The following is a 111,051-nucleotide window of genomic DNA, read 5'->3' on the forward strand; positions in this document are numbered from 1 at the left end:
CGCAAATTCGCTTCGCGAATGCGCGGTTATTGACATCGTATAGAGAGAAATAAACAACATTGTTGGTCCCACGCGTAAGTGGCGGCCTCAGCGTGGTTCCTTCCGTATCATTATCTCCGCAAGGAGTTGATGGGGCGGGTTACAAGGAAGGCTGTTTCAAGTCCCTTTCCTCGGACTTTTTACGGTATCCCGCCTGAAACGACGATGTTGTCCAAGTCAAGTACACTAACCAACGTTCAGGTCCGCAGCACGGATTTGAACGCGTTCGATCCGCAAGGATCGGACATGTGCTTCTTAACGGATCAAAGACCGACATCTGCGATCTGGTTCTTCGGAACAGTTAAGAAGCGCGGGAAAGTATGCTTTTGGTCCAGATTGCCCCTTCTGGGGGAAGAGGTCAGATATACAAAAGGTCTGTCTTCTTCTGGATCAAATCAAGCGCGAGAAGGGCGTTTGGTGAATGCCTTGGCAGTAAGAGGCGATGAAGGACGTGATACTCTGCGATAAGCTTTGGGAAGGTGAGAATAGCCGTTATACCCAGAGATTTCCGAATGGGGCAACCCACCTGACACTTTGTTATTATTGCACTTATGTGCAGCTAATAATGAGGTGAGACAGGTATTTATAGACTGAATACATAGGTTTATAAAAGCAAACCCGGGGAACTGAAACATCTAAGTACCCGGAGGAAAGGACATCAATTGATACTCCCCTAGTAGCGGCGAGCGAACGGGGACCAGCCGAGCCATGAGTGTGGATAGAATGTGTTGGAAAGCACAACCATAGTGGGTGACAGTCCCGTATATGAAGCATGATTGGACGTATTAAGTAGGGCGGAACACGTGAAATTCTGTCTGAAGATCGGAGGACCACCTTCGAAGGCTAAGTACTCCTTACTGACCGATAGTGAACCAGTACCGTGAGGGAAAGGTGAAAAGCACCCCGACGAGGGGAGTGAAACAGTACCTGAAACCGAACGCCTACAATCAGTCGGAGCCCCCTTGCGGGGTGACGGCGTACCTTTTGTATAATGGGTCATCGACTTGGTCTATCTAGCAAGCTTAAGCCGTTAGGTGTAGGCGCAGCGAAAGCGAGTCTTAATAGGGCGAATGAGTTAGGTGGATCAGACCCGAAACCGAGTGATCTAGGCATGGCCAGGTTGAAGGTGCAGTAACATGCACTGGAGGACCGAACCCACATCTGTTGAAAAAGATCGGGATGAGCTGTGCCTAGGGGTGAAAGGCCAATCAAACTCGGAGATAGCTGGTTCTCTGCGAAATCTATTTAGGTAGAGCGTCATACGAATACTCCCGGGGGTAGAGCACTGGATGGGTAATGGGGCCCCACAGGCTTACTGATCCTAACCAAACTCCGAATACCGGGAAGTACTATATGGCAGACACACAGCGGATGCTAACGTCCGTTGTGGAGAGGGAAACAACCCTGACCTACAGCTAAGGCCCCTAATTCATGGCTAAGTGGGAAAGCAGGTGAGACGACCAAAACAACCAGGAGGTTGGCTTAGAAGCAGCCATCCTTTAAAGATAGCGTAACAGCTCACTGGTCTAATTTAAGTTGTCTTGCGGCGAAGATGTACCGGGGCTCAAGCCATGAGCCGAAGCTTAGGGTGTGCACTTATGTGCACGCGGTAGCAGAGCGTAGTGTGACATAGTTCCGTTCCTCATTGATGCCTTCGGGCATGTTTGAGGATTGGAGCTTTCTGTGAAGCCGGCGCGTGAGCGATCCGGTGGAGAGATCACTAGTGAGAATGATGACATGAGTAGCGACAAACAGGGTGAGAGACCCTGTCGCCGAAAATCCAAGGGTTCCTGCTTAAAGCTAATCTGAGCAGGGTAAGCCGACCCCTAAGGCGAGGCCGAAAGGCGTAGTCGATGGGAACCAGGTTAATATTCCTGGGCCATGAGGTGGTGACGGATCTCGAAGGTAGTTCATCCTTATCGGATTGAATGGGCTGCTAAGAGGTTCCTGGAAATAGCCCCTCTATTAGATCGTACCCTAAACCGACACAGGTGGATAGGTAGAGCATACCAAGGCGCTTGAGAGAACGATGTTGAAGGAACTCGGCAAAATACCTCCGTAAGTTCGCGAGAAGGAGGCCCAGTTTCTACGCAAGTATTGACTGGGGGCACAAACCAGGGGGTGGCGACTGTTTACTAAAAACACAGGGCTCTGCGAAGTCGCAAGACGACGTATAGGGTCTGACGCCTGCCCGGTGCCGGAAGGTTAAAAGGAGGAGTGCAAGCTCCGAATTGAAGCCCCGGTAAACGGCGGCCGTAACTATAACGGTCCTAAGGTAGCGAAATTCCTTGTCGGGTAAGTTCCGACCTGCACGAATGGCGTAACGACTTCCCCGCTGTCTCCAACATCGACTCAGCGAAATTGAATTGCCTGTCAAGATGCAGGCTTCCCGCGGTTAGACGGAAAGACCCCGTGCACCTTTACTACAGCTTCGCACTGGCATCAGATACAATATGTGCAGAATAGGTGGTAGGCTTTGAAGCAGGAACGCTAGTTTCTGTGGAGCCTCCTTTGAGATACCACCCTTGTTTTGTTTGATGTCTAACCGCGGTCCGTTATCCGGATCCGGGACCCTGCGTGGCGGGTAGTTTGACTGGGGCGGTCGCCTCCTAAAGAGTAACGGAGGCGCGCGAAGGTTGGCTCAGAGCGGTCGGAAATCGCTCGTTGAGTGCAATGGCAGAAGCCAGCCTGACTGCGAGACTGACAAGTCGAGCAGAGTCGAAAGACGGCCATAGTGATCCGGTGGTCCCGAGTGGAAGGGCCATCGCTCAACGGATAAAAGGTACGCCGGGGATAACAGGCTGATACTGCCCAAGAGTCCATATCGACGGCAGTGTTTGGCACCTCGATGTCGGCTCATCTCATCCTGGGGCTGGAGCAGGTCCCAAGGGTACGGCTGTTCGCCGTTTAAAGAGGTACGTGAGCTGGGTTTAGAACGTCGTGAGACAGTTCGGTCCCTATCTGCCGTGGGTGTAGGATACTTGAGAGGAGTTGCCCCTAGTACGAGAGGACCGGGGTGAACGAACCACTGGTGGACCAGTTGTCGTGCCAACGGCAGTGCTGGGTAGCTATGTTCGGACAGGATAACCGCTGAAGGCATCTAAGCGGGAAGCCCCCCTCAAAACAAGGTATCCCTGAGGACCGTGGAAGACTACCACGTCGATAGGCCGGAGATGTAAGCGCAGCAATGCGTTCAGTTGACCGGTACTAATTGTCCGATAGGCTTGATTTGATCCAGTAGAAGTCAAACCCTACTGATCTATCAAAAGCATACACACCAGTGTACTGACTTGGAACGGCTCTTTCCTCGGTTTGGTGGTCACAGCACAAGTGAAACACCCGACCCCATCCCGAACTCGGAAGTTAAGCACTGTCGCGCCAATGGTACTGCGTCTCAAGACGTGGGAGAGTAGGTCACCGCCAAACCTAGAAAAGAGCCAATATTCTCTCAATACAAACACAAAACAAACCGCCCCGTGCAGAAATGCCGGGGCGGTTTGACGTTCCGGGGGGGCGTGCTTGAAATGCGCTACTGAAAAACCGTCGCGCAGGTCAGAAAACGTTCCACGTCCTGCTTGATGGCGGCCCATCGGGGCAGATAGGGCAGTTTAAAGTTTACTCTCACGTCAACTTCGGAATATTTAAAGCGCATATTACAGCTGGGATAACGAATGCGTTCATTTTAGATTGAGCACGCAATTGCAGTCTTTGGCTGGTTTGCGTCATCCAAATCAAAATAAACATTCTGTTCCAGGTAGCCCTGAGGAGGCACCACTTTGGTCAACCCATATGGACCTTGTGTGATGGGGAACTCTTCCATCGGACGCCTCTCGTCAAAATGCCCCCCATCATCGAGATCATAAGCGAGACTGTCTCCCGAAGCCCAATGTAATCACCGACAAGGAATGTCCCATATTGCCGCGCATGAGCATTGTCAGGTTGAGCGCGATGTATTGCCGCCGTTTGTGGGCGGGTCACCGGCAAGAAATCATCAATCATGAAGGCAAACAGCTGTGCCGTGTGGTGCACACCTTCCTCGTGATCCGGCCTGTCTTCCAGATAGATCTTTGGAACGCGCATCGGTATAAGCTTGTTCTCAAGATCCATCTCGATAAACCACTCCACCATCTCGTTCTCGCGGCCGAAGAACTGGCAGGGATCAGAAGGCGGCGTGTTCAGCAGTTCATCGACGGTGAATGTGTTGCGCGACGAGGTGGCGGCTTCTGGTTGATGCAGCGCCAAGGGAAGCGTCAGCGCCGATACAGCGAGGGCTGTGATCCACAAAGGGCCGGAAAATCTTGAGAGGCGCCTGTTTGGCATGTGTGAATGCCTCCGGATACAATCAACTCGAACAAGCCATTGTTATCGTGAAGTGCGCCCGATGTGAACCTGGCTTTGCACATCATCCTCACTCCCCGGTCGCACACCCCAGAAACCGCTCCACCCGGGCCTGAACCTCCGCCCACATCGGCAGCAGGTCCGCGCTGTAGTCCAGCACCACGCCAACGCCCCGCGTCCGCAACTCGTGAGTGCAGGTTTGGCGCGGTGTGGTCTTTGATCTCGAACATTCGATGATGGCACGGGGTGTGCCATTGGGCTGTGTGGCGACATAGATTTCGCGTTGCGGGTTGGCATCCGTGTTGGTCATTGGAATAAGGCCCAAATCATCCGGGGCGACTTTCGACCGTCCTTCGGTCAGCGTTCTCAGACGTGTCTCCAGTTTCTGGAAGTCACCGATCAGAATGGTGATAAACGCCGCCTGTTGGGAAAACCCTTTTTGAGTGTCGTGCAACACCTGTGCTTGCGCCCGGGTTACCGGCACAAAGCTTTTCAGCATCACCCGCAACAAGACCGACCCGTGGCGTAACCCGCTTAGTTGATCTGCAGGCTCTTCCAGATAGGAAAGGGGCAAGCTGATCTCTACCTCCCCATCGGACCCCATATCGAGGTAGAGCACCACCATGTCCGCCTCCGCCGTGAATAGGTGACAGGGATCCATTGTGGGAGTGATCAGAAGCGTATCGTCACTGACCGCGCGCGCAGGCAAGGTGTTTGCGAGCGCGATGAAGCCAGTGGTTATCAGTGCGGAACAAATCTTCACACCTAACTATGCGTCCGTTTCCGCGTTTCGGCAAATCGGGAACTGGAGCAGGTGGTTGTCTATGGGTTGGGGATTGATACGCGAAGTTGAAGGGATTCCAGCCCCGGATTGACCGGCACGATGTCACCATTCGACCGATGATCAAGCGAGATGCTGTAACGCATACCGTCCGGGCGCTCATATCCGGCATCTATGCCTGAGCGAAACTCAACCGGATGGCCCATGATCGGCCCTTTGCCGCGCAGCCAGATGCCGGGCATGAAAGAGAGCTGTGTGAACGCTTTTCCGTCCCAAAGATGAAAGGCATTCACCGCGCCAAGCCCGACCCAAGCATCTCCAAGGCTGTCAATCGATGCCCCGATTGTGGGTTGGAAGGGGCCAAAGCGAAGCGGTAAATCGTGGCGGTAATAGACCTCGGCGCCGATGGAATCAGCCTCGAAGATCAGGTCACCGGCGGACAAGACGTGGCGTGAAATTGCGGCCACTGGTTTCACACAGCCCGAGGCACAGTGATTGACCCACATGTCAATCAAGCCCGTCAGCAGAAACAAGACCGCAAGTGTGCCATCCATTGAGATAACCTTCCGTGTTCTCAGTTGGTTACCCAATTGAACTGACGATGTCACGCAACTGAAAACCAGTTCGGGTTTTTGTATCAGTTTTTTGCCATATAAGCTTGTGGTTCGCAAACCGTGCGCCTATATACACGACATTGGCGCGGGATGGAGCAGCCCGGTAGCTCGTCAGGCTCATAACCTGAAGGTCGTAGGTTCAAATCCTACTCCCGCAACCAACAAAACCGACACCCCGCCCGTAAAACGGCGGGGTTCGTCGTTTTTAGATGCCGAGAACGCCAAGATCGCGGCCAACTCGCCATACAATTCAAAGTCATGACAGTCCGGCGCGTTTTCATTTGGATGCAGCCGGACTTCCGACAACAAGGACCGCAGTAGTTCGATAGCTTGCGGCCTCGTGTTCACCTCTTAGAAGCTGTCGCTTGGCCTCTCTCCTGATCGATCCACGGCACCTCGGCATCAGGTTTCGCGGGGTTGGAATTCAATCGAACGGCATGGAGAACCTGATTGACCACGAGGGCTAAGAGTGAACCTTCCCTACCGAACTTTTCTGCTGAACAAAGATTTTCCGGGGTCATAGCCCCACAGGCTGAGAAGAAAGAAGCCGCATGTGCAGGCGCACACCCAAATCAGCGCATTCAGCTCAAGCTTCTGATACAGCGCGAACCGGACCAGTTCGACCGCGTAGGTGAAGGGGTTCCACACAACCACGGACGCAATATGCGGGGCGTTTTCTTGCATGCGCCACAGCGGGTAAAGCGCTGTCGACAGAAAGAACATCGGGAAGATGACAAAGTTCATGACTCCGGCAAAGTTTTGAAGCCGCGTGATCATGGAAGACAGAAAAAGCCCCATCGCGCCGAGCATCAAGCCGACAAGAAAGAGCGCCGGCAGCACGGCGCCGTAGCCGCCCAACGGCATGCGGATGTCAAACATCCACGCGATCACAAGAAAGACGACGCATTGCAGCACCGACACAAATGCGCTTGCGATGAGCTTTGCCAGCAATATCCACCAGCGCGGCACCGGTGCGGTCAATAGCAGCCGCATTGACCCCATTTCGCGGTCATAGACCATCGAAAGCGACGATTGCATCGCGTTGAAAAGAACGATCATCGCGCACAGGCCGGGCACGATGTAGGTCTCGTATTTGATGTAGGTCTCGTAAGGGGGGATGATAGACAGGCCAAGGGCCGCGCGAAATCCAGCGCCAAAGATGAACAACCAGACCAGCGGTCGAACGAGGGCGGCAAGGAACCGTTCGCGCTGATGCAGGAAGCGAAGCAGCTCGCGAATGACGATGGCTTTGAAAGCGGTCATCATAACTGCGGTCTTTCGTGGCCTGCATAGTGCTCGGACAATCCTTTTGCCCCTCCGAGTTCGGCAAAGCTACCTCGACTTACGACCTGACCAGCCTGCATCACGATCACGTCGTCTTCAGGCCAAAGCTCATCAAGCAAATGGGTGATCCAAAGGACGGTTACGCCCTGCGCGCTCATCGCGTGGACCGCATCGACGATGGCCTGCTTTGATGCAGGGTCCAGCCCAGATGTTGGTTCATCAAGCAACAGGATCTCGGGGCTTGGCAGAAGGGCGCGCGCGATCTCAAGGCGGCGGCGATGGCCGCCGTTCAAGTCGCGCACAGAACTGCCCTCGCGACCTTCAAGGCCAAGCTGCGCAAGAAGGCGCTCTATCTCGGAGTTCGGGTTTTTCATGCCGTGCAGCCCGGCAAAATAGCGCAGGTTCTGGACAACCGACAATTCAAGGTCCAAGGCGGATTGCTGAAACACCATGCCGACATGACGCAGCCCTGCGCGAGAGTGCGACGTTGACTTCCCCATCACGCGGACCTCGCCGCTGTCTGGGCGCAGCAAGCCCGCAATCAGATTGAAAACCGTGGATTTCCCGGCCCCATTCGGACCAAGCAATGCCGTGAACGACCCCGGCGCCAACCGCAAAGTAAACTGCGACAGAACAGACCGAGGCCCATAGCTTAGGTCCACAGCATCAAGGGTCACTGCATCCGTCATTCGATTGTGATCTCGATCCTTTGGCTGTCCCCGGTGCTGCCCGGAATGCGCAGCTCATAGCTGCCCGGCTTGATGGCGACAAACCCGATTTCCATCGTGCCTGCATCATCGAATTCGATTGAGTGAAGTGCATAGGGGCGCGTTTCCAGCCCTTCGATCACGACCTCATCTACCCAGATTGCACGAAAGAAGTCGGACCCCGCAAGACCGATTTCACCCGACCCATCTGCGGTGAACTCGACCTCGTAGTATTTGCCGGATTTAAGAACCCAAGGCGCGTCGGCGAGGGGTTCGCCGACGGAAAGAATGACCTCTGGCAGATCCACTTTGTTCGCGCCGGACAATAGCCCCGCCATGCCCAGACCGTCGTCATCGTTGTCTGCGATTGCAGCATTGGCCGCGAGAAGGCTGGCAAGAACAATTGCTTTTTTCATTTAATAGACTCCTTAGTTGGTTGGGCGTGCGACCGCGCCCCAAGGGAAGCGGCCAACTTTTATGGATTTGATGGCTTTGTTGGTCGCCAGATCGACAACACTGACGTCGCCAGAAACGCCATTGGTCGTGAACAGCTTTGTGCCGTCAGGTGAAAAAGCCATGTGCCAGACACGGCGCCCAACCAGGATATAATCAAGCACCTCGTAGTTTGCTGTATCGACCACCGCGACGTGGTTAGAGGGGCCAAGCGCCACATAGGCAAGGCTGTTGTCGTCGTTGAGTTCAACCCCAACGGGCTGCACCTTGTCATGGTGAACGCCGGTGATATCAAACTCGATCTTAGCGATCTGGCTTTGGTCAGAGGTGTTGAACACAGCAACCGTGCCGCCGATCTCAGAGCTGATCCACAGCTTCGATCCATCATCCGTAAACTCAGCATGACGTGGGCGCGCATCAACCAGCGAGTTGGCGTAGATGCTGTTGGTCTCGGTGTCGATCCAATGCGCCATGTTGGTGGTTTCGGATGTTGTGATGGTCGTTTTGCCGTCCGGGCTAACGGCCATGCCTTCGGGTTCAACGCCGACGTTGATCTGCGTGATTACGTGATGTGTTTCGGTGTCCACAACCGTGGTCACGGCGTCATCCTCGTTCGCGATGTAAAGTAGCTTTCCATTCGGATGCAGCGCGAATTGCTCGGGGTCTTCGCCAGACGGCAGCTCGTGTATGATCTTGCCAGCTTCGACGTCGAACACCTGCACCGCGTCGGAATCTGACGCGCAGATATAGAGATACTTGTAGTCGTGTGAAAACAGGATACCGCGCGGGCGTTCACCCACATCGTATTCCCGAACGACCTCAAGCTGATCAACGTCGATCACCGAGATCGTGTCGCTTTTTTCATTCGAAACCCAGATTTCGTCGCCAAGTGCTGCGGCTGGAAGCGTTGCGGCGAGGGTCATCAGACAGGTTTGTATCTTCATTGCTCTATTCTCCAAACGCGGTGCATTGGCTTTCCGGCGCATCAATACCAAGGCTGTCGAGCTCGTTTTCGGCATGCAGGAAACCTTCAAGCGGTGCCATCGCAACGAGGGCAGACGCATGCGTTAACCCAATGGGTTGGCGCATCTGGCCATTCCAGTTCCTGAATGAAAGCGGACGACCTTTGAAACCCGCCAACTCAATGCCATTCAGCAGGAAGGCGCGGATGTCTTTGTGGTCGGCAAAATCGGTCCGAAGCTGAGCTTCGTCTACCGCACGCAATGCAGCCCAAGCGGCGTAGTCAACATCCTGCATGTCGCGCCCAGCCAAGTCGTGAAAACGGCTTTGCAACTGGGCCGCCCCCCATTGTTCATTGACACGCGCCCAACCGGTCGCACGCAACCCGTCGCCGCCAACAATTGGACGCGCAAGCCAGGTATTATACGCAAGGTAACGGGCAAAATCGTTGTGTTCATCCGCGACGATCAGCACATCGTAGTCACCAAGCTGCTGCGTCAATAACGGCACTTCAGCCCCGGCTTGCCGCCGCAAATCGCCATCAAGCACCCAGGGCACTTCGCTCTCGATGCTCATACCGAATTTGCGGGACGATTTGCGCAGCGCATCCGCAAACTTTGTATCCTCGGACGCGTTGCCGGTAATGAGCGCCAGATTTTCCCAACGCTTTTTCAACATGAACTGCATCAGCGCATCGGTGCGCATGGCGTAGCTTGGAATTGTGTGAAGCAGCGTGGCCCGACAGTTCTCGCCCCTAAGACTGTCGTCATACGACCGCACATTGAAAAAGAGCCGGTCTTCACTGCCGTCAACAAGGCTCATCATCTCATCCGCGCTCATGTCCAATACGACATAGCGTGCTTCGTTTGCCTGCAACGCCGCGCGTGCAGCGTCCAGATCGCCTTCGTCCAGGTCGATCTTATCGAGGATGAACTGATACCCCATGAAACTGCCTGTCGTGTTGTTGTCAGCAACCGCAAGTTGGGCACCCGCAAGACCAAGGTCATCGGGAAGAGGGTCTAGGTTGGAAAAAACGGGCCGTTCAGGCGTGGCAATCCGCAGGTAAAGCACGGCCACATCGCGCAGCTCGCTTGCTGCGCTGGTCGTCGTGGACATCAATCCGACAACCAGCACACTTAAAAGCGCTTTTATCATTTTCGCCATATGGTCCTCCCCTCAGGGCAGTCTGGCCGAAGAGGCGATAATCGAGAAGTTGGACCAAGGTCGAATAGTGCGGTTCCAGAATGCCAATTACAAAGTTGCAAAAGAATGGAGGAGACACGATGAAACTCTCACTACAGTTACTTGTGCCGCCGCTCGTTTTGGCTGCCGCTGCCGCTTTTGCACATGGCGACGTTGCCCCGCAGGCCGTTGATACAGCCGGACTTCCTGACCTTGGCGAAGAGTGGCTTGAGGAGAACCCCTGGCGCGATCCGGCTGGTGAAAACTGGCAAACCGCCATTGATATTGGCGCATCCGGTTACAACCAGAACTGCGCGCGCTGCCACGGGCTTGAAGTTGTCTCGGGAGGGTTGGCACCTGACCTGCGCTATCTCAGTGCGGACTGGGATGGTGACGAATGGTATCTGGAGCGCTTTCGCTATGGTATGACGCAAAACGGAACCACAAAAATGCCAGCCTTTGGTGACTTGCTTGGGCAGGAAGCCGCTTGGGCGATCCGCACCTATGTAGAAACCCGACCAGATGACGGGGCATTTGACGACCATCAGCCCCGGCTCGCTGCGATCCGCGATCTGCTGAACGAGCGTGCAAGCGAATTTCAGGGTGCCGACGACACATCTTCGTTGAGTGAGGAAATTGAAGCTTTGAAGACCGAACTGGCGGGGATAAATGCGACTGCCGAGACGGGTTCTGAAGCGCCCGTCGCAGAATCTGCCGTGTCGCGCGCGGCTCTGGCTCTTGATGGCAGCGCTGCGAGCTTTGCGAAAGCAGCCGAGCTGTTGACCATCGGCCTGTCTGCGGCGCACTGATCATCGTGCGTTTTTGGTCTCATATTGTCTTGGTTCTTGGCCTGTTGATCGGCTCGGCTCAAGCGGGCTGGGCACGGTGCGAAGATTTGGCCAAGGGCTATGGCGATGTGATTCCCAAACGATCGGACACTCGGATAGATGTCGGTCAGGACTTTGACACGATCCTCGAGCGTGGCTTTCTGACCTTTGCCGTTTATGAAAACTTTGCCCCTTTCTCATGGGAGGATGGGGGCAAACCCATGGGCATTGATATCGAGATTGCGCGAATCATCGCCGCGGATATCGGTGTCGAGGCCCGCTTTAACTTTGTGGCGGCTGACGAAAGTGTAGATGCCGATCTGCGCAATCAGATATGGAAGGGGCCATTGATCGGTGGGCAGGTGTCGAACATCATGATGCATGTCCCATACAGCAAGGACTTGCAGTGCCGGAACGAGTTCGTTGTCCTTAACGGCCAGTATTTCAACGAAACGCTGGCCACCGCCTACCGCGTCGATGTTTTCCCGGACGAACCACCGACGACGCCCTTTTACCGTTTTCACAAGGTCGGTGTTGAAAACCACACGATCTCGGATTTCTATCTGTCGAACTTCAATGGCGGAATGCTGTTGTCCAACATTCGCCACTACCCTGAGCATGAAGATGCCTTTGCAGCCATGGAAGCAGGAGAGGTTGACGCGGTGATGGGCGTGAAAAGCGTGTTGGAGTATCTGGACCAAAGCGACGAGATCGCAGTGGCGACGCCACCCTTGGTGAACTTCGCGCTCGACACCTGGACCCTTGGTGTTGCCGTGCGCCACAATTTCCGCGAACTTTCTTACGCTGCTGACTACGCGATTTCTGATGCAATTGCAGATGGGCGAATTGCCGAGATTTTCAAACGCTTTGGCGTAACGCACACTGCTCCGGATTATTGATCGCTAGGTGATCTTCTCCACCACGCCATTCTGATCTTCCAACCAAATCGTTGCTATTCCCAGTGACCGCAGAGAGAGCCTGTCGATCTGCTGCTTCGGCATGAGCGCCACGGCCGTCGAAAACCCATCCGCAATCGCAGAGCTACGCGCCTCGACCGTCACCGTCTTCCAAATCGGAGTTTTGCCGAAGGGGTGGACAATGTGTGCCTGACCATTCGCGCGCGTCATTGCTCCGGGTGAGCTTGTTGCCAAGCCGAGATTTTCCAGATCTGTGTGCGCGACCCTTTGGGCGTCATCGTTTTCGATCGCCAACCGCCACGGCCCGTCCCCGGCCGCAAATTCACCGAGGTTGATCAGATGCTCTGCGTGGCCCCGGCGGCGCAACAAACGCGCCAAGCGGTCACTTGCATAGCCTTGCGCGATCCCATTCAGCGTAAGGGCGGCCCCCGCTTCTGCAAGCTGAATGAAGTCGTGTCCAATCTCGACCTGTTCGAAACCCATAGCCGGGTTCAGCGCATGTCCTTCAGCGCTCCAGACAGTTTGCACGGTCGGGTCAAACAGCCCCCCTGTCGCAGTCCAGATCAGCTTTGAGAGTTGGAGCAACTCGACCAGTTCTTCTGGCGGGTTTTGCATGACGCCGTTCCGATTCAGTCGCGACAGTGCTGAAGCTGGGCGGAATAGGCTGAACACGTCTTCCAGCCGCTCAACCTCTCGCTCGATTGCGGCGAAAGTCTGCGCTGTGTCGTTGTTGTTTTCATAGAAAATCACGGACAGATCAGCGCCAAACCCTTTCCCAGTCCAAACCCGTCGACTGGGTTCGTATTGCGCCAAAGCCAGCGCACCGATAGCCGCTGTTCCGAGCTTAAGAACGGTTCTTCGCTGCATCATGACGCCCGTGCCTTTCGCTTATCCGTGACGATCAAAGGCACGCATTTGTTGCGATCCTCAAAGATGTCGACGCAGTCCAAACACCCGAAACATTCTGAGTAATCGATTTTTCCGGTCGCTTTGATGGCTCCGTAATCGCATTTGACCTTGCAAAGCTGGCAAGGTGACCCGCATTCCGTGCGCCGTTCGATCCAGGGGGTAAGGCGCAACCACCCACCAATGGCCATCAATGCGCCAAGCGGACAGAGGTAGCGGCAGTAGGCCTTGAAGACGACAGCCGACGCGAGCAGGCAGAGAACCGCGTAAAAGACATAGAACCACTCGCGCTGAAAGAAGACCGAAATTGCTGTCTTGAAAGGTTCGACTTCAGCAGCCTTTTCGACATGTTCAGGGCGGTAGAACATGATGATCAACAGACCCAAAAGCACCAAATACTTCAGGGACTTCAAGCGCTGGTCCCACCGATCTGATACTTTCACCTGCTGCACGTTAAGGCGCTTTGCAACAGCCCCCACGAACTCCTGCATCGCACCAAACGGGCAGAGCCAACCACAAAACAGGGCGCGGCCCCAGATGAAAAACCCGATGATGGTTGCGCCCCAAAGGACAAGCGAGAAAGGATCATAAAGCAGAAAGCTGAGCGACTTCCCGGCCAACATTGCAGAGAGGGTTGCAATGGGCGTCAGGATCGACAGTTGTCCCTGACCCCACCAACCGACAAATCCTAGTGTCGTTGCAAGCACGGCGTATCGGAACACGCGGTATTCGCGCCGCTTCACAAAGGCGCGGTTAAACGCCATGATCGCGAACACCAGCGCCACAAAACCACCAAGCAAAAGCAGATCAACCCGTCGGTTCAGCACCGCGCTTTCGAACGGGGAAAGCGGTTTGGGAGGGGTCAGAACATCAAAGAACCGTTCGTCTGCTTTGACCGTCCAGCTAAAGCGTGCCTGACCTTCTTCTGGCTGAAGCATACCGTGTTGGCGAACGGCAAGTAGGCTAAGGTCCCATTCCCGCACCGGATTAAATCCCAAGCGGCGATCCAGACGCAGCACCATGGCTTGTCCCTCGGGCACGTCGTCTTTCAGGTTGATCAGAAGGTCTGCGTCCCTTGCCGAAACCGGAAACTCGTCTTGGGCCGCTTCGATCCAGGACGGGGCGGTGTTTCTAACGAAATCTTCTGAGACAAGGCCGTGGTCTCCTGCCTCGATCAGCAATACGGTCTGATCATCCGGGGATATATCACCCAGCCGTTCCCAATCGCGAAGCATCCGGTCCCCCATGACGGCGCGCGCAACCGAGGGGGCAGTGACATCCACAATCCACAAGTCAATGAACAGATCATTGTCCGAGGCATCGGGAAAAGGATCGTCGCTCTGCCATATGGTGCCCGCAAATACTGCGCGCACCTCGCCATGCGTGGTCGTCACATGGCGCGCAATTCCTTGATCGACCAAGTCCTGCCACGAGAAGGACAGGTCGAGATCTGGTTTGGGGACTACCTTTTCTTGCGGCCGAGAGATACCTTTTAGCTTCTGACGCGCCACTTCGCGCGCTGCCGCCATGACGCTTTCATGTGCAATCCTGACAGAGGCCGTCGCCTTGGTCACTCCATCCAAATATACCAAGGACCCACCACCGCCGGACCCATAGTTGGTTCCGATGGTGATCGGTGTGTTGATCGACAGCCCGCGGTATTGCTCGAGGAACTGGCGAAACGGCGCTTCGCCCAGACCGGACACGAAGATGGGTTCGCTTTGGTTCAACAGTTTTACATCGATGAACCCACCATCAAGGTCCAACACAACCATCACATTGATTGCAGCGCCCGAAAAGCCCGGAAGCGGCGAGATGGCTTCGGACTGAATGACATAGCCGCCTTTCGCACCACTGCCGTTCAGCAATTGCCAGACGCCTTCGATATCCGTTGGCTCGCCAAGGCTGTAGGGCGCAATCACGGCATCTCGAAGTTCAGCTTCATCGACAAGATCTGCAGCCGCCCATGGCGTGCTGAACAATAGCATGAGCAATGCAGCGAAAGACCTGGATAGAGTGGTGACAATTCGGTTCCCAATCATACCGCGACAAGCTCCGCTCCGGATTGCGCCGCATCGTGAAGCCGATAGCAACTGGCCCCAAGTGCGACCGCTTCATCCTGAGAATGAGTCACCAGAACCATCGTGCCATGAGAACGGTCCAGAAACTGACGCGTGAGTGTCAGCATCTCGCTTCGCAGGCTTGGATCGAGCGAGGTGAACGGCTCGTCAAGCAACACCAGTGGTGCAGGCGTCAAGAAACAGCGCGCCAAGGCAAGCCGCCTTTGCTGTCCGACCGAAAGCTGCCGTGGAAAGTGATCGGCCTTGTCCGCCAGTCCGACCTGCCGAAGTGCATTCTGCACGTCGGCTTCGTCAGACTTGGGGTGAAATATCTGCAGATTCTCCTTGGCTGTGCGCCAATCAAGCAAGGTCGGATTTTGAAACATCAGCGCGATTTCGTCAGGCGCGTCGCAGGTGCCGCGAAATCGTTTGTCGAGGCCAGCAATGATACGAAGAAGGGTCGTTTTTCCGATGCCTGACGGACCCAAAACGGCAATCCGATCACCTTGGCTCAGATCCAAATGGATGGCTTCCAGCACGGTTTGACCCGCGAAGAATTTACGGTGGAGGTCAAGCTTCAGCATCAGCACGCCACCTTCCCATTCGTTTCTCGCTGGGCTGCATGATCGCGAATTCGATGAACAGGATGCAGACAACGAAGCTTAGGGCATAGGCCAGAACACCGGTGACATCAAAGAGCGAAAACTGCGTGTGAATCTGTCGCCCAATGCCGTTGGGACGACCCAAAAACTCGACAACCAGGACGATTTTCCAGATGACGGAAAACCCGGTTCGTGCGGCCGAAACGATATGCGGGAACAGTTCTGGCAGGATGATGTGACGCAGCCTTGTCATCAACGGAAGGCGGTAAACGGCTGCCAGATCTCGCAGTTCCCAAGACGTATTGCGCGCACCTTCGCGGATGATCGTGGTGGTCATTGGGACTTTACTGAGTGTCACGGCAAGCACCGCCGCGAACTCGTTCAGTCCGACCCAAAGATAGCAAAGGACGATCAGGACAAGAGCTGGCAAGTTCAGAAAGATAATGAGCCAAGGATCAAGCCACGCGTCTACCGCGTCAGACCTCCCCATGACATAACCGAAGGCGCAGCCAATGATCATTGCCAGCCCAAACGCTGCAAAGACGCGCCAGCCGGTCGCAATCAAGTTCTCTTGCAATTTACCCTGCTGCCACAATGCAATCATTTCGGCAAAGACTTGTGCGGGCGATGGCAAGACTTGCGGGTCCGCCATCAAGATCGAGAGGCTGCTCCAGAACAACAGGAACAGCCCCAGCGAGAAAACGCGTATGCCCGTATCCCGGCGCATCGTGTGAACTAGCTTCCGATAAACAGACCTGCTGGAAGGGTCGTCGCCTTGCCAACAAGGTCTTCGCCACCGAGTTCGCCCATAAGGCCGAGCATCTGTTCGACCGCGTCAGTGTCGATTTCAGTGCTTTGTGGAATGCCAGCGATGAAGCCGGCTTTCAGCGCGTCGAACTGGGCGTCATTCTCTGGTTTCATGCGAGGACGAACGACGTCCCAAGCAGAGGCGTCATCACGCAGGATGTCTTTGGCGGCACGCGATGCGCGATAAAGCGCCTGCGCAAGTTTCGCGTCCATGTCACCCGAAACGATATAGCCCAGAAGTGGTGTCGTCGCGCTTAGACCTAAAGCCTCTGCCGCATCCTGAACCGAGATGATTTCGACCAGACCCGCCGCTTTGGCTTTCGCTTGAAAATGCCAAAAGTTGATCACGGCGTCGATTTCGCCAGTCAGTGCGGATTTGAACATAAGCGGTGGTGCGCCGAACTCTTGCTTCGTGATCGCTTCAAGATCCAAGCCAGCGGTTTTTTCGGCATATGCCTGCAAGATCAGCCAGCTTTTATCAAGCGGACCACCGGCGATACCGATTTTCTTGCCTTCCAGTCCGGCAAGGTCGGAAATACCGCTGTCAGGCTTGACCATGATGCCGCCAACAGCCGTAGAATACGGGATAAATTTCAGATCGCGCCCTTCGGCACGTTGACGCGCGGCCCACACAACGTCCGAGACCATTGCGTCAACCTCGCCGCCAAGAAACGCGATGTCAGAGGCGTTCCCGCCACCCATCGGCACAACTTCAAGGACAAAGCCGTTCGCTTCGTCGAGGCCGTTGTGCTTGATCGTATCAAGCTCCCAATTGACGGTGCCAAAGGACAGAGCGCCAAGGCGTATGACGGGTAGATCGGCGGCCACTGAAATCTGTGCCACACAGGCAAGCATCGCGCCAAGCGCGGCTTTCTTGAATCCAAACATAACAGTCCTCCCTGTTCACTTGAAACCTAAGCAAACAGGGGGCGCCTCTCATATACGACCAATTGGCAATACCGCTCGCCGACACTTTCCGCGACCTTTTTCCAAGACAGAAATCTGACGTTTCTGTGGTCTCGGATTGGGAGGACATTATGAATAAATTGCTACTGACGACGTCTGCGATGCTGATCGCAGCAACGGCGTCGATCGCGGCGGTGACTGAAGAAGACATCGCCAACGATCAAAACATCACCACACAGATCGTAAGCAACGGCATGGGGCGCCATCAGCAGCGCTATAGCCCGCTCGACATGATCAACAAAGAGAACGTAAAGAACCTGGTTCCGGCTTGGGCGTTCTCGATGGGCGGCGAAAAACAGCGCGGGCAGGAAACCCAGCCGCTGATCTATGATGGTATCATGTATGTGACCGGCTCGTACTCGCGGCTCTACGCGATTGATATCGAGACGGGCGAAGAGATCTGGCAGTATGACGCGCGTCTACCTGAAGGTATTCTGCCATGCTGTGACGTGATCAACCGTGGCGGTGCGATCTATGGCGACAAGATCTTCTTTGGCACCTTGGATGCCCGGATCGTCGCGCTTGATCTGAAAACTGGCGATGTCGTCTGGAAAGACAAGATCGCAGACTACAAGGCCGGGTATTCTTATACATCCGCCCCGCTGATCGTGAACGGCCTTGTCGTCACCGGTAACTCGGGTGGTGAATTTGGCATCATTGGCGAGGTTCAGGCGCGCGACGCAGAGACAGGCGACCTTGTTTGGACGCGTCCCGTCATCGAAGGGCACATGGGCACGCTGAACGGCGAAGAAAGCACCATGACAGGCGAGCTGAACGCAACCTGGCCCGGCGACCTTTGGAAAACCGGCGGCGGTGCGACGTGGCTTGGTGGCACGTATGACGCCGATACGGACACGCTTGTGTTTGGTGCAGGCAACCCGGCACCGTGGAATTCTTGGCTGCGCGACGCAGGCGACAAGAATGACGGGTCAGGGGACAACCTCTATGCTGCTTCACGTATCGGGATCGATCCGGCAAATGGCGAAATCAAGTGGCACTTCCAGACCACCCCGCGCGAAGGCTGGGATTTTGATGGTGTGAACGAAGTGGTTCCTTTCGTGGACGCCGAAGGCAACAAGCGTTACGCCACTGCCGATCGCAACGGCTTCTTCTATGTTCTGAACCGTGAAGATGGCGCGTTTGTTTCGGCATCGCCCTTCGTGAAAGAGATCACTTGGGCAGAAGGCATCGACGAAAACGGTCGCCCGATCTACAACGAGGAAAATCGCCCCGGCAACCCGGCTGATGCAGCTGACGGTGGCAAAGGCGACGTTGTGTTTTCGGTTCCGTCCTTCCTGGGCGGCAAGAACTGGATGCCCATGGCACACAGCCCGGACACCGGCCTGTTCTACGTCCCCTCTAACGAATGGGGCATGGATATCTGGAACGAGCCCGTCAGCTACAAAGAAGGAGCAGCTTACCTTGGTTCTGGCTTCACGATCAAACCGATCTTTGAAGATTACATCGGTTCCCTGAAAGCGATCGACCCGAACACCGGCGATATCAAATGGGAATACAAGAACGATGCACCTCTTTGGGGTGGCGTGATGGCGACAGCCGGCGGCCTGGTCTTCACCGGCACGCCTGAGGGATACCTCAAAGCGTTTGACGCAGATACTGGTGAAGAGCTGTGGAAGTTCCAAACCGGGTCCGGCATCGTCGGACAACCCGTGACTTGGGAACAAGATGGCCAACAGTATGTTGCGGTTGCATCCGGTTGGGGTGGCGCTGTTCCGCTTTGGGGTGGCGAAGTGGCCAAGAAGGTCAACTTCCTCAACCAAGGTGGCTCGATCTGGGTCTTCAGGGTCCCGGTCATCAACTGACCTTAACCATCAAGCGAAGCCCGCGCCTTGCGGGCTTCGCGTTTTCGTTATCTAATCAGGAGGCGCTGGAGCAAATGGCTGAGGTCGTCATGCCACTTATCGGGGAAACCAACGAACTGAAGTTGTTGTTGATCGACGATCACCCGTTGTTTTGCGATGCGATGGCGATGACCGTCGGAGAGATTTTCGACGCCCCCATGATCCGAACCGCCTCAACGCTGAATGAAGCGCTGCTACAAGTTACCCGATCGTTGCCGGACCTCATTGTCTTGGATCTGAATCTGCCCGACGTCGATGGGGTGGATGGATTGATCAGACTGCGAGGGGCCGCGCCCGACGCGAAGATTGTCGTGGTTTCGTCCATCTCGGACAACCGTGTCACGTCGAGCGTTCTTGATGCGGGTGCTGTGGGCTTTGTTCCCAAGGGCAGTCCGCGCGACGAACTTGTGCGTGCATTCCAGATTGTCGCTGATGGTGAAATCTACACGCCAGAAGATTTCGTCGTGCCGCAGGGGGATTGTCTGGCGCAAGAGCACCATTCGATTGTCGAGAAGCTTACCAGCCTCACCCCACAGCAATCCGTTATCTTGAACCTGATCTGCGAAGGTAAGCTTAACAAACAGATTGCCTATGATCTGTCGATCGCCGAGACGACGGTGAAGGCCCATCTTACCGCAATAATGCGCAAGCTTGGCGTGCAAAACAGAACGCAGGCGGTATTGCTTGCAAAGAAAGTCAGTTATGCTTCTTTGTCAGGGGAAGGCTAGAAAGATCTAGCTTTTCAGGGAGGAAAACTGCTTGGACGAGCTTCGCGCGCGCATCATCGCAACCGTGTCTGTCGACTTGACGGATGAAACAGACCCAACCGCAAGGCTGGTCGATGCGCTGGGTGATACGGCCTATGCCTGTGTGATCGTGTTGGCGTCGCCGGAAGTGGACCTGGAGGCGCTGACCGCAACGCTGCAAGACAGGATCGACGCGCCGCATATCCTTGGCGCACGTACGGCAGGTGAGATTTGCGACGAGGGCTATAGCGATCAAAAGATCGTCGCACTTGGCTTTCCGCAAACCCATTTCGCGGCAAGCGCGCGCATGTTTCAGGCGTTGGACAATCCAGACGAGGTCGCCATTGGCCGCGAAGTTCTTGCCCTTCGCCACGATGCCCAGGCGCAACGGCACGAATTTGTAAACGAATTTGCCTTTGTTCTGGTCGACGGTCTGTCGCGGCGCGAGGACGCATTCGTTCTGAACATCTCGACCGCATTGGGAACGACCCAGCTTTTTGGTGGCTCGTCCGGGGATGGGCTGCGGTTCGAAAGTGCGCCTGTGTTTTACAATGGTGTGGTCAGCAGCAATGCAGCGATCGTTCTTGTTGTTCGCAGCGATTGTCGCTTCAAGGTGTTCCGGGAAGACCATTTTGAATCGTCGGAAAAACGGTTGGTGGTCACCGGCGCGATCCCCGAAAAGCGCCTTGTGACCGAGATCAACGCAGAACCGGCAGCGCCCGAATACGCCCGCATCGTCGGCATTGATCCAAACCAGTTGTCGCCGTTCATATTTGCGTCGCATCCGATTGTGGTTTCGGTGGGTGATCAACACCATGTCCGTGCCATTCAGCGCGTCGAGGACAACGGGCACCTGCGTTTCTTCGCCTCGATTGACGAGGGCATGGTGCTTACGGTTGCCAATGCAAGCAGTATTACCAGACATCTTCAAGATGTGCTCGAAGGTCTGTCGGCCGAGTGTGAACCTGATCTGATTTTTGCCTGTGATTGCATTCTCAGACGACTTGAAGCGGAGCAGAAACAAGAAGTCAGCAACATGTCTGCCCTCTTGAAGAAACACCGCGTGATCGGCTTTTCGACCTATGGTGAACAGCACAATATGCTTCACGTAAACCAAACCCTAACCGGGATAGCCATCTATCCGCCTGACCATGAGTAACATCCATTCAACAGACGGCCTTTTAAAGGCTTCCGACAGCCTTGAGCGTGAAAACGAGAAGCTGAAGGTCATTGTCGACAAGCTTATGTCACGGGTCGAGCGCGCGACCGTGGACAGTGCCAAGGGCTTTACGCATTTCGAGCGTGCGATTGCACTGGAAGGGGAAGTCCAACAGAGGACACGCAAGCTGGAAGAAGCCTTGGACGTGCTTCATGCCACCAACGCCCAACTTGCAACAGCACAACGAGAAGCCGAGGAGGCGCGGCGAGACCTTTCGACAGCCGTCGAGTCCATTCAGGAAGGCTTTGCTATTTTTGATGCCAGCGACAAGCTGGTTATGAAAAATTCCCGGTTTTCGGCGATGTTTCCAGACGTGGTCGGTGAGATCAAACAAGGCATCAGCTTCGAGGAATATCTTCGCCAGAGCGCTGGCAGTAAATACATCATCCGGCCCGACAAATTGTCCGTGGATGAATGGGTCGACCGAAGAATAGAGGTTCACGAAAGCAACTCGGTCAACTTCACGCTTGAGCTGAAGGATGACCTTTGGCTTCAGATTAGTGAACAAAACACCCCGGACGGTGGCACGATCGTGCTTCAGACTGACATCACTGACCACACGCGCCTTGAGCGAGAAGAGCGTGCAAAGATCCTTGACCGGCAAGCAAAGATCGTCAAAGCGACGCTTGAACACATCGAACAGGGCGTCCTGATTTTCGACGCAGATTGCAAGCTTGTGGAGTGGAATGATGCAGCCGTCGAAATTCTGAAAATGCACCGGCGGCTTGCGCGCGCAGGAATGCGTTTGGCAAGATTCGAGCGGCTTTTCGAGCCAGGTGTTGTGTTCACCACTGATAGCCAGCCAGAGCTTGTCTTTAATTGGGCGTCGCTTCGCAAAAACCGAGAGGTATTGCGCTGCGAATTGGAAGCGGTAAACGGTTTTCAGTATGATGTGATGGGGCAAGAGATGGCGGATGGGTCGTTCGTTGTCTCGTTTAACGACGTCACCAAGCTGCGCCAGACCCACAAGGACTTGCATCAGGCAAACGAAACGCTGGAACAGCGCGTCATAGAAAGAACTCACGAGCTTCGCGCCGCCAGAGATTCTGCGGAGCGGGCAAATGCTTCAAAATCGAGGTTCGTTGCCGCGGCAAGCCATGACCTTTTGCAGCCCGTGAACGCCGCAAAGCTTTTTATCTCGTCGTTGGAGCATACGGTCCTCGACAAAAAGCAAAACTCGATTGTCAGCAGAATTTCAAAGAGCTTTCAATCCGTTGAGGCCATTTTGGGCGCACTTCTCGATATCTCGAAGCTCGATTCAGGTCAGGTCGCTCTGAATGTGTCAGACTTCTCACTCGATCAGATATTTGATCGCCTTCTGGACGAATTTTCTGACTCGGCGTTAGAAAAGGGGCTTGAGTTGACCGTCGTTGGCACCTCGGCGTGTGTGAATTCTGACCCTGTATATCTTCGTCGCATCCTTCAAAATCTTGTTTCAAACGCAATCCGGTATACGAACGAAGGCCGGGTTTTGGTCGGGGTCCGTCGCCGGGCAGATTGCATAGATATTCACGTGATTGACACGGGCGTCGGGATTCCACCCGAAGAGCAAGAGCTTGTTTTCAAAGAGTTTCACAGGTCCGATCCGAGTCAGGCCTCGGATTCTGCAATGGGTCTTGGGCTTGCGATCGTAGAACGCGCTTGTCTGATGTTAGAGCACGACCTTTCTTTGACCTCGACCGTAGGAAAAGGAACATCCATCCGTGTTTCTGTCCCGTTTGCCGAGCAGGAACAACTTCCGGTCGAGACCATGCAGGCAAGAAGGGGGACGCCTCGTTCGTTAAAAAATGCCCTTATCATGGTGATCGAAAACGACCCCGCTGTGCGTGATGCGATGGAGCGTGTGCTTGAAACGTGGGGCGCGGCGCCGATCATCGCGGCGTCGCAGGAAGACGCAGAAGCGCAGATCGCCGAGCTTGATCTGACGCCGGATGTTTTTCTGGTCGACTACCACCTCGACGACAATAAAAACGGTCTCGACCTGATCCAGAACCTTCGCGCCAAGCACGGCCCATTGCTTTGCGTTCTCTTAACCGCCGATCGATCAAACGAACTGGCGCGAGAAGCGCAAGGGCAGGGGGTGTTTCTTCGCCACAAACCGCTCGACATAGAAGACTTGCAGGAACTGCTCGGCGGGCTTTTGGCAAGCCGTGCAAATGCGCAAGACTAAACTTATCTAAAACCTCTGTCCGACAAAAAAACCCGCCTCCGAAGAGGCGGGTTGCACAGTTCGGGTGGCGCTCCATCAGGATCGCCCCCCAGGGAGGTAATCTTAGAAGAAGCCCAACTTGTTGGGGTTGTAGCTCATCAGGATGTTTTTGGTCTGCTGATAGTGACCAAGCATCATCTTGTGGTTCTCACGCCCGATGCCGGACTGCTTGTAGCCACCAAAGGCCGCATGCGCAGGGTAAGCGTGATAGTTGTTCACCCAAACACGCCCGGCTTCGATAGCGCGGCCAAAGCGATAGCACGTGTTGGCGTCACGCGACCAGACGCCGGCACCAAGGCCATACATCGTGTCGTTGGCGATCTGCAGCGCTTCTTCTTCGTCCTTGAAGGTCGTCACCGACACAACTGGGCCAAAGATTTCTTCCTGGAAGACGCGCATCTTGTTGTGGCCTTTCAGGATTGTCGGTTGCACATAGTAACCACCAGCAAGATCACCATTGAACCGTGCCGCGTCACCGCCTACCAGAACCTCGGCACCTTCTTCGCGACCAATGGTCATGTAGGACATGATTTTGTCCTGCTGTTCTTTGCTAACCTGTGCGCCCACCATGGTATCTGCCAGACGTGGATCACCTTGCTTGATCGCTTTTACACGCTCAATGCAGCGGGCCATGAACTCTTCATAGATGTCTTCCTGGACAAGCGCGCGGCTTGGGCAGGTGCAGACTTCGCCTTGGTTGAAGGCAAACAGAACGAAGCCTTCGACGGCTTTGTCCAGGAACGCGTCATCTTTGGCCATGATGTCCGAGAAGAAGATGTTGGGGGATTTCCCGCCCAGCTCCAGCGTCACGGGGATCAGGTTTTCGGTCGCGGCTTGCATGATTACACGGCCAGTTTCGGTCGAACCGGTAAAGGCGATCTTGGCAATGCGGTTTGATCGGGCCAGTGGGGCACCAACTTCGGCACCGTATCCGTTCACGATGTTCAACACACCATCCGGCAACAGATCCGCAATAATCTCCATCAGGACCATGATTGCAGCGGGGGTCTGTTCAGCCGGCTTCAGCACGATACAGTTGCCCGCAGCCAGCGCAGGCGCCAGTTTCCAAGCTGCCATCAGGATCGAGAAGTTCCACGGAATGATCTGACCGACAACGCCCAAAGGCTCGTGATAGTGATAGGCCACCGTGTCTGCATCGATCTCTGACATCGTGCCTTCTTGGCTGCGCAGGACGCCGGCGAAATAACGGAAGTGGTCCACCGCCAGCGGAATATCAGCCGCCGTGGTTTCGCGGATCGGCTTGCCGTTGTCCCATGTTTCTGCAGTTGCGATAATATCGAGGTTTTCCTCGATCCGGTCGGCGATCTTCAAGATAATGTTCGACCGCTCGGTCGCTGACGTTTTGCCCCATGCCTCTTTCGCAGCATGTGCAGCGTCCAGCGCCAGCTCGATGTCCGCAGCGCCCGAACGGGCAACTTCGCACACGACCTCGCCTGAGATCGGTGTGACATTGTCAAAATACTTCCCCTCGACCGGCGGTACAAACTTGCCACCGATATAGTTGTCGTAACGGGTTTTGAAGGGTGAGGCAAAGGTCCCTGCCTCTTGTGCCATCTCGTTCATAACGTCTCCTCCCTAGTTGGTGAATGAAATGTTGATTGCGAAATCATGGACCTCGAAATTCAATTCAGCATCCCCGACTTTGGTCGGAGACCCAATTTGAGAAAAGAATTTCGCACGCGCTCGGTTTTGGTGCACACTTGGAAGATGCCAATGGGCCGGGCATTGCTCGCCGCACGCACCCATAGCGCAATCCATGGACCTGAATTGCCACGGAGGAACCAATGAACTCGAACAGGCTGCTACCGCTCTGTGTCGCCGTGTTGCTTGTCGCCGCAACGGCGAGTGCACAGGACAGGACAATGAAATCTGACGAGTTTGGAACCCATAACCCCGAAGAGCTTACACTTCATGGTGCGCTTGACCGGCTAAAGCATGGCGAGTCCCATCCCATGGAGTATGCAATGGGATATTTCGCGGCAAAGGCTGGACTGCACGACGACGCGAAGAAACTCTTCCAAGGATCCGTGGATGAATACGCCAGCGCGCAAGGCATGACGTGGCTTTCATGGATGGCTGACAACGGATTGGCGGGGCCAGAAGACCCCGAAGCCGCTGCTGAATGGGATCGCCGTGCGGCTGAGGCCGGCAGCGAGGTTGGTATGTTCAATCACGGTCTCAACCTGCTGCGTGGCCGCGGTGTTGCCGTTGATGAAGAAAAGGGGCGCAGGATGATTGAAGCCGCTGCGGCGATGGGACAACCGCGGGCTCAGCATCTGATCGACAACGACTATGATCTTGAAAGTGTCACACCCGATGCGGACAGCTGGAAATACAATCCGCTCGCTTTCTAAGGGTATGCGCCATTTGAAAGGAGCCTTCGAATGGAAGACTACGCAAATCTGATGTTTCGCGGACAGGTCGCCGAAATCCAGAAGGCCGAAGGTTGTTATGGCGTTCACAAAGCCAGCTATCAGCGCCGAACGCAATCCGCACTTAGCCCAGATGACGTTACCTTCATTCAGTCACGTCAGAGCATCTATGTCGCAAGCGTGAACCCGGACGGATGGCCATATGTCCAACACCGCGGAGGTCCAGCGGGCTTTCTGAAGGCCGTCAGCCCGACCCGCATCGCTTGCCTGGATTATGTTGGCAACCGGCAATTCATTACCATGGGGCATGTCGCCGAGGATCCAAGGGTCTCGTTGTTCTTGATGGACTACATGCGTCGCGCGCGGATGAAAATTCAGGGGCGCGCCAGTCTGGTTCGACTTGGTGACGCGGATCCTGAGGTGTTGAAACACTTCCCGACCGAGGGAACACCCGCCGAGCGGCTTTTGGTTGTCGATGTCGTTGCGATGGACTGGAACTGCCCCAAATACATCCCGGCATTCGTGCCTGTCGATGTCGCGAACGCGGCGACGGAAAGCTATGCGGCCGAGTTGCAAGCAGAGAACGATGCACTGAAAGCCAAGTTGGCTGAGTTGACGGCGGGTAGCAACTAGCCCAAGACAGGTGTCTTTCCGCACTGCCATCTACGACTAAAGTCGTAGGCAGTTACCCATGTTTTATTGACCTGCGTCAAATAGAGCCTCTCGGCCGCATTCTATCATCGGGCATCAAATCGGAGGTACCAATGAAACATCTCGCCCGCACTTTCAGCATCGTTTGCCTTGCAGTCGTGGCTTCACCGGCCGCAGCAGACTCCACCTTCGAGAAGATCAAGGTCGAAGCCGGAGAAAAACTATACAATTCGGAATGCCGCAAATGTCATGCGCCGGATGCTACGGGTCCTAGCTATGGGCCGCCGCTTGAAAACATTGTCGGGCGCGGTGCGGGTGTTATTCAGGACTACGACTACTCAACCAGTTTGGAAGCTTCGGGCATCGTTTGGACGCCAGCAGCGCTCCGCGCCTGGATGGAGGACAATGATGGCTTTATTCCGGGCACGAAGATGCGCCATGTCGGCATAGAAGATCGCACAGTTCAGGACTTCATTCTTGCCTATCTCGGCAGCATCACGACCCGGGATAACGCCACGATATCCGAGTGACTTCGCACGTCTTGTGCGACCATCCTTTCTGCACAATCCATAGTGGTCGCACATATGTGTGACCGCAAGGAGCCTTGGACTTTAGTCGCATTCAGTTCTGCTTGCTTCCACAATACGCTATGTAGCGAAGAGGAGAGAATGCGATGCCGGACAAGTCAGAGAAGGTCGTTGTGACGGAAGCGGCGCTTGCGCTTCTGGCAGAGTTGCGCGCCGAGCATGGTGAGGTTGTTTTCAAGATCTCAGCCGGGTGCTGCGATGGGACCGGGCCTATGTGTTTCCGTGAAAGCGATGTCATGATCGGTTCGAATGACGTTAAACTCGGCGATGCAGATAACGCTGGGATATGGGCCTCTCCGTCAATTGCCGACCTTTGGAAGAACTCGCAAATGATCCTGGACGCTGGTCCTGGAAGCGGTGCCGGGTTCAGCTTGGACAATGGACGGACAACACATTTCCTGACCCGTTCACGTATCTTGTCGACGGGTGAGCAGTGAGGTGAAACAGTGATCCTCCCCCAGTGATGTAGTCCGCCCTTATGGTCGGGAGGCGATGGATCAAAGAGGGGAAGGTGTTTCTGCCTATGTCAGGTCAGACAACGGTGCGGGGTTCATTGCTCAGACCGTCCGAGATTGGATCACAGCCGCAGAGGCCAAGACCGCCGACATCGAGCCGGGATCAACTTAGAAAAACGGTGACTGCGGAATCTTCAACGTCCGGCGCCGCGATGAACGGCCCAATGGCGAAGTCTTCTACTGCTTGTGGGATACCACAACGCAGCAAGGCGACGGCCAGAAACGTATTTTTTTGTTCGCTCTGGAAAGGATTGTTTTGGCCACGGGTATACGGCCCGGGTTTTGGCTTCTGCGGCGAGGGTCCGCCACAGAAGCCAATGGTGTCAGTTCAGATCGGTAAGTGCCTGATATTCGTTGTAGGACTTAGCATAGGCGCGATAGCTTTCGATCACCTTCTTGAAGGTTGGATCTTTGGCAGACCAGTCGGCATAGACCTTGTCAGCCGCCGCACGCAGGGCATCCATCACGCTGTCGGGAAAGCGTTTCACGTCAACGTCTTTGGCGCGAAATTCCTCAAGCACGGCGCTTTGTGCACCCGCTGCGGCCCCCAATGCGTAAAGGTTGGCATCAGCACAGGATACCTTGATTGCGGTCCGCTGTGCGTCAGTCAGCCCATCCCATTTGTCTTTGTTCATGTAGAATTCGATGAAGCCTGCGGGCTGGTGCCAGCCGGGGAAATAGTAGTGCTTGGCCACCTTGTCGAAGCCCAAAAGTTTGTCGACAAGCGGGAAGCTCAGCTCGGTTGCGTCAAGGCGTCCGGTTTCCAGAGAGGTTGAGATCTCGCCCACAGGCAGGCTCATGGCATTGGCCCCAAGTTCGCCAAGGATCGCGCCACCCAATCCGCCGATGCGGATGTTCAGACCTTGCAGGTCTTCGGGGCTGTTGATCTCTTTCGTGTACCACCCGCCTGCTTCAGACAGGATCACGCCGCAAGCCATCGGAACCAGATTATGCGGCGCATACAGCTCTTGCCACAGCTCCAGCCCTCCGCCGTGGTGAAGCCAGCCCACATAGGACAGTGGATCCCCACCAAAGGGGACCGAGCCGAACAGCGCAGCCGCTGGTTCTTTGCCTGCAGCATAAGCCGCAAAAGACCAAGCCGCGTCGATGGCGCCGACGCTCACATTGTCGAAAATCTCACCCGGCGGTGAAAGCTCACCTGCCAGCAGGTATTCAAATTCAACCTCACCACTGGTCAGGGTCGCGACGTTTTCGACAAACCGTTTTGCCGTTGGGTCCAGCACCGGCAGCCCCGTAAACGCGCTTTGCAATGTGAAGCTGTCGGCCAGTGCGCCGGTGGCCGTCATGGTGGCGAGCGCTGTTGCGAAGAGTGTCTTTTTCATGAGGTTCCTCCCAGTCATGATGTGAACCCGGTGATCAATCCGGGAAACAAGATCAGCAGCGCCAAAACCAACAACTGCAAAGCAATGAAGGGCATGACGCCACGATAAATTTGTGAAGTCGTCAGTCGGTCACCTGCCGCCCCACGTAGATAAAACAACGAAAATCCGAAAGGCGGGGTCAAGAACGAGGTTTGCAGGTTCACCGCCACAAGGATACCGAACCAAATCAGAACATCATTGCCCGCCAGCCCATTCCCGAAATCAAGCCCCGCGATAATGGGCGCAAAGATCGGCAACAGGATCAGGGTAATCTCTAGCCAGTCCAGCACAAAGCCCAAAAGAAAGATGGCAATCATCACGACGGTCAGAACGGTGAACGGATCGGTCCCGAAGGCCAGGATGCCGGTTTCGACCAAATCATCTCCGCCAATGCCCTTGAACACGGCCGAAAAACACGTCGCGCCGATCATGACGAACAGGACCAGCGACGTCGTGACCACTGTCTGGCGTGCGGCACTCATCAACATCGAGAGGCTGAATTTACCGTAGAGAAACGTGATCACAAGCGCGCCAAAAGCGCCCAGTCCGCTGGCTTCGGTTGGTGTGGCAATCCCTGCGATGATGCTCCCCAAAACCGACACAACGAGCGCCAGAAGCGGGCCAAGGTCAAAGAGCAGGTTTGGCAGGGACACCGTCTCGTTGCGCGCGAGTGGTGGCAACCCGCGTGCCTGCCAGATGACATACGCGCCATAGGCGACGACGAGCAGAAGCCCCGGCCCAATGGCCCCGGCAAACATGTCCGGCACAGGCGTCTGCAGTTGATCACCCAGCACGATCAGCATGACCGAAGGCGGGATCAGAATGGCAAGTGTGCCGGACGAGGCGACCAGCCCCGCCGACGTGGCCTTGTCATAGCCCGCCTCTTCCAGTCTGGGCAGGGCCAATAGCGCCAGCAAAACAACCGATGCGCCGACGATTCCCGAGGACGCCGCCAGCAAGAGCCCAATCACCAGAACCGAAAACCCCATACCCGCCGCACTTCCGCCAAGCGCCCGTTGTGCCGCGCGCAAACTGCGTTCTGCCACGCCAGAGGTCTCAAGGATCAGCCCCATGAAAATAAACATCGGAATCGCGACCAAAAGCCAGTTTGACAGCACATTCGCATAGATGCGGCTGATCAGCAGATTGAAGAAGGCTGTGGGCAGGTCCGAGGCCAGTATGAACAGCGCTGCCGATCCGGCAAGCACCATGCCCACTCGATAACCCGCGATGATCCCTGTCAGCGTCAGCGCGGCCATAGCCAAGGGAAGGAAGGCTTCGCTCATCGCACGTGCCGCAGGATGCGGATTGTTTCGACAACAATGGCAAAAGTCAGAAGGCCAAGCCCAAGGGGCAAAACGGCCTTGATCAACCAAAGATCGTTCAGCCCGCCGTTGCTGGACGCTTCACCCGAACGCCATGCGCGCTGCATGAATGCCCAAGAGGCAGGTAATGCCAGCGCAAGGAACGGCGCAGCAAAAAGAAGATTGCCCAGAAGGTTGATCCGTGCCTTCGTCTTGTCACTTCGGCCCTCATACAAAAAATCCACCCGCACATGGCGGTTGGTTATCCATACCAAGCCCGCAGGAAGAAGCCCGCAGATCACCAGCAAATGCCATTGCAGGTCCAAGAGCGAGTTCAGCGTTATCGCGTCTCCGACAAAGGCATGGGCATGTGCGAATGACAGCACCGGATTAACGTCCAGCGCGCTGCAGATCACCTGCAATACAATCGCGAGCATCAGCACGACCAGCCCGGCGCCCAGCAAGGTCAGGCACAGTCTCTCCAGCCGCTGTCCCATTGTTCCTCCTCTTTCGCTTCAGATCGAACGACATACTTACATCTGAGGCAATCTCTTCCTCTCCCCGTCCGCCAGTTTCATGAAACCTATCGACTTAGTAGACGCGACGCCATTTCCTATCACCACTCTTTTGCGTTTTTGGGAGACCCCATTTTGCGTCGAGTTTACGGCGCCCGAATTTCCTTGATCTCAATAACGTCCAAGCCTGCGTTCAGTGCAGCGTGGACACCCTGCTTGGAGTCCTCGATGACCAAGGTCTGGAGTCGCGGCGCACCCAGCAACTGTGCTGCCTTTTTGAAGATTTCTGGCGACGGTTTGGGTTTGAACCCGTCTGATATTGAGACGACATGGTCGAAACATTCCAGCATGTGCGTTGCGGTGAGAGAGGCCTCAGCGACGCTCCTTTCCGCATTCGTGCCGACCGCAAGGGGGAAATCGCGGCAGAGTTCTTTGGCGAGGCGTTCTGTCTCGACAATCGGCAAAACGCGATCGCTCATTTCTGTGAACAGGGAAATGCTACGCGCAACCGCGGCCTCAATATCAAAATCATTCGCGGTATCATTTGCAAACTCCCGAAAGAGTGTCAGCCGATCCAGACCGGTGCGTGCGAAATACCAATCCCGGTCAAGGTTGCAGTTTTGATCCCTGGCCGCTTCATGAAAAGCTGTGAAGTGAACGTCAGCGCTCTCGACCAGTGTTCCGTCGCAATCGAAAATGAAGGCGGTGTATCCGCGTTGCAAAATGTCTTGCTGCCACGTCGCTGATGTTGTGGCGCTTTCGCCCTCCTTTGTATGCAACGTTGCGTGGATCATTTCAGGTACACCCCATTTCACCCAGATGGCATTCGCCCCTTCATACTTGTGCGATTTTCAGCAAGATGGATAGGTTTCGTTTTTCTGCAGCCGATCCCAGCGGTGATCGATTTACTTCCAAAATTTTGTAAACGCGCTAGGCTGGACTGATCTGCTGAGTCCCAACCGAGCAAAAAAAGATCGGGACCATTCCCAACAAGAAGCGCACCAAGCGTCTGGGTAAAAGAAAATATCGCCCAAAAGGGTGATGCAAGGGAGGACGACCATGAAGAAATTTAAGACACTTGCTTTGACGTCTGTTGTTGCAATGACGGCAAGCATGTCGGCCGCTCAAGCCGACAAGCTGACATTGTATTGTTCGGCACAGGAGGACTGGTGCCAGCTTATGGCGCGGAGTTTTGAAGATGCGACGGGCATTGATGTCAACATGACCCGCAAATCATCGGGCGAAACGTTTGCCCAAATCAAAGCGGAATCCGCGAACCCCAAGGGCGATGTCTGGTGGGGCGGCACCGGTGATCCGCATCTGCAAGCGGCGGAAGAAAACCTGACCGCAGCTTACATGTCACCGATGCGCGACCAGCTTCACGCCTGGGCAATCAGCCAGGCCGAAGGTGCGGACAACAAGACCATTGGCATCTACTCTGGCGCGCTTGGCTATGGATACAACACCGACCTTTTGGCGGCGAACAATCTGCCAGAGCCTACCTGCTGGAAGGATCTATTGAAGCCGGAATACAAGGGCCATGTTCAAATGGCGAACCCAAACTCATCGGGCACGGCCTACACGACGCTGGCGTCCATGGTGCAGCTTTTGGGCGAGGATGAGGGCTTTGAATTCATGAAAGGTCTTCACGCCAACATCAACCAATACACCAAATCTGGCTCTGCTCCGATCAAGGCCGCTGGGCGTGGTGAAAACACGATCGGCATCGTCTTTATGCATGACGCCGTGAAGCAGGCAGTATCAGGCTTCCCGATCAAGGTTGTCGCGCCGTGCGAGGGCACGGGCTACGAAATCGGCTCGATGTCGATCATCGAAGGCGCACGCAACATAGAAGAGGCGCAGAAGTTTTATGACTGGGCGTTGACACCAGAAGCGCAAAACCTCGCGCTTGAGGTGAATGCTTTCCAAGTGCCCTCGAATAAAGGGTCAGAAACGTCGCCATCGGCACCCGATATGTCTTCGATCACGTTGATTGACTATGATTTCAAGAAATATGGGTCATCGGATGAACGTAAGCGTTTGCTGCAAAAATGGGACGAAGACGTCTCGACGTTGCCGCAATAAACGTTGCGCGGAGACTTAAATGAATCGACCGCCCATCCGGCGCTGATCTTCTGGATCATTGCCGGGTGGGTCGGGTTTTTGCTTCTGCCTTGGTATGGGGTTGAAGATGGGTTCCTGTCGTTCAAATGGCTGGTTGACGGCTATCCATTTGACGAAGATTTCGCGCCAGCGGCGTTTCTGATTGGGCAAGGCGAAAAGCTGTGGTTGGCGCCGCTTCTGTTGCCATTGGCGGCACCATTTCTTGTCGTTCGGCGCAAGAAAAGTGATCCACTTTACGCGATTGTGTTGATCCTTGCGGGGGCCGTCGGCTTTGGCTGGCTGATCGCGCAGGGCTTTGGCATCGGCATTCGCGGCTATACATTTGACTGGTTGACCGCCCTGTTTGGCGACCTTGATGACCGACAATATGGTATGGGCTATGGCGCGTTGATCGTCGCGTCTGCCTTTCTTTTCCTGTTCACTCAAGGCATTGCCGCGCGCGGCGCAATCAACGGCGATGTCTTCGTAGTCAGCGCCATTGGCGGCGTGATTGTCATCGTGACCACCTTTGTTTTTTTCCCCATCGCTAAAATGCTACTGGCCGCATTCATCACGGAAGAGGGCGGATACTCCGCCGCCGTGTTCGCCTCTAAATTCTTCGACGACCGGCTTTGGGGGTTGGGATGCTTTGCCGGTGGACGGTGTGGCGCGGCTTGGAATTCACTGTTTCTGGCGATCCTTGTCGGTGTTCTGACGACGGTTCTGGGGCTGGTCTTTGCGCTGGTCGTGACACGGTCTGGCTTTCGCTACAAACGCGCGCTGCGCGCCCTGACCGTGCTGCCAATCATCACACCACCTTTCGTGATCGGTCTGGCGCTGATCCTTCTGTTCGGCCTGTCAGGGTCGGTCACCCAGTTCTTTGCCGAGCTGTTCGGGATTCAACCAACGCGCTGGCTCTACGGCATGCCGGGCGTGTTGATCGCACAAACTTTGGCGTTCACACCGATTGCGTTCCTCGTCCTGATTGGGGTGGTCGAAGGTGTCTCGCCTTCCATGGAAGAAGCCGCGCAGACGCTTCGCGCAAACCGCTGGCAGACCTTTCGCACAGTATCATTGCCTCTCATGCGGCCCGGATTGGCGAATGCGTTCCTGCTGGGCTTTATTGAAAGCATGGCGGATTTCGGCAATCCACTGGTGCTTGGTGGCAATTTCGACGTGCTGTCGACCGAGATTTTCTTCGCCATCGTTGGCGCGCAATATGACCAAGGCCGCGCAGCGGTATTGGCAATGGTGCTATTGTTCTTCACGTTGTCCGCGTTTTACGCGCAGCGCATGTGGCTGGGAAAAAAAAGCTACACCACCGTCTCTGGCAAAGGGGACGCAGGTGTTCACCCGTTGATGCCCAATGGGCTGGCCGTGCCGGTTTTCATTGCCGCAGGCGTTTGGGGCATGTTCACCATTATCGTCTATGGCATGATCCTGTATGGCAGCGTGGTTGAACTGTGGGGCGTCAATAATTCGCTGACCTTCAAGCACTACATCACCGCGTTTTCTGTGCGGATAGAGGAGAGCGGTATCCGTTGGACCGGTGCTGCTTGGGACAGCTTTTGGACGACGATCTACATCGCTGCCGCTGCCGCGCCTCTTACCGCGATTGTCGGGCTGATCACCGCCTACCTTCTGACCCGCCAGACTTTCGCCGGAAAGAATGCGTTTGAATTCGGCACAATGCTCAGCTTCGCCATCCCCGGCACGGTGATTGGTGTCAGCTATATTCTGGCCTTCAACGTCCCCCCGATCGAGATTACGGGCACAGGCATTATCCTGATCATCAGCTTCATTTTCCGCAACATGCCGGTTGGCGTGCGCGCCGGGATCGCGTCGATGAGCCAGCTCGATAAATCGCTCGACGAATCTTCGCTGACGCTGGGCGCAAATTCCTGGCAGACCTTCCGGCGTGTGATCCTGCCCTTGTTGCGACCCGCGATCTTGGCCGCCTTGGTCTATAGTTTTGTGCGCGCGATGACGGCGATTTCGGCGGTGATCTTTTTGGTGTCTGCGGAATACGACATGGCAACCAGCTATATCATCGGACGAGTTGAAAATAACGACTACGGCCTTGCCATCGCATATTCGACTACGCTGATCGTGGTGATGCTGGCGGCGGTCGGATTGCTCCAAATTCTTGTGGGTCGCACCAAAATAGGACGCCGCACGCAATTCGGCGCGGGAGAGTAGACATGAACGAGAAACTGATCACCGGCAAAGCCGCCCCCGTCCGGTTCGAGGGTGTCACAAAGCGCTTTGGGCGCGATGTGGTGGCCGTCGACAATATCAACCTGTCGGTTGAAACCGGCAAACTGGTCACTCTGCTGGGGCCGTCTGGTTGCGGCAAGACCACAACATTGCGGATGATCGCGGGGCTGGAAATGGCAACCGAAGGGCGCATCTTGATCGGCGACCGTGATGTCACCACCTTGCCCGCCACCGACCGTGACGTGTCGATGGTGTTTCAATCCTACGCGCTTTTCCCGCATATGAGCGTTCTTGAGAACGTCTCTTACGGCCTGACATTTTCGGGGTTTTCCAAGACAGAAACACGTGAACGCGCGGTAGCGGGGCTTGAGCTGGTCGGCCTCAAGGGGTTCGACAATCGCTTGCCCAGCGAGCTGTCTGGTGGCCAACAGCAACGCGTTGCCGTTGCGCGCGCCTTGGTGCTGGAGCCGCAGGTTTTGCTGTTCGACGAACCCCTGTCCAATCTGGACGCAAAGCTGCGCCGTCAGGTGCGCGAGGATATTCGCGCCATTCAGAAAGACCTTGGCCTGACCGTGGTTTATGTCACCCATGATCAGGAAGAGGCGCTTGCCGTTTCGGACGAAATTGTCGTCATGCGCAACGCAGCGATTGCTCAGATCGGGTCGCCGCGCGAATTGTATGACGCACCCGTTGACCAGTTCGTCGCGGATTTCATCGGCGAGGCGAACATCGTGCCCTGCATGATTGACAGTGTTGAAAACGACACTGCGACAATTTCGATAGAGGGCTACCGACATGTGTTGCCCGCCCGCGGTCTTCTTGTTGGTCCCGCGAAGCTTGCGGTGCGACCGTCGCGGTTGGTCATCGGTGCTGAAAATGGCTTCAGCGCGCGTATCGCAAAGGCGACATATGTTGGTGTTCGTATGGAATACACACTTGAAGCGAGCTTCGGCACGATGTTTGGCGTGCAAGACGACGTCGACGCCCCGCTTGAGATCGGGTCGGACGTAACAGTCGGCTTCACCCACAAAGGGCCCGTTTTGTTGCCTGAAGCTTAAGGGTCTTTTTGGAAAGCGGTTTCAGAAATCTCCAAAAGTCGATCGAACACGGCCGATGTGCCAACAACGACGCGCCCCCCGTCGCGGATCATTGCATCCGCATCTTGCTGCTCGATACGTCCACCTGCTTCGGCGACGATAAGTTGGCCCGCAAGGCAATCCCATGCGTTCATGTGTTCTTCTGAGTATCCCAAAAGCCGCCCCGCCGCGACATAGGCGAGCGAAAGTGCGCCCGACGCGTTTCGGTAGAACATCGCTCCGTCGTCGATCAAGCCTGAAACCAACCTCAAGATGCCACGATCATCAACACGGTTGGAATAGCCGACGCCCACCGTGCCCTGCGACAACGGGCGGATATCTTGCAGCTGCAAAGGCGCGCCGTTTAATGTCGCGCCACCCCCGCGCACCGCGACAAACGTCTCTGCATTGCAGGGATCATGGATGACGCCGATTTGCGTGGCACCATCTTGGACACCAGCGACCACCACGGTCCAAGCCGGTATGCCATTGACGAAGTTGGTGGTGCCGTCAATCGGATCAATGACCCACGTAAACCCAGACGTGCCTTCGCTTGGCGCGTGTTCCTCCCCTACGATCGCATCGTCGGGAAAGGCTTTAAGCAACAAGTCCCGCGTCAACAGTTCTACATTCCGATCAGCTTGGGACACGAAATCCTGGTGCCCCTTGTGGTCGATAACAAGTTTGTCCTGTTCACCAAAATACCGGGCAGCCAGATGCCCTGCTTGATGGCAAATCTCGATAAGAGTTTTGGATCGGTCGGCCATTGTCTTCCAATCTTTCTGGGTCCTGAGGTAGGCCCGAAGAATACTGAACTGACGCTCACTCCATAGCAACAGATTTGCAGAGGTAGCAGACCGCGGCCCTTGCTCAGGTGGGGATTCCCCAACGGCTTCTTCCAGGCCTGACGGACAAGCGCAATGCACGCGCCTGTTTCAGCGAAGCGGGCGCGCTTCCAGAAGGTCAGTTGGTGATGTTAGCCGTTGTCCGGCTTATCGATCAGCCCCTGCATCTTCCCAATCGCAGAGCGCATCAATTCTTCCAGACCAAGGCGCACTTTGTCGGCCACGGCAGTATATTGATCAAGGGCAGGTTGCGCTGCCGGGAACCGTTCAGCCATGGCGGGGGCGAAGATATACAGCACCGCCAAAAGGCAGAAGATGACGACCGCGGACACAAACCCGCGCCGGAAGCCACCGGTTTTGCTGGTTTCCAGCATGGGATCATCCGGGCTTAGATTTCCCGGATCTGTTTCCCGGGCATCCAGCGTCGAATTGATTTCTTCTATGTCGGGAAGAACATCGCGCCCCTTCAGATCATCGGCGATGACCGGTTGATCTATCTCGTCGTCATAGCCGCGCAGACGCGCGATACGGGACTTTACGCCATCATCGTCTGTTGCGGGGGCGTCGTCCAATCCCAGGTCGGACTGGGTTTCAAGATTGTCCTGTTCGGCGTGCCGTGCCTGCAGCTCGAGATCTGCTTCTTCTTGCAAGATGGTGCGGACATTTTCATCCAGCTCACGCACAGGCAGGTCTGTCTTGGGAAGGTCCGCGGTGGGCAATTCAGCGTCGGACACATCAGCGTCGGACACATCAGGGTCGGAAACATCGGCGTCGGGCAGGTCGTCCTCAGCCACCTCGTCGGCGATTTCTTCGTCATCTTGGTCAAGATCGAAGGACGCGTCATAGCCGTCTTCACCAACAAGCGCACCAATATCATCGGCAAGCGTGTCGCTGTCTGCGTCGTCATCTTTCTGTGGTGGCTGTGCCGCAACGGCACTGTCCTCCACCGATTGCGGCGGCTGTTGGAACCAAGCATGGCCGCAATTTGAACATTGTACGTCCCGCCCGTTTTCGGGCATGACGCGGTCATCTACTTCGTATTGGGCGCCGCAATTCGGGCAAACCAGACGCATTCTTATCCTCAATCCCTCGGGTTAACCCAAGGCTTTACCTGCCATTTCGACCCTAATATGGCAGTTTCACTGCGAAAATCAAACCTTTGCAAGCTCTGCATTGAAACAATTGCTTAGCTGAGGCAAAACTGTCGCCAAGCAACCGAGAGGACAGTGTGTGATCGAGCTGGAACAAGTGTCCTACGGGTATGGAGCAGGCACGCTCTTGTCCGAAATTTCCCTGAAACTTGCGCCGGGGTCGTTTCATTTTCTCACCGGGCCGTCAGGGGCCGGTAAAACTACGTTGATGAAGCTTTGCTATGGCGAATTGATTGCCTCAAAGGGGCGTGTGACCCTGTTTGAGCGGGACGCACGGCAATTGACCCGCGATGACGTGGCGCAGGTGCGCCGCCGCATTGGCGTGGTGCATCAGGATTGTCAGTTTCTTGATCACCTGGACGTGGCAGAAAACGTCGCATTGCCGCTTACGGTCTCCGGTCGCAGCCTGTCCGATGAGTCCGAGCTTGAAGACTTGCTGGCGTGGGTCGGCCTGTCACGGCAACGTGCCGCCAAGCCGCCCGAATTGTCGGGGGGCGAACGTCAGCGCGCAGCCTTGGCCCGTGCCGTTATCATGTCGCCCGACGTGATACTGGCGGACGAACCGACGGGAAACGTGGATTGGGACATGTCGCTGCGGTTGCTCAAATTACTTGTGGAGCTTAACCGTATGGGCAAGACAATCTTGATCGCCACCCATGACATGAACCTGATCCGGTCCGCCAAGGCACAGGTGCAGGCACGGGTGTTGCGCATCGCCAACAAAACCGTCCAGCATGCGGGGGCCGACCTATGAATGCGCGCCTGTCCAAGTTGTTGCATTTCGTGGCAGGGGATGCCCAAGCCGATCGCGTCGTGCCACCCACGGGATACACCGCGCGCCTGACGGTGTTTGCGGCGGCCTCGATGGCGTTTCTTGCGGTTTTCGCGCTCGCGTTGTCACTGGCCACGGGTCGACTGGCGGATCGCTGGGGGGAAGCGCTTGCCAAAAGCTCGACCATTCGCATCAGTGCGCCAGCAGATCAGATGGACGCCCAAGTGCTTGCCGTGACCGAAGTGTTGGCAACAACACCGGGCGTCAAAGAGGCCCGTCCACTCAGCCAAGACGAACAACGCGCTTTGCTGGAGCCGTGGTTCGGACCCGACCTGCCGCTTGACCAGCTTCCGATCCCCCGCCTGGTCGAGGTTATCGAGGACGAAGAGGGGATTGACGCAGAGGGCTTGAAAGCCCGGCTGGCTGGCGAGGCGCCGGGTGCCGTGCTGGACGATCATGCGCGGTGGCGCGAACCGCTTGTGCGCGCAGCGAACCGCCTTCGGCAACTGGGATTTGTCGCTATCGTGTTGATCGCGGCATTGGCGGCTGTCGTGATTACGCTGGCAGCCTCGGCCGCCCTGTCTGCCAATGAACAGGTTATCCGGGTGCTGCGCCTTGTCGGTGCGCGTGACAATTACATCGCCCGTGCCTTTGTGCGTCGCTATACGCTGCGTGCCCTCAGCGGGGCGATTGTCGGCACGCTGCTGGGCTCACTTGCCGTGTTTCTTTTGCCGCCAGCGGGAGATCAGGCGAGCTTTCTGACGGGTTTGGGCTTCAAAGGCTGGCAGTGGCTTTGGCCGCTGGCCATTCCGCCGCTTGCCGCGCTGGTCGCCTTTCTTGCCACTGGCCAAGCCGCAAAGACGGTCCTGCAGGAGAAACGCTGATGCGTCACGTTATTCAATGGCTTCGCTCGGTTGCCTTCATTATCCAGATGTATGTCATGTTGGGGATCATCGGGTTTGGTTTTGTCCCGCTGATCTGGTTCAACAAGAAATATGCGATGGTTGCCATTCACAGCTATTGCCATTGGGTGCGTTGGACTGCGTCGTGGATGATCGGGCTACGCTCGGAAATCCGGGGCGAGCCGCCAACGGACGAGGTGATCATTGGTGCCAAGCATCAAAGCTTCTTTGACATCATCCTGATTGCAAGCGCCCTGCCTGCGCCAAAATACATTCTGAAAAAGCAGCTTATGTGGGCGCCGGTGATCGGGATTTACGCCAATTATACCAACAGCGTTCCCGTTGATCGTGGCAAACGCGGGCAGGCGATCAAACAGATGGTTGAGGCCGTCCGCTCTAGCCCCACACCGGGGCAGTTGGTGATTTTCCCGCAAGGCACACGCGTCGCGGCGGGGGCCAAGAAGCCCTATAAGGTTGGAACCGGGGTGCTGTATCGCGAAACGGGCCAGCCCTGTGTGCCCGCATCGACCAATGTTGGGGTGTTCTGGAAACGGCATGGCATCATGCGCTATCCGGGACTCGCGGTTGTCGAGTTTCACCCGCGCATCGAGCCGGGCCTGGAACTGGCCGAGTTCATGGAACGCCTTGAGGATGTCGTCGAAACCGGCTCAAACGCGCTGATGCAAGAGGCGGGGCTGAAGGTGGAGCTATGATGGACTATCTAAACTCGGTCGAGGGCCTTGAAGCGCTCTATGGTGCCCCGAGCAAAGGATCGTTGATCAAGGTCGCAGATCACCTGACGCCAACCTATCGCAAATGGATCGAGGCATCTCGTTTCTGCGTACTGTCTACGGTTGGACCCGAAGGCACTGATGGCACCCCACGGGGTGATGATGGACCCGTGGTCGCTATCCTTGACCCGCAGACACTGGCCCTTCCGGATTGGCGTGGGAATAATCGCATTGACAGCCTGCGCAATATCGTTCGTGACCCCCGTGTATCAGTTATGTTCATGGTACCGGGATCAACGAATGTGGTGCGGGTAAATGGAGAAGCCCGACTGACCGCGGACGAAGCTTTGCGCGCGCGGTTCATAAAAGGGGACAAGCAACCCCAAACAGTTACCGTGATCCGAATAAACGAGATTTATGTTCAATGTGCAAAAGCGGTCATGCGGTCACGGCTTTGGACCGCTGGTGATGAAAGCAGCGATCTTCCTAGTATTGGAGATATGCTGAAAGAAATGAGTGCCGGGGAATTTGGCGGCGAAGCCTATGACAAAGAATGGCCAGATAGAGCCAAGTCGACCATGTGGTAACGACACGCGCGGGTGCCTTAGCTTGCGCTGAACTGCTCAAACGCCTCGCGCGCTTTGGCGCTATAGGCGATCGACGGGCCGCCGCCCATATAGGACGCCATCGCCAGAGCTTCGTTCAATTCGTCAAGCGTCGCGCCAAGCCGCACCAGTGAGCGCACATGAAAACCGATACAACTGTCGCAGCGGGTCGAGATGGCGATGCCAAGTGCGATGAACTCTTTGGTTTTCTCGCTTAGGGCACCGTCGGTCTTGGCGGCAGCGGCCATCTGGGCAAAACCCTTCATCGTTGCGGGAATATCTTTGGCAAGATGATTGGTGTTGCCTTCGATTTCGGCAAGAAATGCTTTCCAGTCCAAGGGGTCTTCCTTCTGCGCCCGCTTAGGCTGCCAATCCTTTTTCGCCCATTTTCAGGAATTTCTCGCGCCGCTCTTTCATAAGCGCGTCGCCTTTTTGCCGTTTCTTCAGAACCTTCAACTCGGCTTCAATGGCTTTGCCGACAGCGGCGATGGCTTCGCTGCGCCCGCGTTGCGCCCCCCCTTTGGGTTCGGGAATGATCTGGTCGATCACGCCCAACTGCTTCAGGTCTTGTGCCGTCAGGCGCAGCGCCTCAGCGGCTTCGCGCATCTTTTCGGCGTCTTTCCACAGGATCGAGGCACAGCCCTCCGGGCTGATGACCGAATAGATCGAATGTTCCAGCATCATCACCGTGTTTGCGGTGGCCAGAGCGACGGCGCCGCCAGACCCACCTTCACCGATGATCACTGAAATGACCGGGGACTTCACGCTCAGGCTGCGTTCGGTTGAGCGGGCGATGGCCTCGGATTGGCCGCGTTCTTCGGCCCCTTTGCCGGGATAGGCGCCGGGGGTGTCGACCAGCATGACGATGGGCAGGCCAAAGCGGTCGGCCAAATCCATCAGACGGATCACTTTGCGATATCCTTCCGGGCGCGCCATGCCAAAGTTGCGTTCAATCCGCGATTTGGTGTCGTTACCCTTTTCCTGCCCCATCACCACGACAGGGATGTCGCCAAGCCGCGCAAGCCCGCCCATTACGGCGTGATCATCGGCAAAGTTCCGGTCGCCTGCCAGCGGTGTGTATTCGGTAAACAGGGCTTCGATGTAATCCTTGCAGTGCGGGCGATCCGGGTGACGGGCGACCTGACATTTGCGCCACGGTGACAAGTCGGCGTAAAGCTCGGTCAAAAGCTTTGCGGCTTTGGCATCCAGACCTGCGGCCTCGCCTTCGACATCCATCTCTTCGTTGGCGCGGGCAAGAGCGCGTAATTCTTCGGCTTTGCCTTCGATTTCTGCCAGCGGTTTTTCGAACTCAAGATAGTTGGTCATGGCTCTGCCTGATTACGTTTCGTCCCTAGCTATATGCCGCTTGCAGCGCGGCATTGCAACTGGGGCAGGCATGTTGGACGGGCGATGTTGGTCGCCCGCCCGTCTGATCAGTCAGGAAACGCCAGCAATCTTCAAAAGCTGTGCAAACTGCGCTTCGGACAACACCGCGCGCCAGTGATCGACGCAAGCCGACCGCATCATCACCAGCTTGACTTCATTCGCGCCGATCTTGTCTGCGATGGCTTGGCGTTCGTCTGTCGGGGCGCCGTCAACGATCGCTTTGCGCAAAGCGGCGCGCAAGCTGACGGTTTCACCCTCCAACGCTTTGCGCTGTGCGGGCATCGTTTCGACCCAGTTTTTCACATCCGCGCGCTGGGCGTCGTCAAGTTCCAGCTCGTCCATGCTTTTGGCCAAGAACCCGGTCAGTTGGATCACCGGGCGCGACAAGCCGGTTTCAGCAGGGTTCGAGGGCTGCATTTGCGCCATGGCTGCGCCAGACAGGCCCAAGGTCAGGGCTGTGGCAAGAAATAATGGTTTCATCGTTTCACTCTCATCAAAGGGATGCGTCCCCTTTTCGGACTTCGTCACGGCCCATCTGGAGTATATTTGGAAATTCGTGCATCCCCATGCGACCAGTTGCCCTGCGACAGGTTGGCTCAAAGAAAAAAGCCCCGCGTTGGCGGGGCTTTCCCGAATTTTTCTTTGGGCGGGCTTAACCGTTCGCGATCAGTTCAGACTGCGCCACGATCACCTCGGCCTGCTTGATCGAAGCGATATCGACAAGGCGACCCTTGTAGACCGTCGCACCTTCGCCGTTGGCCTTGGCCTGCTCCATCGCGGCAAGGATTTCGCGCGCCTCAGCCACGGCTTCATCTGAAGGGGTAAACACGTCGTTGGCCAGAGCGATCTGTTTGGGGTGGATCGCCCATTTGCCGACCATGCCCAGCGTGGCAGAGCGTTTGGCTTGCGCGATATAGCCGTCGTCATCCGAGAAGTCGCCAAATGGCCCATCAACCGGCAACACCCCATGGGTGCGGCAGGCGGCGACGATGGCGGCTTGCGCCCAGTGCCACGGGTCGGACCAGTGTTTTTCGCCATCACGCAGCATGTAGTAGTTCTCCTGCGTGCCGCCAATCCCAGTGGTTTGCATCCCCATCGAGGCCGCAAAATCAGCCGCACCCAGGCTCATCGCTTGTAGGCGCGGGGACGATGCGGCGATGGCTTCGACATGCGCGATGCCGGCAGCGGATTCGATGATTACCTCGAAAGAAACCGGTTTTTTACGTCCCTTTGCGGCTTCAATCGCCGTGACCAGCGCATCGACGGCATAGACATCTTCGGCACACCCCACTTTCGGGATCATGATCTGGTCCAGACGGTCCCCCGCCTGTTCCAGCAGGTCCACCACGTCGCGATACCAATAGGGCGTGTCCAGTCCGTTGATGCGAACAGACATATACTTTGTGCCCCAATCAATTGTGTTCAGGGCTTCGATGATATTGGCACGGGCCGCGTCCTTGTCGGACGGTGCAACGCTGTCTTCCAGATCAAGGTTGATCACATCTGCGGCTGAGGCTGCCATCTTTGGGAACAGCTTGATGTTCGACCCCGGTCCAAACAACTGGCAACGGTTTGGACGGGCGGGGGCGGCTGGTTGGATGCGGAAGGACATGGCGGGCCTTTCGGTAATGAAGTTGCGATTTTCTGATGATGATCGTTATTAAATTACCAACCCAACCGCAAGCGCGTTTTGCTCTCGCAGAAAAATGCCGCAGGGCAGCGTCTGGGTGTTGGGATTCTTGCTTGGCCTGAAGAAGGCACCGAAGAAAATTCTATAATTCAAATTATCCACGGGCAAAAATTCGAAACTGAAAGTACATTGCGGTGAAATCGCAACAAATTACGCGGATGTTTCGGGAATTATCCCATAGAATTCAGCAAAGGGGACGCGAGCATGATCAAGACACCATATCTTCTGTTTCTGGGCGATGCGCCCGACCAACTTGCCGCGAAAGTTGCGCAAGGCATCAAGGATTGGCGTCCCGAAAACGCGGTGGGCCAATACCGGATGGAGGGCTGCAAGGCCGACCTTGGCTTGACGGACATGACATTGGCTGACGCCAAAGCCGCGGGCGCCAAAACGCTTGTGATCGGCGTGGCCAACCGCGGCGGCGTCATCTCGCAAGCCTGGAAGAAGGTGCTTGTGATGGCGTTGGAGGAGGGGTTCGATCTTGCCTCGGGTCTGCACAATTTGCTGAGCAACGAACCCGACCTGGTCGCCGTCGCAGAAGCCTGCGGGCGCGATTTGCATGATGTGCGCGTGCCAGAAGTGGACTACCCTATTGCCAATGGCGAGAAGCGCTCGGGCAAGCGTTGCCTTGCAGTGGGCACCGATTGTTCCGTTGGCAAGATGTATACGGCGCTGGCAATGGATGCTGAAATGCAGAAACGTGGCATGAAGGCGACGTTCCGGGCGACCGGACAGACGGGTATTCTGATCACCGGCGATGGCGCTCCTTTGGATGCGGTCGTTGCCGATTTCATGGCGGGATCGGTCGAATATATCTCGCCTGACAATGACGCCGACCACTGGGATTTGATCGAAGGCCAAGGCAGCCTGTTCCACGTATCTTATTCCGGCGTGACAATGGCATTGATCCACGGCGGACAGCCCGATGCCCTGATCCTGAGCCACGAGCCGACCCGCTCCCATATGCGGGGTCTGCCGGGGTATCAGCTCCCGTCGCTGGAAACGCTTCGTGACACGGCGCTGGCGCTTGCACGGGTTGCCAACCCGGACTGTCAGGTCATCGGCATCTCGGTCAATACCCAGCACATGAGCGATGATGAGGCGATGGCCTATCTGGCAGAAACAGAGGCGCGTATGGGCTTGCCAACTGTTGATCCCTTCCGTCAGGGCGCAGGGCGGCTGGTGGATGCGTTGGCCGCGATATAGAGTTATGCAGCCAGATCCGGGGTCGCGATAGCCTCGCTTGGTCTGGTAGTTGCAGAACCGGAAAGGGGTGATCGCGTGGATATTTCCGTAACGGCCGATGTTTTCAAACTGGCCGAGGTCTTTACGATCTCGCGCGGGTCGCGGACCGAGGCGAGGGTGCTGACAGTCCGCATTTCGGATGGGGGTCAGCAGGGGTGGGGCGAATGTGTTCCTTATGCGCGCTATGATGAAACGCTGGAGAGCGTGCGGGCTGAGATCGAGGGGCTACCCTCCAATTTCACCCGCCAAGACCTCTATGACCTTTTGCCCGCCGGGGCTGCGCGCAATGCCGTTGATTGCGCGCTGTGGGATATTGAAGCGAAGCGGGCCGGGAAACGAGTGTGGGATCTGGCAGGTCTTGCAGCCCCTCGACCCGAAATCACCGCCTACACCCTATCGCTTGCCGATCCAGCCACGATGCAGGCTCAGGCGGCCAAGCATGCGCATCGCCCGCTGCTGAAGATCAAGCTTGGAACGCCAGATGACATGGCACGGCTTGAGGCTGTGCGCGCCGGTGCGCCCAAGTCCCGTATCATTGTCGACGCCAATGAGGGCTGGACCGCTGGGGTCTATGCCGACCTTGCGCCGCATCTGGTGCGCCTTGGTGTGCAACTGGTCGAACAGCCGCTGCCAGCCGGTGAAGATGATGCCTTGATCGGCATGGACCGCCCCGTTCCCGTCTGTGCCGATGAAAGCTGCCATGATCGTGCCAGCCTGCCGGGCCTGAAAGGCAAATACGATGTGGTGAACATCAAACTCGACAAGACCGGTGGTCTGACCGAGGCGCTGGCCTTGCGCGATCAAGCTCTTGCCGAAGGCTACAAGGTCATGGTCGGGTGCATGGTCGGGTCAAGCCTTGCCATGGCGCCGGCGACACTGGTGGCCCAAGGCGCGTTGGTGACAGACCTTGACGGACCGCTTCTTCTGGCCGAAGACCGTGACGAACCGCTTGAATTCGACGCCGCCGGGGTGCATCCGCCCAAGGCCGCACTCTGGGGATAAGGAGACACCCATGACCCGCACCGTATACGTAAACGGAGATTATCTGCCTGAAACCGAGGCCAGTGTTTCGATCTTCGACCGTGGGTTCCTGTTTGCTGATGCCGTCTACGAGGTCACCAGCGTTCTTGGCGGCAAGTTGATCGACTTTGACGGTCATGCCGTACGCTTGGCGCGGTCGCTGGGCGAGCTTGGGATGGACAACCCGATATCCAAGGACGAGCTGTTGGCTGTGCACCGCGAATTGGTGCGTCTGAACGGGATCGACGAAGGTCTGGTTTATCTGCAGATCTCGCGCGGGGCAGCGGCTGATCGTGATTTCGTCTTCCCAGATCCTGCCGAGGTGAAACCCACCATCGTGCTGTTCACGCAGTCCAAGCCGGGACTGGCATCGACCGTGAACCCCGCGAAGGTGATTTCGATCGAGGATATCCGCTGGGGCCGGCGCGACATAAAGACGGTGCAGCTGCTTTACCCGTCGATGGGAAAAATGATGGCCAAGGCGGCAGGGGCAGATGATGCGTGGCTGGTCGAAGATGGCTACGTGACCGAAGGCACGTCGAACAACGTCTATATCGTGAAAGACGGCAAGATCATCACCCGCGCCTTGTCCAAGGATATTCTGCACGGAATTACGCGTGCGGCCGTTCTGCGCTTTGCCGAAGAGGCGCAGATGGAGATCGAAGAACGCAGTTTCACGATCGAAGAAGCACAGAACGCGGACGAGGCATTCTTTACCTCTGCGTCGGCTTTCGTGATGCCGGTTGTCGAGGTTGACGGGAAAGCGCTGGGTGACGGCACGCCGGGCAAGGTCGCATTGCGCCTGCGCGAAATCTATCTGGATGAAAGCCTCAAGAAAGCCGTTTGACCCGAAGGGGCATCCCACAGTCAACGCGGTCTGCCCATGGCTGATCGCTAGCGCAAATTCATCCTGATGCAACCACTTGCACGGTCCAAACTGCCATCGGCAATGTCATAATCAGCGACCAGATCGGGCCGCTCGAAATCTGCACACAGCCGGAAGGATTTGTCAGAGAGCTTCTCGAACCGGTAAGGCGCGTTGGAGGTCCGGTCCAGAAACGGCTGATCCGTGCCACAGCTGTCCATGGGGGCAAGCATTTTGGGGACTTCCTTGGTTTCCTGAGCGACGCAATTGATGAATTCAGACAGGCGCCGCAAATCTTCAAGCCGAGAAAGGTCACGCTTTTCGGCGCGGGCGGATTTGGGGCCACCGGTCACCCAAAGACCCGCAGCGATGGCTGCAGCGACCAAGCCGCCAATCACCAAGGGGGCAAGTGTGTCACGCTGCATCTGATCGCCCGTCATCTTCTTGCCGGAAATAGAAAAAGATTGCTCCGGCGACGCCGGCCACGACCAAAGCCTTTAGGATAAAGCGAACCGATAGGTCACCGCTCAGCAGCGCATAGATCACTGCCATCAGGTCGCCCAGAAGCGAAAGGGAGGCAAGGAACAGCGTCACATAGCCAAACCATTTGCGTACGCCTGACCGACGCTTGCCGGGATCCGCCTTGGTGGCTCGCACCACACGCCGGTTCAAGATCAGGAATGTCGGTGTGAACACGATCAACGCGGCGATGGACCACCGTGTGGAACTTAGCGCATAGCGCCCTTGGTCAGCATCAAGCGGGTCGTGCACCCAGTGGTCGATCAAACTGTGCAGCAGCGCCACAAGGTGCCATGCTGTCATCGCAAGCGCCACGAACAGAATGCCATAAAAAAAGGCTTCGCGCGCCGAAACATAGGGGCGTGGGCGTGGAACAGGCGTCGGAAAGTCGCTATCTGCCCAAGCGTCCAGTGCTTCGGCGACCTCGTTCGGGGCCCAGCCAGCTTGAGACAGTGCATCGCGAATGTCTTGACGGCTTTTACCGGTGGCAAGCGCGTCGCGCGTAAATTCGGCAAGTTGATCTGAGGGGCGCATGACGGGCCCTTTCTTGTCAGTTCATAGTTGCAACATGGCACCGACCGACAGGCTTGAAAAGGGCGCAGATCCGGGCCGGGTGGCGCAGCGAGGTTAGTCCTTTTCGTTCAAAACATTCTCGCGAAAGGCAACGTCAAAGGCGGCCTGTTTCTCGGCGCTGGCATCGGTTTGATGCAGAGCCTTCCAGTCGTCATACGGCATACCGTAATAGGCCTCGCGACCTTCGTCCTTGGTCATGTCGATGCCGCGTTCGTTGGCCGCTTCCTGATACCAGCGGCTCAGGCAGTTCCGGCAAAACCCCGCAAGGTTCATCATGTCGATATTCTGCACGTCCTGACGGTCCTCCATCAGGTGCTTTTGCAGGCGGCGAAAGGCGGCGGCTTCGATCTCGATCCGGGTCTGGTCATCCATGGTGTTGTCCTTTGCTAGGTGACATGTGGTAGCGTGCGACGGTTGCTGAGCCAAGGATCGATCAAATGCCGTCACGCCAAAACAGCCCGGGCATCACAGCCCGGTTTTGGCGAGCGTTTCCATCAGAGCCGGGGCCAGCCGTTCGGCCCAGTCGCGTTGTTGCGCCTCGGTTTGGATCAGGTCGTTCCGTATCTCGATCAGGACATTGACGCGACCGGTCTGGACCGCATGCCGGTCGATACTGTCTCCGTCCAAGTGCCCGCCATAAGGCTCGTTCTCGCCCACGCAAAGGTCGGGTTCGTCCCGCAGCCGTTGGATCAACGGCGTGGCAAGCCGACTGTCGCGGTCATGCAGCACGGCAATGTGCCATGGGCGAAGCTCGCGCCCCTTCAGTTGCGGTGTATAGGAGTGCATCGCGACGATCACCGTGTGGTCTTGTCGGGCAGCCATTTCGGCGAGAGCGTCGTGATAGGGGCGATAGCAGACATCCAGACGGCGGGCGCGTTCGGTTTCATCAACGCCACGATTGGCTGGCACCACGGTTCCGTCATAGAGCCTCATGATCAGGGTCGGGTCATCTTCGCCGCGGTTCGGGTCGATCACCAGTCGCGAAAAGTTCGACAGAATTGCCGGAGCATCCAGAAGCTGAGACAAATGCCGTGTGACACCGGCCGCGCCCACATCATAGGCAATGTGGCGGGCCAAATCTTCTTCAGCAATGCCCAGATCCCCGCCGCCGACACAAGGCGGCACCGTATTGGCGGCGTGGTCGCAGGTAATCAGCCAGCGTGATGGACGGCCTTTGCCGATGATGTAATAAGGTTGGTATGTCATGGTCTTGTTGATTAACTGTGCCAGTCCCGTTTATGCGAGGCGATTGGGGAACGCCAGTTGTCAGCGCTAACATTTTCGGGCATAGAGCAAACAAGCCCGAAACAACGAAAAAATAAGAGGAGCCGCGCGCTGTGAGACGTAACCGCAACGTAAAAATCGTCGCTACACTTGGACCAGCCTCCGATGACTATGATACGATTCGGGCCTTGTTCGAGGCGGGCGCGGACGTCTTTCGGATGAACATGTCCCACGGCACGCAGGACGAACAACGCGAACGTCACGCGCTGATCCGGCGGGTCGAAAAGGATATGGAACGTCCAATCGCGATCCTGGCCGATCTGCAGGGGCCGAAACTGCGCTGCGGTGTATTTGCCGCTGGCGCCGCCGACATCGAAGAAGGTCAGGATTTTCGGTTCGATCTGGACGAAACAGCCGGTGAAGGCCACCGCGTTTGCCTGCCCCACCCCGAGATTTTCGCAGCACTGAAGCCGGGCTCTACGTTGCTGGTGAATGACGGCAAGTTGCGCATGAAGGTTAAGGATTGCGGACCGGATTTTGCGAATTGCCTGGTCGAAGTCGGCGGCACCATTTCGGATCGCAAGGGCGTGAATGTGCCCGATGTTGTGTTGCCTCTGGCCGCGCTTTCCAAGAAAGACCGCGCAGATTTGGAGTTTGCCTGCCAGCTGGGTGTCGACTGGTTGGCGCTCAGCTTCGTGCAGCGCCCCGAGGATGTGGAAGAAGCCCGCGAACTGGCCAATGGGCGCGCTGCGATCCTGTCAAAGATTGAAAAACCGTCTGCCGTGCATGCGTTCGACGCTATTCTTGAGGTTTCGGATGGTGTCATGGTGGCGCGCGGCGACCTTGGTGTGGAGCTGCCAGTCTATGCCGTGCCGCCCATTCAGAAACGCCTGATCCATGCCTGCCGCAGGGCAGGGAAACCAGTTATCGTTGCCACACAGATGTTGGAAAGCATGATCGAAAGCCCAATGCCCACGCGGGCCGAGGTGTCGGATGTGGCCAACGCCATTTATGACGGCGCCGATGCGGTAATGTTGTCGGCTGAAAGCGCCGCCGGGCAATACCCGATCGAGGCTGTCTCTACGATGAATGCCGTTGCCATCGAAGTCGAACATGACGCGACATATCTGGAGCAAGTCGATGCGGCCCGCGTTGCCAGCCGCAGTGGCGTTGCTGATGGTATCGTTGCCGCTGCCCGCGAAATCGCGGAAACGACGGACATCAAGGCAATCTGCTGTTTCACCCAATCCGGCACCACCGCGCTTTTGACATCGCGCGAACGCCCGCGGGTGCCAATCATCGCCTTGACCCCGCTGCGGGGAACCGCGCGGCGTTTGTGCCTGTCCTGGGGGACAAACTGTTTTGTGACATCAGGCGAGGTTGAGCGGTTCAAAGCGGCCGTGGTCTCGGCCGCCCGTGCCGCCCGCAGTGCTGGTTTCGCCACAGCTGAGGATCAGATTGTCGTAACCGCAGGCGTGCCGTTCAATGTGCCCGGGACGACGAATATCCTTCGTGTCGCCCCATGCGACGAACGACTTATTTTTGCCGCAGATCAGGAATAAAGTTATGCTACCGCACCAGACAAAGGTGTTTGAACGAGGTAGCGATGCGAGAAGACACGTTTTTAGTAATTGGTTTAGTGGTGCTTGTTCTTTCGGTGCCATCGTTTTTGGCCGCGTTACGTGAAGGCCGCGCGCCGCGTATTCCGGCGATTCTATTGCTGATCGGTGGCGGGTTGATTGCGATCGCGATCACACAGAAACCGACCGGCTATGACATCGAAGGCATACCCGGCGTGTTTAACTCTGTCGTCCAACGCGCGCTTCGCTTTTTCTCGGCCTGACGGGCTGTTCGCGATCGCGGGCAGTTTCCTCTTGCCAGCCTGTTCGATTCCTCATATACGCCCGACTTCATGCGCGACCGGCTCAAGTGGCATGCCGAGTCGTGCGGAAACCGAACCCATGAAGGAGACGGAAATGCCCAAGATGAAGACCAAATCAAGCGCCAAGAAGCGCTTCAAGGTGACAGCGACAGGTAAAGTCCTGGCAGGTCAAGCCGGCAAACGCCACGGCATGATCAAACGCTCTAACAAATTCCTGCGCAATTCGCGCGGAACCACGACCCTGTCCGCCCCCGACGCCAAGATCGTCAAGGGCTTCATGCCCTACGATCGTTAAGAGGAGATACTGATATGTCCCGCGTTAAAGGTGGAACCACAACTCACGCCCGTCACAAGAAAGTCGTCAAAGCCGCAAAAGGCTATTACGGCCGCCGCAAGAATACCTTCAAGGTCGCGCGCCAAGCCGTCGACAAGGCGAACCAATACGCAACCCGTGACCGCAAGAACCGCAAGCGCAACTTCCGTGCGCTGTGGATCCAGCGGATCAACGCAGCCGTGCGTTCGCATGATGAGACACTGACATACTCGCGTTTTATCAACGGCCTGAACTTGGCTGGCGTCGAAGTGGACCGTAAGGTTCTGGCCGATCTGGCCGTGCACGAGCCCGATGCATTCGGTGCGATCGTTGAAAAAGCACAAGCTGCTCTGGCTGCCTAAGCCAAGCCGCGTATAAGTTCAAAGAAGCCGCTGGGGAAACTCGGCGGCTTTTTTGTTTGTATGTCTGAAAGATGACCAACGCGCGCATTTGGCAATTGGTCTGGCGCAGGCAAGCCGGATCACAGCGGTCGCTCGTAGTATCGGATCAAGTGATCCAGATACGGTGTGTCTTGGTGGTAGGGGGATCTCTCCTCGAACCCCAACGCCTCGTATAGCCCGGACGCTTCCACAAGGGCGCGGCCCGTATCAAGGCGGACAATCGTCTTGCCGTCTTTCCGCGCCCGGTCCATCAGCGCCAGTGTGATCGCTTTGCCTGCCCCCAAGCCTCTGGCGTCTGTCGTGACAAAGACGCGCTGAATCTCTGCGATGCCCGGCTCCATCTCTCGCATCATGCCGCACCCAATCGGTTTTCCGTCCAAGTAAGCGATCAAAAGTTCGCCATTGGGCCGCCCATGGTCCTTGGCAAAGCCTTCGACCAGGTCGTCAATCTTTTCGGGGTCATATTTCTTCAGAATATTCTCGCGTTCTTCCGGGGATCGTTTGAAAAGGAAGTCGATATACCCAAGAAACAGGTCTGCAACGACTTGCGCGTCCTTTGGAAATGTCGCTCTTTCGATTTTCAGCATTTGGTGTCTCCCCCAACTTGGTGCGACAAGTATACGCGAAAGTGAGCTTGCAGTCGGCTCGCGGTTTCGTCGGCGGCTGAACGAGCCATCCGGGTCGCGCCCGCTTGCCATTTTGCCCTGCATTCGCTAGCTGGAAGCGGTGCGACGCAAAGGGACCGACATGGACGAGCTTAGAACGAAATACCTTGATGCAATCGGCGGTGCCGCGGACGAAGCGACACTGGAAGATATCCGCGTGCAAGCCGTCGGCAAGAAGGGCGAAGTCGCCCTGAAAATGCGCGAGCTGGGCAAGATGACGCCGGAAGAACGCCAAGTCGCTGGCCCCAAGCTGAACGCGCTGAAGGACGAGATCAACTCGGCCATCGCCGCCAAGAAATCCGGGCTGGCTGATGCCGCGCTGGACGAGCGTTTGCGCACCGAATGGCTGGACGTGACCCTGCCGGGCCGCCCGCAACGCCAAGGCACCATCCACCCGATTTCGCAGGTCACGGAGGAGATCAGCGCGATCTTTGGCGACATGGGTTTCGCGGTTGCCGAAGGTCCGCAGATCGAAAGCGACTGGTATAACTTCGACGCCCTGAACATCCCGGCGGACCACCCCACCCGGACCGAGATGGACACCTTCTATATGACCATGCCGGACGGCGACGAGCGTCCGCCGCATGTGCTGCGCACCCATACCAGCCCGGTGCAAATCCGCGCGATGATGGCGCAGGGCGCGCCGATCCGCGTGATCGCACCAGGCCGCGTCTATCGCGCCGATTACGACCAGACCCACACCCCGATGTTCCATCAGGTCGAAGGGCTGGCGATCGACAAAGACATCTCGATGGCGAACCTGAAATGGACGCTGGAAGAATTCTGCCGCGCCTTCTTTGAAATCGACGGCATCGAACTGCGCTTCCGCGCCTCACATTTCCCCTTCACGGAACCGTCCGCCGAGGTCGACATCCGCTGCTCTTGGGAAGGCGGCACGCTGAAATTGGGCGAGGGCGACGACTGGATGGAAATCCTCGGCTCCGGCATGGTGCACCCGCACGTGCTGCAATCGGCGGGCGTGGACCCGGACAAGTGGCAAGGCTTCGCCTTCGGCCTCGGCATCGACCGTCTGGCGATGCTGAAATACGGCATCCCCGACCTACGCGCGTTCTTTGACAGCGACTTGCGCTGGCTGCGCCACTACGGGTTCAGCTCGTTGGATGTCCCGACGATGCGGGGGGGATTGAGTAGGTGAAACGCGACGATGATATGCTGCGAGAAATACTCTTCGAATTTGAAGAGCAGAAAGACTGGCTAGTCGCAGTTCTAAGCTCACTAGGTATGTCTGAAGAACGCCGAATGAAATTAGGGCATGTGAATTTGCTATGCGATGCCGGGATGGTGACTGAGGTGGGGGACCAGACCTTTCGCCTTACAAATTCCGGCCACGATTATTTGGACGCTATTCGGAACGATACCATTTGGAATAAAACCAAGAGTGGTGCAGCAGAAGTTGGCGGAATGACGTTGCAAATGATGAAAGACTTAGCGCTTTCCTACGTGAAACAGGAAGTGGCTGCGAAATTGGGAGTTACACTCTGATGAAACTCAGCACCAAACCGGAGCTTTCCAAATGAGCGACGATGACATCGAAGACCTGCAAGTGACCTATCCCGGCGCGGGCACGTTCAAGTTCGGCGACAGCGCCAAACTGTCGGCCAAGCTGATCAAGCGGGTGCGGGCGGGGCAAAAGCTTGCGACCTCGGGCGCGCTGCGTGACTTCGCGGACGACCCGGATGCGATGCCCAAGGTCGGTCGCTGCGATATCGCCGCCAACTGGGACGGCACGCCAGCGCTGGTGATCCGCACCAAGTCGGTCGAACAAGTCCGGTTTTGCGATGTCACCGAGGAATTGGCCCATGCCGAGGGCGAAACGCTGGAAGGGTGGCAGCGCGGCCACAAGGCCTATTTCGAACGCAACGGTGGGTTTGACCCCGAGATGATGTTGCTGTTCGAACATTTCGAAGTGGTTGAAGATTTGGCAAGCCGACCGGCGATGCAGACAGAGGACAAGACATGAAATTCACACTCTCCTGGCTGAAAGACCACCTCGACACCACGGCGTCCGTGGACGAGATCGCCGAGGCCTGCACCGATCTGGGGCTGGAGGTTGAGGGGATCTTCAACCCGCTCGACCGTCTGGGCGCGTTCACCTTGGCCAAAGTGAAGTCGGCTGAAAAACACCCCGACGCGGACCGTCTGAAAGTCTGCACGGTGGAGACCAACGAAGGCGACGTGCAAATCGTTTGCGGCGCGCCCAATGCGCGCGAGGGGATCACCGTGGTCCTCGCCAAGCCCGGCGACTATGTGCCCGGCATCGACGTGACGCTGTCGGTCGGCAAAATCCGTGGCGTGGAAAGCCACGGCATGATGGCGTCTGAACGCGAGTTGGAACTGTCGGAAGAACATGACGGCATCATCGAGCTGCCGTCTGGCGAAGTGGGCGCGAAATTCGTCGACTGGCTCGCCGCCAATGACCCCTCACGCGTCGATCCGGTGATCGAGATTGCGATCACGCCGAACCGCCCCGATGCGCTGGGCGTGCGTGGCGTTGCGCGTGACTTGGCAGCCCGTGGGTTGGGAACATTGAAGCCTTTGAAAGAGCATAAGGTCAAAGGCAGCTTCCCCAGCCCGATCAATGTGACCATTGACGACGACACCAAAGACGCGAACCCGCTATTCATGGGCCGTCTGATCAAGGGCGTGAAGAACGGGCCGTCCCCCGCGTGGTTGCAAGCGCGTCTTCGCGCGATTGGGTTGCGCCCGATCTCGGCCCTTGTCGATATCACCAACTTCTTCACCTATGACATGAACCGCCCGCTGCACGTGTTTGACGCCGACAAGGTCAAGGGTGACCTGCGCGTGCACCGTGCCAAGGGTGGCGAGACCCTGATGGGGCTGGACGAGAAGGAATATACCTTCGCGCCCGGCATGGTCATCATTTCGGATAATGAAGGTGTGGAGTCCATCGGCGGCATCATGGGCGGTCTGCCCACCGGTGCGACCTTTGACACCACCAACGTATTTCTAGAGGCCGCGTTCTGGGACACGAAACAAATTGCCCGCACCGGGCGTGCGCTGAAGATCAATTCCGACGCGCGCTATCGCAACGAACGCGGTATCGACCCGGCCTATAACGCGCAGGCGATCGAAGCCGCGACCCAGATGATCCTTGATCTTTGCGGCGGCGAGCCGTCGGACGTGGTGACCGCGGGCGAAGTGCCGGACACAAGCCGCGCCTTCAAGCTGGACACAGACCGAGTGCAATCGCTGGTCGGCATGGACATTCCGGCGGATGAACAGCGCAAGACGCTGACCGCGCTGGGCTTCACCATCAAGGACGGCATGGCCCACGTGCCAAGCTGGCGCCCCGACGTGCAAGGCTCGGCCGATCTGGTGGAAGAGGTCGCGCGTGTCGCCTCCCTGACCAAGCTGGTCGGCAAGCCGCTGCCGCGCGCCCATGTTGGCGTGCCCAAGGCGATCCTGACGCCACTGCAGAAGCGTGAAGGCATGGCGCGCCGCACCGTGGCCGCGCTGGGCTACAACGAATGTGTGACCTACAGCTTCATTGATGAGGGCAGTGCCAAGCGGTTTGGCGGTGGGGCAGATGTGACGCAGTTGCAAAACCCGATCTCGTCTGAAATGAGCCATATGCGCCCATCCCTGCTGCCCGGTTTGCTGCAAGCCGCCGCCCGCAACCAGGCACGCGGTTTCATGGATCTGGCGCTGTTTGAGGTTGGACCTGTCTTCCACGGTGGTGAGCCGGAAGAATATGAACAGATGGTCACCGGCATCCTCGTCGGTCACACCGGCCCGCGTGACCGTTTCGGCGCGCGCCGCCCGGTCGATACCTATGACGCCAAGGCCGATGTCGAGGCCGTGTTGAACGCCATCGGCGCGCCCGCCAAACTGACCTATGTGCGCGACATGAACGCGTGGTGGCACCCCGGACGCTCGGCCAAGCTGGGGCTGGGGCCGAAGAACATCCTTGGCGCGTTTGGCGAGTTGCATCCGAAAGCCATCGCGGACATGGACGTAAAAGGCCCCGTTGTGGCCTTCGCCGTGCATCTGGCGAAGGTGCCGTTCCCGAAAGCCAAAGGCACAGGGCGCGGCGCGCTGGGGGCCAGTGATTTGCAACCCGTCGAACGCGACTTCGCCTTCGTGGTGGATGCCGACGTGGAGGCGATCAACTTGGTGAACACCGCCGCCGGGGCCGACAAGGCGCTGATCGTCGACGTGAATGTCTTTGACGAATTTATCGGCGGATCGCTGGGCGAGGGCAAGAAATCCCTCGCCATCACCGTGCGCCTGCAACCGCGTGACGCGACCCTGACCGACAAGGACATCGAAGCGGTCAGCGCCAAGATCGTCGAGAAGGTGGGCAAGGCCACTGGCGGCACATTGCGCGGCTGAACTGACTCGCGTGGCCCTAAGGGGCTGCACCAACAAGGAGGAATGACATGACCCTGAACGTATACCTGTCCGGCGAGATTCACACCGATTGGCGCGAGCAAATCATCGACGGCGCGAAGGGGCTGGATGTCACGTTTTCGTCGCCCGTCACCGATCACGACGCCTCGGACGATTGCGGCGTGGATATTCTGGGTGCCGAGGACAACAAGTATTGGCACGACCACAAGGGAGCGATGGTGAATGCGATCCGCACCCGCAAAGCGATCGAGGATGCCGACGTGGTCGTCGTCCGGTTTGGCGAGAAATACCGCCAGTGGAACGCCGCGTTTGACGCTGGATATGCCGCCGCGAAAGGCAAGTCGCTGATCGTCTTGCAGCAGCCAGAACATGACCACCCGCTGAAAGAAGTGGACGCCGCAGCGCTTGCCGTGGCGCGCGAACCCCATCAGGTGGTCGAGATCCTGCGCTATGTCCTGACAGGCAGCATAAGCCGCTAGACATTCGTCAACAATCTACGGGTAACAGCAGACTGTTTTTCCCCACGAAACAATATGCAAGCATTAATGTTTTACGCTAGGCTTCGCGCAGGCTGGTGGAAACGCGCTGGCGAACAATGTGTAGTGAGGACAGTATGCTTCAAGAATTCAAAGACTTTATCGCTAAGGGCAATGTCATGGACATGGCCGTTGGTATCATTATCGGTGCAGCGTTCACCGCCATTGTCAGCTCTTTGGTGGCTGATCTGATCAACCCGATCATCGGGCTGTTCATGGGTGGGATCGACTTCACTAACATGTATGCCACCTTGTCCGGCACCGTGGCCGAAGGCGCTTCGCTAGAGGCCGCGCGCGAAAGTGGTGCCGCTGTGTTCGCATACGGCTCGTTCATCATGGCGATCATCAACTTCCTGATTATTGCCTTCGTGGTGTTCATGCTGGTGCGTTACGTCAACAAGGCCAAGGAAGCTGCGGCGAAGGAAGAAGAAGCCGCAGAAGAAGCGCCCGCTGGGCCTTCCGAGGTCGATCTGCTGGTCGAGATCCGCGACGCGTTGAAGAAGTAAACGCGCCAGCGACCAAGTTTGAAGGGTGCCTCAAAGCGGGCACCCTTTTCTTTGGCCTTTTTCCAACGCGGGCGCGAAATTTCTATGTTTTTCGTTTGACACCGGGGGCGGGCCGGAATATCTGGACCTCCGATGTGAGATGGCGTGGTAGCTCAGCTGGTTAGAGCACAGCACTCATAATGCTGGGGTCGGCGGTTCAAGTCCGCCCCACGCTACCACATCCGGCAAGGTCCTGTGTTTGCAGGAAACCAGCAAAAGGAAGCCCCTCCCTGTGTGGGGCTTCTTTTGTTTTTGGGGCTTCATTTCAAGTGATAGGTCAGCGCGCTTTTGATCAGCAGTCGCAGGGTGTCACGGGGCAGATCTTGCCCGTCCGTGAAATGAATGGCGCGGTTGCCGTCATAGGTGAAACCGTCGGGAAACAGGGTCTGAAATTCTGACATAAGTGTCGTTTGGCAGTGGACGAACAACGCAAAGCCGCCGGATTTTGGGACGCCCAGGCGGATCGTGGTGCCGGATTTGCTGTCCGGTGTCAGATAGGCGGGTTGGCCCCACTTCAACGTCTCTTCAATGCGTCCAACACTGGGGGTCTTTTTCGCGGTTCTGAAAATCAGGTCGCGTAAGTCCAAAAGCCCCGCTCGCGCGTCGGTTGGGAAGCTATCAAACGTGTCGGCCACAGCCGCGTTTGCGAAAGGAGGTGAAGGCTTGGACATAGGCGCAGGGTGCTGCCCCGCCGCCCATGTGTCAAAGAAAAAGCCCCGCCAGATGGCAGGGCTTTTCCAAATCTTGGTTAAACGTCAGATCTTCAGCGCATCTTCTGCCGAGATATAGTCGATGCCAAGCGCTTCACCCACTGCGGCGTAGGTCAGCTTACCCGCATGAACATTCAACCCGTTCAGCAGATGCTCATCATCCTTGCAAGCTTGCTTCCAGCCCTTGCCGGCCAGTGCCAGCATGAAAGGCATCGTGGCGTTGCCAAGTGCGATGGTCGAGGTGCGGGCAACCGCGCCCGGCATGTTGGCCACGCAGTAATGCACAATGCCGTCCACGTCGTAGATCGGTTCGGCATGGGTGGTGGCCTTTGACGTTTCAAAGCACCCGCCTTGATCGATGGCAACATCCACCAGAACGGACCCCGGTTTCATCAAGGACAATTGTTCGCGGCTGATCAGCTTGGGCGCTGCTGCGCCGGGGATCAATACGGCACCAACCACCATATCAACGCGCGGCAGCAACTCGGCCACAGCCGCCATGTCGGAATACTGCGTTGTCAGCCGCCCCATGAACACATCATCCAGATATGACAGACGCGGCACAGAACGATCCAGCACGGTGACGTTCGCGCCCATGCCGACAGCGACACGTGCTGCAGCTGCGCCCACCACGCCGCCGCCGATGATGGCCACGTTGGCCGGGCGCACGCCGGGCACGCCACCCATCAGCACGCCGCTGCCGCCATTGGCCTTTTGCAGCGCCCAAGACCCGCTTTGCGGCGCCAGGCGACCGGCAACCTCGGACATCGGGGCCAGCAGGGGCAGGCCGCCACTGCGGTCCGTCACGGTTTCATAGGCAATCGCGGTGCACCCGCTGTCCAGCAGGTCTTTGGTCTGTTCGGGGTCCGGGGCCAGGTGCAGATAGGTGAACAGAAGCTGCCCTTCGCGCAGCATCTTGCGCTCAACGGCTTGCGGTTCCTTCACCTTCACAATCATGTCGGCCTTGGCGAACACTTCTTTCGCGGTATCCAGAACGGTGGCGCCAACGGCGACATAGTCGTCGTCCATGAACCCGGCGCCGACGCCAGCGTTGGTCTCGACGATGACGCTGTGACCGCGTGCAATCGCCTCGCCTGCAGCAGCGGGCGTCAGACCAACGCGAAACTCCTGCGGTTTGATTTCTTTCGGGCATCCGATCAGCATGGGGTATCCTCCTCATTCCCTGTCGTCGGTTAATTCGATCTTTCAGGGGACAAGTTTGCGCGCATCTCTGCGCAATTGCTTTGAAAAGAAGTGGCGCAGGTGATAGAAAGTGTCGAATAAATCACCGCAATGATGCCAAAGTGCGCAAGAAGTTTGTGAGAAAATGGAACTGGACAGCATAGACCGTCGCATCCTTGGGGTGTTGCAACGCACGGGCCGGATATCCAACTCGGACCTGTCCGAGCGGATCAACCTTTCCCCTTCTGCCTGCCATCGCCGGGTGCAAAGGCTCGAGGCCGATGGTTATATCCGTGATTATGTTGCGTTGCTGGATGCGCGCAAAATGGGCTGCCCTTCCACCATTTTTGTCGAGATCACTCTGTCTGGTCAGGCGGATGAGTTGCTGGATGCGTTCGAACGCGAGGTCGCCTTGGTCCCGGATGTGCTGGAATGTCACCTGATGGCCGGGACGGCGGATTATATTCTGAAGGTCGTCGCACAAGACACCGAGGACTTTGCCCGCATTCACCGTCAGTATCTGGCGCGGCTTCCGGGGGTGCAAGGGATGCAAAGCTCGTTCGCGCTGCGCACCGTGTTTAAAACCACTGCGCTGCCTGTTTAGGCCGCGCGCGCGGCCAGTGGTTGCTCTTTCACCGGCAAGTGGACGATGGCCGAAAAGGCACCGACGCCGACGCCAATCCACCACACCATGGTATAATCGCCGAACGCGTCATACATCCGCCCGCCCAGCCAAACACCCAGGAAGCTGCCCAACTGGTGTGAGAAAAAGACGATCCCATACAGCGTGCCCATATAGCGCAGCCCATAGATATGCGCGACCAGACCAGAGGTCAGCGGCACCGTCGCCAGCCACAGCGACCCCATTGCGATGGAAAATACGATGACGGATGTCGGTGTGATCGGCGTCAGGATAAACAGTGCGGCGACCACTGTCCGCGCCGCATAAATTCCCGCCAGCAAGTATTTCTTGGAATAGGTCTTGCCCAGATAACCCGCCAAGAGCGTGCCCGCGATATTGGCCAACCCGATCAGGGAAATCGAGATTGCCCCCAGCGCCGACGTGGTCGAAACGCCGATCGTCGCCAATGTGCCAGAGGGGTCAATCGCGCCGCACATCTCGGTCACGAAGGCGGGAAAGTGGGCGGTGATGAAGGCCAGCTGATAGCCGCAGGAAAAGAAGCCCAGAAAGATCAGCGCGAAGCTGGGATCGCGCATCGCCTTGGTCAGGATCTGGCCCATGCTGTCTTCAAGTTCGGCTTTCGACGCGATTGTTTCGGTCTTCATCAGGGGAAGCAGCGCCAGCGTTGCAAGGATCGCGGCGGCGAAGATGACAAATACGTTTTGCCACGACATGAAGCCCAGCAGGTATTCCGCCAGCGGTGCGCCGAACACCTGACCTGCCGACCCCGCAGCAGTCGCGATGGCCAGCGACATAGACCGGTTGTCATCGCTGGCCGCCCGCCCAACAACGGCCAGAATCACACCGAAGCCCGTGCCGGCGATGCCGAAGCCCACGGCGATTTCTAACAGTTGGTGCGCTTCTGGTGTGACCGCATAGGACGACGCCACAAGCCCCACCGCATAGATCAGCGCCCCCATGATGATGGCTTTGCGGTCTCCGATTTTTTCAGCGATAGCCCCAAAGATCGGCTGCCCGATCCCCCATGCAAGGTTCTGGATGGCAATCGCCAACGAGAACTCGGCACGCGGCCAGTTGAACTCGGTCGCAATCGGGATCTGAAACACGCCAAAGCTCGCGCGGATCGCGAAGCTGACAAGGATGATCAAACAGCCTGCCACAAGGACGGGCGTGATAAGGGGTGCGCGTGTCTCGGTCATCCGTGCACGTTTAGCGAAATCGACCACTTGGTCAATTCTTCGTTTATGATCCGCGACTTCATCTTTCCTTATGGCTGGAAGCGTCTTATTCCTCGGCTATGGCAAGCCTGATCGAGATATACGAGACACTCGCCCAGAAGGGCGAAATCACCCGCGACCCGGCGCAAGAGGCATGCTTGCCCGCGTTAGAGGATATTCGCGCCCATCTGGAGGCCGCCCCCACGCGCAAGCGGGGCATTCTGGGCGGGCTGTTTCATGCCAAGCCAGAAGACGTACCGCAAGGGCTGTATCTGTGGGGGGGCGTCGGGCGCGGGAAGTCCATGCTGATGGACCTGTTCGTGGACAGCCTTGAAATATCCGCCAAGCGTCGCGTCCATTTTCACGCCTTCATGCAAGAGGTGCACGAGGGCATGGCCGCCGCGCGCAAAACCGGTGTGGATGATCCGCTGGCCCCGGTGGCCGCGAAAATCGTATCGGACGTGCGCTTGTTTGCGTTTGATGAGATGCAGATCACCGACATCACGGACGCAATGCTTGTGGGGCGCCTGTTTGAAAAGCTGTTTGATGCGGGCGTCGTGGTGGTCACGACCTCGAACCGGCACCCGGATGCGCTCTATAAAGACGGGTTGAACCGTCAGTTGTTCCTGCCCTTCATCGCGCTGATCAAAGACCAGATGGTGGTGCATGAACTGGTCAGCCCGAATGATTATCGGCAGGACCGTCTGGCGGGTGAACAAGTGTATTTCACCCCCGCCGGTGCCGAAGCGCGCAAGGCCATCGACGCGATCTGGCGTGACCTGACCGGAGGTGACGCCGAGCCTTTGACCCTGACCGTCAAAGGGCGCGATGTCGTCCTGCCCGCCTATCGCAATGGGGCGGCAAGGGCCGGGTTCCATGACCTGTGTGGCGCGATGCTGGGGCCAGGGGATTATTTGACCATTGCCAACGCGGTGAAGCTTTTGGTGCTGGAAGATATCCCGCGCCTAAGCCGGTCGAATTTCAACGAGGCGAAGCGGTTCGTAACTCTGATCGACGCACTTTATGAGGCGAAGGTCAGGCTGATCGCATCGGCCGCGGCCCAGCCTGAAATGCTGTATGTCGAAGGCGAAGGGTCGTTTGAATTTGAACGCACCGCCAGCCGACTGCGTGAAATGCAGGACAAGGACTGGGGGACGCAATAGGACGGGGCCGCCCTTTGGCGACCCCTCAGGTTGTTACCTGCCTGCCAAACTTTGCGCGCGCCGTGACGCGGCTTGCGCCGGAATGTCGTATGCTCTGAAAAGGCATGGCGGGGAAGGTCTCGTCGCTTTCTGCCGTCCGAGCTTATTTGTGATCACAAACAAACTCACCGGTTTTGATGACAGTCGAACCAAGAGCCTCCCCGGTCATATGTACTGCTCGACAGGCCGTCCACTTGCTGTGAACTTTACCCGAAGAATACCCTATATGTAGATGCTAACCGATTATTTTGTCAACATTTTGCTGCGAATCATTTGATGGTTTGGTGGGGACCAAAAAACTGATTCTTTTCGGGGGGTTGAGTCGTGATCTGAAGTCAAACCACATGAGCCTACCAAAAAAAAAGTGTGATCACGAAAAGCAGAAACATGTCAATCTGGCCGTTTCCCTAGCCGTTGGACTTCAACACATTCCCTGCCAGATACAGCGATCCGCAAATCAGGATACGGCAGCCCGGCGCATCGTTCGTGAGGGCGCGCACCGCGTCCAGCACCGAAGGCGCCTCGGATGCAGGCAAACCGACGGCCTTAGCTTCGCTTGCGGTGGTGCTGGCGGGAAGGGTGTTCACCTCGTCGGGAATGGAAACCGCAGTCAGGCTTTCGGCCACATTTGCAAGGGGGCGCAGATACCCGGCGATATCCTTGGTGTTCAGCATGCCACAGATCAGATGGGTTGGCCGGTTGGGTAGATCAGCAAGCACTTTCGCAAGCGTTTCGCCAGCGGCGGGGTTGTGACCGCCATCCAGCCAAAGCTCGGCATTCCCAGCCGCTTCGACAAGAGGGCCGTGGCGCAGCCGCTGCATCCGGGCGGGCCAAGTCACGTCGCGCATCGCCGCCCCGCAGGCCACTTCGTCGAACCCAAGTTGACGCAGCGCAGCAATTGCGGCGCCTGCATTCTCCAACTGATGCGGGCCGATCAGGGCAGGCATGGGTAGGTCCAGAAGACCGGTTTCGTCCTGAAAGATGAACCGCCCGCGTTCTTCCCACATGTGCCAGTGCTGGCCGTGGACAAACAGGGGGCACCCCAGCTTGGCCGCGCGTGCCTCGATCACCTCGAGCGCGTCGTCGGGTTGCGGGCCGACCACACAGGGCACACCGCGTTTCAGGATCCCCGCCTTTTCCCCCGCAATCGCGGCGAGCGTGTCGCCCAGAAACTGCGTGTGGTCGATCGAGATTGGCGTGATGATCGTAAGCTCGGGCTTCCTTACCACATTGGTGGCATCCAGCCGTCCGCCCAGTCCGGTTTCCAGCAAGGTGAAATCGGCAGGCGTTTCCACAAACGCCATCAGCGCCGCCACGGTCGTGATTTCGAAATAGGTGATCGTTTCGCCGCCATTGGCAGCATAGCAGCGGTCGAGCACTTCGGTCAGCGCGGCCTCGTCGATCAACGCGCCCGCCAGACGGATGCGCTCATGAAACCGTGCAAGATGCGGCGAGGTATAGGCATGCACGCGCTTGCCTGCCCCCTCAAGCCCCGCCCGCAGCATGGCTTGGGTCGAGCCTTTGCCATTGGTGCCCGCCAGATGGATGACAGGTGGCAGCTTGTCTTGGGGGTCGCCGACCGCATGCAAAAGGCGCCAGACACGGTCCAGCGTCAGATCAATGATCTTCGGGTGAAGGGACATCATCCGATCCAGGATGACGTCCGAACCGATCGCGCTCACGCCTTAGGTGCCTCGGTTTTGGAGGGAGAGGCTTGCTTGGTGTCTTTGTCTGCGTCTGTGGCCGATGCTTTGGCCGTTTGCGTCGCGGGGGTCTCTGACTTGGCCGTATCGTCCGGCTTGGGCAAGTCACCCTTCACCGCGGGGCTTTGACCGGTCAACATGCGCAAGATCGTGACCAGCTCGTGCTTCATGTCCTTGCGATGGGTCACACGGTCCAACATGCCGTGATCCAACAGGTATTCGGCCCGCTGGAACCCGTCGGGCAGTTTTTCACGGATGGTCTGTTCGATGACCCGTGGTCCCGCAAAGCAGATCAGCGCGTTGGGTTCGGCGATATGCACGTCGCCCAGCATGGCATAGGACGCCGTGACGCCGCCGGTCGTCGGGTGAGTCAGCACGACGATGTAGGGCAGGCCAGCCTCTTTCAGCATCTGCACCGCAACGGTGGTGCGTGGCATCTGCATGAGGCTCAGAATGCCTTCCTGCATGCGCGCGCCACCGGCAGCAGAAAACAGAACGAGCGGGCGTTTGGCCGCAACGGCCCGTTCGGCGGCGGCGATGATCGCGTTGCCGACATACATGCCCATCGATCCCGCCATGAAGCTGAAATCCTGCGCGGCGGCAACGATCGGCGTGCGCCCGATTTCGCCTTCGGCAACAAGCATTGCCTCGCGTTCGCCGGTGTCCTTGCGGGCGGCCTTCATCCGTTCAGGGTATTTCTTTTGATCCTTGAAGTGCAGCGGATCGTCGACCGGCGCGGGCACGGCAATCTCGGCAAAAACACCACCGTCGAACAGCGCGTGAAACCTTTCGCGTGGCGTGATCGCCATGTGGTGGTCGCAGTTGGTGCAGACGTTCAGGTTTTCGGTAGATTCCCTATGAAACAGCATCGATCCGCATTCCGGACATTTGGTCCAGAGGTTCTCTGGCACCTCACGGCGCGAAAAAAGCGAGTTGATCCGTGGGCGGACGTAATTCGAGATCCAGTTCATCGCCTGTCTTCCTTGGTCGTTTCGATCTAACTAGTCCGCCTTTGCCATATTTGCAATTGGCGGCTTGCGTTGTGTCAGCACCCACCAGCCGACAAACGCAATCAGGACAAGGGCTGTTTGGGTCATGATTGACCATGACATATAGCTGCTTTTCAGGTCCATTTCGGCCAGAAACAACGAAAACCCATCTAGATTTCCCTCGGTGCCAGAGAAGATCAGCATGGCGTTGTTGCCGAAATGCAGACCGGCGGCCGCCCCGATATTTCCAGTCCTGATCGTAACCAGCGCAAGAACGATGCCGACCACCGTCGTATGGATGACGTAAAAGACAGCATTGATGCCATAGGTTTCGGGGTCGAAATGGAGCATGCCAAAAGCCAGCGATGGCAGGATCGCCCAGACCCAGACGGACCGGAACCGGGCGCGCAATTGCTGCAACACATAGCCACGAAAGACCAACTCCTCGGCAAAAATCTGAACCAAGACCAGCACAAGGGCAGGTGCAATCAACAGACCCCATGTTCGCAATGGCATCGCCTGACGCACTTCGGCGGCGCTGTTTTGCTCCATGATCAGCGGGTCTAGAAGTTGCACGGCGATGGCGGCAAGGCTGATGCCGATGGCAACCACCAGACCCTTGCGAAAGTGGCTCCAGTTGACGCGTTGGGCGGGTCCGAACAAGGATCGGAACCCGCGTTTGTGCAGCAGCCTCAAAGTGATCCACAGTCCAAGATGATACCCCAGAAACGTCAGAAAGAAGGTTGCCGCCTTGGCTGGCGACCCTCCGTCCAAAATCTCGTATGGCTCAACGCCAAGCAGATATGCGCCAAGCAGAAAAATGCCGAAGGTCGCAGCAAAAAACACCACATGGAGCAGCATAAAGCCAAGCAATGTGCGCCAGATCTGGATGCGCGGGAAGGCCGGCGCCCAGAACTCTGCGGCGGGCACGGTGTGGTCGGCTGCGGTATCTTGCGACAAGGAGGCTCCCCCGGTGAATGATCGCTTAGCGCTGATGATGGCTGTGGCTGCGGCGAACGACAACCGGGAAAATGGCAGGGGTGTTCCCCGGTCTTGTCTGGCGCGCTGTCATTCCTGTATCTCGCCATTGCGATGAAAAGGCGTGTTTGCACTCGGTCCGCAACATACGCTATTACCTGCATGTGTTTTGATGAGTGTTGAGAAGCAAGGCTTCGGGGTTGGGGGGAGTTATGGGAATATGCCTGTCGGGTCGATTTAGACGCGCGCGGCCCTTGGTCGGCGGTTTTGCTGCTGTTGTGGTGTTGGCCGGCTGTTTCGGGGCAGACGCTGCCAAGACTCCTAAAGAGTTGGAAAAAAGCCCGCTGTTCTCGGCGGGGCGGGCGACGCCGAGTGTCGACTTGTTGCAAAAAGTCTCGGTCATGGCAGGCACGGTCGATATTGCTGGCCCGAAAGGCTTCTGCATTGACCGCACCACCTTGCAGGACGCAGACAGCGGCGCCTATGTGCCGCTTGGTGCTTGTGCGGCGCTGTCAAAGAACCCCGCTGACCCGTCTCCCGCGAAACCCGCCTTTCTGGCTGCTTCCGTCCTGCCCCTTCCGATCGAGGCGACGGGCCTGCCGACGGACCCAGCAGGCCGCATGGCCGCCGCACGTGCCTTTCTGGAGAGCGACGCAGGGTTGGCAGCGCTTAGCCGGTCAGGTGCGGCAAGCACGGTCACCCTGGTGGAGATTAAGGAAGCAGACGATTCGCTTCATATTCTGATCAAAGACACTTCGGCAGGATTGCCTGACGCGTTGTCAGAGGCGACGTGGCGGTCGTTCTTCGAACTTAAAGGAATGCTGGTCACGGCGAGCGTCACCGCATTTGCGGACCAGAAACTGGACCGCCGTAGCGCCTTCAAGATTCTAAGGGCATTTGTCGCGGCAATTCGATCCGCCAATGCGGGTTAAGCTGACCAATGTGCCACGCGCAAAAGATGGTGTGGAGGTTTGCGCAATGGAAACCAATCGGTTTAAGTATGGCGGCACGGTGAAGCTTGGACGAATCTGGTGATGGAAGGCCGTTTTTGATGGCGCGACGCGTAACAAATATCTCTGAACGGTTGTTTCATCGGCAGGCCCTGCGCCGCTGGCAGCAGACAGCGCGCAAGGCCGAAGGGCTGGACCTTGCCACGCTGAGAGTGTTGCGCGGGCGCGCTCGCCAGTTGCGCCAGCATCTGGACCGGGTTCTGCATATCGCCGATGGCCGTCTGACATTGCCCCTGATTGGCTCCAACGCCATCCAAAAACCCTTGTATTCGGACTGGGCCTATCGCCCCCAACTTTGGCGCGGACCGCTTAATCCGCCCGGCATGGCAGCGGTCGAAACCAAGGCGCAGTTCGGCGACGAAGTTACGGTATTTCACGATTGCCGCATCTCGGAATTGACAGTGCGCCAGATCAGAAACACTCGTGAAAGCGATCTGGCCCCTTTCGGGTTGCGTATGGATATGTTCCGGTTTGATGGCTCTTTCCTGTCTTTGGTGATCGAACTGCCCCCCTCTGCCGTTGATGGGCTGAAGCGCAACCATCTGGTGCGCATGACGGCTGTCGTCGAGTTGGAAAAACCGATCGAGATTTTCGCGCGCCTGAACGTCCAGCACGGCCCGAACACCGAACAGATTGTGCGTGAACTGCCCCTTGGTGAGGACGAAGTGGTGGTCGAATTCGACCTGGCCTACACCAAAATGAACGAAAAGCGCGTTGATCGCATTTGGGTCGATCTGGTGTTCGAGAACCCCGAGATGAGCCAGGTGACCCTGCGCGATGTTAATTTCAGCCGTCGGCCCCGGGCCGAAGTCTGAGCACGCACTGACCCGGTAAGGAGGGGAAAATGGCAAAGCTTCAACTGGCCAAGGCGCGCATTCAGGCAGGTGTCTGGGAAGGCGTTCTGACCACCGATGACAAAAGCGAAGCGCCACCGCAGCTTTCCGTCACGCACCTGACGCAACCCGTTGATGGGGTTAGCGTGACGACCCACCCGGATCAGGCGGACCAGTTCGTTGTGAAGGTGCCAATTCCGGCCGATCTTCTGTGCGACGGCGTGCAGACTTTTGTAATTTCGGATAAGGACAGTGGCGAACAGCTTGAAAGCTTCTCGATCGTGACCGGGCAGCCGCTGGACGACGACATTCGTGCCGAATTGGACCTGCTACGCGCCGAGCTTGATATGCTGAAACGCGCCTTTCGACGCCATTGCATGGAGGCGGGCTAGACGTTGGCCCGGCTGCTCGTTAGCGCCTGTCTGATGGGGCAGAATGTGCGTTACGACGGCCAGTCCAAGACCCTGCTGAACGCCACTTTGTCCCGTTGGGATCGGCTGGGCCTTTTAGTGCCGTTCTGCCCGGAACTTGCAGGTGGGCTGGCAGTGCCCCGACTTCCTTCAGAGATACAGCCCGGGTGCAACGGCGATGACGTTCTGGCCAGTCGCGCGCGGGTGATCGACGCCAAGGGCGGTGATGTCACCGCAGCTTTCGTCGCGGGTGCCCAAAGCGCGGTTGAGTGCGCACGCGCCCACGGTTGCAGTCACGCGCTGTTGACGGAAGCCAGCCCCTCGTGCGGTTCGTCGCTGATCTATAGCGGTGATCACGATGGCAAAAAGCGGGTCGGGATGGGCGTGACCACTGCGGCGTTGCGGGCGGCCGGGGTGACGGTCTACGGCCCTGATGACTTAGACGCCCTCGCCACGAGTTTTCCGCCGAAAGTCTGACGCGTTACGCAGCGTTTGGGGTGACAGCGCAAAGCCGCTCGTCCAGATTTGCCCGACACCACAGGAGACCGCCCGCATGACCAGCTATCCGACCCTTCTCGCCCCCCTTGATCTGGGCTTCACCACCCTGAAGAACCGCGTGCTGATGGGCTCCATGCACACCGGGCTTGAGGAACGTGGCGACTGGCCGCGCGTGGCCGAGTTCTATGCCGAACGCGCCCGTGGTGGGGCGGCGTTGATCGTGACCGGCGGGATGGCCCCGAACCCCGAAGGCGGTGTGTATCCGGGCGCGGCAGGTCTTTATACCGACGAGGATATCGCCAACCACCGGATCGTCACCGACCGCGTGCACGCAGAAGGCGGCAAGATCGCCATGCAGATCCTTCATGCCGGGCGTTATGCCTATGGACCGGATTGCGTGTCTGCCAGCCCGATCAAATCGCCCATTTCGCCTTTCCCGCCGAAAGAGCTGGACGAGGATGGAATCCAGAAACAGATCGCCGATTTCGCCACCGCCGCCGCCCGCGCGCAAGAGGCAGGTTATGACGGGGTCGAGGTTATGGGGTCGGAAGGCTATTTCTTGAACCAGTTCCTTGTCACCCACACCAACAAACGCCAAGACCGTTGGGGCGGATCGTACGAAAATCGGATGCGCTTGCCCATCGAGGTTGTGAAAGCCGTGCGCGCAGCCGTCGGACCTGAGTTCATCATCATCTATCGCCTGTCGATGATCGACCTTGTGCCCAATGGCTCGACCTTCGACGAGGTCGTGCAACTGGCGAAAGAGATCGAGAAAGCGGGCGCCACCATCATCAACACCGGCATCGGCTGGCACGAAGCCCGCATTCCGACCATCGCCACCTCGGTCCCGCGAGCGGCCTTCACATGGGTCACGAAAAAGCTGATGGGGCAGGTGTCGCTGCCGATCATCACGTCAAACCGGATCAATCACCCTGACGTGGCAGAAGAGGTTCTTGCGGGCGGCGCGGCAGATATGGTGTCGATGGCACGGCCTTTCCTTGCCGACCCCGATTTCGTTGCCAAAGCGGCCGAGGGTCGCGCGGGCGACATCGCCCCCTGTATCGCGTGCAACCAAGCCTGTCTGGATCATACGTTCGGCGGCAAGATCTCGACCTGCCTGGTAAACCCGCGCGCCTGTTATGAAACCGAGCTGCGCTATGACATGACCGACACGCCCAAATCCATCGCCATCGTGGGCGCTGGCCCCGCGGGTCTGTCCACCGCGCTGGTGGCAGACGAACGCGGCCACAAGGTCACGCTGTTTGATCGGGCCGATCAGGTGGGTGGTCAGCTGAACATGGCCAAGAAAATCCCCGGCAAAGAAGAATTCATCGGACTGGTCGATTGGTATGACCGGATGGTCGCGGCCTCGGACATCGACCTGCAACTGGGCAAAGAGGTCACGGCGGATGACCTTGATGGGTTTGACGAGGTGATCATTGCCACCGGTGTTATCCCACGCGATCCGGGGATCGACGGGCAGGGGTCTGACAACGTCCTGTCCTATATCGACGTGCTGCGCCACGAGGTGCCGGTGGGCGACCGCGTGGCCATTATCGGCGCGGGCGGCATTGGGTTCGACGTGGCCGAGTTTCTGACGCAAGCGGGCGAAAGCCCGACCGAAAACCTTGAAGAATGGCTCGCCGAATGGGGCGTGGCCGATCCGGCCAAAGCGCGGGGTGGGCTGTCACCCGATGGTCCGAAACCCGAAGCGCCCGCACGCCACGTCACCCTGATGCAGCGCAAGGCCAAAGCGCTGGGCAAGGGGCTGGGCAAAACGACCGGCTGGATTCACCGCGCGACCCTGAAGATGAAAGGGGTCGAGATGGTGGGCGGCGTGAATTACGAGCGCATCACCGATGAAGGGCTGATGGTCTCGATCGGCGAGGCGCGCGAAGATCCGCGCGTGATCGAAGTCGACAACGTCATCCTTTGTGCAGGCCAAGTCAGCGACCGCAGCTTGGCGGACGCGCTAGAGGCGCGTGGAAAGACACCTCATGTCATTGGCGGCGCGGATGTGGCCGCGGAGCTTGACGCCAAACGCGCCATCGACCAAGGATCGCGCTTGGCGGCCTCGCTCTGATCTGATCATGTGATCCGGGGTAGCGCCGCGGAGGTCACATGGTTTTCATCGCCGTCTTTACCGGACTTATGCCCGTCTTTCTTCTGGTCGGGCTGGGTGGGCTGTTGCGCAACCGCTTGTCGGTGAACGCGTGGCAGGGGCTGGACCGCCTGAACTTCGAGATCCTGTTCCCCGCGCTTCTTTTTGTTGCCGCCGCCAGCCGCCCTATCGAGATTGAAAAGCTGGTGATCATGGCCCCGGTGGTGTGGGCGACCCTCTCGGTCGGTTTGGGGCTTGGTTGGCTGGTTCGCCATGTCGGGCCCGACCGGTTTCTGGATTTCGCGGGTGCTTGGCAGGTTGGCTGGCGCTTCAACACAGCCCTTGGTCTGGTCGCGGTTGAGCTGCTGACCCATGGCGGCGCTGGCGAAATGGCTGTGGCCGTCGGCATGGGGGTGCCCGTGGCAAACCTGTTCGCCGTATCTGCCCTGTCACGCGGCGGTGCACTGGGCCTAGGGGCAACGGTGGCGAAAATCGCCCTGAACCCGTTCCTGCTGGCAAGTCTTGGCGGCGTGGTGTTCGGCCTGATGGGCTGGCGTTTGCCCACCCCGATCATGGCGCCGGTTGAGATGTTGGCGCGCGCGGCAATCCCGATCGCGCTGTTGTCCATTGGCGCGACGATGAATTGGGGGGCACTAGCGCGACTAGACCGCTTCAACGGTGCCATCTGTGTGATCAAGCTTTTGGCACTCCCCATGTTCGCGCTGGGCGTTGGTGTCGGGCTTGGCCTTGATCCGGCAATTGCGTCGGTTCTGGTGGTCTTTGCCGCCCTGCCAACGGCATCAGCGGCGCATGTCCTAGCCTCTGCATTTGGCGCAGATCGACAACTGGTCGCGACGCTGATCGCCCAAACGACGCTGTTGTCAGCACTCAGCCTGCCTTTGTGGATCACAATTGCCGAGCTTGTCTTTTCAACAAGATAGCCCCGATTCGTCGTTTCCAAGTCCAAAACGATCCGCTGAAATACCCTTGTATTGTCGGCTGCTCTTCACAGTCTTGCCCCAATTCACATGGATACAGTCTCCCACTGGGGCGATGATTGTGGAAAGAGTAAAGATGGATCGACTGACCGAAATGGAAGCCTTTGCCACCGTGGTGGACCAAGGTGGATTTACGGACGCTGCCAAGAAGATGGGGATATCCAAGTCGGCAGTGTCAAAGCATGTATCAAGCCTTGAAGCACGGCTTGGCGCACGGCTTTTGAACCGCACGACGCGCCGTGTCAGCCCGACCGAAATTGGACTGGCCTATTATGACCGTGCGCGCCGTGTTTTGAACGACGCGGGCGAAGCCGATGCGCTGGTGACTTCGATGCAATCTGCACCATCGGGTCTTTTGCGCATATCGGTAGCGACGGATTTTGGCGTGAACCACCTTAGCCCGGTTCTGGGGGAGTTCCTGAGCGATTTCCCTGATGTGAATGTGAACATGGAACTCGCCAATCGCTACGTCGAGTTGATTTCCGAAGGGTTCGACATGGCCATCCGTGTCGGAGAACTGGAAGACAGCTCGTTGCGAGCCCGCAAGATATCAACCACGACGCGCCGCATGGTTGGCAGCCCCGCCTATTTCGAGAAATACGGCCGCCCGGGCCGCATCGACGATCTGAACGAACACAAGCTTCTGCATTATTCGAGCCAAAGCTCGGGCAATGTTTGGAAGATCCCCGCGCCGTCTGGCGAAATGCGTCAGGTACGTTCGGCGGGGTGGCTCAGTGTTAATGACGGGCAATCCCTTTTGAACGCCGCCATTTCGGGACTTGGAATCGCGTATCTGCCCAGCTTCCTTTACGCGGATGCATTGGAGCAAGGCTTGGTCGTGGACGCAATCCCGGATCTTCCGGCGGACACACAGGGAATTTACGCCGTTTATCCGCCAGGGCGCTTTACCCAGCCCAAAGTGCGTGCGTTTATCGACTTTCTTGTCCACGTCTTCGCGGACAAAGGCCCAGACAACTGGTAAGCGTGTTCCCCTCACGATCGGGGACACCAAAAAAGCGCGGCAGGGATGGCTCCCTTTGCCGTGCTTTTTCATTTTGGGTCAGTCAGTGTTGATCAAAACGGCCTCTACGCGCCGGTTTTGTTCTCGCCCTTCCGGGGTAAGGTTGGAGGCCAAAGGCGCAAGGAAACCAACGCCTTGTGCAGAAACCTGGGTCCGGTCAACACCATAGAAGTCGACCAGTTGCGTCATGACCGAATTTGCGCGTTTTCGCGACAGCGCGACATTTCCCTCAAGCCCTCCTTCGGCGTCAGTGTGACCGACGAGCATGACCCTGCGAGAGGTGTCCTGGGTCAGATAGGTGGCCAGTTCCGCAAGCGCGGTGACCTCGCTATTGGTGAGTTGCGATGACCCCGTCGCGAAGTCCACACCGGCAAGAACAGCGCGACCGGTCGCCTCAAGCGCGCTGGCAAGTGTGCCAGAAAGCGGGGCCACTCCCGTCGAGACAGGCCGGCCCGTTTGCGCGGCGACCGGCGTGACAGGGCTTCCCGCAGGTGCGACCTGAACCATTTCGACAAAGGCTGCCGCGCTGGACCTGCTGACAAGAAGGCCGATGTGATGGTCCGATTTGTGCGCGCTGATATAGTGAAAATCGCCGAGGTCCACATACATGTCGGGGGCTTTGAAGTGGCCAACCTCAAAGCGGAAATCATAGCCGCCACAGGCCACCGCCTGACACTGGAAAAGGATCTCGTATCCGTCCTGTATCAACTGATCGCGCAGGTCGGTGAGAACCTGAAAGCTGCCCTGGCTGGTGCCCGGTATCTTCCAGGCCTGCCACGTCACCTGCCCTTCAACGGCGCGGGCCGGAACGGTTCGCCCGTCAAAGCGCGCAGTGGCAAGACCGACCCGTCCATTAGGCGTCTGTTCACTGGCTTGCTGAACCGCACCGGCTGGCAGGTCAAGCGCCGACGCGGGTGCAACCATCAAACTGAGGACGAGCATACAAAGCGCTGCCCGGACAAGACCGACGACTGTGTTCATCTGTGCGACGCATGGTAGGCATCATTGGGTTTCATTCCGACCGCAGATGCCATGCGGTTCGACATGGAAAAGAAACCGACAGTTGCGGCAATGTCCCAGATGTCGCGATCCGTGAACCCTACGCTGCGGAGGGCGTCGCGATCGGCTTCCTCTGTTTCGGCGGAAGCTTTGGTTATTTTCTCGGCAAACAGCAGCATGGCGTGCTGGCGAGCATCCAGTTTGGCCATGCGCCAGTTCATCACCATCGCTTCGCCAAGCTGGGGGTTGCCGGACAGTTCGCGAACCGCTGCGCCGTGGGCCACCTGGCAATACCAGCACCGGTTGATCGAGCTGACGACGACAGCAATCATCTCTCGCTCCAGCTTGGACAGGCCGCTGTCACCCATCATCAATTCGTTATACATGGCTGAAAACGCGCGCAGCTTTTCCATGTCGAACGCATAGGCTTTCAGCACGTTCGGCACGAGGCCCAGTTTTTCGTCACAGATGTCGAAATACTTCTGAATGTCTGCGGGAAGCGGATCAACCATCGGCAGGTTCAGGTCCGTCACACCATTGTTCTTATGTGCCATGTCTTTACCCCTGCGATTTCTTGATCCGGTAATGATAGTGCCCGACAATGTGCATACCAAGATTGGTATAGAGCGGATTTGCAGCGTGGTTGCCCTGTGTAACAATCAGGGCCAGATATTTCGCGCCTTGGTCCTTCGCCCAGATGGCCGCTTGCTTCAGCAGGTTTTGACCTGTGCCCTGCCGACGCAACCCTTTGTCGACATGCAAGGCGTGCACCACAGCAATGTCATCGTGCAGCCCAACATAGCCAACGCCGGATGGGGTGTCATCGGTGCGCGCCAAAAGGCCGGTTTTTGGACAGGTCGCCCGCTCCATCACGGCGCGACGTTCTTTGCCGATGCCCCCGGCGTCCCACAATTCGTGCATGATGGACAATGTCGGCCAGATCGAGAACGCCGAGACAGGCGGCAGCGCGTCTTTTGTCAGTTCTGCGACCTCGATGACCCAAATATTCACCGGGTCAACAATCTGGTATCCGTGTTTTTCCAACATATCATCAAGGTGTTCGTCGCCATTGCGGATTTGAAACAGCGGGTCCATGCCCAATTCACGCATCGCTTTTTCAGCGGCGGGCAGATCAGCTTCGGTGGTCGGCCAGTTTTCAGTGGCCGCTGACACGCGCTTGCCGCCGCCCGCGCCATCACGAATGATCCATGCCCCCACCCGTTTTGTTTCGGCCGGCGGCCATGTTGCTTCGCTGGCCTCGATGATCGCTACGGCATTTGGCAGGTCGTGTTTCATGTGTCCTCCGTAAATAGCCGAGACAAGGTTTGCGCGGCGGAATGAATTCTGTCGGTGTCGGTCCCGCGAATAACGATATTCGCCCCGAAAACACCGTTCTGTATGAAGGGATATGACCCAAAGCTGAGGTCTGCAAAATCTTCGACAACCTGACCCAGCGGTCCCGCAATCTCACCTTCGCCACGTTCGATTCTGATCGAGCGTGACAGAAGCGGCGCGCCGCCGGTCAGCCCCGGCAATACGCTGTCGACCATCGCCTTGAAGACAGACGGCACACCCGCCATCACATGGACGTTCTCAAGCGTGAACCCTGGCGCGACCGATACCGGGTTGTCGATCAATGTCGCACGGTCTGGGATGCGTGCCATGCGCTGCCTTGCTGCGTTGAATTCCTGCCCTTGTCGCGCGTAATGTGCGGCCAGCAATGCGCGGGCATCTTCACGAATGTCGATGTGATCGCCGAACGCACGGGCAATGCAATCGGCGGTGATGTCGTCATGCGTCGGACCGATTCCGCCCGAAGTGAAAACATGGTCATACGCAAGGGACAGTGCTTTTACCGCAGCCTCAATCGCTTGGGCGTCATCTGACACCACACGCGCTTCTTTCAGGTCAATACCATGGTCGGTCAATTTGCAGGCGAGATGGTGCATGTTTGCGTCCCGTGTCCTGCCGGACAAGATCTCGTCTCCGATTACCAACATGGCGGCTGTCGGGTTGGCCATAGGTTGTTCCTTTCCTCCTTCCGGTATAGGCCTGAGACATGCAATTTCCCAGCCCTCTTGTGCCCGCAAAGCTCATTCGTCGCTACAAACGGTTTCTTGCCGATTGCACGTTGGCAGATGGTCGCGACGTGACGGCCCATTGCGCCAATCCCGGTTCGATGATGGGGTTGGCTGAGCCGGGTATGAAAATCTGGCTGGAGCCGAATGACGACCCTAAAAAGAAGCTGAAGTTTGGCTGGCGGTTGGTCGACCATGAAAACGGGCATTTCACCGGCGTTGATACCTCGGTGCCGAACCGCGCTTTGCGCGCGGCGCTAGAGGCACGTTCGGTCGCTGGCTTGGGCGATTATCATACGGTCCGGGCCGAGGTGAAATACGGCGAAAACAGCCGCATCGACTTTCTGTTGAAAGGTGATGGCCTGACCTATCTCGAGGTGAAATCAGTGACCCTGTCCCGCCAACCCGGCTTGGCCGAGTTTCCCGACAGCGTGACCGCCCGCGGCACCAAGCATCTGGGCGAGCTTGCGAAAGTGGTCGGGCAGGGGCATCGCGCAGTGATGCTCTACCTTGTGCAGCGCACGGATTGTGACCGGTTCGATCTGGCGCGTGACATTGACCCGACCTATGCCGCTGCGTTTGTTGACGCGCGCGCCGCCGGGGTCGACGTCATCGTGCTGGGCACACAGATCAGCCCCGATGGCATCCATGTCGCGGCCCCTCTGGCGTCTTTGGCCTGAACATCCTATTTATGGGCGAAGCAAGAGGACCAACCCATGGACGACACGATGCGCGTGACCAAAGAAGGCATTCGCCTATACGACCCTTCCGACTTTGCCGGAATGCATAAGGCGGGACATTTGGCGGCCGATATTCTGGACCGGATCGCGCCGATGGTGAAGCCGGGTGCCACCACCGCCGAACTTGACGCCGCGATCGAGGCAATGGTGGACGAGGCTGGCGCGGTGTCTGCCACCATTGGGTATAAAGGCTATAAGCACGCGTCCTGCATTTCGTTGAACCATGTGGTCTGCCACGGCATCCCCGGATCGAAAACGCCCAAGGGCAAGAACGAGAAGTCAGCGCGCAAGCACGACGAATTGATCGACGGCGACATCCTGAACGTTGATGTGACGGTGATTGTGGACGGTTGGTATGGCGACACAAGCCGCATGTATAAGGTCGGCACGCTGAAGCCTTTCGCAGAACGACTGATCCAAGTGACTCATGATGCCCTGATGAAGGGGATCGAGGCCGTGCGCCCCGGAAATACTTTCGGAGATATCGGCCACGCCATCCAGTCCCATGTGGAAAGCCAGCGCATGTCGGTGGTGCGCGATTTCTGCGGGCACGGACTGGGGCAAGTGTTCCACGCCCCACCCAATGTGCTGCATTACGGGCGTCCCGGTATGGGCCCTGTGCTGGAAGAAGGCATGTTCTTCACCATCGAGCCGATGGTCAATCTGGGCCGCCCGGAAACCAAGATCCTTGCCGATGACTGGACCGCGATCACCCGCGATAAATCATTGTCGGCGCAGTTCGAACATTCGGTCGGGGTCACGGCGGATGGGTGCGATATCTTCACGCTGTCGCCTGCGGGAAAGTTCCATCCAACTTGGGGTTAAGCGCGCCGGTTGACTTAGGGGAAACTTCTACCGTTTCTTCCCCTTGACCGCAAAATATCCTTTTGAATTCAGGGTGTTTCTGTTGCCGATGTCCTTCGGTTGGGATTCCTTCGCTTTTCCGTTTGCACTCGCAGAAACTCGTGCCTAGGTTCCATATGCCGACCCGCAAGAGGTGGGGCGGCTTCCGCGACACTCATGCGCGGCTGTTTCTACGAAAAACGGAGGGTGTCCCATGACCCACTTCCGCTCCTTCACCCCGAAATCCATCATCACATCCATTGGTGCCGCCGCAGCCTTACTGCTGTCGACCAACGCGACCTTTGCCGAAGAAGTGACGCTTCGCTTCCAGCATTTCGTGTCGCCCTTATCGGCGAACCCGACCTATTTCATGGCCCCATGGGCCGAGAAGATCGAGAAGGATTCCGGTGGACGCATCAAGGTCGAACTTTACCCGGCCATGCAACTGGGCGGCAAAGCGACCAGCCAGTATGACCTGATCCGCGACGGCGCGATTGACGGCGGCTGGGTCATTCCCGGCTATCAACCCGGTCGTTTCCCCGAAGCCGAGGCGATGGAGCTGCCCTTCATGGTCACCAAATCCGGCGAAGAGGCGTCGAAAGCCGCGTGGGTCTATACCCAGAAATACCTGATGGATGACTTCGCGGATGTGAAGGTGATTGCCGCCCACATGCATGGGCGCGGGATCGTTCACAAGAAGGGCGATCCGATTGCTAGCGTCGCGGACTTCAAGAATCTGAAGCTGCGCGGCCCGTCGCGGACCTCGACCCTGCTATTGGACAAGCTTGGTGCCACGCCGATTGGCATGCCCGTGCCCGCCTTTCCCGAGGCGCTCGCAAAAGGTGTGGTCGATGGTGGTGTGATCACGTGGGAAATGTCGCCGTCGCTGAAGCTGAACGAGCTGACGGACAGCCACACCGATGTTGCGGGCGATAAGTCGCTGTATAACCTCTATTTCATCTGGGCGATGAACAAGAATGTCTATGAGGGGCTGCCCGATGACCTGAAGGCCGTGATCGACGCGAATTCAGGCTTTCACACGTCGGCTCTGGCTGGTCGCGCGCATGATACCGGCGACGTGGTTGGGCGCGAGAAAATGGCGGCGGACGGCAATGCCATTGCCGAATTGTCCGAGGAAGAGACCGCCAAAATTCGCGCGCTGGGCGACGAAGTCATCGCCGAGTGGATTGAGGACATGAACGGCAAAGGCCTTGATGGCGCTGCGATGGTGCGCGACGCGCAGGCGGCGGTGTCGGTCACGCGGGCGCGGTAAGCCGCAGAAATTTTAGCAAAGGGCCGTCCCTCGGGGTGGCCCTTTTGTTATGCGCGTCCCACTCGTTCGAGGATCGAGATTGTCGTATCCCCATATCGCCGGGCATCCAGCAATTCGACCCCGTCCGGGGGCGTGATCGCCGCGCTTTCTTCCCAAACGATCAGCGCATCTGGCGCGACCCATCCGCCTTTGATCGCGGCGTCCAATGCTTTTTCGCCCAACCCACTTCCGTAAGGTGGATCAAGGAAGATCAGGTCGTGGGGCTGCCCATCAGGCAAACGCGTCGCGTCACGTTTCACCACTGTCACGTCGTCCGCACATCGACACTTGGCGACGTTTTCGCGGATCAGGGACAGCGCTTTGCGCCCATCATCCACGAAGGTCACATGGGATGCGCCGCGCGACAGGGCCTCAAGCCCCAGCGCGCCTGTGCCAGCAAACAGGTCCAGCACCCGTGCTCCCTCAATTGGGTCGCCAAAACGGCCGCCGATCAGCATGGAAAACAGGCTCTCGCGCACCCGGTCGGTGGTCGGGCGCAGATGCGCGCCCGCGTCGCCTTTACCAACATTGGCCAGCGCCAGCCCACGAAAACGGCCTGCGATGATCCTCATTTCAACAGCGGTTTCAGGTCTGATGCCGAGTCAGCGACAATCGCTTTGTCCGGCGATTTGCCGCTTTCGATCAGCCGTTTGCCGACCATATAGGCGCGTGGGTCGTTCATCGCGTCAACCGCCAGCAGCGTGTCGCCCTGAAAATACCAGAAGCTCGCGCTGGCGTCGTCGCCATCACGGCGCGTGACCACGTTGTCGTAGCCCACATTGAGCCCGGCAATCTGAAGCTTCACGTCATACTGATCCGACCAGAACCACGGGGTGGCGATATAGTCTACGTTTTCGCCCATTATGTTGCGGGCGACAATTTCGGCCTGATCAATGGCGTTTGGCACGCTTTCCAGCCGGATGCGCGTGCCGTGATACGGGAAGGACGCACAATCGCCAGCCGCCCAGATGGCGGTATCGGACGTGCGACCCAGCGCGTCGGTCTTGATGCCGTTGTCAATCTCCAGCCCAGCAGCTTCGGCCAAGGTGGTGTCCGGCGCGATGCCCACGCCGACAATCGCGAAATCGACCTCAAGCGTAGTGCCGTCAGACAAAACGGCCCCGGTTACGCGTCCGTCACCTGTCAGTCGGTCCAACCCAACCCCTTCGCGGATATCGACGCCGTGGGCGGTGTGCAGAGCGCGGAAATAGTCCGAGGTTTCGGGTGCTGCGACACGTTGCAGGATACGGTCTGCCATCTCAACAAGGGTGACCTTCAGACCCTTCTTGGCAGCGACGGCCGCGGCCTCCAACCCGATATAGCCGCCACCGATGATCAACACGCGGCGGCCTTGCGAGAACTCGGTCGCCATCCGGTCCACGTCATCAAGCGTGCGCACAACATGAACGCCCTCAAGTGCGCCGCCGATTGAGCCAGGCAGACGGCGGGGCACGGACCCGGTGGTCAGCGCCAGTTGGTCATAGGGGAGTTTCTCGTCCCCGATCACCACCAGATGATTGGCCGCGTCAATCGCATCCACCTGCGTGCCAAGGCGCAGTGTGATGTTGTTTTCCGCATAGAAACTCTCGGGGCGCAAATACAGCCGCTCCACTTCCATCTCGCCCAGCAGATAAGCCTTCGACAGTGGCGGGCGTTGGTAGGGTGGTGCGGTTTCGGCCCCGATCAGGGTAATTTCACCGTCAAATCCCGCGTTGCGGAGTTTGGCGACCAATGACGCACCGGCTTGCCCGGCGCCGATGACAACAACGTGAGCCATGAGGTTCTTCCATTTCTGCTGACCTGACGCGGTTTGCAGACTATGACTAGGCAGGACGGAAACACAATCAGGGATCTTGAAAATGACAATTTCAGTTGGTGACAAACTGCCAAACGCAACCCTTTTGACGATGGGCGCCGATGGCCCAGAAGGCGTCGAGCTTGCGACGTTGACCAAGGGGCGCAAGATCGTGTTGTTCGCCGTGCCCGGCGCGTATACTGGTACGTGCACGACAGCACATGTGCCCAGCTTCATCCGCACAAAAGCCGATTTTGACAAAAAAGGCGTGGACGAGGTGATCTGCGTGTCTGTGAACGACCCCTTTGTGATGCAGGCTTGGGGCGAAAGCACAGGGGCGGCGAAGGCTGGTATTACCATGCTGGCAGATGCCGAAGGCGCTTTTACGAAAGCGATCGGAATGGCCTTCACCGCGCCGCCTGTCGGGCTGATCAACCGGTCACAACGGTTCGCGATGTATGTTGAAGACGGCGTGGTCAAGGTGTTGAACGCCGAAGACAACCCCGGCATGTGCGAAACCTCGGCGGGCGAAGGGTTGTTGGTCGATATGAGCGCCTAGTCGTGGTCGTCCATGTCTGATTTGCGGAAGGGGCCGTATGTGGTGAGGATCTCGATATCCTCTGCGACGGCCTCTTTTTCCGCGACCAGAAATTGTTCGACAGCGTCACGAAAGGCGGGGTCGGCAATCCAGTGGAGCGAATGAGTGGCAACCGGCATGTAGCCGCGCGCGAGCTTGTGTTCGCCTTGGGCGCCTGCCTCGACGCGGCCCAGCCCGTGGGTGATGGCGAAGTCAATTGCCTGATAGTAGCACAGCTCGAAATGCAAGCAGGGATGATGCTCCAGCGCGCCCCAGTAACGCCCAAACAGCGTGTCCCGCCCGATCAGGTTTAGCGCGCCCGCAACCGATCGACCATCGCGCTGGGCCAGAACCAAAAGCACCTCATCGCGCATTGTGTCATGCAGCGCATCAAAAAACGCCCGCGTCAAATAAGGGCGACCCCATTTGCGCGCCCCTGTGTCCTGATAGAACTGCCAGAATGCATCCCAGTGATGAGGCTGAATGTCATCCCCGGTCAACGAGATGATCTCGCCGCCGAAATTCTGTGCCTGAGCGCGTTCCTTACGGATTTGTTTGCGCTTGCGAGAGCTCAGACCGGTCAGAAAATCATCAAATTGAGCATAGTTGGCATTCTGCCAGTGAAACTGCTGGCCTAGACGATGCAAAAGCCCCATCGCGGCACCCTGTTTCGCCTCGTCCTCTGTGCAGAACGAAATGTGGGCAGAGCTCAGGTCGTTCTCGGTCGCCACCTGTATCATTCCCTGAAGCAGCGCGGATCGACCGACAGCCTCATACCCCGGGCGAGTCAGAAAACGTCGCCCGGTGACCGGTGTGAAAGGGACGGCCATTTGCAGCTTGGGATAATAGCGCCCGCCCGCGCGTTCAAATGCATCGGCCCAGCTGTGATCAAACACATATTCACCCTGACTGTGTGACTTGCCGTAATGGGGCGCGACTGCAATGACCTGCCCATCTGCATGAACGCTTAGGTAGTGTGGATGCCAACCCGTGCCTTCGCCGACGCTGCGCGACTGCTCCAACGCAGACAGGAAACGGTGCGTCGTAAAGGGGTCTGCCGGATGACCACCATCCGTGGTTTCCGGGCAGGCGCAGGCATCCCAGTCTTGTGCGGCAATACCGTCAAGCGCCTGATGTGTGCGAATTTCAACCATTGTGCCTGTCACGGGATCATTGGGCCGCAGAGCGCATCACAGGTCAAGCCGCGTAGCCTTCAAACGTCACGTTGTCAGCGATCTTGCGGGCGTCAATCTCGACCTCTTTTGATCGAACGGTCCAGCAGAGAACCGGAACGCCACGCGCCTTCAGACGGGCAACGGCAGCGCTGTGCAGGTCGTTTACGTCATGGCTGATGAAGCTTGCGCCAACACGATCAAAATCCGGGATATCGCGCAGATACCGGCGCGTCGCGGCGGGCAGCAGCGTGTTCTTTTTCTGTTGAAACGCCTCGGTCGTCAGGCCAAGCGGGCGACCCGTGTTGTGGTTGCCAAAGGCGGCCACTGAATGGGGGTTGAATGACATCACGGCGACATCGCCCTCATAGTCTTTCAAGGCAATTGCGGTGGCGTGTTCCAGCGCGCCGACACGTGGTCCCATGGCGCCGTCCTGATCCTTCAGCTCGACCAGCAAAGGGACACGCCCAGCGACGATCGCCAGCACCTCTGCGAAACTTGGTATGCTTTCGTCGCCATGCAGAAGCGTCATTTTCGCAAGATCATGTGCGGCTCGCTGCTGGATTGCGCCGGCCTCACCGGTCAGGCGCTTCAGGTCATAGTCGTGAAAAACCATAGCCTGAGCGTCTTTTGATAGTTGCAGGTCAAGCTCGATCCCGTAGCCATGTTCGATCGCAGCGCGGATTGCGGCACGCGAGTTTTCAGGACGGCCCGCGCCGATATCGTGATAGCCGCGATGGGCAATCGGGCGCGACAGAAAGCTGTCGGTCAGGGGGATCGGCGCGTCGGTCATCTGATCTGGAAGATGCCTTCGATTTCGACCGCGACGCCGAAGGGCAAGCTGGCGGCCGATACGGCGGAACGCGCATGGCGGCCTGCGTCGCCCAGGGCTTCGACCATGAAATCAGAGGCGCCATTGATCACTTTGGGTTGATCGCCAAACTCGGCGGTCGAGTTGACGAAGCCCACAAGTTTTACGACACGCACCAACCTGTCAAGATCACCGCCACAGGCGGCCTTGACCTGCGCCAACAGGCTGATCGCGCAGCTGCGGGCGGCTTTGGCCCCATCTTCGGCGGTCATGTCGTCCCCCAGCTTGCCGGTCAAGAACGCGCCGTCCTTCATCGAGATCTGGCCTGATACATGCACAAGGTCGCCAACCTGAACATAGGGCACATAGTTTGCCGCAGGGGCAGGCGCGTCAGGCAGGGTGACGCCAAGATCGGCAAGACGGGTTTCATAAGCGCTCATGTTGCGTCCTTTTTTGTTGAACTGCCGCGCAGCGGGTCTGCACAGACGCTAGCCCGGCTTGGCGCACCAGAAAAGGGTGAAAGCGACCCAAGACGGCCCGGTTTCGACTGACCTTTGCGCCGACAGACAAGGGTCAGCTTTCGCGCAGGGCCTTGTTGAAATAGTCTGACAGGGGCTGCACTAGATAGGATAGCGGGCTGCGATCCACCGTTCGGATGAAAGCGGATACCGGCATGCCGGGAATCAACACGGCACCAGTCGGAAGGCGCGCAATCTCGCCTTCGTCCAGTTGGATTTCGGCCCGATAAAAGCTGCGCCCGGTCGTGTCATCTGAAAACGCGTCGGCTGAGACTTTGACCACGTGCCCCAGAAGATCAGGGGCTTCGGCACTGTCAAACGCGGGGAATTTCAGGTTCACTTGCTGGCCAATGAAAACCTGATCCACATGGATCGGATCAACCTGTGCTGCGATGACCAAGGGCCGATCCTGAGGCACGATATAAAGCACCGGCTGCGCGGGTTGAATGACCGAGCGTTCTGCATAGACCTGCATGCCATGAACCACGCCCGACAGCGGCGCCCGGATATCAAGCCGGTCAAGCTGTTCGGCGATGCTGCGTCGTTGTTCGGCAAGTTCAAGCGTGGTCGCCTGAAGATCGCGCAGATCGGTGATCGCTTGTTCGCGCCGTTCGGTGCCAAGGGCGAGCACTTGAAGTTCGGTTTCGGTCACGCGCACTTCGGCCTCAGCCTTTGCGGCGGCAATCTCGCCCAACCGGCCCAGAAGACCGGCCTCTTCACGCTGCAACGCCAACACGCGCGACGCTTGCGCCAGCCCTTTCTGAAGCAGCGTTTGTTGGTTGGTCAGCTCTTCGCGGATCAGGGCAAGTTGTTGGTCCAGGGCGATGCGCTGGGCCACAAGTCCTTCGATCTGCTGCTCAACCTGAGCTTTGCGTTTTTGCAGTTGTTCGACCTGCGACGCCAAGGTGACGCGCCGCGATTCAAACAAGCGGGTCTGACCGTCCATCAAGGCGCGCACCTCGGGCCGGTTGCGCGCGCGGGTTTCCAGAGCTTCGGGAAAGGCGAGCGCCTCTGTGCCGTCGCGTTCAGCTTCCAATCGCGCCTCGCGCGCCAGCAGTTCAAAATACTGACCGTCGATGATGGTCAGTTGCGAGGCCAGCCGAGATGGGTCCAGTTGGACCAGCAAATCGCCTGCGGACACGATGTCCCCATCTTCGACCCGAATGGATGTGACGACGCCACCATCCGGATGCTGGACAACTTGTCGGTTCTGGTCGACCTCGACCTGTCCCGAAGCAACGATGGCACCGGCAAGGCGGGTGGCGACAGCCCATGTGCCGAACCCGCCGACCAGAACAAGCAAGGCGACAAAGCCTACAATCAGTGGCGCACGTGCGGAATAGGTTTTGTCTGCCATCAACTGATCCCGCCTTTGCCCTGCGCCGTCTGAATTTGCTGCGCGTTCTGAACATGGGCTTGCAGCACTTCGTCACGTGGGCCAAATCCTTTGACCATGCCGCCGTCAAGCACCATAAGCAGCTCGCATTCCTGAATGGCGGCTGGACGGTGCGCCATGATCAGCACCGCTCCGCCGCGCGCCTTGACCTGCCGGATCGCGGTGTTCAGCGCCCGGGTGCCGATGTTGTCGAGGTTGGAGTTCGGCTCGTCCAGCACCAGCACCGCCGGGTCACCGTAAAGCGCGCGCGCAAGCCCGATACGCTGCATTTGACCGCCGGACAGGATGCTGTCGCCCGGCGAAACCAGCGTGTCATATCCATCGGGCAAGGACAGGATCAGCTCATGCGCGTCGGCCAGCCGGGCGGCAGCGACCACTTGGGCCGGGTCCGGTTCCAGATCAAGCCCTGCGATGTTCTCGGCGATGCTTCCGCCAAAAAGCTGAACGCGCTGGGGAAGATAACCAAGATAGCGTCCCAGTGCTTCGGGCGTGTAGTGATCCAGCGCCGCACCATCCAGTCGGACGGTTCCGCCAGACGGCGTGACCACGCCCGTGATGACGCGCGCAAGCGTCGATTTGCCGGCGCCCGAGGGGCCGATGATGCCAAGCGCCAGTCCGGGCTTTACTTCGAAGGTTACGCTGCGGAGCACGGCCTGACTTTTCCCCGGCGGAAACACGGTGACGTTTTCAGCCCGCAGATGAGCGGTCGGACGGGGCAATTCGGTGCGTCGATCGTCCAGCGGCACTTCGGCCAGCAGAACACCAAGTCCAGCCCAGCCTGTGCGCGCTCGTTGGATCAGCGGCCATTGGTTGATTGCCATATCAACGGGCGCAAGCGCGCGCCCCAAAAGGATCGAACCGGCAATCATCGCTCCCGGTGAGATTTCGCCCTGTAGGGCCAGATAAGCGCCCAAACCCAACATTGCCGATTGCAGAAACTGGCGAAATGTCTTCGAGATCGTTGAGAACTGCCCCTGAAGGTCAGCTGCCCGCACGCTTTGGTCCAGGGCTGAAGACCGCGCCTTGTGCCACCGTTGGTAGGCCGCACCCGACATGCCAAGTGCGCGCACCATTTCGGCTTCGGTTCGCAGTTGTTCGGCCATCTGGTCGGCTTTCATCGTCGCCGTCGTCGCCAATGTCACGGGCGCCTTCGTCAAAATCTGGTTCAGCGCCGTGATCGCAATCAGAATTGCGCCCCCGACAACCGCAAGTATGCCCAGCCACGGGTGGAAAATCGCGATGGCAAACAGGAAGATGGGGGTCCACGGTATGTCGAATGCGGCCGTGATGACCGGGCTCGACAGAAATTTTTGGATCGCCTCAAGGTCGCGCAAACCTGCTGTTGCGATCTGCTGGTTCGGACCCGGTGGGGCCCGGCGCAACACGGCCGAAAAGACGCGTTCGTCCAGCCCCGACTGGAACTGCGCGCCGACCCGCGCCAGAATGCGCCCGCGCGCATAGTCCAGAAAGCCCATCATTGCGAACAGAAACCCCATCAATATGGTTAGGGCAATCAGGGTCGCTTCGGACCGGCTGCCGAGCACGCGATCATAGAGCTGCAACATGTAGAGCGGCGCCGTCAGCATCAACAAATTAACGAATACCGAAAAGAGCGCGACGCTCCACAACAGGCCACGCGCCTTGCGGCGCACAGCGCGCAATTCTTCCAACCCGCGTTCGTGTTCAGTTTCCTGCATACCCATCAATCCGCATGTTCACCTGCTTTTCAGACCTTAAGGATAACCCTTCTGGTGTCGGCGAGAATCTGCCTGTAGAGTGTCGCCAATTAGTCACATCGAATGGCTGCCAAACTGTTAACATCTGTGCATTGAGACTTCATCCATTATGTGTGACCAACGCCAAGTGAAACTGCCAAAATCAACGATTGCCAACGTGAAAATTTTTAACGCCAAATCCCTCCCGGCAGTGGCCGGTATCGCTTTGATGTCGCTTGGAGCCTGTGCGAAGGCACCAGCCCCATCAGGATATGATGACCCGCACGAGGTGAAGAACCGACGCACCCACGCAGCAAACGTGGATTTGGACAAGATTTTTGTCTCGCCGGCATCCAATGCTTACGGCGAAGTCCTGCCCCGGCCTGCGCGCGATGCGGTCGAACTGTTTTCCGACAATGCCGGACTTCCAGGCGTCGTGGCGAACAATATCCTTCAGGGCAACATCGAAGACGCCGCCCACAACGCTGTGCGCTTCTTGTTCAACAGCACGTTTGGCCTGTTGGGTATCTTCGATGTCGCGACCGATATCGGACTGGAAGAGCGTAAAAGCGACTTCGGGGAAACCCTGCATGTCTGGGGCGCGCCGGAGGGCGACTATGTGGTGCTGCCCTTCTTTGGTCCCTCGACCGAACGTGATGGTTTCGGCATATTGGTTGATTTTGTGCTGAACCCGCTAAGCCTGGCCTTGCCGACTGAGGTCAAGCACCTACCCAAGGCCGCGTATGTCCTGTCAAAATTTGGTGATCGCTACGCCTTTGGCGATACGATCGACGAATTTTACTATAGTGAAAGTGGCTACGAATTGATGCAGCTCTACTATCTGGATTCGCGCCGGTATGAACTGGGTATCGAAGTCGAAGACGACGAACTTGAGGATATTTATGATGCATATGATGGGTAACCGAACGTCACTGACACGTCGCGCCGTCCTGGGCGGAATCGGCGGGTTGTGTGTCTTGGCGACTTTTCCGGGCCGAGCCATGGCCGCAATCACGGCAGACAAGGCGGAAAGCCTGATTGGCAAAGTGGTCAGCGACATCAACGCGATCATCAATTCGGGCACTTCAGAAAGCGCCATGATTCAGCGTTTCGAAGGCGTGTTTGCGAAATACGCTGACGTGGATTTCATTGCGCTGTCTGCCCTTGGGCCGGATGGCAGGTCTGCCAGCGCCGCGCAGAAAAGCGCTTTCGTCAAGGCGTTCCGCAGCTATATCGCGCGCCGGTATGGCAGCCGGTTCCGCGAATTCGAAGGCGGTCGTATCGATGTCGTCAGCTCGAAAACGGTGAAGAGCCGCTTCGAGGTGCTGACAAAGACACAGCTGAAGGGCAAGTCACCCTTCGACGTTGTGTTCGTCGTGTCCGCAAAGAACGGCAAATTCATTGACATGCAGGTCGAAGGCATTTCGATCGTGAAGTCTGAACGCAAGGAAATCGGTGCGATGCTGGATCGGCGCAAAGGCGATCTGAACCAGTTGATCGCGGATCTTCAAGCGGGCTAAGCCGACTTGAAATCGAGAAGAACACACCCCCACGCGCCGCGTTGGGGGTGTTTTTTTGTTTTGGGTCCTGTGCGGCTCGTGACTAGTTTTTCTGGCCAAAGATCGACCGCAGTACGCCGATAAAGGCGTCCTCGACCGCTTCTTGCACGGTTTGCCCACCTTGACGCCCGTTGTCTTGGAACAGGCCGCCGTTTCGACCGTCCGAAGTCATGACATCGCCATCAAAGCGCGGAGCGCTGCCCGGGCGGATCATCGGAAGCGGGCTTGGCACAAGCTCTGACTGGATGCGCACCATCGCCTCGTGCCACATCTCGGCGGGCAGTCCGCCGCCGGTGACGCCTTTCAAGGGAGTGTTGTCGTCATAGCCCATCCATACACCCATCACATATTCCGCGGTGAACCCAATAAACCACGCATCGCGGGACGAGTTCGTGGTGCCGGTCTTGCCTGCAATCTCTAGCCCGTCGATCTTTGCGCGACCACCGGTGCCGGCTTCGACCACGCGGCTCATCATATAGACCAGTTGTTGGGCTGCCTGTTGCGAAATCACGCGTTCGCCAATGCCGCCAGATTGCGTCATCAGCGGATCGTTTTCGCCGACAAGGCTAAGTTCTGTCAGGCCGTAGGGAATGACCGCGGACCCGCCGTTCAGAATGCCCGCAAAGGCCCCCGTGGTTTCAAGCAAGGTGCTTTCCGACGCGCCCAATGCCAACGCAGGCCCAGCGGCCAGATCGCTTTCAATGCCGAACATCGACGCGACACTACGCACCGCTTCCAGCCCCACATCTTCGGCCACTTTCACGGCGGGGATGTTCAGTGACCGGGCCAAAGCCTCGGTCAGGCTGACATTGCCATAGTGTTTGCGGGTATAGTTTTTGGGGCACCATTCGCCCGATCCGGGGACGTTTACGCAATAGGGTTCATCCAATATGAAATCATCCCAGCGATAGCCCATGTCCAACGCAGCCGCATAGACGAACGGTTTGAAGGCGGACCCGGTCTGGCGCTTGGCCTGCGTCGCCCGGTTGAAGGCACCTGTCACCTTGGTTTCACGCCCACCGACCATACCGCGCACGGCACCGTCTGAGCTCATCACCACAATCGCGGCTTCGGCTTTGGACCCGGACGAAACCTTGGTTGCAAAAATTTCGGCCATCGCGTCTTCCGCGGCGGTCTGGATGCGAGGGTCAAGCGTGGTCTTGATGATCACATCCTCTGTGGTCTTGCGCGTCAGAAAGGCAGGCAGGTCGCCCATGATCCAATCCGCGAAATAGCCGCCAGCTTGCGCTTTCGCGGCCCTCGACAGGGTTGCAGGGGCGGCTTGGTATTTCGCCGTTTCAGCGTCGCTCAGATAGCCCTGTTCGTTCATCAGGCGCAGCACGGTCGCTGCGCGATCCTGCGATCGCTTGAGGTTCGCAGTCGGCGCATAGATCGACGGTTTGGGCAGCATGCCCGCCAGCATTGCGGCCTGCGCCGGGTTCAGATCCGATGCCGGGATCGCGAAATACCGCTGGGCGGCCGCGTCAAACCCGTGCGACCCGGCGCCAAGATAGGCGCGGTTCAGATAGATCGTCAGGATCTCGTCTTTCGAGAACTTGGCCTCTAGCGCCAAGGCATAAATGGCTTCTTTGATTTTGCGCCGAAGCGAACCTTGCCGGCAATCCGCCTCATAGGCCGCTTCATTTTTCCACTGGTCGGGATCGTAGGGGACACCAAGGCAAAGCAGCTTTGCCACCTGCTGTGTCAACGTTGACCCGCCATGTCCGGACAAGGGTCCGCGCCCTTCGCTCAGGTTGATGCGAACGGCGCTGGCAATGCCGCGCGGGCTTAGACCAATGTGACCATAAAAGCGTTTATCCTCGCTTGCCACGACGGCGTTTTTCAGATCCGGGCTGACCGTTTGTGTCGTGATCGTGCGACCGCGCTGGTCGCCGCGCCAGGCATAGACCGCGCCGTAGCGGTCGAGGATCGTCACCGACCCCTTTGCGCGTCCGTCCAATAGCGCGTTCAGCTCCGGTATGGTCGAGGCGAAATAGAACACCGCGAGCCCGACGATCAACGCCACGACGACAGCCGCCTTCCATGTCAGACGCCAGATCAATCGCACGACCCAACCGATCAGGAAAATCGGCCAGCCAAGAATGCCCTTGGGACGTTGTGTGCGCCGTGTGCGTTTGGGCGCGGATTTGCGCGCCTTGCGCCGCACGGGCTTTTTCGCCGCCGGTTTCTTGGTCGAATAGCGTTTATCTGCCACCAATTTGGGGCGCTTTGGGCCGGATGGGCTCATGATACTGGTTCCGCGTCTGCTCGGTCGATCCAAATTAGCGAATCGTTTTCCTAGAGTGTAGCCCGTTCGACCGGGTCCTGCGACTTTTCGCGTTGTTCAAAAATTAGGCAGACCATTGTGCAGCCGCAGCATTTTTTGCGCAATGCCAGTTTTAGAGGTCGGCGAACCTCTGCCATCTCTATCCTTTATCCCTTCTTGCCCCGCTGAATGACCTCATAGGGCGCGCCTTATCAAGCGCGCCGTGGATGTCGGACAGAAAGGAAAAGGTTGTGAAGCTGATCATAGCAACGATCAAACCGTTCAAACTGGAAGAGGTGCGCGAAGCGCTGACCTCGGTCGGGGTGACGGGGATGATGGTCACTGAAATCAAAGGGTTCGGCGCGCAGTCGGGTCATACCGAAGTTTATCGCGGCGCAGAATACGCCGTGAATTTCCTGCCAAAACTGAAATTGGAAATCGTCGTGGGCGACGATCTGGCCCCTGACGTGGTCGAGACGATCGCGAAGTCAGCACATACCGGCAAGATCGGCGATGGCAAGATTTTCACTTTGGATGTTGGCGACGCTTTGCGCGTGCGCACCGGCGAAACCGGCTTGAACGCCCTTTGAGCGCGCGAAAGGAATGAAAATGACACGTAAATTTGCACTTACAACGGCCCTGCTGGCAACCATGCCCGGTTTGGCTATCGCGCAAGAGGTGAGCGGCGAGGCCGCAGCCCATACGCAGTTTATCCTGACATCGGTACTGTTCCTTTTGGGCGGTGTGCTGGTCTTCTGGATGGCGGCCGGGTTCGCCATGCTAGAGGCCGGTTTGGTCCGCTCCAAGAACGTGACCATGCAGCTGACCAAGAACATCGCGCTCTTTTCCATCGCGGCAATCATGTATTGGCTGGCAGGTTACGGGATTATGTATCCCGGCGATTGGTTGGTCGAAGGCTGGCTGGGACCGTTCTTCGCCGTGACCTCGCTTGATCCGGTTGGTGTTGCTGCGGAAGCCGTGGACGTCGGTTATGCCTCGGGCGCATCGGACTTCTTCTTCCAGTTGATGTTTTGCGCGACAACGGCCTCGATCGTGTCCGGCACCTTGGCAGAGCGCATCAAGCTGTGGCCCTTCCTTGCCTTCGTCGTCGTGCTGACCGGCTTCATCTATCCGATTGAGGCAAGCTGGCAGTGGGGCGGCGGTTGGTTGTCGGAGGCCGGTTTCTCGGACTTTGCAGGCTCGACTCTGGTGCACGCTGCGGGTGGCTTTGCCGCTTTGGCTGGCGCCCTGATCCTTGGACCGCGTCTTGGCAAATACAAAGACGGCCGCACAATTCCGATGCCGGGGTCCAACCTGACACTTGCAACGCTTGGCACGTTCATCCTGTGGCTGGGTTGGTTTGGCTTCAATGGCGGCTCGCAACTGGCGATGGGCACGATCTCGGATGTCTCGGACGTGGCGCGCATCTTTGCCAACACCAACATGGCGGCCGCGTCCGGTGCCATCGTGGCAATGGTGATGACACAGCTTTTGTTCAAAAAGGTCGACCTGACGATGACCTTGAACGGTGCGCTGGCAGGGCTGGTGTCAATCACTGCCGAACCGCTGGCCCCGTCACTGTTCCAGTCGCTGATCATTGGCGGCATCGGGGGTGCGATTGTGGTCTTCGTGGTCCCCCTGCTGGACAAATTGAAGATCGACGACGTGGTTGGTGCGATCCCGGTTCACCTTGTGGCGGGCTTCTGGGGCACGTTCATCGTGGCTTGGACCAACACCGACGCCAACTTCGGCACCCAGATCATGGGCTTTCTTGCCATCGGCATCTTTGTCTTCGTGGTCAGCTTCATCTTCTTCGGGGTCATCAAGGCCACGATAGGCCTGCGGGTCAGCGAAGAAGAGGAAGTCAACGGGCTGGACATGGCCGAACTGGGCATGGAAGCCTACCCGGAATTCACCAACGGGTAAGACAATAAACGCCGGGGGACAAACCCCCGGTCCACGCTGGCCGCGCAAATGCCAAGGCCAACAGGGTGGAAAAGGGGGCTGGAAGGTCCCCTTTTCTTTTTGTTTTGACTGCGAACGCTTTCTTGAACGACTGGATTGAGGCCAAGGGCGGATACGGATTTCCGGCGGCTGCTCGGTAAGGTATACTCCTTGGAGTGGAGGTGCGCAGATATGGCAGATATTTTGACACCCGAAGAGCGCCAGGAACTTCTAATCCCGTTGGGTGAAGCCGGATGGGGAGCGGTCCCGGACCGTGATGCAATCCGGAAAGTATATATCTTCCCTAATTTTGTAGAGGCGTGGGGCTGGATGTCCCGCGTAGCGATCTGGTGTGAAAAGTGGAACCATCACCCGGAATGGCTTAATGTCTATCGCACTGTCGATGTCACCTTGGCGACACATGATGTCGACGGTCTAAGCAATCTGGATATTAAGCTGGCGAAGAAAATGGACGCCCTCGCGGAGGCATCGAGCGGTGCAAGCTTTCAATCCGACCGTTCGGAGCCAATCGCCTGTCTGTGCAATCTGGACGCACGCGGTTGAGAACCAAGCGTTCAAAGCCTGATCGCAACAAGCTGAACCGGGCTCGCGCTTGGTATGCTGGACGGCGGCGCGGTCAATAGCGAAAGGCTGAACCGCTGAGAAACGGCTGGGGCCTAAACCCCAACCTTTACAATCGCCTCTGCCAGCAGGGGCACGGTCTCTTCATTCAACCCAGCAATGTTCATCCGCGAGTCGCCCACCATATAGATGCCATGATCAACACGCAGGGCCTCGACCTGTTCGGGTGTGGCGCCAAGGCGCGAGAACATGCCGCGGTGATCGGCGATGAAGCCGAAGCGGTCCGAGCCTGTGCGCGCGCGTAGCTCTCCTGCCAACGCCTCACGCAGGGACAACATGCCTTTGCGAACGTCCTCTAGTTCAGTCATCCACTCGGCTTTCAGCCCCTCATCCTCAAGGATCATGGTGACAAGGCGTGCACCGTGATCGGGCGGGAAGCTGAAATTCTGGCGGTTCAGGTGGGTCAGGTTCTGCTGCGTGATGCCAGCCTGCTCGGCGTTGTCCGAGATGCAGGTCAGAAGCCCGGTCCGCTCGCGGTAGATGCCGAAGTTTTTCGAGCAGCTGGCCGCGATCATAGCCTCGGGCACTGTCTGCGCGATCAGGCGGACACCGGCGGCGTCTTCCTCCAGCCCGTCACCAAATCCCTGATAGGCGATGTCGATTAAAGGGGTTGCGCCCTTATCAACGATCAATGCGGCGACCTCTTTCCACTGGGGCAAGGTCAGGTTCGCACCGGTTGGGTTGTGGCAGCAGCCGTGCAGCAGCACCGCGTCACCTGCCTTGATGGCTTTCAGGTCTTCCATCATCCCGTCAAAATCAACCGCGCGGCTTTCATTGTCGAAATAGCGATACTCGGCCATCTTCATGCCCAGATGCTTGATGATCGACGGGTGGTTCGGCCATGTGGGCGCCGACAGCCAGATCGTGGCATCGGGCGACGCCATCTTGATCAACTCGACCGCTTGGTGGATCGCGCCAGTGCCGCCGGGCTGTGCGGCCATCGACAGGCGGTCAGCATCGACGCAATCGCCCAGCACCAGATTTGACAAAGCGCGCCCGAAAGCGGGATCTCCGGCCAGTCCGGTATAGGATTTTGTGCTTTCGAGATCCCACAACACCTTCTCGGCCGCCTTAACGGCACGCATCACCGGGGTCACGCCTTGCGCGTTCTTGTAAACACCGACGCCAAGGTCGATCTTACCGTCGCGCGGGTCTTCGCGGTATTGCTGCATCAGCGCCATGATCTTGTCTTTTGGCTGAGCTTTCAGCTTGGCGAACATTGTCTATTCTCCTGTTTCGACCTGTAGGTCGTTATACATACCCCATTCGGACCAGCTGCCGTCATAAATCGCATGGCGGTCATGGCCAATGCGCTCCAACGCCAGAGCAAGGATCGCGGCGGTGACCCCTGATCCGCAGCTAAGGATTGCGGGTTTTTCCAAGTTGACGGCTGCCGCTTCGAACGCTGCGCGGGTGGCTTCGGGGCTTTTCATCGTGCCGTCTGGGTTCAGAATATCACCGAAAGGCACGTTCTTCGAGTTCGGGATGTGACCCGACCGCAAACCTTCGCGCGGCTCGGGTGCGATGCCGCGAAAGCGATCTGACGACCGCGCATCAAGGATCTCGTAATCGCCCAGTTTCGAGGCCGCGGCGACCTGTGTCACGTCTTTCACCATATGAGCCTGCCGCACCACGGTCATGTGGCGGTCACGGACAACGGGTGGCATGTCTTCGACCGGGTGCCCTTCGGCCTGCCATTTCGGGAAGCCACCGTCCAGAACTGCAATGTCCTTGTGCCCCATCAGGCGGAACATCCACCAAACACGGGCAGAGGAAAACAGACCCATGCCATCATAAACCACAATCTGGTGACCATCCCCAACGCCCATGGCCCGCACCCGTGACATGAATTTTTCCACCGGGGGCATCATGTGCGGCAGGTCAGACCGCAGGTCGGCGATCTCGTCGATATCGAAATATCGTGCACTCGGGATATGCGCCGCATCGTATTCGGCGCGCGCGTCCCGACCCATGTCGGGCATATACCAACTGGCATCCAGGATGCGCAGGTCTGGGTCTTTCAGATGCTTGGCAAGCCAGTCGGTCGAAACCAGCGTTTTCGGGTCGCTATGCGGCATGACTTTCCCTCCGGTCAGTTTGCCATATCTGCCTAGTGCGCAAGGCAAGGTTTCGCAAGACTGCGCGCGCAAACATGTCAAACCCGGCATGAAAAACGGGGGGCACTGCCCCCCGGTTTCCGCGATTACATCCGTTTGGTGGTTTTTTACTTGGCCATCATGTTGCGGATGACGCCGACAATCGCCAGAACCACGCCGCCGCCCACGCCACCCGAGGCGACCTGACCAAGGATTGCGCCGATATCGAGCCCGCCTGCACCGGCCGCGTCCGCCACGCCACCTGCGCCCAGCATCGACAGGATCGTGCCGCCAAGGCCGCCGCCCACGATCCCCGAAATCGAGTTGATCAACGTGCCTTGGTTCAAGTTTTTCAACAACCCGCCGGCCACGTTGCCGCCAACAGCCCCCGACACAAGATTGATAAGCAGTGCTTCCATGTTCTGTTCCCTTTTCCAACGGGCTTTGTTCATTTCGTTGCCCGAACAGCCCTTTTCCCAGCACAGGCATCAGAGCACGCGGGACCAAGCCCGATTAAGGGGAAAGTTGCGGGGGTGTCCCCCTTATCTTGCCGTCACTCAGCGGTGGGCGCCCGCCTCAACGCATCATCCAGAGCTTCACGAAAACGCGCTCTGTCGGCCTTGGAAAACGCGCGCCCCCCGCCTTGCCGAAACGGGTCGGCTGCCCGCAGGTCCGTCATCAGATCGCGCATCGCCAACTGTTCGCGAACATTGGCTTGGGTGAAGCGCTCACCATTGTGACGCAGGACTTGGGCGCCGGCTTCGACGCATTTGGCGGCCAAGGGGATGTCTCCGGTCACCACGACATCGGCCGGCCCGGCACGATCGGCGATCCACATGTCAGCGACATCCGGTCCGTCGGGAACATAGATCATTTCGACAAGTGGGTTTTGCGAAGGGCGCAGCCCCCCGTTCGAGACCAGCAAGAGCTTGGTTTTGTGGCGCGTGGCGACGGCCTCGGCCTCGGATTTGACCGGGCAGGCATCGGCATCGACATAGACCACCATCGCCGCTTAGGCCCAGAGCGCTTCAGCGTGGAAGGCGATATGGTCTTCCATGAAGCTCGACACAAAGAAATAGCTGTGGTCATAGCCCGGTTGCAGTCTGAAGTTTGCCTGTTGGCGGTGGCGGGCGATGGCGTGGGCCAGGGCTTCGGGTCGAAGAAGGTCGACAAACTGGTCTTTGGTGCCGGTGTCGATCAGCATCGGACCGTCAAAGCCGCGCTGCGCCATCAACAGGCTGGCGTCGTAGGCGCTCCAATCGGCGTCGTCTTCATCGCCCAGATAAGCCTCGAATTGCTTGCGGCCCCAATCGGAGGCGATCGGGTTGCAGATCGGGGAAAAGGCCGACACGGACCGAAACCGTTCGGGCAGGGTCATTGCAATGGTCAGTGCGCCGTGACCACCCATCGAATGCCCGGTGATGCCCTGACGCTCGGGGTCCAGCGCGAACTTGTCAAAGACAAGCGCGGGCAGGTCTTCGGTCACATAATCCCACATCTGGAACTGTGCAGCCCACGGGTCTTGGGTGGCGTTCACGTAAAAGCCTGCGCCTTGTCCAAGGTCATAGTCTTCGTCATCAGGCACATGATCGCCGCGCGGGCTGGTGTCGGGAAAGATCAGGGCGATACCCTGTTCCGCCGCCCACCCCTGCGCCCCCGCTTTGGTCATGGCGTTTTCATGAGTGCAGGTCAGGCCAGACAGATACCACACAACCGGCACAGGGCCATCTTGTGCCTCGACCGGTTGAAACAGCCCGAAGGTCATGTCTGTGCCGGTTGCCGCTGACGCATGGCGATAGACCCCTTGAGTGCCTCCAAAGCAGGCGTTTTCAGAGAGTGTTTCCATCTGGCTGGTCCTTTCTGACATGTCTGGATGAGCTAACTAGACACGGGGCGACAAGGCAATGGGGAATGCGCGGATAAAGAAGCAGATCATCCCCACTGACCAGAACACACCGCCCAGGTAATAGAAATGTGCAGGATCGCCGGTCCAGTCCGCAGTGACGCGCAGCACCGCACCGATATGTAGAAAGTTCAGGAAGACACGGTCAAAGCGATTGCCCTCGATCGGGCGGCCAGAATGTCCCAGAAGCGCGCGCAGCATGACGATGACGGTAATCGTTCCGATCGCCCCCACACCAAGTGCGTGATGAACCTGACCGATATTTGCCACATCCGTCAGCGACGCCATTGCCAAAAGCGCCATCGACAGCGGCAGCCACGCATAGCCTGCGTGCTGCGCAAACAAGAGCGGCTCAGACGTCACCGCAAAGCCGCGCCACCGCGACAGGCGCAGCGCAAGGGCGATGGTGGCCAGCGCGGCAAGTATGCCCGTCGCGGTCTGGGCACCAAGAGTGATCCAGCTTGCCGCCGCAGCAGCACTTAGCCCGATGGCGGCTTGATCAACGGGGCCGAAGGCTGCGGGCAGGTTGTCTTCACCACGCTTTTTCAGCCAGTTGCGACTGAACGCAGGGGTCACGCGGCCCCCAATGTGAACCATCAGCACAAAGGCCAACGCGAACCCCATGGTCAGGCCAAGCTCGGCATCTGCCATCAGAAAAATAGCCTGCGCCAGCCCCATACCAAGCACGACCAAAGCGACGATATAGTTGCGACGGTTTCGCGCGGCGATCAGCTCGCGCAGGGCCAGAAGGGCCACGATGGGAAGAAACGCCAAGGCGACAGTATGAGACAGAGCGCCTTCGGGCGCGGCAAACATCGCGATACGGGCGGTCAGCCACAGGGCAAACAAACCCGCCACTGATTTCGGCCCCAAGGCAGGGCGACCAGCCCAATTGGGGATTGCTGTGAACAAGAACCCGGCCAGAGCTGCGGGAAGATAGCCCCACAGCATCTCGTGCTGGTGCCAGAGCAACGGGTCGTTCATCCGCTCTACCAGTCCGGCATGATAGATCAGCCAGATCGGAATGGCGGTGCCGGCGAACAGCGCGGTGAATGGGAAGAACAGGCGATATGCGCCGGTCAGTAGCGTCATGGGATAATCCAGGCAAGAATGGCGGAGACGGTTAGAATTGAAGCCAAAGTCGAAATCAGGATTGATGCCGAGACGCGCTGAGGGGCCACGCCATAGTGCTGCGCCAAGATATAGACATTGCCCGCCACCGGCAGACCCGCAGCAGCGACCATCACGGTGGCGGCAAAGGGCTCTACGTCAAATACGAAAAAGGCCAATACACCCACGGCCAAAGGGTGCAGGATCAACTTGGCGAAGGACAACCATGCCGCAACGCTGACCCGCTCGGCTGATTTGGCGGCGAGGGATGCGCCGATGGCGAACAGAGCACCGGGGGTCGAGGCGCCGGACAAGATGTCCAGAAATCGGTTGACCGGTTCGGGCAAGGCCCAACCTGACGCTGACCATGCAAAGCCAAGCGCCATCGAGACGATCATCGGGTTGGTGATCAAACCCTTGGCAACTGTGCCCAACACGGCCGGGCTGACCCGCCCGTCACGTGATCCGGTGATCAGGATGACGATCAGACTGCCAAACAGGAACAAATCAACGGCAAGCACCAGCATGACAGGGCCAACGGCAGCTTCGCCCATCAACAGCGCGAGCATCGGCACGCCCAGAAATCCGGTGTTGCCGATGACCGCGCATTGGGCTTCGACGGCCGCTTCTTCAAGCCCGCGCTTGCGCAATAGCGCGACGGTCGTGGCCAGCAGATAAACCGCCCCGCCACCAAGCGCATAGGCCCAGATAAAGGGCCAAGAGATGACCTCGGACAAGCTCAGGTTGGCCGCAAAGCGAAACAACATCGCTGACAGGGCGAAGTAGAACACAAAACGTGTCAGATAGGCGGTTGCCTCGGGCGGGAAAAACCCGCGAGCGGCGGCGCCGAAGCCCAGTCCGATGAGCGCGAAGAAGGGCAGAGTTTGCAGCAAAACGTCGATCATGTTGCAGCCCTAGCATGGGGGATGGCGCTTGGCGAGATGTGCCTGCGTCGGGCCGGGTCTTGAAGATCGAATGGTGTTGGAATGGCCGCTAGGACGGGCCGAGAGGCGGCATGCGCTGGGCGGTTTTGCGGCTATCCGCCCCCGATAATCACCCCGGCTGCAAAGACCAATGCGCCGCCCACAACGACTTGCAGTGTGGCCCGCCAGAAGGGCGTTTGCATAAACCGGTTCTGGATCCACACAATTGCCCAAAGTTCGACGAAAACAACAAGAAGCGCGATGGTGGTTGCGGTCCAGAAATCTGTGATCAGATACGGCAATGCGTGCCCTAATCCGCCAAGCGTTGTCATGATCCCGGACGCAAACCCACGTTTCACCGGGCTGCCACGGCCAGAAAGCTCTCCGTCATCTGACGCCGCTTCGGTGAAGCCCATCGATATGCCCGCCCCGACGCTTGCGGCAAGGCCAACAAGGAAGGTCGTGTGCGTGTCGTGAGTCGCGAACGCGGTGGCAAAGATCGGCGCAAGGGTTGAGACAGAGCCATCCATCAATCCGGCCAGTCCCGGCTGAACCCAAGTCAGCACAAACTGGCGGTGCGCGTCGGCGTCCTCTTCCGATCGGGCATCGCCAGCAAGGTGCTCGGCTTCAAGTTGGCCAGCCACGTTGCCGTGATCGGCCTCGGCGGCGGCCAGATCCCCTAACAGCTTGCGCGTGCTAGCGTCGCTGGTGCGATCTGCTGCTTTGCGATAAAACTGTTCGGCTTGGCGCTCCATCTCGCGGGCTTCGCCGCGGATGGTTTCAAGACCAAGGTTTTCAACCAGCCAGACCGGGCGCCGGGCATAGAAGCCAGCAACATGTTCGCGCCGGATCAGCGGGATAACATCCCCAAAGCGCGACGTGTGCGCGTCGATCAGAAGGCGGCGATGTTCGTCCTCTTCCTCGGCCATGCCGTCGAAGACTTTTGCCGAAGCGGGAAAATCAGCGCGCAGGCTTTCCGCATACTGGCGATAAATCCGCGCGTCGTCTTCTTCGTTGGAAATGGCCAGCGCAAGGATTTCCTGTTCGGACAGATCCGAGAAACGACGACGATTTAGAGTGCCGGACAGCATGCAAGAGCTCCTAAATTAGAACGGTTCTAATTTAGGGAAAATGCAGCTTTATGCAACCCTGCATTTTGCCGCTGGAAAGGTCGCGCAAGGGTCGGGAAAACCCCTCCCTTGCGGCTCATTTTCGGACCGGATCAATACAGAACGACACCGCGGATGCTTTCGCCCGCATGCATCAGATCAAACCCTTTGTTGATGTCGTCCAGTCCCATCGTATGGGTGATCATCGGGTCGATCTCAATCTTGCCGTCCATGTACCAATCGACGATCTGCGGCACGTCCGTGCGACCGCGCGCACCGCCAAACGCCGTGCCGCGCCAGACGCGACCGGTGACCAGTTGGAAGGGGCGGGTGGAAATTTCAGCCCCGGCGGGCGCGACGCCGATGATGACGCTTTCGCCCCAACCCTTATGCGCGCTTTCCAACGCCGTGCGCATGACGCCCACATTGCCGGTGGCGTCGAACGTATAGTCTGCACCGCCGCCCGTCAGGTCGACCAAATGCGCGACCAGATCACCGTCGACCTTTGAGGGGTTCACGAAATGGGTCATGCCGAACCGGGTCGCCATGTCGACTTTGTTGTCGTTCAGGTCTACACCGACGATCTGATCCGCACCTGCAAGGCGCAGGCCCTGCAACACGTTCAGACCGATGCCGCCCAAACCAAAGACAATGGCGGTTGAACCGATTTCGACTTTGGCGGTGTTGATTACAGCCCCAATGCCCGTCGTCACACCGCAACCGATATAGCAAATCTTGTCGAAGGGCGCGTCCTTGCGCACTTTCGCCAGTGCAATCTCGGGCAGGACGGTGTGATTGGCGAAGGTCGAACAGCCCATGTAGTGCAGGATCGGCGTGCCATCCAGCATCGAGAACCGGCTGGTGCCATCGGGCATCAGGCCCTGGCCCTGGGTTGTGCGGATCGACTGGCACAGGTTCGTCTTCGGGTTAAGGCAGTATTCGCATTCGCGGCATTCCGGCGTGTAAAGCGGGATCACGTGATCGCCAACCTCAAGCGAGGTAACACCCGGCCCGACCTCGATCACGACGCCGGCCCCTTCGTGACCAAGGATTGCGGGGAAAAGCCCTTCGGGGTCAGCACCTGACAGGGTAAACAGATCGGTATGACAGAGGCCGGTGGCCTTGACTTCGACCAGAACCTCGCCCGCTTTCGGGCCTTCAAGGTTCACCTCCATGATCTCAAGGGGTTTACCGGCTTCGACGGCAACGGCGGCACGGGTGCGCATTGTGTATACTCCTGTTCAATCTAAGGGGTAGATTGCTGGAAAGAGGGCGCAGTTTCAACTGCTCAGCCGACGGGCTCTTGCCACATCACGACATTGCAGCGCAAATGGTGGGATGAGACACAGATATTTGACCCTGCCCATCATCGCCCTGCTGGCAGCGTGCCAGCCCGGTGCCCGCGATGAACCACGACCCGTTGATCTGACACCGCGTTGCGGGGCTGACCGACTGCGTGGTTTGATCGGTCAGGACGCCGCCACGTTGCGCGAGGTTGATCTGCCGCGCGTCACGCGTGTGGTGCGACCCGGCATGGCGCTGACCATGGATTATCGCCCGGACCGGCTGAACATCTCGATCGACGAAAATGGAATCATCGACCGCGTTTGGTGCACCTGAGCGCCCGATCCCAATGCCGCACAAAAAAGGCGGGAATGCCGCAAGGCGCCCCGCCTGATTAGGCTCAGCCGTCGCTGGCTTACTTGCGATAGTCGCGGTGACAGGCCTTGCAGGTGCCGCCAACTTGACCTAGCGCGGCGCCCAGAGATGCCGTGTCGGTGATGGTCGGTGCGCTTTTGGCTGCGACCACCATGTCTTCGGATTTCTTGACAAAGTCGTCGAAGTTTTCCCAGATGGCGGGCAATGCCTCGGTCGCGGGATCGGGTTCATTTGCTTCGAATTTCGCGGGGATCAGCACGCCTTTTTCAGCCATGATCGCCAACGCGGCGTTGGCCTTGTCCGCGTCAAACGGAATCTCGTTCTTGGCCATGCCGGCCAGCGTCTTCATGCCCCCACCAATGGCTTTCATCGTTTCCATTCGTTCGATTACGACGGGGTTTGTCGCGTCTTCGTGCGCCAGAAGTGGCCCGGCAAGCGGGGCGCTGGCTATCAGGGCAATCAATGTCGTTCTCAACAATTTCATCCGTAATCCTTTCGCGTCGAGGGCTGTATTCCAGCGATCTTACGCGGTGGCGTGGAAAATCAAAATGACAGGATTGTGATCGGCAGGTTTTGCAGGTCGCTGTGCCCTACAGGGCGTGGATGCCGCCCAGTATCATATCGGAAACCAGATCCGCGTATTCCTCGCGGCTTAGCCCTTTGCCGGGATGATTCCACATGTAATACCAGTTCAAAATTCCAAAAACCGACATGGTGACAGCGCGCAGATTGCGGTTGCCACTGAAGGCACCTGGAGCCTCTTTCTGCAGTGCCGCCCCCATCATTTCGATCAGCCGACGCTGTAGCGCAATCAATGGCGCCTGTTGTTCGGCTTCCAGAACCCCAAGGCTGTCAAGTTGAAGCTTATGTTCTGCATCGGCGCCCTTGTAGGCTTGCAGGATTGCCCGCACGAGCCCCCTAAGCCCATCAGTTTCGGGCGCAGCTTCTACCTGATTGACCAAGGTTGACAGGTGGGTGTCGAGGATATCGAACAGCAGCGCTTCCTTGCTGTCATAATAGTGATAGATCAGCGCTTTCGATACACCGCAATGCCTTGCCGCCGCCGTCATCGAGGCGCGGTCAAAGCCGTGTTCCGCGAAATAGGCAGCCGCCCCTTTGCGGATGGCCGAACGCTTTTCTTCGTGGTCGCGCGCGATCCCTCGTGGCATGCGCTACTCCTTCGGGCGGTTGTCGACGACCCTTACCGCTTTCCCTTCGCTGCGCGCAACCTTGCCACCTTCGGTGACATGCACCTTGGCGCTGACACCGACGTTGGATTTGATTTTGGCCGACAAGGTGCGTGCGGCTGCTTCAGCGCCGTCTTGCGACAGGCCGTCTGCCATTTCCACGTAAACATGCATTTCGTCCATGCGACCCGGGCGGACCAGCTCGATCTGGAAATGGGGGCTAAGGGCCGGCACATCCATCAACTGTTCTTCGATCTGGGTCGGGAAGACATTGACGCCGCGCAGAATGATCATGTCATCGGACCGCCCGGTGATCTTCTCCATCCGCCGCATGGAGCGCGCCGTTCCCGGCAAAAGGCGGGTCAGGTCACGGGTGCGGTATCGGATGATCGGGAAGCCTTCCTTGGTCAGCGAGGTGAAGACCAGCTCGCCCAATTCGCCATCTTCGACCACCTCGCCGGTGTCGGGGTTGATGATCTCGGGATAGAAGTGGTCTTCCCAGATGTGCAGCCCATCCTTGGTTTCAACGCATTCGTTGGCGACGCCCGGCCCGATCACTTCGGACAGGCCATAGATGTCGACCGCATGCATGTCGAAGGCGTCCTCGATCTCGCGGCGCATGTTGTTGGTCCATGGCTCGGCGCCGAAAATGCCGACCTTCAGCGGGCTTTTGCGTGGGTCCAGACCTTGCTTGGCGTATTCGTCCAGAATGGACAACGCGTAGGACGGCGTCACGGTGATACCATCGGCGCGGAAGTCTTCGATCAGACGCACCTGGCGTTGCGTCATGCCGCCGGACACCGGCACCACGGTCAGTCCCAACGCCTCGGCCCCGCCATGCACGCCCAGACCACCGGTGAACAGGCCATAGCCATAGGCGTTGTGCAGCACGTCACCGGGCCGCAGACCCGAGGCCCGCATGCAGCGCGCCACAACCGTGGACCACATCGCCAGATCGTTCTTGGTGTAGCCGACCACGGTGGGTTGCCCCGTCGTGCCCGAGCTTGCGTGAACGCGCGCAATCTCACCACGCGGGACGGCAAACAGGCCGAACGGATAGTTGTCGCGCAGGTCTTGCTTCACCGTGAACGGAAATTTCGCCAGATCCGAAAGCGATTTCAGATCATCCGGGTGCACGCCCGCGTCGTCAAAGCTTTTGCGATAGAACGGCACGTTGTCATAGGCATGTTTCAGCGACCATTTCATGCGCTTCAGCTGAAGTGCGGCGATTTCGTCGCGTGATGCGATTTCAATCGGGTCAAGGTCTTGCTTGCGAGGGGTCAGGTCTTTCATGTTGGTCCTCCGTCGGGGGCGCATGCCCGTCGCGTTTCAGCTGTCATCTTCAAAATGGGTGCCGGAAATTTGGCGTGAATGGCCGCGAAACTGCGCAATGACACGCCTGTCCGTGCCGGTGACCACGACATCATAGATCCCGGATCGACCAGTGCGACTGACCTCGGTCGCTTGTGCCACCAGTGTTTCGCCCAGCTTTGCCGGGGCCAGATAGGTGATCGAATTGTGCTGGGCCACGACGCGGGTGTTGTAGCTGTTGCAGGCAAAGGCGAAGGCGCTGTCTGCGAGGGTAAAGATGAATCCGCCGTGGCAGATACCATGCCCGTTCGACATCTCGTCGCGCACGGTCATCGACATCTCGGCACGGCCCGGTGCGATCTGGTCCAGCGACATCCCCAATCCCTGCGAGGCCGGGTCATCGTCCCACATCACGCGGGCGGCGCGTTCTGCACGGTCTTGTGGCGTCATGTTCCCCCCTGAGCTATGCAAAGAGGATGCATAAAGCTGACCGTTCGGTCAATAGTGTTGTGGATCGGTCTCGCGTGACATCAAGCCAAACACGCGGCCCGCGTCCATCAGGCGTGCAAAGGCGATGGCACAGCGTTCTGTGCTTGGTTTGATTTTCAGTGAGTTAGGCCCAAATGGTAGCCCCGGTGCCGCTAACTGGGTGGGGGCTGTTATGTGCGGCACCGGGTGAGCTTTCGCTCGCTACATCATCACCTATCGCTGCCTAACGCGGCGTCAAAAGGGAATGGATGTGAAAACAAGTGTCAATATTTGCGGCCAAAGTTGGGCAGGGATTGATTTGTTAATCATAGAACGGCACTCTGAAAGGATGAACATGCAGCACATGACGCCGCGTTCGGGTCCTGGCAAGCCAGTCGATCAGGTCGTTTTCAACCGCACCGAGCTTGGCGCGATTATGGGGCTTTACGGGCGTATGGTCGCGGCCGGTGAATGGCGCGACTATGGCATGAGCTTCCTAAACGAGGTGGCCGTCTTTTCCGTATTCAGGCGCACGGCCGAACACCCGCTTTATCGGGTCGAAAAGCGCCCCAAGCTGCGCAACCGGCAGGGACAATATGCGGTGATCGGGATGGATGGTCGCATATTGAAACGTGGGGCTGATCTGCGCGCCGTGCTCAGGGTTTTGGAACGCAAGCTTATCCGGGCGGTGGACTGACCCCAGCCTGCAACCGCTAGAGGCGTTTTCGCGCAGTCACCGGCCCGTCGCCCTGCGCGGCAATGCGGGTGATCGCATCTTCAATATTTTCATAGGCGACAGCCATATGGTGCACGTTGGCGTGTATCATGCGGGCCTTGTCCACAACCATCGCGACATGACCTTTCCAGAACAAAAGATCTCCGCGCTCAAGCGGTGAACTTTCGGGAATGCTATGCCCCAGCGCGACTTGCATGTCGCTGTCTGCGGGGCACGAATGCCCGCCCGCCAGCAATGCCGTCTGGACAAGACCCGAACAGTCGATCCCCGCCCGTGAATTGCCGCCCCACAGATAGGGTGTGCCCAAGAACAGTTCGGCAATGGCGACGATGTCGTCGCAGACCTCACCGATTGGGGTTAGGTGAACCATCGGGATGAACGCGTCGCTATCCGTTCTGGCGAACCGTCCAGAGGTTCCGACAACGGTCACATGCGCCCCAAGCGACAGCGTGTCGGCCTCACGGCATTTGAAATCCGGCTCAGGGTATAAATGCGTTCCCAAGCTGTTGACCCGATGCGTGGCCGCGAAATCGTCGGTCAAGCTGGACAGTGCGACATAGCCGACATAGCCGTCGCGCTCTGCCTGGATGAACGCATGACCGTCCGAAGCATCCAGCTCCAGCACACGTTCGCCGAAAAGCGCTTGCCGATTGCGCGCGCCAAAAGGGCTGCGTAAAATGTCAGCGACGCTGGTTCCGACACGTCGCCAGCGCCCTTCGGTGAAGGCCGGGGCGTCCACCTTGCCGCGCAGGCTTTCGTGAGCGATCCGGGCGTTGGCGGGGGTCAGACGGGCATCCATCACAGGCCCAACAAATCTGGAAGGGCCGCCAGAAGCGCGCGCGCACCCATGCCAACACCACCTTTTGGCCGGGCTGGCGCCGCGGTCGGGTTCCAGCCATAGATGTCGAAATGCACATATCGCGGCGTGTCGGTCACAAACCGTCGCAGGAACAATGCAGCCGTGATCGAGCCTGCAAACCCGCCCTTCGGGGCGTTGTCCAGATCCGCGATACCAGGTTCGATCAACGCGTCATACGGGTCCCAGAATGGCAGCTCCCACACCGGGTCTGCTGCATTTCGCGCCCCCCCTCGGATTGCATCTGCATCTGCGTCACGGGTGGCATAGAAAGGCGACAGATCTGGGCCGACGGCCACGCGTGCAGCCCCCGTTAGGGTCGCCATCGAGATCAGCAGATCCGGCGTTTCCTCGTCCGCCAAGGCCAGCGCATCGGCCAAGACCAACCGGCCTTCGGCGTCGGTGTTGTTCACCTCTACGGTCAGTCCCTTGCGAGAGGTCAGAATATCGCCGGGGCGGAAGGCATTGCCGGCCACCGCATTTTCAACCGCCGGGATTAGCACGCGCAGCTGCAGCTTAAGGCCAAGCGACATGATCATCTGTGCAAGCCCCAGAACGGTCGCGGCCCCGCCCATGTCTTTCTTCATCAACCCCATCGAGGCACCGGGCTTCAGGTTCAGCCCGCCGGTATCAAAGCAGACCCCCTTGCCAACCAAGGTCAGGGTCGGACCCGTGTCGCCCCAGCGCATATCAATCAACCGTGGCGCGCGGCTGGCGGCGCGCCCGACGGCGTGGATCATCGGCAGGTTCTTATCCAACAAAGCCGCGTCCTTGGTGACCGTGACCGATGCACCGAAGCGCTGAGCCAGTGTGCCGATTGCCGCCTCAAGTTCGTCCGGGCCCAAGTCTTCGGTTGGAGTGTTGATCAAGTCACGGGTCAATGCCTCGGCAGAGGCGATGGCCTCAACCCGGCTGGCATCCACCCCGTCGGGGGCGACCAGCATGGCTTTGGGTGGCTTCTGGGCGGCGTAGCGGTCGAAACGATAGCCTTCAAGCAGCCAGCCCAAGGCCGCTTCTTCAAGGGCCAGGGCGTCAAGTGAATGCTGCAGCCGATAGGTGCCGCCGGGCAGCTTCGCCCTTGCGCCGGCCAGTCCGAACCGGGTGCGCGCGCGCGATTTTTCGTCCCCGTTTCCGATCAGCGCCAGTTCGGGACTGCCGCTGTCATCGTGCAGCACCAAAGCGGTGCCCAACGCACCCGAAAAGCCGTTTGCCGCAGCCCATTTGCGGGCCCGATTCGGCAAAGAGGCCAAAGCAGCGTCGTCGCTTTCATTGATCACGATAAGCGGGATCGCGTCGGGCGTGTCGGGTGCGAAAGTCAGGGTCATTTTTGCCTCGGGTCAATTGAGCTGACCCCAGACTAACGCCAATATACGCCGCCGCAAGGTCCAGAAGACCGGGCGCTCCATTGTCCCTAAAGTGACATGTCCTGAAGGTCCCAGACGGCGATCAAGCTGCGTTCGCCAATCCGTCCCAGCCGCGCAAGTGTCGCGCTGAAGCCGGCAACGTCGTTTCCCTGTGCCAGATCAAGCACATCGCGCGCCACACGCCCAAGACTGGTCATGCCGATCTTGTTGGCGATCGCAATCAGGTGACGGACCCCTTCGCACAGCAAATCTGTTTGACCGCGCGCGTTTGCCTTTTGCACACTCGCAAGCGCAACCGCCAAATCTTCGAGCGATTGATTGATTTCCTTGTCGGCGCGTGCTGGTCCCATTTGCACAAAAAGCGTTTCCAATTGCCCGCGATCCAATCGCACAGCTTCCACATGTTTCATTTTTACGATGTCAGACACCTGCTTACCCCTGAATTCAAACCCTCTGATTGAGGATTGTGACGTAACGGTCTCAAGAAATCGTATATCGATGCAGCAAAATTTTCTCGAATTTCACGGGATTGCAGCCTACATACGATGGAACGCCTACAGGAGGATCTTATGGAACGTGCGCAACCGCTGCCAACTTATCTTGCTCAACGCTATCAGGGCTGGAAAGCCACAGGATATGCAGAAAACAAAGCTTGGTATCGCCGCTTGGCAGAAGAAGGACAGCATCCGCGCGCCATGGTGATTTCGTGCTGTGATTCGCGCATTCATGTGACCGCCATTTTCGGCGCGGATCAGGGCGAGTTCTTTTTGCACCGCAATATCGCGAACCTCGTGCCGCCATATGCGCCGGACGGGGACTATCACGGAACATCGGCGGCAGTTGAATATGCTGTGAAGGCGCTGAAAGTGGCCCATCTGATCGTGCTGGGTCATTCGACCTGCGGCGGTGTGAAAGGGTTTCACGATATGTGCCACGGCCGCGCGCCTGAACTGGCCGAGAAAACTTCGTTCATTGGCCGCTGGATGGACATTCTGCGCCCCGGTTATGAACGTCTTGGCGGCAATGATGCCGAGATTGACGGCGCGATGCTGGAAAAAGAGGCCGTCAAGGTGTCAATGGACAACCTGATGACCTTCCCCTTCGTGCGCGACGCGGTTGAGGCTGAAAAGCTGTCCCTGCACGGGTTGTGGAACGATATTGGTGAAGGTGGACTGGAGTATTACGACGCCAAAACCGATTCCTTCCTGCCCGTCTAAGCAAAGGGTCGGCGGTTGTTTCGCGCTTTCCTTTCGCAACGCGTCGGAACGGCAATTGCCTTGTTCGCCCGGCTTGTTACGGCAGTGCGCGGGGTGTGGCACGGCGTGGATCCTGTGCCACATCAACGCATCTATTTTGCGAACCACACCTCGAATGGTGACTTCGTTCTGATCTGGACGGTTCTGCCCCCAGCCCTTCGCGCCCGGACCCGGCCCGTCGCCGGGTCGGATTACTGGCTGACGAACAAGTTGAAAACCTTCATTGGGCGCGAGGTCTTCAACGCCGTGTTGATCGACCGAAACCGTGACACACGCACCAATGACCCGGTCACACAGATGGTGTCCGCCCTTGATGATGGCGCCAGCCTGATCTTGTTTCCCGAAGGCACGCGCAACATGACCGATGAACCATTGTTGCCCTTCAAGCCCGGCCTTTTCCATCTGGCGCAGGCCCGATCCAAGGTCGAGCTTGTCCCGACATGGATCGAAAACCTGAACTCGGTGATGCCGAAGGGAAAGGTGATCCCGGTGCCTCTTTTGTGTTCCGTGACCTTCGGCGCCCCTCTTGAGGTTGTTGCAGGCGAAGACAAGGCCGCCTTTCTGGCGCGTGCCCAAGTGGCACTGGCCGAGCTTGCGCAGGAGGCCGCGCGATGATCGTCCATGCCGAATTCACCAAGCTGCTGACCGGCGTTTTTGCCATTTTGGTGGTCGCCACCGTGATCGGACAGATCCTGAATGCCCGCCTTGGCGCCGACAATAACGTGGT

General features: G+C 58.0%; 115 protein-coding genes, 2 tRNA genes, 2 rRNA genes and 2 pseudogenes (1 of these 121 only partly in view). 58 read left to right on the forward strand and 63 right to left on the reverse strand.

What is annotated here, in order from left to right:
- Positions 1-432: 432 nt before the first annotated feature.
- Together ACXYMP_RS03335 and rrf are read left to right on the forward strand one after the other, a co-directional pair.
- Positions 433-3,271 (forward strand): 23S ribosomal RNA (locus ACXYMP_RS03335).
- Positions 3,272-3,350: 79 nt separating this feature from the next.
- Positions 3,351-3,465: ribosomal RNA gene (gene rrf / locus ACXYMP_RS03340) — 5S ribosomal RNA — on the forward strand.
- Positions 3,466-3,819: 354 nt separating this feature from the next.
- Here rrf and ACXYMP_RS03345 read toward each other — a convergent pair.
- From ACXYMP_RS03345 to ACXYMP_RS03355, 3 genes are all read right to left on the reverse strand, one after another.
- Entirely contained in the window at positions 3,820-4,323 is a 504-nt protein-coding gene (locus ACXYMP_RS03345; protein ID WP_458904340.1) for a hypothetical protein, read from the reverse strand.
- A gap of 124 nt (positions 4,324-4,447) precedes the next feature.
- Positions 4,448-5,002, reverse strand: a complete 555-nt coding sequence (locus ACXYMP_RS03350; protein ID WP_458904342.1) for a hypothetical protein — start codon at positions 5,000-5,002, stop codon at positions 4,448-4,450.
- 197 nt (positions 5,003-5,199) lie between these two features.
- Entirely contained in the window at positions 5,200-5,712 is a 513-nt protein-coding gene (locus tag ACXYMP_RS03355; RefSeq protein WP_458904344.1) for an acyloxyacyl hydrolase, read from the reverse strand.
- Between the two features lie 144 nt (positions 5,713-5,856).
- On the opposite strand from ACXYMP_RS03355, the gene ACXYMP_RS03360 reads away from it, so the two are divergent.
- Positions 5,857-5,933: transfer RNA gene (locus tag ACXYMP_RS03360), tRNA-Met, on the forward strand.
- Between the two features lie 319 nt (positions 5,934-6,252).
- Here ACXYMP_RS03360 and ACXYMP_RS03365 read toward each other — a convergent pair.
- From ACXYMP_RS03365 to ACXYMP_RS03385, 5 genes are read right to left on the reverse strand one after another with little or no spacing between them, the layout of a single operon-like run.
- Complete coding sequence (locus ACXYMP_RS03365) at positions 6,253-7,035, reverse strand: ABC transporter permease (protein WP_298568805.1); 783 nt, start codon at positions 7,033-7,035, stop codon at positions 6,253-6,255.
- Positions 7,035-7,745: an ATP-binding cassette domain-containing protein gene (locus ACXYMP_RS03370; RefSeq protein WP_298568803.1), complete on the reverse strand. Its 711-nt coding sequence runs from the start codon at positions 7,743-7,745 to the stop codon at positions 7,035-7,037. The genes ACXYMP_RS03365 and ACXYMP_RS03370 overlap by 1 nt, the downstream gene beginning before the upstream one ends.
- Positions 7,742-8,179, reverse strand: a complete 438-nt coding sequence (locus tag ACXYMP_RS03375) for a cupredoxin domain-containing protein (protein WP_298568801.1) — start codon at positions 8,177-8,179, stop codon at positions 7,742-7,744. Before ACXYMP_RS03375 ends, ACXYMP_RS03370 begins: the two co-directional genes overlap by 4 nt.
- Before the next feature lie 12 nt (positions 8,180-8,191).
- Positions 8,192-9,139 (reverse strand): PQQ-dependent catabolism-associated beta-propeller protein, encoded by a 948-nt coding sequence (locus ACXYMP_RS03380; RefSeq protein ID WP_458904347.1) that lies wholly within the window; start codon positions 9,137-9,139, stop codon positions 8,192-8,194.
- A 25-nt stretch (positions 9,140-9,164) separates the two neighbouring features.
- A complete protein-coding gene (locus ACXYMP_RS03385) occupies positions 9,165-10,340 on the reverse strand; it encodes an ABC transporter substrate-binding protein (RefSeq protein ID WP_458904349.1) in 1,176 nt (391 codons plus the stop codon).
- Positions 10,341-10,459: 119 nt separating this feature from the next.
- Between ACXYMP_RS03385 and pedF the strand changes: the two genes are divergently transcribed.
- Both pedF and ACXYMP_RS03395 read left to right on the forward strand, forming a co-directional pair.
- Positions 10,460-11,167 carry a cytochrome c-550 PedF gene (gene pedF / locus ACXYMP_RS03390; RefSeq protein ID WP_458904351.1) on the forward strand — a complete coding sequence of 236 codons (708 nt, stop codon included), beginning with the start codon at positions 10,460-10,462 and terminating at the stop codon, positions 11,165-11,167.
- A 5-nt stretch (positions 11,168-11,172) separates the two neighbouring features.
- Positions 11,173-12,084 (forward strand): substrate-binding periplasmic protein, encoded by a 912-nt coding sequence (locus ACXYMP_RS03395; protein WP_458904353.1) that lies wholly within the window; start codon positions 11,173-11,175, stop codon positions 12,082-12,084.
- Positions 12,085-12,087: 3 nt separating this feature from the next.
- On the opposite strand, the gene ACXYMP_RS03400 is transcribed toward ACXYMP_RS03395, so the two are convergent.
- Genes ACXYMP_RS03400 through ACXYMP_RS03420 form a run of 5 tightly spaced genes read right to left on the reverse strand, consistent with a single transcriptional unit; the run spans position 12,088 to position 17,365 of the window.
- On the reverse strand, positions 12,088-12,972 hold the full coding sequence (locus ACXYMP_RS03400; RefSeq protein WP_458904355.1) for an FAD:protein FMN transferase: 885 nt from the start codon (positions 12,970-12,972) through the stop codon (positions 12,088-12,090).
- Positions 12,969-14,996: a 4Fe-4S binding protein gene (locus ACXYMP_RS03405; protein WP_458904357.1), complete on the reverse strand. Its 2,028-nt coding sequence runs from the start codon at positions 14,994-14,996 to the stop codon at positions 12,969-12,971. The genes ACXYMP_RS03400 and ACXYMP_RS03405 overlap by 4 nt, the downstream gene beginning before the upstream one ends.
- A 50-nt stretch (positions 14,997-15,046) precedes the next feature.
- Positions 15,047-15,652 (reverse strand): ATP-binding cassette domain-containing protein, encoded by a 606-nt coding sequence (locus ACXYMP_RS03410; protein ID WP_458904359.1) that lies wholly within the window; start codon positions 15,650-15,652, stop codon positions 15,047-15,049.
- A complete protein-coding gene (locus ACXYMP_RS03415) occupies positions 15,639-16,397 on the reverse strand; it encodes an ABC transporter permease (protein ID WP_298568784.1) in 759 nt (252 codons plus the stop codon). The genes ACXYMP_RS03410 and ACXYMP_RS03415 overlap by 14 nt, the downstream gene beginning before the upstream one ends.
- 8 nt (positions 16,398-16,405) lie before the next feature.
- Positions 16,406-17,365: an ABC transporter substrate-binding protein gene (locus ACXYMP_RS03420; RefSeq protein WP_298568782.1), complete on the reverse strand. Its 960-nt coding sequence runs from the start codon at positions 17,363-17,365 to the stop codon at positions 16,406-16,408.
- Positions 17,366-17,514: 149 nt separating this feature from the next.
- Here ACXYMP_RS03420 and ACXYMP_RS03425 point away from each other — a divergent pair, with 149 nt between their 5' ends.
- The 4 genes from ACXYMP_RS03425 (at position 17,515) to ACXYMP_RS03440 (ending at position 23,440) form a co-directional block, all read left to right on the forward strand.
- The gene (locus tag ACXYMP_RS03425) at positions 17,515-19,266 is read left to right on the forward strand and encodes a PQQ-dependent methanol/ethanol family dehydrogenase (protein ID WP_298568780.1); all 1,752 of its coding nucleotides are present in this window, start codon (positions 17,515-17,517) and stop codon (positions 19,264-19,266) included.
- A 74-nt stretch (positions 19,267-19,340) separates the two neighbouring features.
- Positions 19,341-20,033 carry a LuxR C-terminal-related transcriptional regulator gene (locus ACXYMP_RS03430; protein WP_298568778.1) on the forward strand — a complete coding sequence of 231 codons (693 nt, stop codon included), beginning with the start codon at positions 19,341-19,343 and terminating at the stop codon, positions 20,031-20,033.
- Positions 20,034-20,064: 31 nt separating this feature from the next.
- Positions 20,065-21,210 (forward strand): FIST N-terminal domain-containing protein, encoded by a 1,146-nt coding sequence (locus tag ACXYMP_RS03435; RefSeq protein WP_298568776.1) that lies wholly within the window; start codon positions 20,065-20,067, stop codon positions 21,208-21,210.
- Between the two features lie 337 nt (positions 21,211-21,547).
- The gene (locus ACXYMP_RS03440; protein ID WP_458905313.1) at positions 21,548-23,440 is read left to right on the forward strand and encodes a hybrid sensor histidine kinase/response regulator; all 1,893 of its coding nucleotides are present in this window, start codon (positions 21,548-21,550) and stop codon (positions 23,438-23,440) included.
- Between the two features lie 102 nt (positions 23,441-23,542).
- Here the strand turns inward: ACXYMP_RS03440 and exaC are convergent, their stop codons facing one another.
- Entirely contained in the window at positions 23,543-25,063 is a 1,521-nt protein-coding gene (exaC, locus tag ACXYMP_RS03445; protein ID WP_298568772.1) for an acetaldehyde dehydrogenase ExaC, read from the reverse strand.
- 299 nt (positions 25,064-25,362) lie between these two features.
- On the opposite strand from exaC, the gene ACXYMP_RS03450 reads away from it, so the two are divergent.
- The 5 genes and pseudogenes from ACXYMP_RS03450 to ACXYMP_RS03470 all read left to right on the forward strand — a co-directional run.
- Positions 25,363-25,854 carry a tetratricopeptide repeat protein gene (locus ACXYMP_RS03450; RefSeq protein ID WP_458904364.1) on the forward strand — a complete coding sequence of 164 codons (492 nt, stop codon included), beginning with the start codon at positions 25,363-25,365 and terminating at the stop codon, positions 25,852-25,854.
- Positions 25,855-25,884: 30 nt separating this feature from the next.
- A complete protein-coding gene (locus tag ACXYMP_RS03455) occupies positions 25,885-26,505 on the forward strand; it encodes a pyridoxamine 5'-phosphate oxidase family protein (protein ID WP_458904366.1) in 621 nt (206 codons plus the stop codon).
- A gap of 131 nt (positions 26,506-26,636) precedes the next feature.
- Complete coding sequence (locus tag ACXYMP_RS03460) at positions 26,637-27,053, forward strand: c-type cytochrome (RefSeq protein WP_298568766.1); 417 nt, start codon at positions 26,637-26,639, stop codon at positions 27,051-27,053.
- Positions 27,054-27,196: 143 nt separating this feature from the next.
- Complete coding sequence (locus tag ACXYMP_RS03465) at positions 27,197-27,547, forward strand: DUF779 domain-containing protein (RefSeq protein ID WP_298568764.1); 351 nt, start codon at positions 27,197-27,199, stop codon at positions 27,545-27,547.
- Positions 27,548-27,620: 73 nt separating this feature from the next.
- Positions 27,621-27,812 (forward strand): annotated as a pseudogene (locus ACXYMP_RS03470) (IS3 family transposase); the annotation flags it as partial.
- A gap of 136 nt (positions 27,813-27,948) precedes the next feature.
- Here the strand turns inward: ACXYMP_RS03470 and ACXYMP_RS03475 are convergent.
- The 4 genes from ACXYMP_RS03475 to ACXYMP_RS03490 all read right to left on the reverse strand — a co-directional run bounded on the left by ACXYMP_RS03475 (position 27,949) and on the right by ACXYMP_RS03490 (position 31,620).
- A complete protein-coding gene (locus ACXYMP_RS03475) occupies positions 27,949-28,968 on the reverse strand; it encodes a TRAP transporter substrate-binding protein (protein ID WP_458904369.1) in 1,020 nt (339 codons plus the stop codon).
- 14 nt (positions 28,969-28,982) lie between these two features.
- Positions 28,983-30,293, reverse strand: coding sequence for a TRAP transporter large permease (locus ACXYMP_RS03480; protein ID WP_458904371.1), 1,311 nt, complete (start codon positions 30,291-30,293; stop codon positions 28,983-28,985).
- Positions 30,290-30,808 carry a TRAP transporter small permease subunit gene (locus ACXYMP_RS03485; protein ID WP_298568758.1) on the reverse strand — a complete coding sequence of 173 codons (519 nt, stop codon included), beginning with the start codon at positions 30,806-30,808 and terminating at the stop codon, positions 30,290-30,292. Before ACXYMP_RS03485 ends, ACXYMP_RS03480 begins: the two co-directional genes overlap by 4 nt.
- Before the next feature lie 164 nt (positions 30,809-30,972).
- Positions 30,973-31,620 (reverse strand): HAD family hydrolase, encoded by a 648-nt coding sequence (locus ACXYMP_RS03490; RefSeq protein ID WP_458904374.1) that lies wholly within the window; start codon positions 31,618-31,620, stop codon positions 30,973-30,975.
- Between the two features lie 265 nt (positions 31,621-31,885).
- Between ACXYMP_RS03490 and ACXYMP_RS03495 the strand changes: the two genes are divergently transcribed.
- Genes ACXYMP_RS03495 through ACXYMP_RS03505 form a run of 3 tightly spaced genes read left to right on the forward strand, consistent with a single transcriptional unit; the run spans position 31,886 to position 36,204 of the window.
- Positions 31,886-32,911, forward strand: a complete 1,026-nt coding sequence (locus tag ACXYMP_RS03495; protein ID WP_298568755.1) for an ABC transporter substrate-binding protein — start codon at positions 31,886-31,888, stop codon at positions 32,909-32,911.
- Positions 32,912-32,914: 3 nt separating this feature from the next.
- Positions 32,915-35,128 (forward strand): ABC transporter permease, encoded by a 2,214-nt coding sequence (locus tag ACXYMP_RS03500; protein ID WP_298568753.1) that lies wholly within the window; start codon positions 32,915-32,917, stop codon positions 35,126-35,128.
- 2 nt (positions 35,129-35,130) lie between these two features.
- On the forward strand, positions 35,131-36,204 hold the full coding sequence (locus ACXYMP_RS03505; RefSeq protein ID WP_298568751.1) for an ABC transporter ATP-binding protein: 1,074 nt from the start codon (positions 35,131-35,133) through the stop codon (positions 36,202-36,204).
- Here the strand turns inward: ACXYMP_RS03505 and ACXYMP_RS03510 are convergent.
- Both ACXYMP_RS03510 and ACXYMP_RS03515 read right to left on the reverse strand, forming a co-directional pair.
- Positions 36,201-36,989, reverse strand: a complete 789-nt coding sequence (locus ACXYMP_RS03510; RefSeq protein ID WP_458904377.1) for an inositol monophosphatase family protein — start codon at positions 36,987-36,989, stop codon at positions 36,201-36,203. The two genes, ACXYMP_RS03505 and ACXYMP_RS03510, sit on opposite strands and share 4 nt — an antisense overlap.
- Before the next feature lie 209 nt (positions 36,990-37,198).
- Positions 37,199-38,140 carry a zinc-ribbon domain-containing protein gene (locus ACXYMP_RS03515; protein WP_298568747.1) on the reverse strand — a complete coding sequence of 314 codons (942 nt, stop codon included), beginning with the start codon at positions 38,138-38,140 and terminating at the stop codon, positions 37,199-37,201.
- Positions 38,141-38,297: 157 nt separating this feature from the next.
- Between ACXYMP_RS03515 and ACXYMP_RS03520 the strand changes: the two genes are divergently transcribed.
- From ACXYMP_RS03520 to ACXYMP_RS03535, 4 genes are read left to right on the forward strand one after another with little or no spacing between them, the layout of a single operon-like run.
- Complete coding sequence (locus ACXYMP_RS03520) at positions 38,298-38,972, forward strand: cell division ATP-binding protein FtsE (protein ID WP_298568745.1); 675 nt, start codon at positions 38,298-38,300, stop codon at positions 38,970-38,972.
- On the forward strand, positions 38,969-39,874 hold the full coding sequence (locus ACXYMP_RS03525) for a cell division protein FtsX (RefSeq protein ID WP_298568742.1): 906 nt from the start codon (positions 38,969-38,971) through the stop codon (positions 39,872-39,874). Before ACXYMP_RS03520 ends, ACXYMP_RS03525 begins: the two co-directional genes overlap by 4 nt.
- The gene (locus tag ACXYMP_RS03530) at positions 39,874-40,605 is read left to right on the forward strand and encodes a lysophospholipid acyltransferase family protein (RefSeq protein WP_458904380.1); all 732 of its coding nucleotides are present in this window, start codon (positions 39,874-39,876) and stop codon (positions 40,603-40,605) included. Before ACXYMP_RS03525 ends, ACXYMP_RS03530 begins: the two co-directional genes overlap by 1 nt.
- A complete protein-coding gene (locus ACXYMP_RS03535; protein WP_458905315.1) occupies positions 40,605-41,210 on the forward strand; it encodes a pyridoxamine 5'-phosphate oxidase family protein in 606 nt (201 codons plus the stop codon). Before ACXYMP_RS03530 ends, ACXYMP_RS03535 begins: the two co-directional genes overlap by 1 nt.
- Positions 41,211-41,227: 17 nt before the next feature.
- Here the strand turns inward: ACXYMP_RS03535 and ACXYMP_RS03540 are convergent, their stop codons facing one another.
- The 4 genes from ACXYMP_RS03540 to ACXYMP_RS03555 form a co-directional block, all read right to left on the reverse strand.
- A complete protein-coding gene (locus ACXYMP_RS03540; protein WP_458904382.1) occupies positions 41,228-41,566 on the reverse strand; it encodes a carboxymuconolactone decarboxylase family protein in 339 nt (112 codons plus the stop codon).
- Between the two features lie 22 nt (positions 41,567-41,588).
- Positions 41,589-42,554, reverse strand: coding sequence for an acetyl-CoA carboxylase carboxyltransferase subunit alpha (locus ACXYMP_RS03545; protein WP_298568733.1), 966 nt, complete (start codon positions 42,552-42,554; stop codon positions 41,589-41,591).
- A 111-nt stretch (positions 42,555-42,665) separates the two neighbouring features.
- Complete coding sequence (locus ACXYMP_RS03550) at positions 42,666-43,094, reverse strand: Spy/CpxP family protein refolding chaperone (RefSeq protein WP_298568731.1); 429 nt, start codon at positions 43,092-43,094, stop codon at positions 42,666-42,668.
- A 172-nt stretch (positions 43,095-43,266) separates the two neighbouring features.
- Positions 43,267-44,226, reverse strand: a complete 960-nt coding sequence (locus ACXYMP_RS03555; protein ID WP_298568728.1) for an L-malyl-CoA/beta-methylmalyl-CoA lyase — start codon at positions 44,224-44,226, stop codon at positions 43,267-43,269.
- Between the two features lie 282 nt (positions 44,227-44,508).
- Between ACXYMP_RS03555 and dgcN the strand changes: the two genes are divergently transcribed.
- The 3 genes from dgcN (at position 44,509) to ACXYMP_RS03570 (ending at position 47,416) form a co-directional block, all read left to right on the forward strand.
- Entirely contained in the window at positions 44,509-45,510 is a 1,002-nt protein-coding gene (gene dgcN / locus ACXYMP_RS03560; protein WP_458904385.1) for an N-acetyltransferase DgcN, read from the forward strand.
- A 75-nt stretch (positions 45,511-45,585) separates the two neighbouring features.
- On the forward strand, positions 45,586-46,551 hold the full coding sequence (gene dgcA, locus ACXYMP_RS03565; protein ID WP_458904387.1) for an N-acetyl-D-Glu racemase DgcA: 966 nt from the start codon (positions 45,586-45,588) through the stop codon (positions 46,549-46,551).
- A 10-nt stretch (positions 46,552-46,561) separates the two neighbouring features.
- On the forward strand, positions 46,562-47,416 hold the full coding sequence (locus ACXYMP_RS03570) for a D-amino-acid transaminase (RefSeq protein ID WP_298568720.1): 855 nt from the start codon (positions 46,562-46,564) through the stop codon (positions 47,414-47,416).
- 47 nt (positions 47,417-47,463) lie between these two features.
- Here the strand turns inward: ACXYMP_RS03570 and ACXYMP_RS03575 are convergent, their stop codons facing one another.
- The 4 genes from ACXYMP_RS03575 to ACXYMP_RS03590 all read right to left on the reverse strand — a co-directional run bounded on the left by ACXYMP_RS03575 (position 47,464) and on the right by ACXYMP_RS03590 (position 49,732).
- A complete protein-coding gene (locus ACXYMP_RS03575; RefSeq protein ID WP_458904390.1) occupies positions 47,464-47,859 on the reverse strand; it encodes a hypothetical protein in 396 nt (131 codons plus the stop codon).
- Positions 47,849-48,487, reverse strand: a complete 639-nt coding sequence (locus ACXYMP_RS03580; protein ID WP_458904392.1) for a DUF5671 domain-containing protein — start codon at positions 48,485-48,487, stop codon at positions 47,849-47,851. Before ACXYMP_RS03580 ends, ACXYMP_RS03575 begins: the two co-directional genes overlap by 11 nt.
- A 93-nt stretch (positions 48,488-48,580) precedes the next feature.
- Positions 48,581-48,898 carry a DUF1244 domain-containing protein gene (locus ACXYMP_RS03585; RefSeq protein WP_458904394.1) on the reverse strand — a complete coding sequence of 106 codons (318 nt, stop codon included), beginning with the start codon at positions 48,896-48,898 and terminating at the stop codon, positions 48,581-48,583.
- Positions 48,899-48,991: 93 nt separating this feature from the next.
- Positions 48,992-49,732, reverse strand: coding sequence for an N-formylglutamate amidohydrolase (locus ACXYMP_RS03590; protein WP_458904396.1), 741 nt, complete (start codon positions 49,730-49,732; stop codon positions 48,992-48,994).
- Between the two features lie 131 nt (positions 49,733-49,863).
- Here ACXYMP_RS03590 and pyk point away from each other — a divergent pair, with 131 nt between their 5' ends.
- From pyk to rplT, 4 genes are all read left to right on the forward strand, one after another.
- Positions 49,864-51,312 carry a pyruvate kinase gene (gene pyk, locus ACXYMP_RS03595; protein WP_458904398.1) on the forward strand — a complete coding sequence of 483 codons (1,449 nt, stop codon included), beginning with the start codon at positions 49,864-49,866 and terminating at the stop codon, positions 51,310-51,312.
- A 44-nt stretch (positions 51,313-51,356) separates the two neighbouring features.
- Complete coding sequence (locus tag ACXYMP_RS03600; protein WP_298568699.1) at positions 51,357-51,593, forward strand: hypothetical protein; 237 nt, start codon at positions 51,357-51,359, stop codon at positions 51,591-51,593.
- 133 nt (positions 51,594-51,726) lie between these two features.
- Positions 51,727-51,927, forward strand: a complete 201-nt coding sequence (gene rpmI, locus ACXYMP_RS03605; protein WP_298568697.1) for a 50S ribosomal protein L35 — start codon at positions 51,727-51,729, stop codon at positions 51,925-51,927.
- A 14-nt stretch (positions 51,928-51,941) separates the two neighbouring features.
- Entirely contained in the window at positions 51,942-52,307 is a 366-nt protein-coding gene (gene rplT, locus ACXYMP_RS03610) for a 50S ribosomal protein L20 (protein ID WP_298568694.1), read from the forward strand.
- A 119-nt stretch (positions 52,308-52,426) separates the two neighbouring features.
- On the opposite strand, the gene ACXYMP_RS03615 is transcribed toward rplT, so the two are convergent.
- A complete protein-coding gene (locus ACXYMP_RS03615; RefSeq protein WP_458904401.1) occupies positions 52,427-52,933 on the reverse strand; it encodes a GNAT family N-acetyltransferase in 507 nt (168 codons plus the stop codon).
- Positions 52,934-53,093: 160 nt separating this feature from the next.
- Here ACXYMP_RS03615 and pheS point away from each other — a divergent pair, with 160 nt between their 5' ends.
- From pheS to ACXYMP_RS03650, 7 genes are all read left to right on the forward strand, one after another.
- Positions 53,094-54,167 (forward strand): phenylalanine--tRNA ligase subunit alpha, encoded by a 1,074-nt coding sequence (pheS, locus tag ACXYMP_RS03620; RefSeq protein ID WP_298568688.1) that lies wholly within the window; start codon positions 53,094-53,096, stop codon positions 54,165-54,167.
- Entirely contained in the window at positions 54,164-54,514 is a 351-nt protein-coding gene (locus ACXYMP_RS03625) for a DUF2513 domain-containing protein (RefSeq protein WP_298568686.1), read from the forward strand. The genes pheS and ACXYMP_RS03625 overlap by 4 nt, the downstream gene beginning before the upstream one ends.
- Before the next feature lie 31 nt (positions 54,515-54,545).
- On the forward strand, positions 54,546-54,992 hold the full coding sequence (locus ACXYMP_RS03630) for an ASCH domain-containing protein (RefSeq protein ID WP_458904404.1): 447 nt from the start codon (positions 54,546-54,548) through the stop codon (positions 54,990-54,992).
- A complete protein-coding gene (pheT, locus tag ACXYMP_RS03635) occupies positions 54,989-57,385 on the forward strand; it encodes a phenylalanine--tRNA ligase subunit beta (protein ID WP_458904406.1) in 2,397 nt (798 codons plus the stop codon). The genes ACXYMP_RS03630 and pheT overlap by 4 nt, the downstream gene beginning before the upstream one ends.
- A 47-nt stretch (positions 57,386-57,432) precedes the next feature.
- Positions 57,433-57,882 (forward strand): YtoQ family protein, encoded by a 450-nt coding sequence (locus ACXYMP_RS03640; RefSeq protein ID WP_248368509.1) that lies wholly within the window; start codon positions 57,433-57,435, stop codon positions 57,880-57,882.
- 134 nt (positions 57,883-58,016) lie between these two features.
- Positions 58,017-58,445 (forward strand): large conductance mechanosensitive channel protein MscL, encoded by a 429-nt coding sequence (gene mscL, locus ACXYMP_RS03645; protein WP_298568675.1) that lies wholly within the window; start codon positions 58,017-58,019, stop codon positions 58,443-58,445.
- 141 nt (positions 58,446-58,586) lie between these two features.
- Positions 58,587-58,663 (forward strand) — tRNA-Met (locus ACXYMP_RS03650).
- 81 nt (positions 58,664-58,744) lie between these two features.
- Here ACXYMP_RS03650 and ACXYMP_RS03655 read toward each other — a convergent pair.
- Entirely contained in the window at positions 58,745-59,119 is a 375-nt protein-coding gene (locus ACXYMP_RS03655; RefSeq protein WP_458904409.1) for a DUF1801 domain-containing protein, read from the reverse strand.
- Positions 59,120-59,239: 120 nt separating this feature from the next.
- On the reverse strand, positions 59,240-60,358 hold the full coding sequence (ald, locus tag ACXYMP_RS03660; RefSeq protein WP_248368517.1) for an alanine dehydrogenase: 1,119 nt from the start codon (positions 60,356-60,358) through the stop codon (positions 59,240-59,242).
- A 163-nt stretch (positions 60,359-60,521) separates the two neighbouring features.
- Here ald and ACXYMP_RS03665 point away from each other — a divergent pair, with 163 nt between their 5' ends.
- On the forward strand, positions 60,522-60,980 hold the full coding sequence (locus tag ACXYMP_RS03665; protein ID WP_248368520.1) for an Lrp/AsnC family transcriptional regulator: 459 nt from the start codon (positions 60,522-60,524) through the stop codon (positions 60,978-60,980).
- Here the strand turns inward: ACXYMP_RS03665 and ACXYMP_RS03670 are convergent.
- Positions 60,977-62,218: an MFS transporter gene (locus ACXYMP_RS03670; RefSeq protein ID WP_458904412.1), complete on the reverse strand. Its 1,242-nt coding sequence runs from the start codon at positions 62,216-62,218 to the stop codon at positions 60,977-60,979. The two genes, ACXYMP_RS03665 and ACXYMP_RS03670, sit on opposite strands and share 4 nt — an antisense overlap.
- 98 nt (positions 62,219-62,316) lie before the next feature.
- Here ACXYMP_RS03670 and zapE point away from each other — a divergent pair, with 98 nt between their 5' ends.
- Positions 62,317-63,399, forward strand: a complete 1,083-nt coding sequence (zapE, locus tag ACXYMP_RS03675; RefSeq protein ID WP_458904414.1) for a cell division protein ZapE — start codon at positions 62,317-62,319, stop codon at positions 63,397-63,399.
- Between the two features lie 446 nt (positions 63,400-63,845).
- Here the strand turns inward: zapE and ACXYMP_RS03680 are convergent, their stop codons facing one another.
- The 3 genes from ACXYMP_RS03680 to ACXYMP_RS03690 are packed head-to-tail and all read right to left on the reverse strand — an operon-like array spanning position 63,846 to position 67,090.
- Positions 63,846-65,084, reverse strand: a complete 1,239-nt coding sequence (locus ACXYMP_RS03680; protein WP_458905317.1) for a bifunctional folylpolyglutamate synthase/dihydrofolate synthase — start codon at positions 65,082-65,084, stop codon at positions 63,846-63,848.
- 32 nt (positions 65,085-65,116) lie between these two features.
- On the reverse strand, positions 65,117-66,112 hold the full coding sequence (accD, locus tag ACXYMP_RS03685) for an acetyl-CoA carboxylase, carboxyltransferase subunit beta (RefSeq protein WP_458904416.1): 996 nt from the start codon (positions 66,110-66,112) through the stop codon (positions 65,117-65,119).
- A gap of 30 nt (positions 66,113-66,142) precedes the next feature.
- Positions 66,143-67,090 carry a CPBP family intramembrane glutamic endopeptidase gene (locus tag ACXYMP_RS03690; RefSeq protein WP_298568646.1) on the reverse strand — a complete coding sequence of 316 codons (948 nt, stop codon included), beginning with the start codon at positions 67,088-67,090 and terminating at the stop codon, positions 66,143-66,145.
- Positions 67,091-67,320: 230 nt separating this feature from the next.
- Between ACXYMP_RS03690 and ACXYMP_RS03695 the strand changes: the two genes are divergently transcribed.
- From ACXYMP_RS03695 to ACXYMP_RS03725, 7 genes are all read left to right on the forward strand, one after another.
- On the forward strand, positions 67,321-68,040 hold the full coding sequence (locus ACXYMP_RS03695; protein WP_458904419.1) for a hypothetical protein: 720 nt from the start codon (positions 67,321-67,323) through the stop codon (positions 68,038-68,040).
- Between the two features lie 119 nt (positions 68,041-68,159).
- Positions 68,160-68,933, forward strand: coding sequence for a DUF6478 family protein (locus tag ACXYMP_RS03700; protein WP_458904421.1), 774 nt, complete (start codon positions 68,160-68,162; stop codon positions 68,931-68,933).
- 29 nt (positions 68,934-68,962) lie between these two features.
- A complete protein-coding gene (locus ACXYMP_RS03705; protein ID WP_298568638.1) occupies positions 68,963-69,343 on the forward strand; it encodes a hypothetical protein in 381 nt (126 codons plus the stop codon).
- A gap of 3 nt (positions 69,344-69,346) precedes the next feature.
- A complete protein-coding gene (locus ACXYMP_RS03710) occupies positions 69,347-69,838 on the forward strand; it encodes a 2-thiouracil desulfurase family protein (protein WP_458904423.1) in 492 nt (163 codons plus the stop codon).
- A 76-nt stretch (positions 69,839-69,914) separates the two neighbouring features.
- Positions 69,915-71,942: a 2,4-dienoyl-CoA reductase FMN-binding domain-containing protein gene (locus ACXYMP_RS03715; protein WP_458904425.1), complete on the forward strand. Its 2,028-nt coding sequence runs from the start codon at positions 69,915-69,917 to the stop codon at positions 71,940-71,942.
- Between the two features lie 38 nt (positions 71,943-71,980).
- The gene (locus tag ACXYMP_RS03720) at positions 71,981-72,901 is read left to right on the forward strand and encodes an AEC family transporter (RefSeq protein WP_458904427.1); all 921 of its coding nucleotides are present in this window, start codon (positions 71,981-71,983) and stop codon (positions 72,899-72,901) included.
- 133 nt (positions 72,902-73,034) lie between these two features.
- Positions 73,035-73,940, forward strand: coding sequence for a LysR family transcriptional regulator (locus ACXYMP_RS03725; protein ID WP_298568627.1), 906 nt, complete (start codon positions 73,035-73,037; stop codon positions 73,938-73,940).
- 78 nt (positions 73,941-74,018) lie between these two features.
- Here ACXYMP_RS03725 and ACXYMP_RS03730 read toward each other — a convergent pair whose 3' ends face one another.
- Genes ACXYMP_RS03730 through ACXYMP_RS03745 form a run of 4 tightly spaced genes read right to left on the reverse strand, consistent with a single transcriptional unit; the run spans position 74,019 to position 76,999 of the window.
- Positions 74,019-74,921 (reverse strand): OmpA family protein, encoded by a 903-nt coding sequence (locus ACXYMP_RS03730; RefSeq protein ID WP_458904430.1) that lies wholly within the window; start codon positions 74,919-74,921, stop codon positions 74,019-74,021.
- Positions 74,922-74,956: 35 nt separating this feature from the next.
- On the reverse strand, positions 74,957-75,532 hold the full coding sequence (locus ACXYMP_RS03735; protein WP_298568623.1) for a peroxidase-related enzyme: 576 nt from the start codon (positions 75,530-75,532) through the stop codon (positions 74,957-74,959).
- Positions 75,533-75,536: 4 nt separating this feature from the next.
- On the reverse strand, positions 75,537-76,274 hold the full coding sequence (locus tag ACXYMP_RS03740) for a GNAT family N-acetyltransferase (RefSeq protein WP_458904432.1): 738 nt from the start codon (positions 76,272-76,274) through the stop codon (positions 75,537-75,539).
- Positions 76,271-76,999 (reverse strand): competence/damage-inducible protein A, encoded by a 729-nt coding sequence (locus ACXYMP_RS03745; protein ID WP_298568619.1) that lies wholly within the window; start codon positions 76,997-76,999, stop codon positions 76,271-76,273. Before ACXYMP_RS03745 ends, ACXYMP_RS03740 begins: the two co-directional genes overlap by 4 nt.
- A 38-nt stretch (positions 77,000-77,037) precedes the next feature.
- Between ACXYMP_RS03745 and sfsA the strand changes: the two genes are divergently transcribed.
- The 3 genes from sfsA (at position 77,038) to ACXYMP_RS03760 (ending at position 79,912) form a co-directional block, all read left to right on the forward strand.
- Entirely contained in the window at positions 77,038-77,736 is a 699-nt protein-coding gene (gene sfsA / locus ACXYMP_RS03750) for a DNA/RNA nuclease SfsA (protein ID WP_458904435.1), read from the forward strand.
- A 36-nt stretch (positions 77,737-77,772) separates the two neighbouring features.
- Complete coding sequence (map, locus tag ACXYMP_RS03755) at positions 77,773-78,621, forward strand: type I methionyl aminopeptidase (protein ID WP_298568614.1); 849 nt, start codon at positions 77,773-77,775, stop codon at positions 78,619-78,621.
- A gap of 232 nt (positions 78,622-78,853) precedes the next feature.
- Positions 78,854-79,912: a TRAP transporter substrate-binding protein gene (locus tag ACXYMP_RS03760; RefSeq protein WP_458904437.1), complete on the forward strand. Its 1,059-nt coding sequence runs from the start codon at positions 78,854-78,856 to the stop codon at positions 79,910-79,912.
- A 47-nt stretch (positions 79,913-79,959) separates the two neighbouring features.
- On the opposite strand, the gene rsmD is transcribed toward ACXYMP_RS03760, so the two are convergent.
- Complete coding sequence (rsmD, locus tag ACXYMP_RS03765; protein ID WP_298568608.1) at positions 79,960-80,523, reverse strand: 16S rRNA (guanine(966)-N(2))-methyltransferase RsmD; 564 nt, start codon at positions 80,521-80,523, stop codon at positions 79,960-79,962.
- Positions 80,520-81,728: an NAD(P)/FAD-dependent oxidoreductase gene (locus ACXYMP_RS03770; RefSeq protein ID WP_298568605.1), complete on the reverse strand. Its 1,209-nt coding sequence runs from the start codon at positions 81,726-81,728 to the stop codon at positions 80,520-80,522. Before ACXYMP_RS03770 ends, rsmD begins: the two co-directional genes overlap by 4 nt.
- A gap of 82 nt (positions 81,729-81,810) precedes the next feature.
- Between ACXYMP_RS03770 and ACXYMP_RS03775 the strand changes: the two genes are divergently transcribed.
- Positions 81,811-82,305 (forward strand): redoxin family protein, encoded by a 495-nt coding sequence (locus tag ACXYMP_RS03775; RefSeq protein ID WP_458904440.1) that lies wholly within the window; start codon positions 81,811-81,813, stop codon positions 82,303-82,305.
- Here ACXYMP_RS03775 and ACXYMP_RS03780 read toward each other — a convergent pair.
- The 5 genes from ACXYMP_RS03780 to ACXYMP_RS03800 all read right to left on the reverse strand — a co-directional run bounded on the left by ACXYMP_RS03780 (position 82,302) and on the right by ACXYMP_RS03800 (position 87,917).
- Complete coding sequence (locus ACXYMP_RS03780; RefSeq protein ID WP_458904442.1) at positions 82,302-83,477, reverse strand: GNAT family N-acetyltransferase; 1,176 nt, start codon at positions 83,475-83,477, stop codon at positions 82,302-82,304. The genes ACXYMP_RS03775 and ACXYMP_RS03780 overlap by 4 nt on opposite strands.
- Before the next feature lie 43 nt (positions 83,478-83,520).
- On the reverse strand, positions 83,521-84,288 hold the full coding sequence (locus ACXYMP_RS03785; protein WP_298568596.1) for a glycerophosphodiester phosphodiesterase family protein: 768 nt from the start codon (positions 84,286-84,288) through the stop codon (positions 83,521-83,523).
- Entirely contained in the window at positions 84,285-84,746 is a 462-nt protein-coding gene (locus ACXYMP_RS03790) for a RidA family protein (protein ID WP_298568593.1), read from the reverse strand. Before ACXYMP_RS03790 ends, ACXYMP_RS03785 begins: the two co-directional genes overlap by 4 nt.
- A gap of 133 nt (positions 84,747-84,879) precedes the next feature.
- Complete coding sequence (locus ACXYMP_RS03795; protein ID WP_458904445.1) at positions 84,880-86,181, reverse strand: HlyD family type I secretion periplasmic adaptor subunit; 1,302 nt, start codon at positions 86,179-86,181, stop codon at positions 84,880-84,882.
- On the reverse strand, positions 86,181-87,917 hold the full coding sequence (locus ACXYMP_RS03800) for a type I secretion system permease/ATPase (RefSeq protein WP_458904447.1): 1,737 nt from the start codon (positions 87,915-87,917) through the stop codon (positions 86,181-86,183). The genes ACXYMP_RS03795 and ACXYMP_RS03800 overlap by 1 nt, the downstream gene beginning before the upstream one ends.
- 196 nt (positions 87,918-88,113) lie before the next feature.
- Here ACXYMP_RS03800 and ACXYMP_RS03805 point away from each other — a divergent pair, with 196 nt between their 5' ends.
- Both ACXYMP_RS03805 and ACXYMP_RS03810 read left to right on the forward strand, forming a co-directional pair.
- Positions 88,114-88,857: an MlaA family lipoprotein gene (locus ACXYMP_RS03805; protein WP_298568584.1), complete on the forward strand. Its 744-nt coding sequence runs from the start codon at positions 88,114-88,116 to the stop codon at positions 88,855-88,857.
- 79 nt (positions 88,858-88,936) lie between these two features.
- Positions 88,937-89,455, forward strand: coding sequence for an MlaC/ttg2D family ABC transporter substrate-binding protein (locus ACXYMP_RS03810; RefSeq protein WP_298568581.1), 519 nt, complete (start codon positions 88,937-88,939; stop codon positions 89,453-89,455).
- Between the two features lie 82 nt (positions 89,456-89,537).
- Here the strand turns inward: ACXYMP_RS03810 and ACXYMP_RS03815 are convergent, their stop codons facing one another.
- Positions 89,538-91,742: a transglycosylase domain-containing protein gene (locus ACXYMP_RS03815; RefSeq protein ID WP_458904450.1), complete on the reverse strand. Its 2,205-nt coding sequence runs from the start codon at positions 91,740-91,742 to the stop codon at positions 89,538-89,540.
- A gap of 269 nt (positions 91,743-92,011) precedes the next feature.
- On the opposite strand from ACXYMP_RS03815, the gene ACXYMP_RS03820 reads away from it, so the two are divergent.
- The 3 genes and pseudogenes from ACXYMP_RS03820 to ACXYMP_RS03830 form a co-directional block, all read left to right on the forward strand.
- Entirely contained in the window at positions 92,012-92,350 is a 339-nt protein-coding gene (locus ACXYMP_RS03820) for a P-II family nitrogen regulator (RefSeq protein WP_298568576.1), read from the forward strand.
- A 19-nt stretch (positions 92,351-92,369) separates the two neighbouring features.
- Complete coding sequence (gene amt / locus ACXYMP_RS03825) at positions 92,370-93,686, forward strand: ammonium transporter (protein ID WP_458904452.1); 1,317 nt, start codon at positions 92,370-92,372, stop codon at positions 93,684-93,686.
- A 210-nt stretch (positions 93,687-93,896) separates the two neighbouring features.
- Positions 93,897-94,184: pseudogene (locus tag ACXYMP_RS03830) on the forward strand (4a-hydroxytetrahydrobiopterin dehydratase); the annotation flags it as partial.
- 197 nt (positions 94,185-94,381) lie between these two features.
- Here the strand turns inward: ACXYMP_RS03830 and ACXYMP_RS03835 are convergent.
- The 9 genes from ACXYMP_RS03835 to ACXYMP_RS03875 all read right to left on the reverse strand — a co-directional run bounded on the left by ACXYMP_RS03835 (position 94,382) and on the right by ACXYMP_RS03875 (position 102,713).
- On the reverse strand, positions 94,382-95,566 hold the full coding sequence (locus ACXYMP_RS03835; protein ID WP_458904454.1) for an amino acid aminotransferase: 1,185 nt from the start codon (positions 95,564-95,566) through the stop codon (positions 94,382-94,384).
- Positions 95,567-95,569: 3 nt separating this feature from the next.
- Positions 95,570-96,424, reverse strand: coding sequence for a 3-mercaptopyruvate sulfurtransferase (gene sseA / locus ACXYMP_RS03840; RefSeq protein WP_298568569.1), 855 nt, complete (start codon positions 96,422-96,424; stop codon positions 95,570-95,572).
- Between the two features lie 146 nt (positions 96,425-96,570).
- Positions 96,571-96,861 carry a hypothetical protein gene (locus ACXYMP_RS03845; protein ID WP_298568566.1) on the reverse strand — a complete coding sequence of 97 codons (291 nt, stop codon included), beginning with the start codon at positions 96,859-96,861 and terminating at the stop codon, positions 96,571-96,573.
- 134 nt (positions 96,862-96,995) lie between these two features.
- Positions 96,996-97,448, reverse strand: coding sequence for a YaiI/YqxD family protein (locus tag ACXYMP_RS03850; RefSeq protein WP_298568563.1), 453 nt, complete (start codon positions 97,446-97,448; stop codon positions 96,996-96,998).
- Positions 97,449-97,454: 6 nt separating this feature from the next.
- Positions 97,455-98,288: an S-formylglutathione hydrolase gene (gene fghA / locus ACXYMP_RS03855; RefSeq protein ID WP_298568560.1), complete on the reverse strand. Its 834-nt coding sequence runs from the start codon at positions 98,286-98,288 to the stop codon at positions 97,455-97,457.
- Positions 98,289-98,324: 36 nt separating this feature from the next.
- Positions 98,325-99,437, reverse strand: a complete 1,113-nt coding sequence (locus tag ACXYMP_RS03860) for an NnrS family protein (protein WP_458904458.1) — start codon at positions 99,435-99,437, stop codon at positions 98,325-98,327.
- On the reverse strand, positions 99,434-100,360 hold the full coding sequence (locus ACXYMP_RS03865; protein ID WP_298568555.1) for an AEC family transporter: 927 nt from the start codon (positions 100,358-100,360) through the stop codon (positions 99,434-99,436). The genes ACXYMP_RS03860 and ACXYMP_RS03865 overlap by 4 nt, the downstream gene beginning before the upstream one ends.
- A gap of 131 nt (positions 100,361-100,491) precedes the next feature.
- Positions 100,492-101,469: an iron exporter MbfA gene (gene mbfA / locus ACXYMP_RS03870; RefSeq protein WP_298568552.1), complete on the reverse strand. Its 978-nt coding sequence runs from the start codon at positions 101,467-101,469 to the stop codon at positions 100,492-100,494.
- A gap of 131 nt (positions 101,470-101,600) precedes the next feature.
- Positions 101,601-102,713 carry an S-(hydroxymethyl)glutathione dehydrogenase/class III alcohol dehydrogenase gene (locus tag ACXYMP_RS03875; protein ID WP_298568549.1) on the reverse strand — a complete coding sequence of 371 codons (1,113 nt, stop codon included), beginning with the start codon at positions 102,711-102,713 and terminating at the stop codon, positions 101,601-101,603.
- 112 nt (positions 102,714-102,825) lie between these two features.
- On the opposite strand from ACXYMP_RS03875, the gene ACXYMP_RS03880 reads away from it, so the two are divergent.
- Positions 102,826-103,107 carry an I78 family peptidase inhibitor gene (locus ACXYMP_RS03880; RefSeq protein WP_298568546.1) on the forward strand — a complete coding sequence of 94 codons (282 nt, stop codon included), beginning with the start codon at positions 102,826-102,828 and terminating at the stop codon, positions 103,105-103,107.
- Positions 103,108-103,186: 79 nt separating this feature from the next.
- Here ACXYMP_RS03880 and ACXYMP_RS03885 read toward each other — a convergent pair whose 3' ends face one another.
- From ACXYMP_RS03885 to paaI, 4 genes are all read right to left on the reverse strand, one after another.
- The gene (locus tag ACXYMP_RS03885; protein WP_298568543.1) at positions 103,187-103,630 is read right to left on the reverse strand and encodes a c-type cytochrome; all 444 of its coding nucleotides are present in this window, start codon (positions 103,628-103,630) and stop codon (positions 103,187-103,189) included.
- 106 nt (positions 103,631-103,736) lie between these two features.
- A complete protein-coding gene (locus ACXYMP_RS03890; protein WP_298568540.1) occupies positions 103,737-104,315 on the reverse strand; it encodes a TetR/AcrR family transcriptional regulator in 579 nt (192 codons plus the stop codon).
- Between the two features lie 3 nt (positions 104,316-104,318).
- Complete coding sequence (gene paaK, locus ACXYMP_RS03895; RefSeq protein WP_298568538.1) at positions 104,319-105,626, reverse strand: phenylacetate--CoA ligase PaaK; 1,308 nt, start codon at positions 105,624-105,626, stop codon at positions 104,319-104,321.
- A 36-nt stretch (positions 105,627-105,662) separates the two neighbouring features.
- Complete coding sequence (paaI, locus tag ACXYMP_RS03900; protein ID WP_458904463.1) at positions 105,663-106,094, reverse strand: hydroxyphenylacetyl-CoA thioesterase PaaI; 432 nt, start codon at positions 106,092-106,094, stop codon at positions 105,663-105,665.
- 373 nt (positions 106,095-106,467) lie between these two features.
- Here paaI and ACXYMP_RS03905 point away from each other — a divergent pair, with 373 nt between their 5' ends.
- Positions 106,468-106,809, forward strand: coding sequence for a DUF2794 domain-containing protein (locus ACXYMP_RS03905; protein WP_458904465.1), 342 nt, complete (start codon positions 106,468-106,470; stop codon positions 106,807-106,809).
- A 16-nt stretch (positions 106,810-106,825) separates the two neighbouring features.
- On the opposite strand, the gene ACXYMP_RS03910 is transcribed toward ACXYMP_RS03905, so the two are convergent.
- The 3 genes from ACXYMP_RS03910 to ACXYMP_RS03920 all read right to left on the reverse strand — a co-directional run bounded on the left by ACXYMP_RS03910 (position 106,826) and on the right by ACXYMP_RS03920 (position 109,496).
- The gene (locus ACXYMP_RS03910; RefSeq protein ID WP_298568530.1) at positions 106,826-107,647 is read right to left on the reverse strand and encodes a C40 family peptidase; all 822 of its coding nucleotides are present in this window, start codon (positions 107,645-107,647) and stop codon (positions 106,826-106,828) included.
- Positions 107,647-109,029, reverse strand: coding sequence for a leucyl aminopeptidase family protein (locus ACXYMP_RS03915; protein ID WP_458904467.1), 1,383 nt, complete (start codon positions 109,027-109,029; stop codon positions 107,647-107,649). The genes ACXYMP_RS03910 and ACXYMP_RS03915 overlap by 1 nt, the downstream gene beginning before the upstream one ends.
- An 86-nt stretch (positions 109,030-109,115) precedes the next feature.
- Positions 109,116-109,496, reverse strand: a complete 381-nt coding sequence (locus ACXYMP_RS03920; protein WP_458904469.1) for a hypothetical protein — start codon at positions 109,494-109,496, stop codon at positions 109,116-109,118.
- Between the two features lie 141 nt (positions 109,497-109,637).
- Between ACXYMP_RS03920 and ACXYMP_RS03925 the strand changes: the two genes are divergently transcribed.
- The 3 genes in view from ACXYMP_RS03925 to ACXYMP_RS03935 are tightly spaced (at most 15 nt apart) and all read left to right on the forward strand, a layout consistent with a single transcriptional unit that may run on beyond the window.
- Positions 109,638-110,285 carry a carbonic anhydrase gene (locus ACXYMP_RS03925; RefSeq protein ID WP_298568524.1) on the forward strand — a complete coding sequence of 216 codons (648 nt, stop codon included), beginning with the start codon at positions 109,638-109,640 and terminating at the stop codon, positions 110,283-110,285.
- 15 nt (positions 110,286-110,300) lie between these two features.
- On the forward strand, positions 110,301-110,939 hold the full coding sequence (locus ACXYMP_RS03930; RefSeq protein WP_298568523.1) for a lysophospholipid acyltransferase family protein: 639 nt from the start codon (positions 110,301-110,303) through the stop codon (positions 110,937-110,939).
- Positions 110,936-111,051, forward strand: partial view of a phosphatidate cytidylyltransferase gene (locus ACXYMP_RS03935; RefSeq protein WP_458904472.1) — the 5' end (the start) only. 826 nt of this gene lie beyond the right edge of the window; the window shows 116 of its 942 coding nt (coding positions 1-116); the start codon lies at positions 110,936-110,938; the stop codon falls past the right edge of the window. Before ACXYMP_RS03930 ends, ACXYMP_RS03935 begins: the two co-directional genes overlap by 4 nt.

It is taken from the genome of Aliiroseovarius sp. CAU 1755, from assembly GCF_054482655.1.

Coding starts and splice junctions, on each gene's coding strand:
- pheS (WP_298568688.1), top strand. CDS start 53,094: ATGGACGAGCTTAGAACGAAATACCTTGATGCAATCGGCGGTGCCGCG.
- ACXYMP_RS03495 (WP_298568755.1), top strand. CDS start 31,886: ATGAAGAAATTTAAGACACTTGCTTTGACGTCTGTTGTTGCAATGACG.
- ACXYMP_RS03400 (WP_458904355.1), bottom strand. CDS start 12,972: ATGATGCAGCGAAGAACCGTTCTTAAGCTCGGAACAGCGGCTATCGGT.
- ACXYMP_RS03365 (WP_298568805.1), bottom strand. CDS start 7,035: ATGACCGCTTTCAAAGCCATCGTCATTCGCGAGCTGCTTCGCTTCCTG.
- ACXYMP_RS03525 (WP_298568742.1), top strand. CDS start 38,969: ATGAATGCGCGCCTGTCCAAGTTGTTGCATTTCGTGGCAGGGGATGCC.
- accD (WP_458904416.1), bottom strand. CDS start 66,112: ATGAACTGGATCTCGAATTACGTCCGCCCACGGATCAACTCGCTTTTT.
- ACXYMP_RS03695 (WP_458904419.1), top strand. CDS start 67,321: ATGGGAATATGCCTGTCGGGTCGATTTAGACGCGCGCGGCCCTTGGTC.
- ACXYMP_RS03370 (WP_298568803.1), bottom strand. CDS start 7,745: ATGACGGATGCAGTGACCCTTGATGCTGTGGACCTAAGCTATGGGCCT.
- ACXYMP_RS03410 (WP_458904359.1), bottom strand. CDS start 15,652: ATGCTGAAGCTTGACCTCCACCGTAAATTCTTCGCGGGTCAAACCGTG.
- mbfA (WP_298568552.1), bottom strand. CDS start 101,469: ATGCTGTCCGGCACTCTAAATCGTCGTCGTTTCTCGGATCTGTCCGAA.
- ACXYMP_RS03515 (WP_298568747.1), bottom strand. CDS start 38,140: ATGCGTCTGGTTTGCCCGAATTGCGGCGCCCAATACGAAGTAGATGAC.
- ACXYMP_RS03615 (WP_458904401.1), bottom strand. CDS start 52,933: ATGCTGAAAATCGAAAGAGCGACATTTCCAAAGGACGCGCAAGTCGTT.
- ACXYMP_RS03730 (WP_458904430.1), bottom strand. CDS start 74,921: ATGCTCGTCCTCAGTTTGATGGTTGCACCCGCGTCGGCGCTTGACCTG.
- pheT (WP_458904406.1), top strand. CDS start 54,989: ATGAAATTCACACTCTCCTGGCTGAAAGACCACCTCGACACCACGGCG.
- ACXYMP_RS03860 (WP_458904458.1), bottom strand. CDS start 99,437: ATGACGCTACTGACCGGCGCATATCGCCTGTTCTTCCCATTCACCGCG.
- ACXYMP_RS03865 (WP_298568555.1), bottom strand. CDS start 100,360: ATGATCGACGTTTTGCTGCAAACTCTGCCCTTCTTCGCGCTCATCGGA.
- ACXYMP_RS03790 (WP_298568593.1), bottom strand. CDS start 84,746: ATGAGCGCTTATGAAACCCGTCTTGCCGATCTTGGCGTCACCCTGCCT.
- ACXYMP_RS03460 (WP_298568766.1), top strand. CDS start 26,637: ATGAAACATCTCGCCCGCACTTTCAGCATCGTTTGCCTTGCAGTCGTG.
- ACXYMP_RS03575 (WP_458904390.1), bottom strand. CDS start 47,859: ATGCAGCGTGACACACTTGCCCCCTTGGTGATTGGCGGCTTGGTCGCT.
- ACXYMP_RS03785 (WP_298568596.1), bottom strand. CDS start 84,288: ATGACCGACGCGCCGATCCCCCTGACCGACAGCTTTCTGTCGCGCCCG.
- ACXYMP_RS03585 (WP_458904394.1), bottom strand. CDS start 48,898: ATGGATGACCAGACCCGGATCGAGATCGAAGCCGCCGCCTTTCGCCGC.
- ACXYMP_RS03700 (WP_458904421.1), top strand. CDS start 68,160: ATGGCGCGACGCGTAACAAATATCTCTGAACGGTTGTTTCATCGGCAG.
- ACXYMP_RS03680 (WP_458905317.1), bottom strand. CDS start 65,084: ATGATGTCCCTTCACCCGAAGATCATTGATCTGACGCTGGACCGTGTC.
- zapE (WP_458904414.1), top strand. CDS start 62,317: ATGGCAAGCCTGATCGAGATATACGAGACACTCGCCCAGAAGGGCGAA.
- paaK (WP_298568538.1), bottom strand. CDS start 105,626: ATGAAAGACCTGACCCCTCGCAAGCAAGACCTTGACCCGATTGAAATC.
- dgcN (WP_458904385.1), top strand. CDS start 44,509: ATGATCAAGACACCATATCTTCTGTTTCTGGGCGATGCGCCCGACCAA.
- ACXYMP_RS03810 (WP_298568581.1), top strand. CDS start 88,937: ATGGCCGCAATCACGGCAGACAAGGCGGAAAGCCTGATTGGCAAAGTG.
- ACXYMP_RS03535 (WP_458905315.1), top strand. CDS start 40,605: ATGGACTATCTAAACTCGGTCGAGGGCCTTGAAGCGCTCTATGGTGCC.
- ACXYMP_RS03815 (WP_458904450.1), bottom strand. CDS start 91,742: ATGAGCCCATCCGGCCCAAAGCGCCCCAAATTGGTGGCAGATAAACGC.
- ACXYMP_RS03705 (WP_298568638.1), top strand. CDS start 68,963: ATGGCAAAGCTTCAACTGGCCAAGGCGCGCATTCAGGCAGGTGTCTGG.
- ACXYMP_RS03505 (WP_298568751.1), top strand. CDS start 35,131: ATGAACGAGAAACTGATCACCGGCAAAGCCGCCCCCGTCCGGTTCGAG.
- ACXYMP_RS03850 (WP_298568563.1), bottom strand. CDS start 97,448: ATGGTGGTCTATGTCGATGCCGATGCCTGCCCGGTCAAATCCGAGGCC.
- ACXYMP_RS03715 (WP_458904425.1), top strand. CDS start 69,915: ATGACCAGCTATCCGACCCTTCTCGCCCCCCTTGATCTGGGCTTCACC.
- ACXYMP_RS03530 (WP_458904380.1), top strand. CDS start 39,874: ATGCGTCACGTTATTCAATGGCTTCGCTCGGTTGCCTTCATTATCCAG.
- ACXYMP_RS03350 (WP_458904342.1), bottom strand. CDS start 5,002: ATGGTGGTGCTCTACCTCGATATGGGGTCCGATGGGGAGGTAGAGATC.
- rpmI (WP_298568697.1), top strand. CDS start 51,727: ATGCCCAAGATGAAGACCAAATCAAGCGCCAAGAAGCGCTTCAAGGTG.
- ACXYMP_RS03915 (WP_458904467.1), bottom strand. CDS start 109,029: ATGACCCTGACTTTCGCACCCGACACGCCCGACGCGATCCCGCTTATC.
- ACXYMP_RS03770 (WP_298568605.1), bottom strand. CDS start 81,728: ATGGCTCACGTTGTTGTCATCGGCGCCGGGCAAGCCGGTGCGTCATTG.
- ACXYMP_RS03425 (WP_298568780.1), top strand. CDS start 17,515: ATGAATAAATTGCTACTGACGACGTCTGCGATGCTGATCGCAGCAACG.
- ACXYMP_RS03385 (WP_458904349.1), bottom strand. CDS start 10,340: ATGGCGAAAATGATAAAAGCGCTTTTAAGTGTGCTGGTTGTCGGATTG.
- paaI (WP_458904463.1), bottom strand. CDS start 106,094: ATGACGCCACAAGACCGTGCAGAACGCGCCGCCCGCGTGATGTGGGAC.
- ACXYMP_RS03430 (WP_298568778.1), top strand. CDS start 19,341: ATGGCTGAGGTCGTCATGCCACTTATCGGGGAAACCAACGAACTGAAG.
- ACXYMP_RS03475 (WP_458904369.1), bottom strand. CDS start 28,968: ATGAAAAAGACACTCTTCGCAACAGCGCTCGCCACCATGACGGCCACC.
- ACXYMP_RS03875 (WP_298568549.1), bottom strand. CDS start 102,713: ATGCGCACCCGTGCCGCCGTTGCCGTCGAAGCCGGTAAACCCCTTGAG.
- pedF (WP_458904351.1), top strand. CDS start 10,460: ATGAAACTCTCACTACAGTTACTTGTGCCGCCGCTCGTTTTGGCTGCC.
- ACXYMP_RS03775 (WP_458904440.1), top strand. CDS start 81,811: ATGACAATTTCAGTTGGTGACAAACTGCCAAACGCAACCCTTTTGACG.
- ACXYMP_RS03670 (WP_458904412.1), bottom strand. CDS start 62,218: ATGACCGAGACACGCGCACCCCTTATCACGCCCGTCCTTGTGGCAGGC.
- ACXYMP_RS03720 (WP_458904427.1), top strand. CDS start 71,981: ATGGTTTTCATCGCCGTCTTTACCGGACTTATGCCCGTCTTTCTTCTG.
- ACXYMP_RS03925 (WP_298568524.1), top strand. CDS start 109,638: ATGGAACGTGCGCAACCGCTGCCAACTTATCTTGCTCAACGCTATCAG.
- sseA (WP_298568569.1), bottom strand. CDS start 96,424: ATGCCGCATAGCGACCCGAAAACGCTGGTTTCGACCGACTGGCTTGCC.
- ACXYMP_RS03485 (WP_298568758.1), bottom strand. CDS start 30,808: ATGGGACAGCGGCTGGAGAGACTGTGCCTGACCTTGCTGGGCGCCGGG.
- ACXYMP_RS03420 (WP_298568782.1), bottom strand. CDS start 17,365: ATGTTTGGATTCAAGAAAGCCGCGCTTGGCGCGATGCTTGCCTGTGTG.
- ACXYMP_RS03640 (WP_248368509.1), top strand. CDS start 57,433: ATGACCCTGAACGTATACCTGTCCGGCGAGATTCACACCGATTGGCGC.
- ACXYMP_RS03885 (WP_298568543.1), bottom strand. CDS start 103,630: ATGAAATTGTTGAGAACGACATTGATTGCCCTGATAGCCAGCGCCCCG.
- ACXYMP_RS03375 (WP_298568801.1), bottom strand. CDS start 8,179: ATGAAAAAAGCAATTGTTCTTGCCAGCCTTCTCGCGGCCAATGCTGCA.
- fghA (WP_298568560.1), bottom strand. CDS start 98,288: ATGGAAACACTCTCTGAAAACGCCTGCTTTGGAGGCACTCAAGGGGTC.
- ACXYMP_RS03780 (WP_458904442.1), bottom strand. CDS start 83,477: ATGGTTGAAATTCGCACACATCAGGCGCTTGACGGTATTGCCGCACAA.
- ACXYMP_RS03630 (WP_458904404.1), top strand. CDS start 54,546: ATGAGCGACGATGACATCGAAGACCTGCAAGTGACCTATCCCGGCGCG.
- ACXYMP_RS03745 (WP_298568619.1), bottom strand. CDS start 76,999: ATGGCCAACCCGACAGCCGCCATGTTGGTAATCGGAGACGAGATCTTG.
- ACXYMP_RS03355 (WP_458904344.1), bottom strand. CDS start 5,712: ATGGATGGCACACTTGCGGTCTTGTTTCTGCTGACGGGCTTGATTGAC.
- ACXYMP_RS03465 (WP_298568764.1), top strand. CDS start 27,197: ATGCCGGACAAGTCAGAGAAGGTCGTTGTGACGGAAGCGGCGCTTGCG.
- ACXYMP_RS03665 (WP_248368520.1), top strand. CDS start 60,522: ATGGAACTGGACAGCATAGACCGTCGCATCCTTGGGGTGTTGCAACGC.
- ACXYMP_RS03450 (WP_458904364.1), top strand. CDS start 25,363: ATGAAATCTGACGAGTTTGGAACCCATAACCCCGAAGAGCTTACACTT.
- ACXYMP_RS03835 (WP_458904454.1), bottom strand. CDS start 95,566: ATGTTCGCCAAGCTGAAAGCTCAGCCAAAAGACAAGATCATGGCGCTG.
- ACXYMP_RS03890 (WP_298568540.1), bottom strand. CDS start 104,315: ATGCCACGAGGGATCGCGCGCGACCACGAAGAAAAGCGTTCGGCCATC.
- ACXYMP_RS03580 (WP_458904392.1), bottom strand. CDS start 48,487: ATGCGCCCCTCAGATCAACTTGCCGAATTTACGCGCGACGCGCTTGCC.
- amt (WP_458904452.1), top strand. CDS start 92,370: ATGACACGTAAATTTGCACTTACAACGGCCCTGCTGGCAACCATGCCC.
- ACXYMP_RS03570 (WP_298568720.1), top strand. CDS start 46,562: ATGACCCGCACCGTATACGTAAACGGAGATTATCTGCCTGAAACCGAG.
- ald (WP_248368517.1), bottom strand. CDS start 60,358: ATGCTGATCGGATGCCCGAAAGAAATCAAACCGCAGGAGTTTCGCGTT.
- ACXYMP_RS03760 (WP_458904437.1), top strand. CDS start 78,854: ATGACCCACTTCCGCTCCTTCACCCCGAAATCCATCATCACATCCATT.
- ACXYMP_RS03795 (WP_458904445.1), bottom strand. CDS start 86,181: ATGGCAGACAAAACCTATTCCGCACGTGCGCCACTGATTGTAGGCTTT.
- ACXYMP_RS03740 (WP_458904432.1), bottom strand. CDS start 76,274: ATGAAACACGACCTGCCAAATGCCGTAGCGATCATCGAGGCCAGCGAA.
- sfsA (WP_458904435.1), top strand. CDS start 77,038: ATGCAATTTCCCAGCCCTCTTGTGCCCGCAAAGCTCATTCGTCGCTAC.
- rsmD (WP_298568608.1), bottom strand. CDS start 80,523: ATGAGGATCATCGCAGGCCGTTTTCGTGGGCTGGCGCTGGCCAATGTT.
- ACXYMP_RS03440 (WP_458905313.1), top strand. CDS start 21,548: ATGAAAAATTCCCGGTTTTCGGCGATGTTTCCAGACGTGGTCGGTGAG.
- ACXYMP_RS03725 (WP_298568627.1), top strand. CDS start 73,035: ATGGATCGACTGACCGAAATGGAAGCCTTTGCCACCGTGGTGGACCAA.
- ACXYMP_RS03545 (WP_298568733.1), bottom strand. CDS start 42,554: ATGACCAACTATCTTGAGTTCGAAAAACCGCTGGCAGAAATCGAAGGC.
- ACXYMP_RS03455 (WP_458904366.1), top strand. CDS start 25,885: ATGGAAGACTACGCAAATCTGATGTTTCGCGGACAGGTCGCCGAAATC.
- exaC (WP_298568772.1), bottom strand. CDS start 25,063: ATGAACGAGATGGCACAAGAGGCAGGGACCTTTGCCTCACCCTTCAAA.
- ACXYMP_RS03735 (WP_298568623.1), bottom strand. CDS start 75,532: ATGGCACATAAGAACAATGGTGTGACGGACCTGAACCTGCCGATGGTT.
- ACXYMP_RS03490 (WP_458904374.1), bottom strand. CDS start 31,620: ATGATCCACGCAACGTTGCATACAAAGGAGGGCGAAAGCGCCACAACA.
- ACXYMP_RS03415 (WP_298568784.1), bottom strand. CDS start 16,397: ATGCGCCGGGATACGGGCATACGCGTTTTCTCGCTGGGGCTGTTCCTG.
- map (WP_298568614.1), top strand. CDS start 77,773: ATGGACGACACGATGCGCGTGACCAAAGAAGGCATTCGCCTATACGAC.
- ACXYMP_RS03845 (WP_298568566.1), bottom strand. CDS start 96,861: ATGGAAGCACTGCTTATCAATCTTGTGTCGGGGGCTGTTGGCGGCAAC.
- ACXYMP_RS03600 (WP_298568699.1), top strand. CDS start 51,357: ATGCGAGAAGACACGTTTTTAGTAATTGGTTTAGTGGTGCTTGTTCTT.
- ACXYMP_RS03480 (WP_458904371.1), bottom strand. CDS start 30,293: ATGAGCGAAGCCTTCCTTCCCTTGGCTATGGCCGCGCTGACGCTGACA.
- ACXYMP_RS03380 (WP_458904347.1), bottom strand. CDS start 9,139: ATGACCCTCGCCGCAACGCTTCCAGCCGCAGCACTTGGCGACGAAATC.
- mscL (WP_298568675.1), top strand. CDS start 58,017: ATGCTTCAAGAATTCAAAGACTTTATCGCTAAGGGCAATGTCATGGAC.
- rplT (WP_298568694.1), top strand. CDS start 51,942: ATGTCCCGCGTTAAAGGTGGAACCACAACTCACGCCCGTCACAAGAAA.
- ACXYMP_RS03555 (WP_298568728.1), bottom strand. CDS start 44,226: ATGTCCTTCCGCATCCAACCAGCCGCCCCCGCCCGTCCAAACCGTTGC.
- ACXYMP_RS03510 (WP_458904377.1), bottom strand. CDS start 36,989: ATGGCCGACCGATCCAAAACTCTTATCGAGATTTGCCATCAAGCAGGG.
- ACXYMP_RS03905 (WP_458904465.1), top strand. CDS start 106,468: ATGCAGCACATGACGCCGCGTTCGGGTCCTGGCAAGCCAGTCGATCAG.
- ACXYMP_RS03405 (WP_458904357.1), bottom strand. CDS start 14,996: ATGCTATTGTTCAGCACGCCATGGGCGGCTGCAGATCTTGTCGATGAA.
- ACXYMP_RS03550 (WP_298568731.1), bottom strand. CDS start 43,094: ATGAAACCATTATTTCTTGCCACAGCCCTGACCTTGGGCCTGTCTGGC.
- ACXYMP_RS03590 (WP_458904396.1), bottom strand. CDS start 49,732: ATGACATACCAACCTTATTACATCATCGGCAAAGGCCGTCCATCACGC.
- ACXYMP_RS03910 (WP_298568530.1), bottom strand. CDS start 107,647: ATGGATGCCCGTCTGACCCCCGCCAACGCCCGGATCGCTCACGAAAGC.
- ACXYMP_RS03880 (WP_298568546.1), top strand. CDS start 102,826: ATGAGACACAGATATTTGACCCTGCCCATCATCGCCCTGCTGGCAGCG.
- ACXYMP_RS03800 (WP_458904447.1), bottom strand. CDS start 87,917: ATGCAGGAAACTGAACACGAACGCGGGTTGGAAGAATTGCGCGCTGTG.